The following is a 115,343-nucleotide window of genomic DNA, read 5'->3' on the forward strand; positions in this document are numbered from 1 at the left end:
CTTTGGATCTGTCACAGGGCTATCCTCAGGCTGCTCAGGGGCGTCGAGGGCGCGCTGGTGGCGTTAAGCGTCCCCACCTCCCAGATGGTTGGTTGGATTCGCGTGAGATTGACGAGGCTGCTCGCGAGCTCTTGAAGGGTGCGGAACTAGATACTTCCGGTGGCTAAGCTTTAAAGGATCTTATGGGTTCGCTTTTCGGTGGGGTAGAGTCCGTAAGTGGAAAATATTAGCTAGCACTGCGAGCAGAGTAAACACTTTAGGACTTGGGTCCCAGATGAGTTTTTGGAACTTTGGGGTTAAGCTAGATCTAACTTAAATAAGGTAAACCTAAGTTAGATTGGGAGGAATCAATGCCTTACCCCACCGTCAGTGTCGCCCACGTCAAGACTGAACGACCCGGCCGATACGCAAAACAACTAGCCTCCCACATGAAAAAGAAGATCGACACCGGTTACGATGCCGAAACCTCTAATGGCTTCCTAGAGTTCCCCAATCGCGGCTACTGCCAACTAACCGCCCAAACGGACACCCTAGTCCTACGTCTAGAAGCCCTAGCCGAAGAACAGGCCCACCTTGAACACGTAATCGGGATTCACCTAGCTCGATTCGGAGTTGCCGACCAGATTAAAGTTTCTTGGGAACGTGCCGATGGTACCGCTGGGGACAGCTGTGGTCCACTCACCAAAGAAGAGGTAATCGCCCACCGTCGCGCCAAAGAAGCACGAATGGCTGCCGCTAGCGCCTAGAGGCGAAAAATCTTCCGCAACTCTTCATCGCTATATTTTGCCTGCACCGGTTTAGCCTCCGGGAAGGCATACCAACCGCATTCATCTGGGTTGAGTAGGTGCGAATCGTCGTCTTCCGTGGGGTTAATCTCCCTAGACGTCATCAAAGGTAGATAACTATCTGGCACTTCAATAGGATGGTCCGAAGTGTTCAAGACCGTTAGGGTATTCGCACCCGCCTGCACGAACACCTCCGGTCCCGCCCAATCCAAGCCAGAAACCCAAGCTAAAGAACCAACGCCCAAACTACGAGACTTACGCAAAAGTGAGGCGCGGGTGGTCGCATTGCGCGCAAAACGACGATCCTCCTCGCTCATAATCGCATAGGTACGCAGACCCTCCAGCCAAGGCAACTTAAGCAATCTAGAAGCGCGAATATAAACGGCACCCGGCAACGACAGTGAAAGTAGCGTCAAAGCTCGACGACGAACCGGAGCATTCTGTGCAAACCACGCAGTTGGGTCGGAAGCATAAGTCAACTCTGTAAAGGACGAGGAAGCACGCCAGGCAGCCACATGGCCCAACCGGTCACGTCTGGTCAAGGCTAAACCGATACGATCACGCAGGGCCTGTGCCTCCCAGGGGGACTCCAAAAGCGTGTCGTCTCGCAGGTGATGGTAGAGGCAATACTCTAAGTGTCGATCAAAAGTGGGCTCATTAGAATCGACCGCGAAAGCGGAAATAATCGCGCCCGGACTGTGGTTATAGGCCACCTTGTGCAGCTTACGTACCAAAAGGGCAAAGGGGTCATCGCGACCGCACTGCAACTCGCGCGGGGAAAGCTGCGGCGCGCCCTCGTCAGAAGTACCAGATTCCTCAGAATCAGAGTCTTCAGCAGGCTGCCATGGATGATGCTGATTATGCTCATCTAAAACGTGAGAGGGCGGCAATAAACCCAGATCCAGGCCAGCTGCGCCCATCGAAAAGACCTGCTCGGCACGTTTCAAAGTAGTCGCTTGATCGCGTTCCTCGTCGTAAAAAGTCCCATGCGGGTCAAGATCAATCTCTGAGAGGCCACCGCATAAACGCACAATCACCTTCGTGCCGGCACGACGATAGTGCTTAATCAAATCAGCTAAGACCTGACCCTGCTCATCAAGATTCAACCTAGCTGGGCGAACAATCAGCGCGTCACAACCCGCTTTCGCAAACTCCAGACTCTGCGCACTCAACCAATTCAGCTCATCGACGCCCAATAAACCGGGAACATCGGCAATCACCGCAGACTTCCACCAAGCCGCCGGATAACGTAGCGGTTTATGAACCAAAAGTGAGGTCACAATCGGTTCATCGGACGTCTGATTAGAATCTGAGGTTATAGTGCTCACCCTCACATTGTCCACAAATGAGGCTCTTAGTGCATAATAAGGGGTGGTATCGGTCGCGGTTTCACGCTTAAAGCGTAGGAAGGACGCCATTTTGTCAGTATATGAATACAGTGACTTTGACAAAGCACGACAGCTTTCCGAAGCCCCCAAACTTCCCGCCCAATACGACCGCCGCTCCGAATTCACCCGCGACCGGGCCCGGATCCTACACTCATCCGCCCTCCGTCGCTTAGGTGCCAAAACCCAAGTTCTGGGACCCAGCTCTGACGATTTCATCCGCACCCGACTAACCCACTCCCTAGAAGTTGCCCAAGTTGGCCGCGGACTAGCCTCCCTGTTGGGCGCAGACCAAGAACTCGTTGACGCCGCCTGCCTCTCGCACGACCTAGGCCACCCGCCCTTCGGACACAATGGCGAAAAAGCCCTAGCGCAGGTCGCCAAAGACTGCGGAGGCTTCGAAGGCAACGCCCAAACCCTAAGACTCCTAACCCGCTTAGAACCCAAAGTCACTGGCCCCGGCAACACGCCCCTAGGTCTAAACCTTTCCCGTGCCACCGTCGATGCCTGTATCAAATACCCCTGGCAACTAGGGGAGTGCCCCAAAGGCAGTCACAAGTTCGGCGTCTACCCCGATGACCTAGAAGTCTTCCACTGGGCCCGCGAAGGTGCTCCCGCCATGACCAAGTGCCTTGAAGCGCAAATCATGGACCTAGCTGACGATATCGGCTACTCAGTCCACGACGTCGAAGATGCCATCAACCTAGGCCGACTAAACCCCGATCCCACCGCCCTGACCGACGAGGTGCGCGCCCAGATCTACACCGCCACCCAGTCCTGGTACGGCGACCAGTTCAGCGCCGACGACCTAGACGCCGCCTTCAACCGCATCAGCAGCCAGCCCTGGTGGCCGCGCAGCTTCGATGGACGGTACGAAGCCCTAGCGGCCCTCAAAAACATGTCCTCCCACCTGATCCACCACTTCATCTCAGCGGCCGTAGATCAAACCCGCGGCATGTGGGGCGACGGACCCCTAGGACGCTACGAAGGACACGTGGAGGTCCCCGCCGAAACCCTGGCAGAAATCATCATCCTCAAGGGCCTAGCCGCCTACTTCGTGATGATCCCCCGCGAACACGAACCGGTCTACCTGCACCAGCGCACCCTGCTATTCGACCTAGCTGATGTCCTCTTCGAAAGAGGCCCCGAAGTCATGGAACCCCTCTACGCCCAGCAGTGGCGCGAACACTCTGATGACGCCGGGCGCCTGCGGGCCGTAGTTGACCAGATTGCGGCTCTGACGGATACTTCCGCTTCCCAGTGGCACGCCCGCCTGTGCGGCATGCTCTCTTCCCAGCTCTAGTAGACGATCCTGAGCTTGAAAGGCTAGAGTGGGGCGCATGGCAGGTTTGATCAGACGCGAAGATATTGCGGCCGTCCGCGAGGCAGCACGCATTGAAGACATTGTGTCTGAACACGTCACCCTACGTACCGCCGGGGTGGGCTCCCTGAAGGGTTTATGCCCATTCCACGAAGAGAAAACCCCCTCCTTCCACGTCCGTCCCGGCACCAACTACTGGCACTGCTTTGGTTGTGGCGAGGGCGGCGACGTCATCAGTTTCGTCGAAAAGATCAACCACGTTACTTTCGTTGAGGCCGTTGAGTACCTGGCCGAAAAGACCGGCGTAACCCTACAGTACGAGGATGGTCCGCGCGGGGATCGTCCCGCTCCGGGGCAGCGCCAACGCCTAATCGAAGCGCACCGCGTGGCTGAGGAATACTTTAAAGAGCAGCTTTTTAGCCGCGAGGCCGTCACCGCTCGACGATTCCTGGCTGAACGCGGCTTTACCCCCGAACACGCCAAGCATTTTGGCTTGGGTTACGCCCCGCAGGGCTGGGATAACCTCACTAAGGTTCTGCGCAAACATGGTTTTACGGAAGAAGAACTAGCGATTTCTGGGCTCGCCTCGAAGGGACAGCGGGGCGTCTATGACCGTTTCCGAGGACGCCTGCTCTGGCCGATTCGTGACATTACCGGGGCCACCGTGGGCTTTGGTGCCCGACGGCTTAGCGATGACGATAACGGCCCCAAATATCTAAATACGCCAGAAACCCCGATCTACAAAAAGTCACAGGTGCTCTACGGGCTGGACCTGGCGAAGAAAGAAATTTCTACCACCAAAGAGGTCATCGTCGTAGAGGGCTACACCGATGTGATGGCCATGCACGTGGCCGGCAAAAAGAATGCCGTGGCCACCTGTGGTACCGCCTTCGGATCCGAGCATGCCAAGCTGCTCTCGCGACTGATTGGCACTTCCTCAGATAGTGCTTCCGGGGTGGTACTGGCGGACGGACAAACCCGCGGGGGCCGCGTCATCTTCACCTTTGACGGTGACGCTGCCGGTCAGAAAGCGGCGCTACGGGCTTTTAATGAGGACCAGCGATTCGCGGCCCAAACCTACGTGGCCGTAGAAGCGAGTGGCATGGACCCCTGCGACCTGCGCTTAGCCAGAGGTGATGAAGCGCTGGCAAACCTAGTACAGAACCCGCAGCCCCTCTTTGCCTTCGTTATTCGTAACGCCCTAAACGGCCAAGACCTTGATACCGTCGAGGGGCGAGTACGCGCCCTTCGCCAGGCTGCACCCGTCCTAGCTTCTATCCGGGATAAGGCCTTAGCTTCCGGTTATGAACGGGAAGTGGCCGGTTGGTTAGGCGTTGAGGCCGCCGAGGTCCACCGGGCGGCACGAAACGCTAAACCAATCAAACCGGGGGAAGAAAATACCCCCAACTATCCAGAGGGGAATCAGGCGCAGGCCCCCGGGCCTAACACGCGACCGAACTCGGGCCGCAGCCCCCAAGGAAACCGCCGGATGGACCCGGTGACGGCGACCCAAGCCCAGATTCTGGCGGGGGCCATCCAAGTACCCGGACTGGTCGATGCCGCCGCCTTCGATGCTTTAGATCCGGAAAACTTCTCTGTGCCTTCACTGAGAGCAGTCAAAGAACTAATCACGGTAGCGGGAGGACTAGCTCATTTCAATCAGTTGGCCCGACAGGCTAACGATCCCCAGCTAGCCCTCAAACGGTGGGGACAGGAACTGTTTACGGCCTCTGCCGGCACCTTAGATCAGGTACTGACCAAGCTGTCAGTACACCCATTGCCAGCCTCTGATGAGCGTCAGTTGAAGGTCCTAATGGCCGAGTCGATCGTGGCTATGCGCCGGCTGACTTTGAACTCGCAAATTGCCCGCCTGCGGGGCCAGTTGAGCCGTGGTGAGGTAACTGGCGAACAGGCAGAGGCCGTTTTTAAGGAGATCGTGGACCTGGAAAACCAGCGACGCGCCCTCAGCCCCAGCGACTACTAATCGCTTTGCCGTTTGCCCAAAAGTGGGGCGGCGGTTAATCTATTGGGGCGCCCCGATAGCTCAGTCGGTCAGAGCAGCGGACTCATAATCCGTCGGTCCAGGGTTCAAGCCCCTGTCGGGGCACCACTAGCGGCGTCCCTTGGGGCGCCGTTAAATGTTATGGTGGTGCTATGGTTTCCTTCTTTAAATCCCGGAAAAATGCTGATACCCAGAAGCAGAACGATCCCACCCAGGTGAAGTTGCCTGACTGGTTCAATAAAGACTTCCTGAAACAGGAACTAGCGGATCATTTTGCCGGTGACGAGGTCGCCCTGAAGGTTTCCACCCCGACCGGGGTAGTACTTAACAACCGTTTTGGTATCCACTTATTAGGCGAATCCGGTCTGCTTGAATCGGTTCCGTGGGTGGCAGTTAGTCACCTTCGTTTTGACGGCAAACAGCGACTGCTAACCATCTCTTTTTCGCGAATCGATGCTGACCCCGTCGAACTGCGGGTCGCAGCAACTGATCCCCAAGAGTTTATGGAGGCCGCCAAAGAACACCTAGACCATTCAATCGTGTTGGTCCGCAGTAAAAAGACCGAGAGTGGGGTGACCCTGCGGGGTACGGTTCGCCGTGATCACGAGGGGGAAATGCTGGTGTTGATTAACGCTGTCACGGCCGGGCCAGTCGCACAATCAGAGGTTGACGATTTCGAGGGTGAACTACGCGAAATGGTAGACCTGTAGTTCAATGTGTAACGCGCCTAACGAAAATAAGTCGCTTTCGATTTGTGTTTGACGGGAAAAGTCTGCTAAAGTTTCTTCCCGTAATCCCGCGTAGCTCAACGGTAGAGCATCCGACTGTTAATCGGACGGTTACTGGTTCGAATCCAGTCGCGGGAGCTTTTTATTGAATAAAACATCCCAGTGGCCATTTTAGCCAACTGGGATTTTTTATTCTTCTAAAAGACAACCCGGGGTGCTTTGGCTTAGCTAAGCGCTGCCCACTGGGTAGCTTGCTAGGCAGCCTACTGGGCGTTCAGCACAGCTGGCCATACTCCCAGAAGTTCAGCGACGCTCTTGACGACCTTAGCCTTCTCCAGCGCGACGGGCCGAGCCGCAGCTGAAGCCGAAGCGTACTCGTAGAGGTAACGACCAAGTAGCCCAGAGAGAACCTGGGCTTCCTGCCCACGAACCCCCTCAGTGGTCGCTAGGGGAGCGGGAGCGGGATAAACCACCGGTAGCGTCCCAATCTCCAAGCCGGCCCGGCCCTGAGCCATGTCTTGGGTAAGTAAATCCAAAAGCTGTTGCAACTGGGCCCGCCGCGCGCGGTACTTAGCCACGGCAGCTTCCTTCTCTTTCGGGTTAGCCGGCAGGGCGCCCTCGTCAAGTCGTAGTTGCGGATCCTGCGCAAAGAGGGATTCCAACTGGGTGTAAGCCTTATGCTTCGCTAAGAAATCAGCCTTCGCGTCCGTGTCCATGGCTGGCAGGGCCGGGAACTTATTCTGATCATCTACCCACTTGGGAGTCGACTCGGCAGAAACCGGCATCTTCGTGTCGGTTTCTTCTGCTCGAGGAAGACCTGGCAGTTGCTTCGTGTTTTCTGGCGTAGCCGAGGTTGCCGGGCTGGCAGTTACTTCAGGAGTCAGTCCGCTGGCGGCCTCAGCGGGGGCTTGAGGATTAGCCATCGGGTGGGATTTTTGGCATTCTGCACTACGCGGGTCCGGATTTCCTAGCTGCCCTAGAGGGCCTCCAGCGGCGGCTAGATCAGGGACTGGTAGCTTGAGCGTGCCGCAAACCTGCTGGGCGGCCAGTTCGATTTTCCACTGCGCTAACTGATAGCGAATCACCAACAGGGGAGAGGTGCTCTGTTTGCCAGCTTGGCTAAACAGATCTGCACCACGAACCAAAAGTGGGCAAAGGTCCTTCTCATTTTGGACACGCAGAGTCGCCACTGGGGTGGCTTCTGGCGTGGACTGTGTCTTAACGGCCAGATCCTTCTGGAGCGAACTTTCAAGCGCGGTAAGGGAATTGCGAACCGGTTCAGCGAGCTTTAAATCTTTAGTACTATCGCCCAGTTGCTTAACCAGCTCTCTGGTTTGAGACTGCCAGAAAGCGTTGATGCCCGGTTCAGGAGCGGGCGGGCAGTCATTCTCTAGTCGTAACTGGCAGGCCGATAACGGGATTGTCAGCAGTAGTAAAGAAGCGCCCACGCGACGCCGGCGGGAACTAGTGTGACGAGTAACTAAAGTTAAAGAATCCATCATCGCTATTGTTGCACGAGTACCATAGAGACGTGCAGAAAAAACCAAAGAATTCGAAAGTTGACCTAGAAGAGCTAAAAACTCAGCTACTTCCCCTGGTCGAAGAGCAAGACTTAGTGATCGAAAATCTGAAGGTCACGGGTGGCCATCAGTCCACCCTAGTGATTGACCTTGACCTGCCAGATGGCCCCGGGCAGGTTCCGGCGGAGGCGCTTGAGGCGGCGACCCGCGCGATTTCGAAAAAGCTAGACGAGGTCGATCCCTTCCCCGGCGCCTATTTTCTTGAGGTTGGTACCGCGGGAGTTGGCCGAGAGCTAAACACTCCGCGCCTCTGGCGCCGGACCCTAGGCCTACCGGTAACCATCAAATTGCAGTCCGGAAAAGGCGTTAAGGGGATCCTGACCGAAGTGGATGATGAGTATGTCACCGTCGATTGTGACGGCAAAGTTAAGCGACTGACGCTAGAATCCATTAAGAAAGCACGTTCGCGGGCAGATATTACGAATATTGAGGAGTGACTCATGGAAATTGACATGAAAGCACTGAGGATGGTGGAGTCCGAAAAGGGCGTCTCCATGGACACTCTAGTGGATGCTATCCGAGTAGCCCTTTTGAAGGCTTACCACAATATGCCCGGCGCGATCCGGGATGCCCGTGTCGATATCGACGAGAAGACCGGTCAGGTCAGCGTCCTCGCCACGGAAATCGACGAAGAAGGCAACCCAATCGGCGAATTCGACGATACTCCCGCCGGTTTCGGTCGCATTGCTACGGCCACCGTGCGTTCTGTGATCGTCCAGCGCCTTCGCGAAGCCCAGGATGCTGAAGTGCTAGGCGCCTTTAAAGACAAGGCCGGCACCGTTATTTCCGGTATTGTCCAGCAGGGTCGTGACCCGCGCGTCCTCAAGGTCGATATTGGCGAGTTCGAAGCCGTCCTACCCGAATCAGAACAGGTTCCCGGTGAACACCTCAAGCACGGCCAGTGGATTCGCGCTTACGTCGTCGAGGTCGCCCGCACCGAACGCGGCCCGCGCGTCCTACTTTCCCGTACCCACCCCGGCCTCGTAAAGGGCGTCTTTGCCCGCGAAGTTCCGGAAATCGAAAAGGGTGACGTGGTCATCGAATCTGTCGCTCGCGAAGCTGGACACCGTTCCAAGATCGCCGTTCGCGCCACCGTCAAGGACCTAAACGCCAAGGGTGCTTGCATTGGTCCAATGGGCCAGCGCGTTCGTGCCGTGATGAACGAACTGGGTGGCGAAAAGATCGACATTATCGATTTCTCGGTCGAACCTGAAGAGTACATTGCTAATGCTCTTTCCCCGGCCCGCGTCTCTACCATCGAAATCATTGATTACGATGAGAAGCTAGCGCGCGTGGTGGTGCCAGATTTCCAGCTGTCCTTGGCCATCGGTAAGGAGGGGCAGAATGCCCGTCTAGCGGCCCGTTTGACCGGTTGGAAGATCGATATTCACTCAGATGCGGAAGAAGGTCTGGAATAGTTCCAGTTCTGATTCGCTAGCTGAGCGAAATGCTTGAACTCCTTGGGGAGAGGCCGTTAGTTGCCTTGCTCCCCAAGGAGTTTTTACTTTTTAGACACGCCCGAAGGTGCAAGGACGTGACTTATCTATCCCTAAAGGGCTTTTTTGGCCGTAACCGACTAGTATTAAGTTGATTGTGTATTAAAACTTTTTAAGGAGTTTGCTTTTTGTCAGAGCCAACGCTTCCAACTCGCACCTGTGTGGGATGTCGGAATCGTGAATCCCGTGGTCAGTTGACCCGGTTGGTTGTGATTGATGGTGAGCTTTGTTTGGACCCGCGTGCCTCTCTTCCGGGACGAGGCGTTTGGGTTCACAATCGGGCCTGTTTTGAACGGGCCAGTAAACGGAACACTTTCCAGAATGCCCTGCGGGTAAAGACCCTGCAGGTGCCTTCAGCCTTAGCCGGGCAGATCCCGGCCGAGGAATCCGATTCGTAAGGTGCGAGTCGCTGCGTAGCAGAAGAAAGCGGGTTGGAAGCTGATGGGCACCCGATGAGTACCCAGCCATGAGCTGCCAGCAAGAGTAAACCGCCTGCCCTGTTCGGGGTGGGCCCCAGAACAGGAGAAACGTGGCAAAGTTGCGTGTTCACGAGCTCGCCAAAGAGCTCGGTATTAGCAGTAAAGAACTGCTTGAAGTCTTACGTACGAACGGTGAGTTCGTAAAATCAGCCTCTTCTAGTATTGAAGAGCCCGTCGCCCGACGGATTCGGGAAAAGGTCCAGGCGGAAAAGCCGGCCGCAAAATCTGAAGAGGCCGCAAAGCCCCAGAAGAGTGCAGCTAAGAAGCCCGCTGCCAAGTCTACCGCCGCTAAGAGTGGCGATAAGGAAAAGGCTGCGACCCCGAAACCTGCCGCTAAGAAGCCGGCTGCCCCCAAGGCACCCAAGGCTGCGGCAGAAAAGAAGTCTGAGGCCGCCCCGGCAGCACCTGCTGCTCCGACCGGCAATGCCCCTAAGCCCGCCTCGGCTCCTAAGCCGGCCGCGCCGGCTCGTAAGAGCGCCGCTACCGGCAACGCCCCCAAGCCGCAGACTGGTCCCAAGCCTAAGCCCGCTGCCCGTGGTGGCAACACCGGCGCCAAGCCCGGTGAAGGTATGCCTCGTCCGGGTGGTTCCGGTGGCGCTCGTCCCGGCCCCCGTCCTGGTAATAACCCCTTCTCTCCGCAGCAGGGTATGCCTCGTCCGGGTGGTTCCGGTGGTGCTCGTCCCGGCCCCCGTCCTGGTGGCGGTGGCGGCCGTAACGGCGCTAAGAATGCTGAAGGTGGCGCACCGGCTCCTCGCGGTGGACGCGGCGGACGCGGTGGCTCACGCCCCAACCCGAATATGATGCCCGGCCAGAGTGCCGCGCCTCGTGCTGAAGCAGACGCACCGACCACTAACGGTCGTGGTGGCGGTCGCGGTCGCGGCTCCCGCCCCGGCGGCGGTGGCGGCTTCGGCGGCGGACCCGCTGGTGGCGGCTTTGGTGGTGGCCCCGGCCGTGGCGGCCGTGGCTCTACCCAGGGTGCTTTTGGTCGTTCCGGCGGCCCGCGCAAGGGCAAGAAGTCGAAGCGCGCTAAGCGTCAAGAGTTCGAGCAACAGTCCGCTCCGCTAATCGGTGGCGTTTCTGTTCCTCGCGGTGACGGTTCCACCCCGATCCGGATTCGCTCTGGTGCCTCCTTGGCGGACTTTGCGGAAAAGATCAACGTCAACCCCGCAGCGCTAGTTACCGTCCTCATGTCCCTAGGCGAGATGGCTACGGCCACCCAGTCCCTAGACCAGGACACCTTCGAAGCCCTTGGCGTCGAACTAGGCTACGACGTTCAGGTTGTCTCTCCGGAAGACGAAGACCGCGAACTACTAGAATCCTTCGACATCGACCTAGAAGCTGAAGAAGCGGAACTGGACGATAAGGACCTCATGCCTCGTCCTCCGGTCGTTACCGTTATGGGTCACGTTGACCACGGTAAGACCAAGCTTCTGGACGCAGTTCGTCATACTGACGTGGTAGCCGGCGAATCCGGCGGCATCACCCAGCACATTGGTGCTTACCAGGTGCGCGTGAACCACGAGGGCGAAAACCGCGCCATCACCTTCATCGATACCCCTGGTCACGAAGCCTTCACCGCTATGCGTGCCCGTGGTGCGAAGGTCACTGACATTGCGATCCTAGTGGTCGCAGCTGATGACGGTGTCATGCCGCAGACCGTGGAAGCTATTAACCACGCCCAGTCTGCTGACGTGCCGATCGTGGTTGCGGTTAACAAGGTTGATAAGCCGGAAGCTAACCCGGATAAGATCCGCGCCCAGCTCACCGAATACAACCTGGTGGCAGAAGAATACGGCGGCGACGTCATGTTCGTTGACGTTTCTGCTAAGCAGCGTCAGGGCATTGATAAGCTGCTCGAAGCTGTCCTGCTAACTGCCGATGCCGCCCTAGACCTTCGCGCTAACCCCGATTCGGAAGCCCGTGGTGTGGCCATTGAAGCGAACCTCGATAAGGGTCGCGGCTCCGTGGTTACCGCCTTGGTTGAACGCGGTACCCTACGCGTCGGCGACTCCATGGTTGCCGGTACCGCCTACGGTCGTGTCCGTGCCATGTTCGATGAGCACGGCAACTCTGTAGAGGCCGCTGGCCCGTCACGTCCGGTGCAGGTCCTTGGTTTGACCTCGGTTCCGCGCGCTGGTGACAGCTTCCTCATCGCTTCTGATGACCGTACGGCACGCCAGATCGCTGATAAGCGTTCGGCTGCTGAACGTGCCGCTCAGTTGGCTAAGCGCCGCAAGCGCATTAGCTTGGAAAACTTCGACGATGCTCTCAAGCAGGGCAAGGTTGATACCCTTAACCTCATCATCAAGGGTGACGTTTCTGGTGCTGTGGAAGCGCTAGAAGACTCACTGCTGAAGATCGATGTGGGCGAGGAAGTTCAGCTGCGGATTATTCACCGTGGCGTGGGTGCAATCACCCAGAACGACGTCAACCTGGCTACCGTCGACAACGCTATTATCCTAGGCTTCAACGTCCGACCGGCTGAGCGAGTGGGAGAGCTCGCTGACCGTGAAGGCGTCGAAATCAAGTACTACTCGGTTATCTACAATGCCCTCGAGGACGTAGAAAACGCCATGAAGGGTATGCTTAAGCCGATTTACGAGGAAGTGGAACTTGGTACGGCCGAAATCCGCCAGGTCTTCCGTTCCTCCAAGTTTGGCAACATCGCCGGTTCGATCATCCGCTCCGGTACCATCAAGCGTGGTACCTCGGCGCGATTGGTTCGTGACGGTGTGGTTGTGGCTGATGATCTTAAGATCGAGTCGCTTCGCCGCGAAAAAGACGATGTCACCGAGGTCCGTGAAGGCTTCGAATGTGGTATCGGCCTGGGAATCAAGGACATTGCCGAAGGCGACGTCATTGAGACTTGGGAAATGCGCGAAAAAGCTCGTGACTGAGTGAAAACCTAGCACGCGGAAAATAATGCCGGCGGCCTCCAATGGAGGTTGCCGGCATTACTTTTGCTAGCTAGAATTGAATTGCTTTGAAAGTCACACTTTCAACTACCTTAAGGGTTCATCCAAAGGCGGATGACGGGTAGCTAGTTCATTTTGAGGACTGCATATAGGTGTCAGAAACGGCATTCACATTCCCTAAAAAGACCAAAAGCCAGTGGGTGGGATTAGCGTTAGGAGCAATCCTGCTGATCCTGCCGATGGTAATACCCATCGCTGGCCTAGATCCCATGGGGCAAAGAATGCTGGGAATCTTTTTAGCAGCGATCTGCCTGTGGGTAACCGAAGCCATCCCGTTAACGGCCACCGCCGTGGGAGTCATCTTCCTTGAAGTCACCCTAGTCTCACAACAGGCGATTGTCCCCGTAGGGGAGCACGCAGTACCGGCAGCCACCTATTTCGCTTCGCTAGCAAACCCGGTACTCATCCTGTTCCTAGGGGGCTTTCTGATCGCCGATGGTGCCGCCAAATACGGCCTGGATCGAAACCTAGCGGCACTCTTACTTAAGCCCTTCGGCGGCTCTGGGCGCTTAACGACATTGGGGATCATGCTGATCACCGCGCTGCTATCGATGTTCATGTCGAATACGGCTACGACCGCCACCATGTTTGCCATGGCCCTACCCATCATTAAGAAACTACCCACCCGCCGGGAGCGTTCCGCTTTGGCCCTGTCGATTCCTATCGCCGCCAATATTGGCGGAATTGGCACCCCGGTGGGTAGTCCACCCAATGCGATTGCCATTGGAGCCCTAGCCCAACAGGGCATTATCTTGACTTTTGGGCAGTGGATGATGATGGCCCTACCACTATTGAGTATCTTGCTGGTAGTTGCTTGGCTGATGCTCTGTGTATTCGGTATCTCGGCGAACACCAGAATGTCACTGGATATCGTCCCAGATTTTGATCGTTCGGCCCCAGCCTTAGTCTTTTACGCAATCACCGGTCTAACCATCCTGCTCTGGATGACAGAATCCGTGCACGGCGTTAACTCCAATATCGTTGGTTTCTTCCCCGTAGTGCTGATGCTGGCCACCCAGGTAATGAGCGGTGAGGACCTCAAGCGCCTATCCTGGCCAGTGCTCTGGCTGGTAGCGGGCGGCATCGCCCTAGGTAACGGCGTGGGAGCGACTGGCTTGGATAAATGGCTACTATCTGCAATCAGGTGGGACCACCTAGGGGTGACGGCCCTGCTGATGGTGCTGGCACTCTTGGCCATGCTAATGTCAAACGTTATTTCCAACTCTGCCACCGCGAACCTACTAGTTCCGTTGACACTTGGACTTGGGACTACCATTGCCGTTGATCAAGCCACCGTGGCGGTGGTAATCGCGCTGGCCTGCTCAATGGGTATGGCCCTGCCAATCTCTACACCCCCAAATGCGATTGCCTACGGTACCGGGACGGTCACCACCAAGTCAATGATCGTAACCGGCCTATTCTTGGGATTCTTAGGTGCCTTCCTAATCTCCCTCGTGATGCCCAACTTCTGGCAGTGGGCCAACCTGATTCCCCAATAGGGAGGAGACTGCCGTGAGTGCTTTAGAAGCAGTGATCCCCACTCCGCAAGTAATTGAGAGACTACCTGGTGCTAGTTTCAAACCGCTAGCACCTGCCTATGTGCGGATTCCAAAACCCAAACCAGAACTCCAGCAGGAAGCAATCAGAATAGCCGATTTGTTGAAGCGAAATCATGGCCTAGATTTCCAAGTCGCGGTAGGAGGAACAGAACAACCTGGTGATATACGACTTGAAGTTGCTCCTGTAGCGGGGGTACCGACCGGAAAGGAAGCCGAGTCCTACGCACTCACTGTTCAAAATGGGCAACTTACGATTTCTGCCCCTAGGATGCGCGGCTGGTATTATGCGGCTCAAACCTTAACCCAAATACTGCTAAGAAGCCCGGAAGTTCCGGCTTGCCGAATCCGGGATTGGGCAGCATATCCCATTCGTTCTTTGCATGTGGATGCAGCTCGGAAATACTTTCCAAAGAGTTGGTTCATTCGCCAAATTGATCGACTTGCTACCCTAAAGATTAATCAGCTCCAGTGGCATTTTTCAGAAAACGAAGGCTTCAGGCTCGAATCTAAAAAACACCCAGAAATCCTAAGTAAATCGTATATCAGCAGGCAGGAAGCAAGGGAGATTATTGCCTATGCGCAAGACAATCACGTGGAGATAGTTCCTGCATTTGATATGCCAGGACATCTGGGGTGGTTACTGCGAAATCATCCTGAATTTCGTGCCGGAGAGGGCGAATATCTGACCCGTATGCTGGACTATTCCAATCCGGTAGCGGTGGCTTTCCTTAAGGAATTGATTGATGAGTTCTCTTCCTTGTTCATAGGACAAACCCAAACTTGGATGGTTGGCGGGGATGAGGTCTTCCCAATGGAATGGATCCCTAAAGAACTAGCGAAGCGAACTCCTCAGCTAAGCGAATATGCAAAACGAAACCTTGGACCTAAGGCAGAAGTCTTAGACGGGTATATGTATTTTCTAGGTGAAATAGACGAATATCTGCGCCTGAAAGGATTCTCTGAAACCCGGGCTTGGTCCGATCTGCTCTACATTACCAACTTAATGAATCTGCCTCCAAGAATGCAGATTGCCTACTGGACACAGTGGTCGGAGCTGATGCCATCAACCCAAAAACTGCTTGAACGAGGGCATCAACTTTTGAATGTTTCAGATCGCTACTTCTATTATGTGATTTCAAATCGAGATGACTGTGCCTACAAGAAGCATGTGGAAGCTACCGAGATCTTGCGGAACTATGAACCGCAGGTATTCTCTGAAAAGTATCCTTCTCCGGTGGCTCAGGCCCGTGTTTTGGGCTCATCCTATGCAATCTGGTGTGATACTCCCGAAACAGAAGACTACGAACAGATTACCAGGGGAATCTGGCCAGGGATGGCCGCGATGAGTCAAAAGACTTGGAATCCTTCAGTAAAAGTTCTGGACGAGGAAGGCTTCATGAGTCAGCTGTATCTACTTGCTAAACGCGTGTAAAAACTTGGTGAAGATGAGAAACGCTGGGGACGCTAAATCCAAAGATTTAGCGTCCCCAGCGTCGAAGTTGCGTAGCTGTTCTCTTGCCTGCTCAGGCTGCGGTGAAGGTTAGGCACTGGGCGCCATCGGCACCCACTTCTACCTGTCCGGCGCTGCACTCTAGGTGGTCATTGTGAGCGCAGTCGGTACGCTGGCAGGTGCCCACCTGAGCGGTAGCATCCTGGACACCACCCTTAACATCCAACTGGATGAAGGTGGCGCAGCCATCGGCACCCATGGTGGTGGCCGGAGCGGCGCAGCCATCGTGGTTGAAAGCGCAGGTCTTAGCAGAGCAGTCAGTGATAATAGGTAGTTTGATCATGGTTGGGATCCTTTCGTAATTCAGATGAATCATTGCTTAAATCCATCAAATAAGAAAAGACAACAAATGTCAAAGCCGAGTTTTGTATAGGTGATATTTGTTGATATTTAGCCATTTTAGGGTGGGCTAAGATAGGTAGAGCTAAGTTGGGTAATTCGTCCCTACATGTTTTTTAATATCTTTCCTATTTCGTAATTAGAGCATTGCAATCGTGAAAAATAGCTGATAAAAACGGCAGCTCTGAGTAGGGGGAGAGCTGCGCTCAGCGCATCCCGACGCAATGCAAGATTCTCCGTTTACTTCACCCCGCTGCAGTAGAATCTACCTATGCAAAAAACTCAGGCTCAGACAAGTAGTGCAGTAGAACCAAAAATAAAAAAGCGTCCCATTCTTTTTGTTGACCGGGATGGCACCCTAATTAAAGAACCTGAGGATTACATTATCGATAGCTACCACAAGCTCCGGTTCCTGCCCGGAGTAATCATTGCGCTATCGCAGATCCAAGCCGCTGGTTGGGACATCGTGATCGTAACCAATCAGGACGGGCTGGGGGAGCGCTACTCCTGGGATGACTTCAATGGTCCACACGAACTAATGCTAGAGATCTTCGCCTCCCAGGGAGTGACCTTTAAAGAAGTCTTTATCGACACCACCTACCGGCACCAAGGGGCGCCCACACGCAAGCCAGAAATCGGCCTTGTTGCCCATCTAAAGGACGACCCCACCATTGACTGGGAGCGAAGCGCGATGGTAGGCGATCGTATTACCGACGCCCAGTTCGCAGAAAACCTAGGAATAGGGGCCTTCCTGCTGGCCTCCTCAGACCCAAATCTGCACTGCGGAACCTGGGTGTGGCCACAGATCTCCCAGCATCTGCTGGCTGATCGCCCCGTCCCTAAAGCCCAGCAAGAAATCACGGCCGCCAAGGATCTGGGCGCACAGGTCTAAGCTTCCAGCTTTGACTTAATAGGCTAACGAGGCCCAGGTTGTCCCTGCAGGAAGTATTCGCATAGTTCCGCGGGCAACTCATCAATGGCCACTGGCTGGTTCCCCTGGCGGATCGAATCAGTGGCCCCAAGACCGGCAGCTACTGCCCACCAAGCCCCTAGAGGATTCGTGTCGGTCGGGGTGCCATAGCGAACGAAATCCAAGAACTCATTTACGGTCAGCTGGTCCGCATCATCGTGACCATTTGCGTCTCCCTCGATGGGGAACTCTAGGTCACCCTGGGCTGAGTAGTACCGACGCTGGTTCCAAACGCGGATCACGCCACCTTCACCATCACCAAAGTTTTCAGCTCGACCGGCCTCACCAATCACCGTGTAGTTACGCCAGTAATCAGGTGTGTAATGACATTGCTGGTAAGAGCAAAAGACTCCATTATTTAGCTCCATCAACATCATGGACAGGTCTTCCACATCAATCTGATCTGCCAAGCCGGTTTGGGTCCGAGGCGGCCAATTCTTCAGGGAATGCCACTCTGGCATCAACTTATCGCCCTGACCGCCACGAGCCTCCAAATCCCCATAGAGGGTCAACCCGCCCATGCCCACAACCCGGGTCGCATGGCCATTAGCTAACCAGTGCATGACATCGATATCGTGCGCGGCTTTCTGCAGTAGCAGACCGCCCACGTGCTCACGTTGAGCATGCCAATCCTTGAAATAAAAATCGCCGCCCGAACCCACAAAATGGCGACACCAAATAGCTTTAACCGGGCCGATTAGACCCTCATCAATAATCCGCTTTAGGCCCCGAACCACCTGCATATGGCGCATATTATGACCCAAGTAGAGAGGTGTTTTAGTGCGGTAAGCCGTCTGCAGGATGGCGGTCGCGTCTTCGAGCTTAATAGCCAAAGGCTTTTCTAGATAGACCGCTACGCCACGATTCAAAAGTTCGATCGTCACCTGAGCATGCGTATCATCCGGGCTGGTCACGAAAGCCGCATCCAAGGGGATGTCACGTAGCTCTTCTACGCTAGAAAAAATCGGAACTTCCAGACCGATTCGCTGGGCCAAACGTTCCTTAGCTTTCGGGGAGGGCTCAACCGCTGCCACTAGTTCACAGTTTTGTTCTGGCCCCAAGGCCTTAGTTGCCAAAGCGCTGCGCGCGCCCAGACCAATCACCGCAATTTTTAGCGTTTTCTCACTCATAAGCCAGATAGCTCCTTAGATGTCGCCGACGACCTCATTGGTCACTAATAAACTTTTTTCACTACTGACACTATAGAATAGTTCCATGTCGGTATCTAAACTCCCCACCAGCGGACAGAACTTCCTGAAGATCATCTGGGCACTTTCTGAATGGTCTGGAGTTCCCGTCACCACCAAAGAACTAGCCGCCCGCACCGGACTCAGAGCCTCCTCAGTCTCTGAACAGGTCAAACGCCTCACCCAACAGGGGCTGCTGGAACACGAACGCTATGGCGCCATTGAACTAACCGCAGAAGGACGCGAATACGCACTCCAAATGGTACGCCGACACCGCCTGATTGAAACCTTCCTAGTTGAGGTCCTTGACCTAGGGTGGGAACAGGTCCACGCTGAAGCTGAAGAGCTGGAACACGCAGTCTCTGATTTCCTAGTTGACCGCATCGACGAATACCTAGGAAAGCCCACTAGGGATCCCCACGGTGACCCCATCCCAGCTCGCGACGGTACCGTAGAACAACCCAATGCCATTAACCTGCTTGAAGCACCCTACGATAAAGAACTACAAGTCGAACGCATTTCGGACTCAGACCCAGAGATGCTTAAATATCTTGAAGAAAACGGCGTTGGCGTTGGAAGCGTAGTGGAACTAAAACCAGGCGCACCATTTAGTGACTCTATTCGCCTGCGCGTAGCCGGGACGGAAATCCCGCTGGGACAAGCTGCCGCCTCGGAACTCTTTGTCTCACTTAAACGATAGGCAACTAGACGGGTGTCGGGACCGGTTGACTCTGGTGCACCCAAAAACGATGTAGATAGGTGCCTAGGTAAATCACGCCAAAAGCGCCACCTTGAAGTAGCACAATCATGCCCCCAACCGAGGTGTCGGCAAAATAGCTAATCCAGATCCCCGCCACCGCGCTAAAAGCTCCCAAAAGGGGAGCGATAATCAGCATCCGGTTGAAGTTATCGGTCAATAGGCGGGCGGCTGCGCCTGGAATAATCAGCATGGCTACCACTAGGATGACACCCACCACCTGCAGGGCCACCACCACCGTTAAAGCCAGCATTCCTAGGAGTAGTGCGCCCAGCACCTGCGGGCGTAAACCTAGCGCATAGGCGTGGATAGGGTCAAAGGCGTAGAGGGTAAAGTCCTTGCGTTTTGCCAGTAGGACAGTGAGGACTAGGCCCCCAATAGCGGCTACCTGAATTAGATCCGAGCGGCTGACACCTAACACATTTCCAAAGACGATATGGTTCAAATCAGTTTGCGAGGGCGTTACTGAAATCAGCACTAGCCCAAGGGCGAATAGGGTAGTGAAGGTAATGCCAATGGCGGCATCTTCTTTGACCCGGCTTTCGTGTTTTACCACGCCAATCAGCGCCACGGCAACGAAGGCGAAAATGGTGGCCCCTACTGCGAAGGGCACACCCCAAATATATGAGAGCACCACCCCGGGCAGGATCGCGTGAGAGACCGCATCGCCCATTAGCGACCACCCAATCAGTACCAGCCAGCAAGAGAGGATGCCGCAGACCACCGCGGCTAGGACTGAAACCAGCAGGGCCCGAAGCATGAAGTCGTACTGTAGCGGTTCTAGGAGCCAAGATAGATCAAACATTGGTGAGCTCCTTTTGGGCTACAGAATCCGGGGCAGTTTCGGTGGCAGAATGCGGGACAACTTCGGGGGCAGAATCCGGGGCAGTTTCGGCGGCCCCAAAAGCCAAAGAAAGATTCTCTGGGCGAAGTACCGTCTCAATTCGATCGTGCATGAGGATGCGTTTTTGGATCAGCAGGGCCTCGCTGGCCAGTTCCGGTAGCGACTCAAGATCGTGGGTAGAAACCAGGACCGTCGCTCCCTGCTGAGCCAAGCTCTTCAGTAGTCGGGTGATAGTTCCCTGTGAGTTACGGTCGACCCCAGAGAAGGGCTCGTCTAGGAATAGCACCTGAGCCCCCTGTGCCAGTCCGCGAGCCACGAAGGCTCGTTTCCGCTGCCCACCCGAAAGCGCCCCAATCTGGCGATCCCCAAGGTCGCTGAGGTCCACGCGTTCTAGGGCCTCAGCGACCGCTTGGCGATCCTGGGAACTGGGACGCCGGAAAAACCCCATAGTCCGGTATCGTCCCATCAGGACCACGTCTTTTACCCGCAGGGGAAAGGACCAGTCCACGTCCTCCGACTGGGGAACGTAACTGAGTAGCGCCTGCTTCCGCGCCTGGGCCGGGTCTAGTCCCAAAATCTGAACCTGTCCGGACTGGGCTTTAACAATTCCCAGCATGGATTTAAACAGGGTGGATTTACCGGACCCGTTGGTGCCCACCAGGGCACAGACTCGACCGGGGTAGAGGTCGAAAGTGGCACCGGTCAGTGCCCGGACCGGCCCGTAGTTGACGGACAGGTCGCGGACGCTCACCGAAGGATTGCTATGTGAGAGAGCAGAAGGGGAAGTTAGCGGGGTCATTTCACTTTCTGAGCTTCAGGGTTGGGGTGCCCGCTTAGACCATCGGCAATGGTCTTAGAGTCGTAGCGGATTAGATCAAGGTAGGTGGGAACCGGACCATCTTTGGCAGATAGCGAGTCAACAAAGAGCGTGCCACCGTACTGGGTGCCGGTAGCGCTGATGACCTGGTCCATGGCTTTTCGGTTCACGGTCGATTCGCAGAAGACTGCCTTGACTTGGTCCTGTTTGACGTTGTTGATGACCTTGGTGATCTGCTGGGCGGTGACTTCAGATTCACTATTTACGGGCCACAGGTAGTTTTCTTTGAGGCCGGCATCCTTGGCGAGGTATGAGAAAGCGCCTTCGCAGGTGGATAGGACGCGCTCATTTTCAGGTAGCTTCGCTAGGGAGTCGTCTAGTTCTTTTTTGATCTCACCTAGTTCGGCCTTGTATTTTTCGGCGTTCTTCCGGTAGTCCGCGGCGTGTGCCGGGTCCAGTTCGCTGAAGGCCTTGGCCAGGTTGTCGGCGTACTTTTGGACGTTGGTCGGGCTCATCCAAGTGTGTGGGTTGGCGTGTTCGGAACCTTCAATGGGGATGGGGGTAACGCCCTCGGAGACCACCACGTGGGGGACTTTGGCGTTGTGGATGAACTTCTCAAACCAGGTTTCTAGGCCCATTCCGTGGTCGATGATTAGTTTGGCACCCTGGGCTCGGGCTAGGTCACCGGGGGTGGGTTCGTAGTCGTGGATTTCCGCGCCGGGTTTGGTAATGGATTCGACCTTTAGGTGGTCGCCGGCAATATTTTGGCTGATATCGGCAAGGACGGTGAAGGTCGTAAGGACCACCGGCTTACCTTCTGGGTTAGTTGCGGAAGGGTTTTCCGAGGTTGTGCTTTGGGTGGGTGTTCTTGCGCCCTGGGAATCGTTTTGGGAGTTAGCGCAATTGTTGCCGGCGCTGCAGGCCCCTAGGGCTAGTGCGCAGGTGGCAAAGGCGGTAAAAAGCAGTTTTTGTTTCATGGCTCTAATTATTAAGTTAGGTTAACCGAACTTTCAAATTTTAAAACTGGAAATTTTGGAAATGGGGTAGTGAGCGACCTCGCTAAAACTAAGTAGCAGGCCTCGATGGGGCATAAGTCCTAAGGAAAAAGGCGTTCAGGAACGGCGTAAGTGGCACGCTTGCAGACGAAAAACTCAGCTACGCCAACCTAAAAAACCTAAAGCCATTAAACTAGAGGGCAGTAAGAAACCAGTAGCAAAACTAATTGGTTAAACCAAAGAACTTAAGGAGGACGCATGGCAGATCCCGCACGCGCCCGTAAAATCGCTGACCGAATCCAGCAGACTGTCGCCCAACTACTAGAACGACGCATTAAAGACCCGCGCCTAGGCTTCGTCACCATCACCGACGTTCGCGTCACCGGTGACCTGCAAAACGCCACCGTCTTCTACACCGTCTACGGTGACGAAAAAGCCCGCAAGGACTCTGCGAAGGCACTTAACTCAGCCAAGGGGCTAATCCGCTCTGAAGTAGGTAAGAACCTAGGTATTCGCCTCACCCCGACCCTAGAATTCGTCCTCGACGCCCTCCCGGAAACCGCGGCCAGCCTAGAAGAAAAACTAGCCCAAGCCAAGGCCCAGGATGAAGCCATCGCCAAGCTAGCAGCAGAAGCCAAGCCCGCTGGCGACGCCGATCCCTACCGTACCCGCGAAACCGATGAAGACGTCGAAATCGACGGCTTCGAAGGCTTCGACGAAGACGAACTCTGAGCCTCGCTCAAAAAGCTCAGAGCCTCGCTCAAAAAGCTCAGAGCCTCGCTAAAAGTTCTGAAGCTCAAAAGCTCTGAGGCCCGCCCACTAGCGCGCAATAAGTGAAGGTAGAACCCTGAAAACCACCCGCCCACCTAAGGAACCTAGGCCCGTCAACTATCCAGTCCCACGGGCGCAAACCACCGCGCCCGACGGCCTGTTAGTGATCGACAAACCGACCGGGATTACCTCTCATGATGTGGTCTCAAGGGTGCGCCGCCTAGCCAATACCAAAAAGGTAGGCCACGGTGGCACGCTGGACCCCGACGCCACCGGCATCCTAGTCGTTGGAATCGGTCGGGCCACCAAACTCATGCAGTACATCCTAGGTAGCGAAAAGAGCTATATTTCCACCTTCCGACTGGGACAGGGAAGTAGTACCGATGATGCTGCCGGGGAACTAACTGACAATCCCGGTTCCCCTAGATATACCGAGGCGGAAATCGATCAGGCCATGGCCACCTTCCTAGGCGATATCGAACAGGTACCCACCAGCGTCAGTGCCCTAAAGATTGATGGGCAGCGCGCCTACGACCTAGTGCGCGAAGGCAAAGAGGTAAAACTGGCGGCCCGCCCCATCCATATCGCCCACTATGCACGCACCAGTCCAGTCCTGAACTTGGAGGCCCCCTTCCAGCCTGACTCCCCGGAAAGCCTAGTACCGGTAACCGAGTTCGATATTGAAGTCACCTGCTCTTCGGGCACTTACGTGCGCGCCCTCGCCCGCGACCTGGGCCAAAAACTGGGTACCGCAGGGCACCTACGTACCCTAAGGCGAACCGCAATCGGCGACTTCAACCTAGAAAAGGCCTGGACGCTACCTCGGCTAGCAGAAATTATTGAAGCCCAAAACCAGGACCCGGCCGCTCCCGGACTACCCGTCATCCCCATTGACGATGCTTGTAAAGCCTGCTTCCCAGTGGTCGAAGTAGGCAGGGGAGCTCAGGCTCTGAGGTACGGCCAGTTCATTCCCACCGTCGAACCGGCTGGAATCTGTGCGGCCGCTGATGAGGATGGACATATCGTTGCCCTTATCGAAAACCGCGGCAAACAGGCCCGTCCCGTCCTCGTCTTAGACCCGATCAACTAAGTAGACTGGCGAATGCCCCTCCCTGCAGGTACTTTCCGGGATGGACATGGAAGTAGGAAAATCGGGAGCTAGGCAGGGTGCTCTACGGTAAGAACGGCGCCAATCGACTAGAATCGATTTCGCACGCGAAACCCGTCCCGCTCAAAAAGAGCATCAAAAGCGGTTCTAGCCCAAAGCAGTTCGAAACCCCGAACCACAAAGCTGAAATAAACAGAAAGGCACACAGTATGGAGATCGTCCGGCAGCGCAAAGAGCTACCCGCCGGCCTCAAAAGTGTCGCCACCATTGGAATCTTTGACGGGCTACACCGCGGTCACCGCGAACTAATCAGTGAACTAATCCGCGTCGCCAAAGCCGAAAATGTGCCCGCCTGGGTCATCACCTTCGACCCGCACCCGGCACACCTACACGCGCCCGAAAAGAACTTGCGCCTTATCACCTCCCTGACCGACCGACTAAGCGGCATGGAAGCCCTAGGGGTCGATGGCGTCCTAGTTGAACCCTATAACTGGGACCTAGCCGGCATGACCGCCGAGGAGTTCGTCAAGGACTACTTCGTCGAAGGACTAGGCGTAAAAGCCGTTGTCGTCGGCCAAGATGTGCGCTTTGGTGTCAATAACAGCGGCAACCTAGAAACCTTAAAGGAACTGGGGGAGCGTTACGGCTTTGCCGTGCAGGTCCTAGAAGAACAGTGCTCCAAGGCGGGGCGTCGCTACTCCTCAACCTGGGTGCGTGATGCCCTAGCTGAAGGCAATGTCGAACAGGTCGCCCACGTCCTCGGCAGCTACCACCGGGTTCGTGGCCAGGTAGTTCACGGCCACAAACGAGGACGCGCCCTAGGATTCCCCACCGCTAACCTAGACGCCGAGATGGTCGGGGAAGTCCCCGGCGATGGCGTTTACGCGGGCTGGCTAGAACGTCGCGTGCCCGGCTCCAATGCGGTCGAACGTTTAGCGGCCGCAATCTCAGTCGGGACCAACCCGCACTTTGAGGGGCAGAAACGAACCGTTGAGGCCCACGTCCTAGGTCGTGCCGATCTGAACCTTTACGGTTCAGAAGTGGCGGTAGATTTTGTGAAGAAACTACGTCCCATGCTGGTCTTCAACTCCCTAGATGAACTGCTAGCGCAAATGGATGAAGACCTGCGCCAAGCCGCTCAGATCCTTTCGGTACCAGTGGCTGGGCGGGTTGACCCGGCAGCCGTTACCGCCTGAATTTCCCAGTCGAGCATGCTCGGTTCGGGGGCAGTGGTTGCTGCGGGAACGATAGCGGTTGCTGTGGAATTGATCCGGCGGCTAGGGGAGAGGTGAAAATGTGAGCTTTCGTGCGCTGTTTCACCCCGGAGCCTACTGCCAGCCTTCTGGCGAACGTGATACGATAGCACTTGCCGTCATGTCGGCCACGGTAGTGTCATGCGCAGAAGAAAATGCTCTGCCGCTCCGTGCAACGAGCAGTAAAAAGGAGAATACAGTGCCGCTCTCAAAAGAAGTTAAGAACCAGATCGTTTCTGAATACGCCACTCACCCGGGTGACACTGGTTCCCCCGAAGTCCAGATCGCTCTACTAACCCAGCGCATCAAGGACCTAACCGAACACTTCAAGACCCACCACCATGATCACCACTCACGTCGTGGCCTGATGCTACTGGTCGGTCAGCGTAAGCGTATGCTTGGCTACCTCAAGGACGTTGACATCGAACGTTACCGTTCCTTGGTTGCTAAGCTCGGCATTCGCGGTTGATAAACTTAACGGCTCGAACCCACTAGGGTTCGGGCCGTTCCCGCTTTCACTACGGCGGGATCCCAGCTCCCAAACCACCACGGCACAAAAGCTGCCGAGCGGAAAAGGAGGCTGCTTCCTCGGAAAATCCCTCGGGCACCAGCCCAAAAGGAAAACCGGAAGCGGTGATGAAGGTAGTGAACTGATGAATCTGATACTCATATGAGGTCTCGAACGGCGGGAAGCTGACCGGGACCGCGAGGGTAGTATCAGCTTGATGATGAGAATAGAAAAAAGAAAAGGAGGGTTCCGTGTCGGTTCCCGAAATTGTTGCCGCAGAGGCCGTTATTGACAATGGTCGCTTCGGACAGCGCGTAGTGCGCTTTGAAACGGGCCTACTAGCCCGTCAGGCCGCTGGCTCCGCCGTGGTCTACTTGGATGATGAAACCATGATCCTTTCCGCTACCACCGTTGGTAAGCACCCGAAAGACCAGTTCGATTTCTTCCCGCTAACTGTTGACGTTGAAGAACGTCAGTACGCAGCCGGTAAGATCCCCGCGTCCTTCTTCCGTCGTGAAGGTCGCCCCAGCACGGAAGCAATCCTTGCTTGCCGTCTAATGGACCGCCCGCTACGTCCTTCCTTCGTGAAGGGCCTACGTAACGAGGTCCAGGTTGTCGCTACCATCATGGCTATCCACCCGGATGACGCCTACGATGTCCTAGCCATCAACGCCGCTTCCATGTCCACCCAGATTGCCGGCCTACCCTTCTCTGGCCCCATCGGTGGTACCCGCATCGCCCTCATTGACGGCCAGTGGGTTGCCTTCCCGCGCTACAGCGAAATGGAAAAGGCAGTCTTCACCATGGTCGTTGCCGGCCGCGCCATCAAGCGTGCCGACGGCTCCGATGACATCGCCATCATGATGGTGGAAGCAGAAGCAACCGAAAACGCTTGGGACCTGATTGAAGCAGGCGCCCAGAAGCCCACCGAAGAAACCGTCGCTGAAGGCCTCGAAGCCGCTAAGCCCTTCATCCGCGCCCTAATCGACGCTCAGGTTGAAGTTGCCAAGCTAGCTTCCAAGCCCACCGCCGAGTTCCCCCTCTTCCCCGACTACGAAGAGCGCCACTTTGAGGCCATCGAAAAGGCTTGCGCTGGCAAGCTAGACGAAGCCCTCACCATCGTCGAAAAGCTAGCTCGCGAAACCAAGCTAGACGAAATCCGCGATGAAGCTCTTGAAGCCCTAGCTGAAGAGTTCCCGGAAGAAGAAGACGAAAAGGCTCTCAAGGCTGCCTTCCGCTCCCTAACCAAGCACCTAGTGCGTCAGCGCGTCCTCAAGGACGGCGTCCGCATGGACGGCCGCGGCGTGCGCGACATTCGCTCGCTTTCCGCTGAGGTCGAGGTTGTGCCCCGCGTACACGGCTCCGCCCTGTTCCAGCGTGGCGAAACCCAGATCCTAGGTGTCACCACCCTAAACATGTTGCGTCTAGAACAGCAGTTGGACGGCCTCAGCCCGATCGACTCCAAGCGCTACATGCACCACTACAACTTCCCGCCGTACTCCACCGGTGAAACCGGTCGCGTGGGTTCCCCCAAGCGTCGCGAAATCGGCCACGGTGCGCTTGCAGAACGCGCCCTAGTGCCCGTTATCCCGGCCCGCGAGGACTTCCCCTACGCTATCCGTCAGGTCTCTGAAGCCCTAGGCTCCAACGGCTCCACCTCCATGGGTTCCGTCTGTGCCTCCACCTTGGCTCTACTAAACGCCGGTGTGCCGCTACGCGCCCCCGTCGCTGGTATCGCCATGGGCCTCATGTCTGACGAGGTAGACGGCGAAACCCGTTACGTAGCCCTCACCGACATCCTAGGTGCCGAAGATGGCTTCGGCGACATGGACTTCAAGGTCGCCGGTACCCGTGAGTTCGTCACCGCGATCCAGCTAGACACCAAGCTAGATGGCATCCCCTCTGACGTTCTAAAGGGCGCCCTAGGCCAGGCCCGCGATGCTCGCCTAACCATCCTCGATGTCATGGCTCAGGCCATTGACACCCCGGACGAAATGGCCCCCACCGCACCCCGTATCATCACCGTCAACATCCCCGTTGACAAGATCGGTGAAGTCATTGGCCCGAAGGGCAAGATGATCAACCAGATCCAGGAAGATACCGGCGCCGACCTAACCATCGAAGACGACGGCACCGTCTACATTGGTGCCACCGACGGCCCCAGCGCAGAAGCTGCTCGCAACATGGTTAACGCCATTGCGAACCCGCAGATGCCTGAGGTTGGCGAGCGCTTCGTTGGTACCGTCGTAAAGACCACCACCTTCGGTGCATTCATCTCCCTCACCCCCGGTAAGGACGGCCTGCTACACATTTCGCAGATCCGTCGCCTAGTCGGTGGTAAGCGCGTAGATAACGTCGAAGACGTCGTCCAGGTAGGCCAGCAGATTCAGGTCGAAATCAACGAAATCGACCAGCGTGGCAAGATCTCGCTACACGCTGTGCTAACCGAAGAACAGGCCGCCGCTGAAGCTGCCGCCCAGGCCGAAGGCAAGGGTGGCGACGAAGACGGTGAAGGTCGCGAAGAACGCAAGGAACGTCGTGAACGTCGTCCCCGCCGCGAAGGTGGCGATGGTGAACGTCGTGAACGCCGCGAACGTCGCCCGCGCACTCGCACCCGCAAGTCTGAAGACTGAAAACCAGTAGGGTAGGGGCCTCAATAGAGGCTCTCACCTAAACGGCAAGGTTTTGGGGTGGTACCAACCGGTACCACCCCAAAACCTTGTTCACTAATAAACTAAACCGAAAATCACCAGTGGGTTTCACTCATTCGCAAACTTTAATAGAAGGGACTGCCCAGGTTGGTTTAGCGTTCCTATATGTCGAGGAGATTTTAGCTAAGCCTTCATTGGGTTGATATAGCATATATGCATCTACCGCCCAGTTGCCGAAAATCGTATTGGTATAACGGCAACGGAACTTTTTAATGTAGTACCCGTCTGCCGCTTTTTGATTACAACGGTTAACCTGCGCCGCACACTCCTGTGGTCCGAAGTGTTTTTCTATCTCGACCCACGAATATTTGGTCATTCTAGATGGTGAAGGTTCATGTGCATTTGCAATCGGAGCAAGTAACATGCTGCTTACGGTTAGTAGAAATAAAGAACCTGTCAGCATGATTTTCCGAGTAGTTTTCATCTCTCACTCCTTTGTTGAGATGTGTCACACCTGTATGATATAATTAACTATGAGGTCAATGCAAGTTGCTTTTCGCCACGGTTTTAGATATCTGCTGGTTTTTACTCTAGCTTTCGCCCTAGGCTCCGCTCTGCTGCTAAACCTATTAACCCAAAATGCGCAGGTCGAACTCAAAATTACCAAAGCTCTAAACGCCCAAAGTGAACAAAACCTAGACCTACTGGTCCGACCCAAAACAAACCTCACCGAAGTAGAAAACACCCTGAACCTAGTCCGGCCCGACTATCTCTACGACGCCCGCGGCGGAATCACCCCCCAACAATTGCAGGCAATAAAAGAAATCCCGAACGTGAAAACGGCTGCCCCTGCAGCAGCCCTAGGAATCCTGCCCGTCCCCCTCAAACTGAAGTATCAAATCCCACCCCAAGATCTAGCCGGCGGATCCCAGCCATCACTATTTCGCTACGTCGGGGAAGCCCTAAAACTTAGCGAAGCAGACTTCACCCACAACCCCCAGAACGCACCTGAAAATACTGGCCCCCAGACGGCCACCTCAAACACCGGAAGCCCAAACGCCGATTCCGGCAAAACCGACGCCTCGGAGTCCCACAGGTATACCTACCTGTACTTCACGCGCCAGCCCCTCAAAAATGACCCCGAAACCATGGGCTACCTAGAAAGTCAGCCCCAAGGGGACCTAGAGTTTCCCATCGCACCGGATCAAAAATCACTAATCCTAGCCTACAACTGCCTAACCGATAGTCACTGTCAGTTTCGCTGGCCCAACACCGTACACCTTGAACTACCCCTAGTGGGATTAGACCTAGCAGCAGAAAATGCCCTCACTGCCACCCCCAAAACGCTCCCAACCCAAACCCAGTCAACCCTACAAATGCCACCTGTACAACAGTGGCAATCCCAAATCCCACCGGCAGCAAAAGCTGAAATACCCGCCAGTGAATACCTCCCAGTAATTCTTCCCCAGAGCCTCTCTGTCCCAGAAAACCCACTTCCGGCCTTTCACCTCAACCTAGCCCAACTGCCCAACCCGCAGGCTCAGCAATTCACCCAAGAACTTAGTGAAAACCCCGAAAATATTGACAAATACGCCACCCTCTTGGCCGTAAAAAACCTACCGATAAATACCAGTCTGAGTGCCAGCTGGACAGAACTAATCAACCAGCTAGGCACTACGGAGCCAGATCTTTCTAACCCCAGAACTTTAAACCCCGTAGTTTCAGAAGAACCCCTGCATAGCTACTGGCCTCTATCAGTGATAAAAACCGTCAGCCCCGCTAATTATCAGGCACCCAAGGGAACAGCGATCACGGTCCAAGCCCTGCCTCAGCCGCCGGGAACCGCCCCGTCAGCCGCCCCCGTCTACCGGATCGTTGACCGCACGAAACTACCAAAAGAAAAACTAATCACCATAGCAGCCACCTACAACCCCTACCAAAACCAAAACTACTTCACCAGTACCCGAGGGGCAGCGGGCCGAAAAGTCCTACCTCCATCCTTCCGCGCCACTGGAATCACCCTAGCGCCCACACCCGCAGTCACCTCCCTAGACTACCTAAACACGTGGTACCAAAACCAAACTCAAAGCACGAAGCGCCAGCAAGCCCCCTACAACTCCATCCGCATCAAACTAAAAGACCGCCAGCCCCAAGCACTAAAAGCCACCATCGCCACGATCCTCAGCGACCCAAAACTACACGTTGACATTCTTAAAGACTCAGACTATGTGGCAAAAGAAATCAAAACCCTAGACGCCCACCAAAACCCGGCCGACTCCACTCAAGCCCAAAACCCGGCCGACTCCACCCAACCCCAAGCAGTCTTCGAATACTGGATTGCCCCCGCAATCATCCCCACCTTAATCACGGCCAATCAGCAATACCACCAAACCCTGAGCCTGCTATTTTGGGTACTGCTGGAAATCACCCTAGTGCTGGCAATCCTCAGCCTCCTAAAACTACAAAGTCCCCAAATGCAAGCAAGGGCCCGAATCGGCTGGCGCAGTACCAGAATCCTACGTACCGAACTAGGCGCCACCAGCACCTACGCGCTGATCGCCGCCCTCCTAGGAATCCTTACCTACCTACTGCTTAACCCCATCCTCCTAAGCTACGCGCACCTAGAAAACCCCCAAAGTTCAAACCTCCGCCAATACCTAACCCAAAGTCTGCCACTGCCCGGCACCTACCTGCTAGTCACCCTCCTCGTAGCTACCTTCACCACCATCGGCTACCACCTATGGGCCGGTGACCAAGCCATACCACCCCAAAAAGTACACCCCAAACTTCGCTACCTCACCCAAGGCCTAGCGGTTGCCTGGGCGGCTGCTACCCTCCAAACAGCTTGGTATCAACAACAAGACTTCCAACAAACCCTCAAACAGGCCCTCAGCGGTGAACGCCTCCAGCTGGGCCTCCAAAGCGCACAAATCCTCACCATCATCATCGTGGCACTCATGGCGCTAGTACTGCTATTCCAGACCAGTCGACTAACCTCCGCCGCCCAAGCCCCCGAACTACGCACCCTCAAATTCCTAGGCTGGCGGCCCCGACGCCTATGGTGGACCGAACTCAAGCCACAACTGGCCGCGGACCTCCTCGGCCTTACCCTCGGGCTAGCCACCCTAAACCTAACCCTAGCGGCCCTAAACCCGACTTTCCGTGCCCACCTGCCCAGCGCCCTCGTCATTACCGGAAGCATCCTAAGCGCCCAGCTTGTGTTAATAGCCATTGGCACCCGCAGCCGCACCAGCCCAGAAAAACGCTAAACTATTGCGCATGAGTCATTTTGAGGAAAAAACCATCGACCTGCCCTGCCTACCCGGGACAGACCCGAAATCACATATCACTTTTGAAGAAGATGGCTCCCTCATAGAACGCTCCGTCCTACCCGGCGGCACCCGCATCATCACCCAGCAAGTCCCCGCCACCCGCTCTGTGGCCATAGCCTGCTGGCTTCCCGTCGGCTCACGCGACGAAACCGAAGGCCACTACGGGGCCACCCACTACCTAGAACACCTTCTGTTCAAGGGCACCAAAACCCGCACCGCCCTACAGCTAGCCAACGCCTTCGAAGAAGTGGGCGGCATGTCCAACGCCTCCACCTCAAAGGACTACACTAACTACTACGCGCGCGTCCTCTCTAGCGACCTACCAATGGCGGTAGAAACCCTGCTAGATATGGTCACCAGCTCCGTCATTGACCCCGAACAAATGGCCCTAGAACGCGGCGTGATTCTAGAAGAACTAGCCGCCGCCGAAGACGACCCCATGGACGTCCTCTTCGAAGCCTACTCTTCAGTCGCCTACGCGGGCACCGCACTAGCACGTCCCGTGGGCGGCACACCCGAAACCGTAAAAGCTATCACCCGCGATGGCATCTGGGAACACTACCAGCGCACCTACCGCTCTGAAAACCTAGTCATCACCGCCGCCGGCGACGTCGACCACGCCACCCTGTGCGCCCTAGTTACCGCCGGCCTAGAACGAGGCGGCTGGGCCACCAGCGGGGACCTAACCCCCAAGGCCCGACGCAGCCCCGACGCCATTCCCGCCGCCCAGGCCGCCCGCCTAGTACGCTCCAAAGACATCGAACAGGCCCAGGTAGCCGTCGGTACCCGTTCACTGCCCCTAGGTGATCCCGACCGCTGGGCCATGAACGTGATGGTCTCAATCCTAGGATCGGGCATGACCTCCCGACTCTTCCAAGAAATCCGCGAAAAGCGCGGCCTAGCCTACACCACCTTCGCCTTCAACCACGCCTACACCGAAGCCGGTGCCTTCGGCATGTATGCCGGCTGCAAGCCGCATAATACGGAAGAAATCGAAAAGGTCATGGACCAGGTGTGGGCCGAACTAGCCGAAAACGGCCCCACGGAAGCTGAACTGCAGCGCATCCTCGGCCATACGCGCGGCACCATGGCCCTAGGTATGGAAGACAACTTCGCGCGCATGTACCGCCTAGGCCGCAGCGAAATCAGCACCGGCAACCTGACCCCGCTCAGTGAACAGCTAGAAGCAGTAGCCCACGTGGACGTGGACGACGTAAAGAATATTGCCGCCCGTCTCTATGAAGGGCCGCGCTTTAACGTCACCGTCCAAACCAACCGCACTACCTCACCCGCCACAAACTAGTCACGCCAAACCTATTTGCCAACGGAAAACCCCAAACATTGACGGCCAGCTAAAACGGCCAACTAAAGGAAGCGAAACATGGCTCAAAAAGGTCCCGAAAAACCCAGCCAGCCTGAGTTCCACCTGCCCCAACCGGCAGTGCTAAACCCGCCCTCGCGCAGTGCCCGGATCCTGCACATGGCCGTCAAAATGTTCATGGCCGGACGTAAACGACTACAGGTCCGCTTCGGTACCTACAATCCCACCGCGAAACCCGAACCCTACCAGCTACGCAGTTTCCCGCAACGCGGCTACTTCGCGGTCACCGAGGTCAAACTACCGCAATCACGCGGCTTCTACCTCTATCCCACCGATGCCACCGGACCCCATCGGGTCGTCCTCCAACTACACGGGGGTTCCTATATCAGCCCGTTCAGCCACATGTACGCTAAGGCTGCCTACCAGTATGCGCAGGCCGCGGAAACCAAAAACGGTGCCGCTGCGGTCTTCTCCCTGGACTATCGGACCGCTCCGGAACATCCCTACCCGGCCGCGCTCGAGGATGCCCTAGACGCCTACGACTGGCTACTCACCCAGGGATACGCGCCGGACCAGATCATCCTTGCGGGAGACTCAGCCGGTGGGGGACTAGCCCTAGCGCTGGCCCTAAAACTGCGCGACCAGGGAGTCCCCAACTGTGCCCGAGCCCTAGTGCTGCTCTCACCCTGGACCGACCTGCCCGCAAAGGGCACTAGCTACCAGGCCAATAAATACCGTGACCCGCTGTTCCAGTCCGTACCCGGCGTACCCGACCCAGAACCGATCGCCAAATACTATGTCGGTGACGCTGACCCCTACGATCCATACCTCTCACCGGCCTACGCGCAGCTTCACGACCTGCCGCCCACCCTGGCCCTAGTAGGGCAGACCGAACTGCTCTACTCAGATTCTGTGAAGGTCATTCGGGGACTACAGGACGCCGGGGTTAAAGCCCGACTCCAGGTCTACCCAGAAGTGATTCACGTCTGGCCCGCGGCCTTCACCCGACTACCGGAAAGCCAGCGCGCCTGGCAACAAATCAGCTACTTCCTACACGAAAACTAAGCCAAACCTAGGAGGCCCTCAGTGACCAGCAACGATCAGCCCCAAGCCGATAACTCCGTCCGCGCCGCCCGACCCGAAGACTCCCAAGTCTGCGCGCAACTCGTCGCCGACGAAATCAAAGCCCGGGTCGCCGCCGTGAACCCAGATTTGCTGCCGCAACTGGAGCCCTCACTAGACCTGAACGCCCTCGCCCAATCCTGGGAACAAGCCATCACCCAAGAGGACGGCGAACTAGTCCTAGTAGCCACCGAAGCAGGCAAAGTCGTGGGCTTCGCCGCCCTGCTACCCACGGAAGAAGCCAGCAAAGCCGAAATCTCTGCCTTCAGCGTCCTCGACGGACACCGCCGCCAAGGACACGGCTCACGTCTACTACAAGCCCTAGTCGATCACGCCCAGGGCGTGCACGAAGAAATCCAAATCTGGCTACCCCGAATCGACGAAGCGAAAACCCGTTTCTTCAACTCGGCCGGCTTTGGGCCCACCGGACCACAGCGTGCCCTGCAGCTAGCCGCGAAAAAAGACCCAGAAAACCTCTGGGCAACCCGGCTCTAAGTAAAACCAAATAGGCACAGACAGCGAACAGGCGCGCCCTCGGACCCAAAAATAGGGCACAATAGGCATGTGAAGCCTTTGTATGAAAACCTGCCTGAACCAGCCGCGCTAAAACCCGGAACCCTACGAATTACCCCCCTAGGTGGCCTAGGGGAAGTAGGGCGAAATATGAACGTCTTCGAGATCGACGGAAAACTACTAATCGTCGACTGTGGCGTGCTATTCCCCGAAGAAAACCAGCCCGGCGTGGACCTCATCCTGCCAGACTTCTCGGCCATCGTAAACCGCCTCGATGACGTGGTCGCCCTGGTCCTCACCCACGGCCACGAAGACCACATCGGTGCCGTTCCGTACCTATTGCGTCTACGCCCCGACATCCCCGTCTACGGTTCCGAACTGACCCTAGCTTTTGTTGAGCCTAAACTGCGTGAGCACCACATTGAAAACCCGGAACTGCACGTCGTCGCTGAAGGTGAAGAGATCACCATCGAACCCTTCGACCTAGAGTTCGTTGCAGTAAACCACTCCATCCCCGACGCGCTAGCCGTCATGATCCGCACCGACGCCGGTAACGTCCTAGTCACCGGTGACTTTAAGATGGACCAACTACCCCTTGATGGTCGCATTACCGACCTCCGGGCCTTCGGGCGCCTAGGCGAAGAGGGCGTGGACCTGTTTATGGTGGACTCTACCAACGCCGAAGTCCCCGGCTTCACTGCCCACGAACGCGAGATCGGCCCCGTTCTAGACCAGGTCATTGGCAATGCCAACGGTCAGGTAATCGTGGCTTCCTTCGCCTCCCACGTCCACCGTGTCCAGCAGGTCATTAACGCCGCCGCCCGTCACGGGCGCAAGGTCTGCCTGATTGGCCGCTCCATGGAACGCAATATGCGTATTGCTGCGGAACTGGGCTTCCTTGACATTCCCGAAGACATCCTGGTTGACACCAAGGAAGTCATGGACCTGCCGCTAGACCGCCGCGTCTTCATGGCCACCGGCTCCCAAGGTGAACCCATGGCTGCCCTAGCCCGGATTGCCGCCGGCACGCACCGTTTCGTCGAGGTCGACCCCGGCGATACCGTCATCTTCGCTTCCTCCCTGATTCCAGGAAACGAAAACTCCGTCTTCCGTGTCATCAACGGACTCATGCGTCTGGGTGCGAATGTGGTTCACCAGCAAACCGCGCGCGTGCACGTCTCTGGTCACGCTTCCGCCGGCGAACTGCTGTACTGCTACAACATCGTGCAGCCCGCCAACGTCATGCCCATCCACGGCGAAATCCGCCACCTAGTGGCCAATGGTCGCCTAGCTGTTTCCACCGGCATCAACCCCAGTCACGTAGTCCTAGCTGAGGACGGTGTAGTGGTTGACCTAGTCGATGGACAGGCCACCGTTGCCGGACAGGTACCCTGCGATTACGTTTACGTGGACGGACGCTCCATTGGTGAACTCTCAGACGATGAACTCAAGGACCGCCTAGTCCTAGGTGCCGAAGGTTTCGTCGCGGTCCACGCGGTCGTTGAAAAGTCCACCGGCATGGTGCTGGCCGGACCGACCATCACGGTTCGTGGCGTGGCTGAAGATGAGGCGGTCTTCGAAGAAATCCAAGAAGAACTAGCCCAGACTTTGGCCGAGGCTGCCAAGCCCGGAAACGTCCCGGCTCACCAGCTTCAGCAGGCCATGCGCCGAACCATTGGCCGCTGGGTAGCTAAGCGCCTACGCCGTCGCCCGATGATCGTACCTGTGGTGACCGAAGTATAGGTTCCTCCCCATGGGGTTTCTTGGGCATAAGGGTTCATATAGGCGGGCAGTAGGGGATTACTATCCCTCCAGCAGGGTGCCAGCCTTCGTCGGACATTTCCTCTACGTCAGCGCCATTATTTCCTTGGTGGGATTCGCCTTCCCGCGAATGTTTAGCGAGCAGGTCTACACCGTCCTAAACATCGCCCTCCAGTTTGGCGTACCCATCGGGTACTCGCTCTTTACCGTGTTGATCTTGACGGTATTGGCGGCAGCCTCTTTTAGGCGTAAACGCATAGTGCTCTGGCTACTGTGGATTCACTGGTCCATCACCGGTCTAACCGACCTGGCCATTATGATCACCACGGACCGAGACCCCTTTAGCCTCACTTTCGATGTCCTAGGCTTAGTTAGCTGTCTATTCCTGCTGACGGTCACCATTCGCTCCCGTGAGGCTTTTGCCGCAAAGACCTATCGGCATACCTTCATGACGGCAGTCCTGTGGTTCCTATTCGGCATCGCGGTTACCTTCGGGGTGGGATATGCCGGGGTGCAACTTCTGCACCCAGAAGGAATGAATACGCCCAGGGCCCTGCGTTGGATTCTGGCGCGGATTATCGGTCAGGATTTCCTCTACTACAGCACCATTTCGGACGTCTTCTATGACGGCCCCCAGGGGCTCGGGGTCATTATTTCCCTGTTTTCCACCTTGGTAGCTACCATCGCACTAGTGATCTTCCTGCGCGGTAACCGGGCTCAGGGATCCAGCAGAGAAGAAGACCTTAAGGTCCGCCAACTGCTGGTGAATAACCCGGCAGACTCCCTTGGCTACTACGCGACCCGTAGTGATCGGGCAGTAGTCTTTGCCCCGAACGGGCAAGCTGCCGTCAGCTATGCCACCAGTTCCGGAACCGCGATCGCCGCCTCAGATCCCCTAGGTAACCCCCAATACTGGCCCGATGCCGTAGCCGCCTGGCTCAGGACCTGCGATGAAAACGGCTGGGTCGCCGGCGCACTATCCCTTTCTGAACAGGGCGCCCGAACCTTTAAAGAGTTTGGCTTCCAGATCCACAAGATGGGCGACGAAGCCATCATCGAAACTAAAGACTTCTCCCTCCTTGATCCCCGCTTTAAAGACCTCAAGGCCGCGGTTAGGCGCGCTAAAAATCACGGCGTAGAAATCACGGTTCGCCGCCTGCGGGAAATCCCGGAAGCTGAACGTGAAGAGCTAGTCTGGGCCGCAAACACCTACCGTGAAGGCAGCGAACGCGGCTTCACCATGAGCCTGGATCGCATCCTCGACGCCGAGGACGAAGACACCATGATTGTCCTAGCGCGTGACGATAAGCAGATTCACGGGCTGCTCACCTTCGTGCCCTGGGGACCACGCGGCCTCTCACTAAACCTGATGCGTCGCAACCCGGCATCGGTAAACGGCGTCGTGGAAGCCATGGTGGTGGCCCTGATTATGGAGGGGCGCGATGTGGGAATCGAACGCATCTCCATGAACTTCGCCATGTTCCGCCAGGCTTTCGTTAGCGGCCAAGCGGTCGACGCGGGCTTCTTTAAGCGCCTGGTGCTAGTGATCATGCGTTTGGGCTCCCGCTTTTGGCAGTTGGAATCCCTTTACGAATCTAATGCCCGGTATTACCCGGTCTGGTTCTCCCGTTTCCTAGGGATTCGTCATGGCTCGCAGGCCGTGCCGGTGATGTTGGCTTCTGGTCGCTTGGAAGGCTTCGTCCCGAATATTGGGGTAGGGGAGCCCGCCCCGCGCACCTGGGCTACTGATGAGGACTATCTGCAGGCGATTCGCGCCCAGAAAGCCCAAGAACTACAGGTCCTACCGCCAGTTAAGCTTACCCAGCAGGAACAGGTTCGCCGCCAGAAGGCTGCCGATTTAGAAGCCCGAGGACGCGAAGCCTACCCACCAGGTATTCCCGCCGGCGACCCCTTGGCTTCGGTTCGCGCAGAGGCGGAAAAATCCGCCCCGGGAATGTTCACAACCGAAACCTTGACCACCGCGGGTCGCATTAGCGCCATCCGTAACCATGGTGGAGTGATCTTCCTTGACCTCTATCAGGGACGTACCCGACTGCAGCTTGTGGCAGATCGACGTGTACTTTCGGGCCGTGACTTTATAGATCTGAAAACTTTGGATCGTGGTGATCAACTGCAGGTCACGGGGCAGCCGGGGCGGACCAAGCGAGGCGAGCCTTCACTGCAGCTAACTACCTGGAAACTGCGAGCTAAGGCGCTACGCCCCCTACCGGTCCCCGGTACGGTACTTGATCCGCAAACCCGAGTACGGCAGCGGGCCCTGCACCTACTGGTGGACCCCGGCGCCCTTGACCTGCTGCGGGCACGCGGAACCGTGTTCCGTTCGGTCCGTGAATACTTGACCAAGGATGGTTACCTAGAGGTTGAGACCCCGGTGTTGCAGGCGGTTCAAGGCGGAGCTAACGCTCGTCCTTTCGTAACCCACCTAAACGCCTACGACTCGGACGTGTTCCTGCGCATCGCCCCAGAGCTTTACCTGAAACGGCTTGCCGTGGCCGGCCTAGACCGGATCTTCGAAATGGGGCGTTCTTTCCGTAACGAGGGTGCCGACGCCACCCATAACCCGGAGTTCACCTCCCTTGAAGCCTACCGGGCAGGCGCGGACTACCATGACATGCAGCGTCTCACGGAAGCCCTAATTAAGGCTGCCGCCACTGCCCTTTACGGGCAACCGGCCTGCCTGCGCCCCCAGGTGCCCGCCCACCTTCCCAAGTTGGAGGCCCCCGCAGATCAACATCAGCTACTACTCTTCGCCAGGCAGGAACTTGGCGAGGAAGCCGGTTTCGTGGACCTTTCTGCCCCCTGGCCGGTAATTACGGTTTTGGACGCGATCAGCCAAGCGGTCGGTAGTCAGATCACCCTCGATACTCCTATCGAAGAGCTAAAAGCCCACTGTCAAGCCCACGGTTTAGCCCTACCGGCCACGATAAACACCGGGGAGCTAATCGGGGTCCTGTATGACGAACTGGTGGAAGCCAAAACGGAGTTGCCGACCTTCTACACTGATTTCCCGGTGGAAACCTCGCCGCTGACTCGCCAATCTCGGAAGGATCCACGGCTAGCTGAACGCTGGGACCTAGTTGCTTTCGGAATGGAACTGGGAACTGCGTACACCGAACTGACTGACCCGCGGATCCAAAGAGAACGCCTCACCCGACAGTCGTTGGCAGCAGCAGCGGGAGACCCGGAAGCCATGAGCCTAGACGAAGACTTCCTTCGCACGCTAGAACTGGGGCTGCCTGGCACCGGTGGCCTAGGTATTGGCATGGATCGTCTGGTAATGTTCCTGACCGGTACCAATATTAGACAAACACTCTCTTTCCCCTTCGTGAAGCCACAGGAAAATAACTAAGGAAAGCCATGCAGGAACTTAGCGACCAAAAATCCCTTGAACACCCACGTCTGATTTCAACTGCGGCAGTTTCCCTTACGCTACCCATGCAGGTACCGCACCTGCCCGCCGAAGGCACCTCGGTCACGGCTTCCTCGTCTTTCGCCCTCGTGGGGGATGGCTTCGTGGTGGCTTCTGCGGCCGCCCGTCAGGGGGTTCCGGTGTCCCTCGCATCCCCACTGGGTACCGGCACCAATTCTCACGCGGTCCGGGCAGCACTGATGGAAGAGGGGATTGAGTTAGCCGTTGAAGACATGGTGGGGGATACCGGCATGTCCATCTCCCTGATCCAATCCGATGGCTTGATGACCACGGTTCGTTCCCCCGGGGTGGAATACGACCCCCAGCTTTCTGATCTGCGCCGTGTCGATGTCCATCCCGAAGACTGGGTTTATGTGGCCGGACAAGACCTAGCCGGGGGCCCGGCGGGGGAGGTCCTTTCGACCTGGGCAACTGAGCTTCCCGAAGAGACCAAATTCGTTGCTTCCCTAGGTGGGGCGATTCAAGATATCCCCATGCCGATCCTAGAGAAGATCCTGCCTCGCTGTGACGTCCTCACCATGAACCTACGTCAGGCGACGGTCCTTGCCAGGCGCTTAAACCTAGGTGATCCGCTAGAAGCGGCGCGCTCGCTAGTACCAGAATCCGCCATCTTGGTTTGGCGTCGTGGTCGTCGCGGATCGGTAGTCCAGCAAGATGCCCATTCGCAACCCATTGCCGTGCGTTCCTTTGAGCGTCCCCGTGTGGACACCACTGGCGTGGGCGATACGCACACGGGCGTTTTGATTGCCTCGCTACTTCAGGGGCGGGACCTGCTCGAGGCGGTCTTGCGGGCCAATATTGCCTCTTCCTTCGCGGTTTCGAAATTTGGTACGGCCCTGTGCCCGCGAGCTTTGGAACTAGATGAGTTCATGGCTCAGGAAGGCGTCCACGTGTCGGACCATATTGAAACCTACGAAGGCTAAGTAATAGCTCCCAAAAACAGCTTTTTCGGCGCGGCAGCTAAGGCAATTTAAGGGAACGCGATAACGTGTCCTTACTATGGCTACACGTGCGAATAAAGGCAATCCAAGTCCGCGACCTCGGGGAGCGAAAAAAGCTCCTACCAATGCGCGAAAGACAAAAACGACGGCAGTAAACACTGAACGTCCCAAGATGAACCCAGCCCTACGTCGGGATGGGATCGCCTTGGTCATTGTGGCGCTCTCGGCGGTTATTGCCCTCCGTGAATGGTTCCATATCTCGGGCAGCGCCGGCGCGGTCATTCACCATTTTTCTGCTGGTCTACTGGGTCTCTACTCAGTGCTATTGCCTGCTGTGGGGATCGGCATTGTCATCGCCATGTATCGGCGTTCCAGCCGTCCGCAGGCCCTAGCTCACTGGCTGATTGGTGCCATTGGCATCGCGGTTGCCCTGACTGGCATTACCCATATTTCCTACGGTGCTCCCAGCATCTACGACTTTGCCCAGGTCGAAGCTGCCGGCGGCATTATTGGCTGGTTCTTTGCTCAGCCCATTAACGAACTGCTTTCACCCTGGGGTGCGATCCCGGTACTCATCCTGTTCGCCATTTACTCGATCCTAGTGGCCACTGATACCCCGATTTCTTCCGTCCCCCAGATCTTGCGGAACTTTAAGGACTCCCTGGTCTCACGCTTTGGCGGGAACACTGAGGAATACGAGGCAGAAAACGGCGGCCACGTCGACCTAGACTCACGCGCAGGGGATGAACCCTTCGTGTCCCCAACGGTGACCGAATACGAAAAACAGCACAGCTGGGAAGAAGAATACTGGGAAGCGCAGGAAGAAGACGAAGCTGCCGCCGCACCTGAGCCCAAGCGGGGACGTAAAGCCCGTGGGGCAAAGCCCGCCGCTGCCTTCACGCCTGAACCGATGCCGCCGGTCAGCCAGTCTGAGGTGCCGGCGCCGATTCCCGTGGACGTCAGCGAAACCCAGTACCTGCACACCACTCCGCTGCCGGAGGACGCCACCACGCTGCTGAACCAGCAGGCTCCGGCAGAACCGGCCGCGATCCCCGAAGCCGAACCGGCCGCCCCGGATGAAGCGCGGGAAGACGTCGAATCTGATGGGGACTTCCAACTAACCCCGGCCCCGAGCGATTACCAGCTTCCCAGCTATGACTTCCTCATGCGTGGGGCCCCGCATAAGACCCGCTCTGCGGTAAACGACCAGGTAGTTACCGCCCTGCAGAACGTCCTCAGCGAGTTCAATATTGATGCGACCGTCTCTGGTTTCTCTCGCGGTCCGACGGTCACCCGTTACGAACTGACCCTAGGGCCCGGCGTAAAGGTAGAGCGCATTACCGCGCTTTCAAAGAACATTGCCTACGCGGTAGCCAGTGCCGACGTTCGTATCCTTTCACCGATTCCCGGTAAGTCCGCTATCGGTGTGGAAATCCCCAATGCGGACCGTGAAACCGTTGCGCTAGGTGACGTCCTGCGCAGTGCTAAAGCCCAGGCTAATAAACACCCGTTGACCGTTGGCGTGGGTAAGGACGTTGAGGGCGGCTACGTGGTTGCCAACCTAGCGAAGACCCCTCACATGCTGGTTGCCGGTGCCACCGGTTCTGGTAAGTCCTCTTTCGTGAACTCCATGATCACCTCGATCATGATGCGAGCCACGCCCGAACAGGTGCGCATGATCCTCGTGGACCCCAAGCGCGTGGAACTGACCATCTATGAAGGCATCCCACACCTGATCACCCCGATCATCACCGACGCTAAGAAGGCCGCCGAAGCCCTCGAATGGGTCGTTAAGGAAATGGATCACCGCTACGATGATCTGGCCTTCTTCAACTTCAAACACGTCGATGACTTCAACCAAGCCGTCCGCGAAGGTAAGGTTAAGGTGCCGCCGGATTCGAAGCGCAAGCTAGTCCCGTACCCCTATCTGCTGGTGGTCGTGGACGAACTTGCCGACCTGATGATGGTGGCCCCGCGTGACGTAGAAGCCTCCATCCAGCGCATTACCCAGCTGGCACGTGCCGCCGGCATCCACCTGGTTTTGGCAACCCAGCGTCCCTCGGTGGACGTGGTAACCGGCCTGATCAAGTCGAACGTGCCCACCCGTCTGGCCTTCGCCACCTCGTCCCTAGCGGACTCTCGAGTCATCTTGGACCAGCCCGGTGCCGAAAAGCTAATCGGTCAAGGTGACGCCCTCTTCCTCCCGCAGGGCTCCGGCAAGGCTGAACGTGTCCAAGGTGCCTGGGTAAACGAATCAGAAATCCACCAGATCGCTGAGTTCATTCGCGCCCAAGCTAAGCCGGATTACCGTCCAGAGGTCACTGAGGCCCCCAAGGCGCAGAAGGTTGCCGAGGACATCGGTGACGACCTAGACGATCTACTACTGGCTGCCGAGAATGTCATTTCTTCCCAGCTGGGTTCAACCTCCATGCTGCAGCGTAAACTGCGCGTCGGCTTTGCCCGCGCCGGCCGCCTCATGGACCTACTAGAGTCCCGCGATATCGTGGGTCCCTCCGTCGGATCCAAGCCGCGCGAAGTCCTAGTAGAGCCCTCCGAGCTGCCAGCTGTGCTAGCCATGCTGAAGGGGGAGACCCAAGCAACCAGTGCCACGGAACTTATCGCAGAGGCGCAGGCAGACCTAGGTGCCAGCCACGGTGAAGCTCCGGGTGCTAATGACAGTCATCTAGAGGTGGTCGAAGCCGCCTCGGAAGACGATGCCTGGTCTGAAACCGGTCGGGGAGACGACTTCTAACCCCGGCGGGACTTGGCTTTTCCCTCCATCAAGGCTTCCGCCCCTATCCTGTGCGTCTTCCGCTGGGGTAGGGGTGAAGTTTTAGGCGACGAAAATACGATTTAAGGAGTAATCTGGTTGGTGATGAATACTAAGAATTCGAAGCCGGGCCCCTTCCTTTCAGCATTGCCGAATATGCTGACCATTCTGCGCCTTATCATGGTGCCGATTTTGATCGTGCTAATGATTAAGTTCCCCTCGCAGTCGCAGACTGGGATGTGGTGGTCTTTCCTCGTCTTCTTCCTTGCTTCGATTACCGATAAGCTCGATGGCGATATTGCCCGTGGCTACAACATCATCACTAACTTCGGTAAGATTGCCGACCCGATTGCTGATAAAGCCCTAGTTCTGCCCGCCATGGTGCTGGTGGTTTGGTCTTCTTGGGAGCTGCTCCCGTCCGCTCTGGTTGTGATTTCCTTAATTTGCGTGGTTTTGATTATTATCCGTGAGTTGGGGATTTCTATTTGGCGGATGATTTTGGTTCGCCGAGGGCGCGTGGTTCCCGCTTCTTCCGGGGGCAAGATTAAGACCGTCGCTCAGATGGGTTTCATCGGTTTGAGTTTGATCCCTTGGAATACTTTCGCCGGAAGTTTTGTTAGTACTGTCATGGCATATTTCTGCTGGCTGTTACTTTTGGTGGCAACCTACCTGGCACTACGTTCCGGTTGGGACTATATCACCGCAAAGTAGCAGTCTGGTTGCCTCTGCTGGGGAGCCTCATCAGTGGCGATTTTTCGCAAGGTATGCGAAAATGTTATAAACCCGGGTTTTTGTTATCCGGGACTTAGTGAAGAAAAGGTGATTCATTATGGACAGCGTCAAATATGGAACCCGTAAAGCGGGCATGGCGGTTAAATCTGTTCGTGAATATAACCCGGTATACCGCAAGGTAGCTCCGGTGGTCGCCAAGAAAGTCCCCGAACCCACTGGGGTAGTACCGTTGCTACGTCGTGAAATCGGTGAAGTTCTTCGTTCCCTGCGTCAGAGCCAAGGTCGAACCCTTCGTGAGGTTTCCGCTCGTGCGCGTGTCTCCCTCGGTTACCTATCAGAGGTTGAACGCGGTCAGAAGGAAGCATCCTCAGAACTACTAGCTTCCATCTGTGAAGCCTTGGAAGTTCCGCTCTGGCTGGTTATGCGCGAAGTATCCGAACGGATTGCGCTAGCTGAGGGAGTAGTTATTCCCGATACTGTTCCCGATGAACTAGTTCGTCGGACGGTAGCGACCCGATAAGGGACCATAAAACTTAAAAGTGATCTTCCGCACGCGGGCAAGTCTTCGGACTGCCCGCGTGTCGCATTTCGAACGGGCGTTCGAAAGCTAAGGTTGTGTTGATGAAACTTTCCCCAAGTTTTTCTATCCCCAAAATAGAAAAAATCGGAAGGCTTACTGCCCTTGGTCAAGCAGTATTTCATTATGGGATGCCGGAGAGGCAACACCCAGGAACAGACCAGACTCTATCCACCGGCGGAGAGCCGACCCAACCTGAAGGAGAGCCAAATGGCACCTAAGAAACCACAGCCGCAAGCTGACCGTACCAAAGCCCTATCCGCGGCTATCGCACATATCGACAAAACCTTCGGGAAGGGCGCCATTATGCGCTTGGGCGACGAAGTTCGCCAAGCCGTCCCCGTCATCCCCACCGGATCACTAGCCATCGACGCCGCGCTAGGCATTGGTGGCCTGCCCCGTGGCCGCATCGTAGAAATCTACGGCCCTGAATCCTCCGGTAAAACCACCGTGGCCCTGCACGCCGTCGCCTCCATCCAGAAAATGGGTGGTAATGCCGCCTTCATTGACGCCGAGCACGCCCTAGATCCCGAATACGCAAAGAAGCTGGGTGTCGACACCGACAACCTCCTAGTCTCTCAGCCCGATACCGGTGAACAGGCCCTAGAAATCGCCGACCTACTAATCCGCTCTGGCGGTGTCGACCTAGTTGTTGTTGACTCCGTGGCGGCGCTAGTTCCCAAGGCTGAAATCGACGGCGAAATGGGCGACTCTCACGTTGGCTTGCAGGCCCGCCTCATGTCGCAGGCCCTGCGTAAGATCACCGGTGCGCTCTCTGCTACCGGCACCACCGCCATCTTCATTAACCAGTTACGTGAAAAGATCGGCGTCTTCTTTGGCTCCCCAGAAACCACCACCGGTGGTAAAGCCCTGAAGTTCTACGCTTCGGTTCGTATGGACGTGCGCCGGATCGCCACCCTTAAGGATGGCGAAAACCCGGTCGGTAACAAAACCAAGATCAAGATCGTCAAGAACAAGATGGCTCCGCCCTTCAAGCAGGCCGAATTCGACATCCTATACGGCCAGGGTATCTCCCGTGAAGGCGGCCTAATCGATATGGGTGTAGAGGCCGGCATTATTCGCAAGTCCGGCTCCTGGTTCACCTACGGTGAGGACCAGCTTGGACAAGGCCGTGAAAATGTCCGCCAGTTCCTTAAAGACAACCCCGAACTGGCAGATGAAATCGACCGCAAGATCCGTATTAATATGGGACTGTTACCGCCCGAGGAAGAAGAGGGTGCAGTCGCCGAGGGAACCGGTTCTGACCCGGCTGCCGCTGCCCTAGGTAAGGCCACCAAGAAGGCCAAGGCTGCCGCTGGCGATAGTGAAGATGCCGGCTTCTAAACCTCGGAAATCCAAATCTAAAGCCCAGCGCTTAAAAGAACTAATCGAGCGAAACCAAGAGCTTTCCCCCGAAGAAGCCCTAGACCCCGCTCGCGAGTATGCGCTGCGACTCCTAGACCAACGGGACTACCCCTCGGCCCAGATACGCAATAAACTTCTGGGCCGGGGGTATCACCCAGAGGCAGTAGAAGAAGTTGTTACTCGGCTTACCGACGCCAAACTCTTGGACGATGCCCGCTACGCGCAGATGCTAGCCCGCACCCAACATCAGATGCGTGGCTTGGCCCGGCGTGCCATCGCCCAAGAAATGCGACGTAAGGGATTGTCAGCCGCAGAATCTGCCGAAGCCCTAGAACAGATCACTGATGAGTCAGAGGCGCAGGCGGCAGAAAAACTAGCGCTTAAAAAAGCGGCCACTACGGTTCGCCTTCCCAATGAGGTGCGACGCCGTCGTATCGCCAGCATGCTGGCTAGACGCGGGTATAACGCTTCTGTTGCCTATCGGGCAACCGCTGCTGCACTTGCAGAATATTCATCGCAAACGGATGATAGTAACCATTCGTCAGATGAAACAGATCACTTTTGGAGTGCAGATTAATGCCACAAACCTCGGCCCAGTCCACTAGCCCCCTCTCGGTGGGGCAACGTCAAGAACTGGCCCAGAAGCTGCTCAAGCAACTCGAAGATCGGCATTACACTCTGGGAACAGCTGAATCTCTTACTGGGGGAGCGCTATGCTCGGCATTCGCCGAAATCCCCGGCGCCTCCCATGTGCTAATTGGCTCCATCGTGGCCTACCAGCCCGAAATAAAAAGCCGCCTACTGGGCGTAGACGAATACCTACTAGCGGATCACGGGCCTTACAATCACCAAACCGTGCAGCAGATGGCCCGCGGAATCTGCCGCGTCCTCGGGACCAAGATTGGTCTTGCCACCAGTGGCGTGGCCGGCCCTTCAGATGACCAAGGTACCCCCGCCGGCACGTGTTTTATTGCTCTGGCGGCTCCCGAAGGGTACCTACAGTCCCGGGAGATAAACGCGGAAGGCGATCGCAATAGTGTTCGCCAAGCCTCCGTAGATGCCGCCCTAGAACTGCTAGCCCAGTACTTAGGTGCAAATGGCCACTAATCCGGCCTAACTGAAGTTCTACCAGCTACCCTCATCGCCAAAACCATTATGATAGTTGGCGATGATTACGCCTGAAATTCCCCGTACTTACACAATTCGCACCCTTGGGTGCCAGATGAACGTTCACGACTCCGAACGTATGGCCGGCCTACTTGAAGAAGCCGGACTAGTACACGTCTCGAAGGTCCCCGAATACGCTTCTCGCGCCACCGAAGCCGGCGACGAGGGCGCTGACGTAGTAGTCCTAAACACCTGCTCAGTGCGCGAAAATGCCGCCACCCGTCTCTACGGAAACCTGGGACAACTGGCCAAGGTAAAACGCGAACGTCCCGGCATGCAAATCGCCGTGGGGGGATGTTTCGCCCAGCAGATGGGACACCGCATCCTAGAGAAGGCCCCCTGGGTTGACGCGATCTTCGGCACCCACAATATTGACGTCCTGCCCGTTCTACTAGAGCGTGCCCGCCACAATGAAGAGGCCGCCGTCGAACTAGAAGAGAGCCTCAAGACTTTCCCCTCCACCTTGCCGACCAAGCGTGAAAGCGTTTACGCCGGCTGGGTTTCCATCTCAGTGGGCTGCAATAACACCTGCACCTTCTGCATCGTCCCGCACCTACGCGGTAAAGAACGCGACCGTCGCCCCGGCGACATCCTAGCTGAGGTAGCCGCCGTCGTAGATCAGGGAGCCATTGAAGTTACCCTACTAGGCCAGAACGTCAACTCTTACGGGGTCAGCTTCGGTGACCGCGGCGCCTTTGCCAAGCTACTTCGTGAGGTCGGCCAGGTGCCCGGACTGGAACGGGTCCGCTTTACCAGCCCCCACCCGGCAGCTTTTACCTCTGACGTGATCCATGCGATGGCAGAAACCCCCACCGTCATGCCTTCACTTCACATGCCGCTGCAGTCTGGTTCTGACCAGGTGCTACGTCAGATGCGTCGTTCCTACCGCCGAAAGAAGTTCCTTGGGATTCTGGACGAAGTCCGTGAATACCTGCCCGAGGCCGCCATTACCACCGACATCATTGTTGGTTTCCCCGGTGAAACCGATGAGGATTTCGAACAGACCCTCGAGGTTGTGGAGCGCGCTCGCTTCTCTTCGGCCTTCACCTTCCTCTATTCACCTCGCCCGGGCACTCCGGCTGCTGACCGGGAAGACCAGGTGCCCGAAGCTGTTAAACATGAGCGCTACCAGCGACTGGTAGAACTCCAAGAACGGATTTCCACTGAGGAAAACAAGGCGCAGGAAGGCAAACTTGTCGAGGTTCTGATTGCTTCTGGCGAGGGCCGTAAGGACGGTCAAACCTCCCGTATTTCAGGCCGCGCAAAGGACAATCGCCTAGTCCACGTGGCGCTGCCTGAGTCCTACCAGGGACTAGTACGCCCGGGAGATATGGTCACTGCTCGCGTCACCTACGGGGCACCGCACCACCTAGTTGCCGACTCTGCACTAACTAGCGGGGAGTTCACCCATCGCACCACCCGCGCCGGCGACGCCTGGCAGGCCCGCCAAGAAGCAGATCGGGAAGCACAATCGAACGCCGTTGGGCTGGGATTACCCACCCTTAAAGTCCGAGGTAGCTAAAAACCTGAGTAAGTAGCTTTTGGTACTGAACGCAACCTGGTATCACTGCCGGTCTTAAACTACTATCCCCACGATCCTAGGAACCAAAATGGCTGAAGCCAAGCTAGAAAACGATAAGACCCTGGCACGGAAGGCCTTCATCTTCTACGCCATTGGCCTGTCGATTTATATTATCGCGACCACCGGTCGTACCTCCCTTGGGGTGGTCGGTGCCGAAGCCATGCAACGGTTCGAAATCACCGCCTCCCAGCTGGCGATCTTCTCTACCATCCAGCTTGGTGTTTACGGGCTTTCACAGTTACCCGTCGGGATTGCCATCGACCGTTTTGGCCCGCGATGGGTGCTGGCGGTAGGCGCCATGATCCTAGCGACCGGACAGTTCATGCTGGCCTTCGCCCCGACAGTGGGCTGGGCCTACACAGCTCGCGTTTTTGTTGGGGCCGGCGACGCTACCGCTTTCGTTTCCGTTCTTCGTTTGGTGGCTTCCTGGTTCCCGCCCCGGAAGGTCCCGGTCATGACCCAGATTACCTGCGTGGGTGGTCAGATGGGGCAGATCATCTCTGCGGTACCATTCCTAGCCCTGTTCCGACTTAGCAACTGGCATACGGCTTTTAGCACCCTAGGTGGTATTGGCGTGCTAGGGGCAGTTCTAACCTTCCTGACTCTCTGGGATGAACCAACCCGTAAGCGTCGCCCCTACGTTAAAACCTCCACCCTAGGTGCCGATCTAAAAGAGGTAATGTCCAACCCGTTCTCTTGGATGGGACTATTTACGCACTTCACCATGTTCTTCCCGCTGGCGGTCTTCACCCTCATGTGGGGATCACTGTTCATGAAACAGGGAATGGGCATGGATGATGCCGGCACCTCTTTCGCCCTAGTACTGACCACCATCGCCGGTATCCCGGCCGGTATTTTTATCGGTTCAATCGTGGCTCGTTGGCCCCTGCGCCGAACCTATTTCATCTTCACCTGTATTGCGCTAACCTTCGTGGCTTGGGCAGCGGTACTGCTACAGTCGACGCCGCCCTCACCGGTCTTCATTTACATCCTAGCAATCGTGCTGGGCGCTTCCGCACCGGCCGCGAATGTGGGCTTCGACTTCGTCCGGACTTCCACCCGCCCCGAACTGCTAGGGACTGGATCAGCCTTTGCTAATATGGGCGGTTTTATCGCCGCTGTGATTACCATTCAGCTGGTCGGTTATGCTCTAGATTCCCATGCTGGGGGAGCGGAATACACCTATGCGGATTACCGCTTTGCCCTTTCCATGCAGGCACTCATCTTCGTTCTGGGGGCAAGCCTGATCCTAATCTTCCGCGTCTTTGGTATTCGACGACTCAAGCGACTAGGGGAGCCCTTCCCGTTAGGGCTACGTCGTAGTCGTTCCCTGTGCCGCCGGGATTACTAGAGGTTAGCTGGTACTCAGATAATGGGCGGTAGGCACTGCGCTAAACGAGCCGGCGCATCAACGCAAGCAGTCAAGGCAAAACTTAAAGCCGGACGCAACTGCTCATCGCTCATCCCGCGGCGAATCGAAAAGACCACATCAGCTTTAACTACCACGCCGTCGGCCACCAGCGGGTAGGCGCGGGGTGCTGGCTGCTGACGGTTGAACTGCTCGCACATAAATAAGAGTGCCGCTTGACAGTCATGCGGACTCGCCAAAGCCAAAGCAGGCATCTCTGTGGCATCCCACAGGGTGTAGACAGAAAGCCAATCATCGCTGGTATGGAAGAGTACCTGAACGTGGTTCCAGGTCCCAATCAGGGTCTGCGCGTCCTCGTGCGAAACCCGGTACCCCTGATCCAAAAGCAGGGCCTCAATCCGGGCGGTGGTGACCTCTTGACTCATGCCTGTCCCTCCTTCCAGGGATCGACAAACTGGTCATCAAGGAAGGTGCTTAAATCCTTGAACTGATTAATCGCATCGTGGAGTATTGCGCGAAGCTGGGAAGCCGAAACTGCCGGATGGGTCCAAACCAGTTGCCGTGCAATCACCTGCACTTGGCCATTATCAAGCATGGTCGTCAAGGCTCCCGGGCCCGCATGCGTCCGATTAAACTGGGCGCAAGCCTCACGGGCTTTGACCCCATACTTGCCGGCCAGCGTACGGTACCAGCGGCCCGTGACCGTCAGATTCCCCACCCGATCAATCTGGAACTCTAAAAATGCCGGGAACGAAACCGCCATCAGAGCTGATTCACTTTCCACCAGGTAGGGGATATTATCCGCATGCAAAACCTGTGCGATAGCGGGGATTGAGATTCTGGAAAACTCCACCGAATCACTCTGTGAGGGAAGGGAAGCGTCTGACATGCCTTCCATGTTATACCCGCTTACGGATCCACCCAGGGCCTAGTCTCAGGTTTCGGGGGACGCTAGGCTAAACTAGGGGCGTGATGATTGCGATTGTGGGACCAACGGCCAGCGGGAAAAGTGACCTTTCACTGGCTGTGGCAGAGCACCTGGAAGAAGCTGAAATCATTAATGCCGACGCCATGCAGCTCTACCGAGGCATGGATATTGGCACCGCAAAACTGCGCCCCGAAGAACGGCGCGGGATTCCACACCACCAGCTTGACGTCCTAGAGGTTACTCAGGAAGCCTCCGTGGCCAGCTACCAAAAATACGCCCGCCAAGACGCGAAAGAGATTCAGGCCCGAGGACGCCGCCCCATTTTCGTGGGTGGCTCTGGGCTTTACCTACGGGCTGCCCTAGACCAGATCGACTTCCCCGGCACCGACCCGGCAGTTCGCGCGGCGCTAGAACAAGAGGCAGAAGAACTAGGTGCGGCTGCGCTCTATGAGCGGCTCTCACAGCAGGACCCGAAAGCCGCACAAACCATTGAAGCCAATAACCTTCGGCGGGTTATCCGGGCGCTAGAAGTAATCACCATTACCGGACAGCCCTTTAGCGCCAACCTGCCGGACTACACCTATCACGAACCCTGTTGGCAGATCGGTTTACGCCCCGACCCACAACTGGTGGCGCCCTTTATCGATAAACGAACCCGAGGAATGTTCGCGGACGGGCTGCTGGAAGAAACCGAAGCCCTACTAAAAGTGGGGCTAGCGGAAGCCAAAACTGCCTCTCGCGCTACCGGCTACCCTCAAGCCATGGCGGTAATTGCCGGTCGCTTAAGCGTTGAAGAGGCCATCGAAGAGGTCAACCTAGCCACCCTACAGTTGGCTAAGCGACAGATAAAGTGGTTCAAACGCGACCCGCGGATCACCTGGTTGGACCCGCTTCCGGAAGGTAAACGCCTCAGCCCCGAGGAACTACTGCGGCGGCTTTTGGACACGCAGGATGGCAAAGCCCTTCTTTGATTTAACCTTCTCAGTGGGGTAGCCCTGCTCAATCAGCCATTTCATTAGCGAGCCAGCCCCCAGGTTATTGCCCACGACTAGGTAGGCTGCACCCTGCGGAGCCAGGAACGGCAACCAGGTCAGGAGCAGTTCATGTAGGGCATCTTTGCCAATGCGGATCGGGGGATTGGACCAGATCGTTTGGAACTGCCAGTTATGGTGCTTAAGCAGTGCCAGTGCCTCCGGTGCCAGCAGGGCCTTACCGAGGGGGCGCGCATAGGTTCCATCCGCCGGCTGGCTCCCGTTTTCTTCCGGTAGAGCCTGGGAGAAGCCCGCCTGTTGCAGGTTCCGATTAGTGAGGTCTAGGGCGCGTTCGTTGACGTCCACGCCGAGTACCCAAGGAAGCTCACCTTTCGGGTCGCAACCGGGTTCGCGAACCTGGGGCGCGTCCTCGGCCTGGGAAATATCCGCGCACAGGCCCAGGGTGATGGGACCCCAACCGCAACCCAAATCTAGGGCCGGGCCGGTGGCGGTCGGGACAAAGTCCAGCAGCACACTGGTAGCGAGGTCTAGTTTTTGATGTGAGAAGACCTGGTCGGCTAGGTTTACCGTGTATTGGCGGCCGCGGATTTGGAACTCTTTTTGGGTGAGTTCGGACTCGGTCGCGGCAGGTACGGAAGTGAAGTAATGCTGGCTCATGCGAGCAATTTTAGCGGTTAGTTAATCTTCCGGCTTTCCCGCGGGATACCTAGCGTCACTTGGTACACTGGTAGTAGTAGTTTCAGGAAGGATATTTTGTGACTGAAGAAGAAAAAACTGCCCCCAGTTCTGACCATCAAGGACAGGATGTGGCAGCTCGGATTTTGGCGCGTCTAGGTACGGCGCTAGAGTCCACGGCCACCGCCGACACCCACAGTGACGCTGGTGAACTGGAACGTGAAGAGCGCGCTCGACTCAAGCGTGTGGTCGGCTTATCCACTGAACTTGAAGACATTTCCGAGGTCGAATACCGTCAGATCCGCCTAGAAAAGGTGGTTCTGGTGGGCCTGTGGTCGCAGGGTACGGCCGAGGCTGCCGAGGTTTCCCTACGTGAGTTAGCGGCCCTTGCAGAAACTGCCGGTTCAGAGGTTTTGGACGGTATTATTCAGCGTCGCCAAACCCCCGACCCGGCCACCTACCTTGGTAAGGGCAAGGCGAAGGAACTTGCGGAAATCGTGAAGGCTACAGGGGCCGATACCGTGATTGTGGATTCGGACCTGGCACCCTCGCAGCGACGTGGACTTGAAGACGTCGTCAAGGTTAAGGTTGTGGATCGAACCGCCCTGATTTTGGATATTTTCGCGCAGCACGCGAAGTCTCGTGAAGGTAAAGCCCAGGTTGAACTGGCACAGTTGGAATACTTACTGCCGCGTCTACGTGGTTGGGGTGAATCCATGTCGCGTCAGGCCGGTGGTCGAGTCGCCGGCGGTGCCGGGATTGGTTCCCGTGGCCCTGGTGAAACTAAGATCGAACTGGACCGCCGTCGCATTCGTAACCGCATGGCGAAGCTGCGTAAGGAAATCGAACTGATGGAACCGGCCCGCGCCACCATGCGCGCTAATCGTAAGCGTGGGGCAGTACCTTCGGTGGCGATCGCCGGGTACACCAACGCCGGTAAGTCCTCACTGCTGAACCAGCTAACCGATGCCCAGGTAATGGTCCAAAACGCCCTGTTCGCCACCCTTGACCCGACGGTCCGTAAATGCGTGACCCCGCAGGGCCGCGAATACACCCTTACCGACACGGTTGGGTTCGTTCGCAATCTACCGCACGAACTGGTGGAAGCGTTCCGTTCCTCCCTCGAAGAGGTGGGGCTGGCAGACTTGATCTTGCACGTGGTTGATGCCGCTCACCCGGACCCCGAGGGGCAGATCCAAGCGGTACGAACCGTTTTTGCCGATATTGAGGGGGCCAGTGAGATCCCCGAAATCATTGTGCTCAATAAAGCGGATCTGGCAGAGCCGGAAGCCTTGGCACGCCTACGTTCCCAGTTCAAGAACTCCTGCGTAGTTTCTGCCCACACGGGGCAGGGGATCGACCGCCTGCAGGAGATGATCTCTGAGCAGTTACCTCGGCCCGCCGTGGCCCTAGACGTGGTGATTCCGTATTCGCGCGGTGACTTGCTCTCGCGGGTTCATGAGACTGGTGAACCGGAACTGATTGAACACCTGCCTGAGGGGACCCGAATCAAGGGACTAGTCGATGAGCATCTAGCCCAGCAGCTTCGTCAGGCCGCGGAAGCTAGCGTATGAGCAAGCAGGGACAGCAGGTCCTTAAGCAGGTCGTTTCCGACCTAGGTGGTACCCCGCGCGCCGGCCAAGAGGAAATGGTCCGGCTGGTGGAAGACGCCATTGAGAATCAAAAGCACCTGCTAGTTCAGGCTGGTACCGGTACGGGTAAATCCTTCGGATACCTTGTCCCCCTGATGCTCTCAACCGTGAACACGGGGGAGCGCGCAGTGGTTTCCACCTCTACCTTGGCGCTGCAGCGTCAGATCGTAAAAAAGGATGCCCCGGCGGTTGCGAAAGCGCTAAAGAAAGTCACCGGCCAAAGTCCTCGCGTGGCACTTTTAAAAGGCTGGAATAACTACGTCTGCCGGCACAAGCTTTCTGGCGGCTATGCCAGTGCGGACACGCTTTTCGATAGTGTCGAGGCGATGGAACCCCCGGGTGGGGCGGGAGCCCCCTCGGCCCTGGGAAAAGCGGTCCAGCGTGTGCGTGCTTGGGCGGAAGAAACCGATACGGGCGACCGTGATGACCTAGTCCCGGGCGTAACGGACCGTGCTTGGCGACAGGTATCTCTGTCCAAAAAAGAATGCCTGACGGAAAACTGTCCCTTCTGGGATGAGTGTTTTCCGCGAATGGCCCGAGAAGAAGCTGCCGAGGCGGACCTGGTCGTAACCAACCACGCGCTGTTGGGGATTGAAGCGGCGGGCGGCTCAAAAATCTTGCCTGACTACCAGACGCTGGTTGTTGATGAAGCCCATGACCTGGCAAGTTCCGTTCGTAATGCCGTGAGCGTGAACCTTACCGGGCCGCAGATTGCCGCGACGGCTCGCCTGTTGGGGCGGGCAACCACCACGGGGGTAGAGGAACTGGCGGCTACGGGGCGCGCCCTGGAGAATGCGCTACTTGAGATCCCGGAGGGCTGGATTCGCGGTCAGGGACCAGAGAATCTGGAGGCGGCGATTGATGTGTTGGCCGGGCAGGCCAAGGAGATTGCCCGCGAGCTATCCTCCAAGGGCAGTGGGGAGGTTACACCGCAGATTGTTTTGGCACGAGCTGCAGCTACTGATTTGGCGACGGCTTTGGCGTCCCTGCAGTGCCGTGATGAAAGCATTGTCCGCTGGGTGACCCGTAATCAGGATGGCTTAGTGTCTTTGCATGCGGCACCGTTACATGTGGCCTCTGAGATGGCTCACGGCTTGTTTGCCGAGCACCCGGTGGTGCTTACTTCAGCAACGCTTTGCCCGGGCGGCAGTTTTGATTCGGTCGCACAGTCTACGGGCATGAATTTTTGTGAGGAACCTTGGGAGGGGAAGGATTTAGGCTCGCCTTTTGACTATCAGAAGCAGGGGATCCTTTATGTGGCTAAGGACTTGCCGGCCCCTACCCAGCAGGGTCCTAGTGAGCAGTTGCTGCTTGAGATGAAGCAGCTGGTGGAGGCTTCTCAGGGTGGCATGCTGGCACTGTTTTCTTCGCGCCGCGCCGCCGAGGTCGCAACCGAGTATCTGCGTGAGCATACGGATTTCCGGATTTTTTCACAGGGCGAGGATAGTTTGGGTACCTTGGTGAAGGAGTTTGCCGAGGACGGGCATGCCTGTTTGGTAGGCACCCTTTCCCTTTGGCAGGGTGTGGACGTGCCAGGTTTGGCTTGCCGCTTGGTTTTGATTGACAAGTTACCTTTCCCGCGTCCGAATGACCCTTTGATTCAGGCCCGCAACCAAGCGGTTGAACGGGCGGGTGGTTCTTCTTTCCGGGTGGTCAGTTTGACACATGCTTCCTTGCTGCTGGCGCAGGGGGCGGGACGTTTGCTGCGTTCGGTTAATGACCGAGGGGTGGTAGCAATCTTGGACTCTCGTTTGGCTAAGGCTAGTTATGCCCGCTTTGTGATTGATTCTCTGCCGCCGTTTTGGCGGACTACTGATGGAAAAGTGGTGCGTTCGGCTTTGACTCGTTTGGGGGAGCAAGCCAAAGAGGTCTAGGTCTGGGGCGCCGGCCAGCGTTGCTTTGGAGGCGTGGACTGGAGTCGGGGAGATTCGTCCCTGATATCTGGTCCTCCTTTTGGCTACAATGGATGTAATTACAGTGTTGTGGCTGTATCTGAAACTGGAAGGTGGGCCTGAAATGGCAGAAGTCGCAAAATCTCTTTACCCGTCTAAGAAAACCGAGCGTTCGAAGATTGCCATTATCGGCGCGGGTGCAGTGGGCGCTACCTTGGCGTATGCCTGCGTGATTGCGGGACACGCTTCAGAGGTAGTCCTCTATGACATCAATAAGGCAAAGGTGGAAGCTGAAGCGCTAGATATTGCTCATGGCATTCAGTTCACCCCCATGAGCTCAGTGTCTGGCTCTGACGATATCGAAATCTGTCGTGATGCGGATGTCGTGATCATTACCGCTGGGGCCAAGCAGAAGCCTGGTCAGAGTCGTTTGGATTTGGCGGGCGCTACTGTGGGTCTGATGGAGAAGATCCTGCCTAATGTTTTGAAGGTTGCGCCGGATGCGATCTACATTCTGGTTACGAACCCAGTGGATGTGGTTACTTATGCTTCGTTGAAGATTTCCGGTTTGCCTCCGAACCAGATGTTTGGTTCTGGCACGGTCCTTGATACAGCTCGCTTGCGTTACTTGGTTTCTAGGGAAACTGGGGTGGCGGTCCAGAACGTGCACGCCTATGTGGCGGGTGAACATGGCGACTCTGAGGTGCCGCTTTGGTCTTCGGCTGAGGTGGGTAACGTCCCGTTGAAGCACTGGGGTCCGACCCTTGATGGGGGTCTGTTCGACGCGGCTTTGCGTGAACGAATCCGTACCGATGTGGTTCAGTCTGCCTACCGGATCATCGATGGTAAGGGCGCAACGAATTATGCGGTAGGTTTGGCAGTGACCAATATTATTGGTGCTGTCATGCGTGATGAGCAGCGTGTCTTGACGATTTCGACCCTGCTGAATGACTGGGAGGGTATTTCTGACGTTTGTATGGCAGCCCCGACGATTGTGGGCCGTAATGGTGCTGGTCGGGTTTTGACTCCGCCGATTACCCTGTCTGAGCGTGAGGGGCTGACGGAGTCGGCCAATCGTCTGCGCAAGGTGGCTCGCGATCTAGGGTTCTAATCGCTAGGTCGAGGAAGAACACCTGCAAATAGCTTTGGGGCCCCGTCCAGAAATGGACGGGGCCCCAAGAGTTTTGGCTAGAAGAACTGATCCAATGGGTAAAAGTGGTTAACTTTTATGCCGTTGGGAGCTCCCCTTTGGGGCCAAGTATTTTCAGCCTAGGCGGCCCATCTCGGCGCGGAGCATCCAGGCGGTTTTTTCTAGCTCACGGGCGGTGGAGATAAGTAGGTCGGCGCTTAGATGATCAACTGCATCTACTGCATCAATATGCTTGATCATTTCTTTAGCTACGTCCATAAGGGCAGCTTCAAAAATCTTGTAGGCATCGTCGACCATAATGTAGCCCTCGGGTAGAGGGGAGAGGACCGACTGTTCAGCAATGGTGTTGGCGCGGGCGTCGGGGCTGCCGCCAACGGCGACTAGACGCTCAGCAAATTCATCGTATGAGGTACGCGCGAAATCAACTACTAGATCTAGTTGCTCGTGTAGGGATAGGAAGTTCTTACCCTGTAGGTTCCAGTGGAGTTGTTTACCCTGGAGGGCTAGGGCGTTTAGATCAACAACTGCCTGTTGCATGGCGGTGGCTACTGCGGCATTGGCGGCCATAGTTTCCTTCTTTCTATAAAAAATCTGCAGGTTTAGCTAATGGGCTAGCTAAAAGTTTTTGACACTATCTAACCTAACGTAGTTTTAATAAAGACTGTAGTCAGAAAGTGGTAATTGAGATTAAGCGCTGAATTAATGGCTTAGAGTGAACGTAAAACCGTAACGACTTTGCCTAGGATTTGTGCTTGGTCAGCTGGAATGGGGGCGTAGTTCTCATTGCAGGGGAGTAGCCAATAGTGCCCATCCTTACGTGACCAAACCTTTACGGTTGCTTCTCCGTCGATCATGGCAGCGACGATTTCTCCGAACTCAGCATTGTTTTGCTGTCGGACTACGACCCAGTCGCCATCGCAAATGGCTGCTTCAATCATGGAATCGCCTTCGACCTCCAACATGAAAAGGTTGCCCTTGCCGGTTAAGCGCTGAGGTAATACGAAAGTATCTTCAATTTCTTCGATTGCCGTGATTGGTTTACCGGCGGCGATGTGGCCAACGAGGGGGACAGGGGTTGAGTCGACGAAAAGTTGTTCCGGATCTAAACCGGGGAAGTTGGGGAGTGAGGTTGGTGCCGGACTGGAAGTCGGGGCCGGTGCAGAGGTGCTGGTAGTGCTGCCGGAATCCTCTAAGGTGTTGACCTTAAGTGCGCGCGCCCGTCGCTCATCCCTGGAAATGAAACCTAGCTCTTCTAGCGTATCTAGCTGGTGCTTAACCGAGGAGGGGGAAGAGAGCCCAACTGCCGTAGCTATTTCGCGCACCGTTGGAACATGCTGACCGGAGCGAGCGCAGGCTTCTAGATAACGCAGAATATCCAGCTGGCGTCCGGTTAGGGTGCTGCGGTCCAAGTCGTTAGATCCGGATTTTGAGGCGGGGCTTTTTGGTTTCATAAAGCATATGTTAGCGAAGAATCGAACATAGAACAAGTGTTCGAGGGGAGTTTTGAGAATTTGTATTATTGCCTAGAATTGGGCCTTTTTGGATCGCATTTATTTTTAACTTGCGAACATCTGTTCTAATCGTGTATCGTACAGGTGTTCGACGAACAAGTGTTCGATTTATGAAAGGTTTTGATCATGAGCGTAGCAGTAGTACTTCCTAAGTCGCACCGATCCGCTGCGATGCCCCAGCGTCAACTAGCTGAAGTTATTGCGCTACCCGTACCGCAGTCGCTGAGCCAGGAACTATTCGGCGTGCGCATTGATCGTGACCTACTCCGTCGGGTAATGTTCCGAGTCTTGATCTTGTCGGCCGCCCTCGCAGTATTCGCCCTGATCCTCTGGTCCTTCATGTCCTACAGTGGCCCGGTAACGGAATATACAGTTTCCGCAGGGGACACCCTCTGGGATCTAGCCTCACGTTACCGTGGTAACCGTTCACTCGAAGATACCGTCGCAATCATGCGTGAACTAAATGGACTATCCTCAGATGCTCTAGCCGCTGGACAGAACCTGCTGATCCCGCTTCCCTAATCGCTCACTGATATTCGGAAGCTAAAACCTGATTCGGTAGTCTAAAAACTAGAATTCTTACTCTCGCTCTGGACACTCGCTAGCGGGGAGGGCTAAACTATGAGTCCCCAATCCCGAAAGCGAAAGGCCTTAGGAATGTACTGTCCGTTCTGCCAGTTTAATGATTCAAAAGTAGTTGACTCGCGAACCGCAGATGATGGCACTTCTATTCGCCGACGCCGGGAATGCCCTAACTGTAAACGACGCTTCACCACCCTCGAAACCTTTGCCCTGAGTGTTATTAAACGCTCCGGAGTTGTCGAGGCCTTTTCTCGGGATAAGGTAGTTAGCGGCGTTAGCAAAGCCTGCCAAGGACGTCCTGTCTCGCAACATGATCTTGCCCTACTAGCGGCACAGGTAGAAGAGCACCTACGCGCCTCTGGACTAGCTTCCATCCCCGCAGACGAAGTCGGTAAAGCCGTGCTGCCCTACCTGCGCAAGCTAGATGAGATCGCGTACCTACGCTTCGCTTCCGTCTACTGTGCCTTCGACAGTCTCGACGACTTCCAAGCCGCCATCGACGACCTTCGCACCGCCTGAGCTATTCCCCGGCATTACCTGACCGGTCAACTGCTTGGCTTGTTCAGATAAAGTGCGTAAAGTTTGTCCCGCGCTTTCCGTAAGTGAAGCCAGCTGAGCGCCCGCAGATTGCAAACCAGCCTGAGCAGACTCACTAGCATTCAAAAGTTGCTCACGGACTGAACGACGCAAAACCTTGCCAACCTGTGAACGGGGCAGTTCGGTCATAAAAGTAATCTGTTTCGGTAGCGCGTAGTGGGACAGAGTCTTTTCGGCCCAGGCCCTAACTTGCTCCAGATCGATTGACGCCTCACCAGAAGCTACGATGGCCGCCACGATCCGTTCGCCTGAAGAGGCGTCAGGAACACCAACTACGGCCACTTCTTCGATACCAGGCATAGTCCGAACCGCCTCTTCAACCTGCGAGGGGTAGACATTAAAACCGCCGGTAATAATGAGTTCCTTCTTCCGGTCCGCCATGACAATCATGCCCTGATCAACCCGGCCAATATCGCCCGTTCGAATCCAATCGCCATACATACAAGCTTCGGTCTCTTCCGGGTTATTCCAATAGCCCTTAAAAACCTGAGGGCCGCGGCAAATAATCTCGCCCTTTTCGCCCTCGGGAACCTCAACACTGGGGTCTTCCACATCGACGATCTTTACTTCTGTCGAAGGGAAGGGCACACCCAGGGTGCCCGGACGACGAAGATGAGAAACCGGGTTACCCAAAAGGATCGGTGACGCCTCCGTCATGCCGTAACCCTCAATAATGTAACCAGCAGTCAGATCTTCCCAATCTCGGGCAATCTGATCATTAAGGGGCATCGCACCTGAAAGGGAGAAACGAACCGAGGAAAAATCAACGCGCTTCTCAATCGCGGCCTTATACAGGCGCTTAAACATTGGGGCCACGCCCGGGAAGAAGGTGATCGGACGGCGTTTTTGACCCGCAATGATCAGATCCACGTCAAAAGCTGGGAAGATCATGATGGTCGCAGCCATACGGACCGCCGCTAACAGTGAGAGGGTCATTCCGAAAGCGTGGAAGAACGGCAAAGTTGCCGCAAAAACTTCTGCGCCCTCATGCAGCTGGGGCACCCAAGCAGCAGACATAGCTGTATTGGCCACCAGATTACGGTGAGTCAACTCAACCGCCTTCGGAGTCCCGGTAGTGCCACCGGTATGCAACAGTACCGCGGTATCCTCCGGTACTGCCGGGCAGGCACCCTCATAGGGGTCCGCGACGCGCATTAGCTCCTCAAACTTCGGGACAGAATTAGGAACCGGTTCTAACGGACGAAGCTTTTCCCGCTGACGCTGTACAAACTTGAACGGAAGATTGACCGCAAAATGCGCAATCGGATTCATTGCCGCGGTTAAGTCCACGGTAATCAACTTGATCTTCAAACGGGCCGCAATCGGGGCCAAATCATCAAAGCACTTTTCCCAAATCACGGCCACCTTCGCCCCGTGATTCTTAAACTGAGCCTCGAGCTGGGAGGCTGGCGCTAGGGGGTTGTGTTCCGCCACAATGCCACCCAGCTGAAGTACCCCATAGAAAGCAATCAAGTGCTGGGGACAGTTAGGCATCACAAAGGCGACCCGATCGCCGCGCTTGACGCCAGCACGACGGAAAACCGAAGCTGCCCGCAGGGCTCGGTCTTCTAGCTCATGATAAGAAAAAGCATTACCTAAGAAATCAACCGCCGGACGATCAGGGTAAAACGCGGCCGCATTCTCTAAAACCTTGGGGATCGTTACCTCAGGTACCTCCACCTCAAAAGGCACAGAAGGAGCGTAACTCTGTCGTAGAGTCTCGGTTAAAGAAGTCACTGGGTCCTCCAAGTGTCGGTAATGAAGTGATTATAGGGCACAACTGAAGACGAAGGGGCCCAAAGTCACTGCCTAACTAGTTCTTAAACCAGGAAGCACGCTACCCAGTTCCAAAACCTCCAAGGTTTGCGTAGAACGTGTCAAGGCCACGAACAAGTCTCCCAAACTGCGCTTACCGATCGTTACCGGATCAAGCAAGATCGTAGAGTCAAACTCCAAGCCCTTAGTCTGGGCGGCACGGGTAATCCACACGCGCTCATCCAAATCGGGACCCAATAGATCCTTCAGGGGAGAAATCATTTCTTCCGGAGCAATCACCACCACGCGACCCAAACCGGACTGCGAAAGATCCGCGAATCTAGCCAAAGCCCGAGCAACCGCAGCCGGAACCGCCGCCAAAAGCTCTTCAACCTGAGAAACCGGTTCGCTCACGATCAAAGCATCCGGAATGTCTCTGACGGCCTTAACCGGATACTGGGTAGTACGCCCCAGAGCCTCCATGACGCGCTGAGCTGCATCCATAATCGTGGCTGGAGTTCGGTAGGAAGTTTCCAAAACTACCTGTTCCTGAAGAGCGTGCGCGGCTGGACCCAAAACCTGTTCCCAAGTTGCGGGACCATGATCAATCCGCTGCTGATCTAAATCGCCAACCACCGTAAAAGAACGGGAAGGACAGCGTCGTAGCAGAGCCCGCCACTGCATGGGGGAGAGCTCCTGTGCTTCATCGACCACCACGTGGCCATAGGTCCAAGAACGATCAGCTGCCGCCCGGGCTGCCGTCGAAGAAAGCGCAGCCGGACCTGCCAGAAGATCAGCCAAGGCCTCAGCGCTAACCAAACCAGAAGTATCAAAACCAGTCTCTAGTGCCCTCTGAGCCCCACTTAGCAGCTCATCGCGCTGGGCAGCTTCTTGAGCTTGAAGCATCCTCGTGACTTGCGGGTGCTCACCCAACTGCTCTGCCGCCTCATCAATCAAAGCCACATCTGCGTCCGTCCAAGGAGCATTCATCGGTCGCACCAATAGTTCGCGCTGTGCTGCTGAAAGCTCCGGCGCAAAACGAGCCAAACGCTCCGGATCCGCAAACAATCTAGACAGCAACTGTTGTGGGGTAGCTGGCAACCAATGCCAGTTAATCGCCTTACGCACCTGCGGCAAAGAGCGCAGATCATCACGAGCCCAGTCATACTCAGCAGAATCGGCCTCGGCCTGCTCAGAAAGCTGGGTTGTCAAAATATCAAGTAGATAGGTGGCATAGGTCTGCCAACCCTCATTATGCTTCGAGGACGCCCGACGCCCACGCGTAATCGCAGCCTTAAAATCCTCCGGCATTAGCTTCAAAATTCGCTCATTAACCCGAATCTCAACCGGCTTCTTCGGGGTCCGCTCCAGTCCCCGCACGGCCCGGTTAATGATCCGCTCCCACAGTAAGTCACCCTTGAGCTTAGCTACCGGAACCGGATCGACCGTAGTGGCCTTAAAGCCCGGGACTAGTGCCTGCGGAGTTAGGGAAACCACGCCCGTTTCGCCCAGTGAGGGCAAAACCTTTTCGATATAGCGCAAGAAGGTATTGGACGGACCCACAATCAGAACTCCGGAGCGAGCCAGACGCTTGTGTTCCGCATAGAGCAAGTAAGCCGCCCGGTGCAAAGCCACGGCGGTCTTTCCCGTTCCCGGGCCTCCCTGAACCACCAAAATTCCTTGATCGGCAGAACGAATCACTCGGTCTTGTTCCGCCTGAATGGTCGCGACAATATCGCCCATAAAGCTAGAACGAGCCGAAGAAAGAGCAGCCATCAGGGCGCCCTCGCCCTGTAGTTCAGAAGCCTCAGAATTCTTAGTGTCCAACAGGTCATCTTCAACGCTGATGACCTGGCGCAAACGGGTCATAATATGACGCCTAATGGCCACGCCTAAGGGCTCTACTGCGGTGGCCTGATAAAAGGGGAGTGCGGCCGGGGCGCGCCAGTCCATCAAAACTCGCTGGTCATCCTCGTCAACCAAACCGGTCCGCCCAATATAGCGAATCGAACCGTCCAAACCGGTTAACTTGCCAAAAACCAAACGCTCTTCAAGCTGTTCTAGCCGCGCGGCCTCGTCCCCAAAATGCGAAGAAATCGCGTCACGTTCGGTACGTGCTTGGTGCGAACCGGAACCACCGGAAGCATGCGCGCGAGCCTGACGTTCACGGTAACGACGTCGGGTAACGTCCAAGACCTCATAGGCATGATCAACCGCGCGCTGTTCAACCTGAAGCTGCGCGTCGGAAGGACTGGTTGGCGTGGCCACGGTGATCCCCGATCCGTCGATAAAGTTACGGCCACTTATTTTGCCCCTATTTACCCGGGTCTAAGGTCCGATGACGCTGGACGCGAATTGTAGTACCCTTCGGGGGCTTATCTGACGTGCTTTTTTGATAACTTTCGGTAAACTGTTTCACTTAGCAACCTTGAGCATAAGAAAATCATGTTCAAATAGAACAAGGTAACTAACGGCGTAAGAAAGGAGCTCAAATGGAAAACCAGAGCAACCCTCTCTTCGCCCTTGGCCCCCAGGCGGAAGCTAAAGCCACCAGGTTAGTGCACTTCTTCCACGGCACCATGGATCCCGGGAATGCCGGCCGACTAGCCCTAGAGCAACTTCTAGAAGCCTCCATCGTCGGCCGCTACGCTACCTTCAACGCTGATGAACTGATCGACTACCGCGCCTCACGCCCACTGGCCAGTGTCGAAAACTGGGAACTATCGAACCTCGATACTGCCCAGATCGTCATCGACCTAGCCATTGACCTTGATGGGCAGCCCTTCCTGCTACTCCATGGCCCAGAGCCGGATTTCCGCTGGGAAGCATTCACCGAAGCCCTAGCTACGATCATTGCTCGCGCTGGCGTGGAAGAAATCTACTCCCTGCTTGCGGTACCCGCCGCCCTGCCGCATACCCGGCCCCTGCAACTACATGTCTTGCACGGTGAACCGCGCAAAACCGCCGGTATGCCCTTTAACCCTTCGACGCTGGACCGACCCAGTAACGAAACTCCTGGGATGCGTATCCGTCAGCTCCCGGCCGTGCCCGCCAACCCGCAGACGCACTTCAATCCCGGTCTACCCTCCCTGACCAGTGCCGAGGGAGAAGGCGAACCGCCGCGACTTTCCTCGGCCGCGGAAGAGGAAAACCCGAACGTCCTTAAGCTTTCGGCCTCCCTAGACGTGTTCATCATGTATCGCCTAGCCCGTAGAGGTTTCCGCACTCGTGGACTGGTGGTCTCCGTACCCTACTACCTATTCGAATCAGAGTACTTCCCGGCCGCAGCTGAACTTCTGCGCGCCTTGAGCTCGATGGCCCACCTGTCACTACCACTTGGGGACCTAGACGCGGCGGCCGCTGTCCTAGCCCCGCAGTTGGAGGCGATGGTGCAAGCCAGCCCAGACAATCAGGCCCTGATTGCCAGCCTCGAAGAAAACTACGATTCCCTTGGCTCCCAAAGTGCTTCTGCGAATCCTGATTTTGGCAGCTTCCCCGATCTGATGATTCCTGACGAGGATGAGATTGGCCGCCAACTGGAAAACTTCCTCAAGAGCGAAGAAGACAAGAACCGCCGGGTACGACGTGCCCAAAAACCCCTACCCGATATGGGACAGTGGGGGAAGCTCTCACGTCGTTCACGACGTGACCGCTGGCGTCAAGACTAGCGCCCGCTCACATGAGCCTCAGGCAACGTAGACAACGGAAAATAACCTTCTGTTGCCTAGCGAATTCCTAGCCGCGCCACTGCTCCCATCGCCGTTTAATCTTGGCGCCCACCAAAGAAACCGGCAGCGGCAAACGACGTAGATCCACCTCAATTTGAGAAACCGGCAATGGTTTATCCGAGGCCGCTACCACCACATTTCCGCGGCGGTCACCACGGGCCACAGTTGGGGCAGAAATCGCAATAACCTCCGGGAAGTGCTCACGAATAACCTGCCACTCCTGGGCGACCGACATGGAACCGGGAGCTGCCTCCACATTCGCCAAAAACAGGCCTCCAGGCTTTAAAATCCTCGCGTAATGCGCGGTAGCCTCAGTATTCCAGATATGTTCCGGCGTATGGGCGCCTGCGAACACATCACGCACCACCACGTCAAAGGTCTCATCCCGGAAGGTTGCCGCCACCTCTGCCGCGTCACCGACTCGAATCGAAAGCTCCGGGGAACGAGGTAAATCAAACCAAGTGCGCACAAACTCAGCTAGTTTTTCATCTAGCTCAACCACGCGCCCTCGGCCCCCGGGACGCTTCGCTGCCCAAGCGCGGGCCAAAGAACAAGCGCCTCCACCCAAGTGCAGGGCACTAAGCGGCTGCGGCAAAGGGAAACAGGCCTCGGCCACTACCGACATCTGCTGCAGGTACTCAAAATCTAGATAGGCCGGATCACTCAGGTCATAGCAGGAAGACTCCACGCCATTAACCAGAAGCAACAGGCCCCCATCAATGGCTTTTAATTCCGCCGTGCCCGTAGAAATCGGCTGGGGCCCAACTGGTAACTCGCTTAGATTAATCCCTTGCTTCGCAGACATAAAGCTAAGCTATCAAATAAACTAGAAGAAGCCGAAAGCAACAGGAGGAACTATGTCACGCGCCCCACGCGTCGCCGCCGCCCGTAAGAACTGGGGGAGTGACGATACGGGCTGCGATTTTCTCCATATCGACATGGACTCCTTCTTTGCCGCAGTTGAAATCCGTGAACAACCGCAGCTAGCCGGAAAGCCACTCATCGTCGGCGGTAGCAAAGAACGCGGCGTAGTTAGCGCCTGTAACTACGAGGCCCGAAAATTTGGGGTCCATTCCGCCATGCCCATTGCCCAAGCTCGCCGGCTCTGCCCACAGGCTAACTACCTGCCAGTTCGACACGAACTATATAGTCAGGTCTCTAAAGAGGTTATGAAAATCTGCGCCTCGATTACCCCGCAATTCGAACAGGTCAGCATTGACGAGGCCTTCTTGAATATTGCCGGCGCGCGACTACGCCTGGGTAGTGCCACCCAGATCGGACAAGAACTACGTGCCCGGATCCGAAATGAGGTGGGTCTGCCCGCCTCGGTAGGAATCGCCAGCGTCAAATACCTCTCCAAAATCGCTTCCGCACACGCCAAACCTGACGGGCTACTCATGATCCCCAAGGCAGCTAACCAAGAGTTCCTCAACCTGCTGCCGATTGAAGCGATCTGGGGAGTGGGGCCCGCAACCGCACAAAAACTGGCCAGCAAGGGAATCACCCGGGTCGAACAAGCTGCCGCCCTGAGCACTCACACCTTAGTGAGCATGCTGGGACAGGCCGCTGGAATCCACCTGTACGAGCTTTGCCACGGGATCGATAATCGTGGGATCAACACGCAAAGGGAAAGAAAATCCCTGGGTAAAGAAATTACTTTCAGTCAAAACCAAGACGATATGGAATACCTACATCGGGTCCTGCTGAACCTAGCCGATGAACTCACTGCGCGCCTGCGGTCTCAAGGATGGCTCGCTCGTACGGTGGCCTTGAAGGTGCGCACGGGGAACTTCGAAACTAAAACTAAGTCGCAGAGCGTCAACCCGCCTTTGAATACCAGCCCCGAAGTAATGCAGGTGGTTGCGCAGTTAGCAAAGCAGGTCAATCTGGGCGCCGATCCGATCCGGTTGATTGGAATTCGCCTTGAGGGCTTGATCCCGGCAACTCAGGGAATCCAAACAACTGTGGATGAGGATCCGAAAGCTAAACAGCTGGCTGCTGGCTGGGATGCAGTGCGCGCTCGTTTTGGTCGTCAAGCCCTGGGTTCAGCTTCCTTGCTAGGGTTGGCTAATCCCAAAGAAGACCCTGATCAGAGCCTGGCGTAAACCGGGAAGCGTAGGGTGCCGGCAGCTAGCTAATCTCGGTAAGGAGTGAAAAAAGGGCATTAATATGAGAAAATCATGCAAAGTATTGTCAAGGCCCCGGAGGCACACGTGAATCTATCTGATCGCGAACGCGAAGTGCTGGAACAGCTAGAAGAGAGCCTGAAGTCAGATCCTGATTTTGCCTCTTCGGTTGCCCAGTTCGATACCGCCGTGCCCAGCGCCCATGCTCCTGAGGTTAAACCCCCGAAAGCTAGTTGGAATCTGCATCGGATTGCCCTTGGGGGAGGAATCGTGCTAGTGGGCCTAGTGGCTCTACTAGTAGGCGTTACCTGGGGCTACAACCTGCCTGGCGTGATTATTGCCGTCTTGGGAGTGCTAGCCATGATTGGCGGCATGTATTTGGTGCTGACTCCCGGAGTAAACGGTAAGGAAAAAACTAAATCCCCCAAATCCTCCACTTCCAACCCCAGTAGCTTCAAAGCTCGCCAACAGGAGCGCTTCCAACGTCGTAATGAGCGTCCCTAGGTTTTAGTTTCAGACCTTTTAGTTCCCCACCAGATTGCTGGTGGGGAACTTTTTTGTCCTTTTTGGGTTTACATGCGAAAAAATGTGGAAAAACCCTCCACTTTGCACCACCTTGAAATTTCAACGAAATTTGCAAATTAATGTGAGCAAAACACCCTAATTACGCTTGCAGGTGGTGGAAAATGGAGTAAAGTGGGGGATTAGTGGAGGGGTGCACCCAAAACTAGGTGGCACCAAGCCGGTACTACCGCCCGGAAAACCGCAGAAACTCCCTAAAACCCACAAGGAGGTGAAGATGCTAAAAGGCTTCCACGGCACCTACGAGCCCAAGTTGGACGGCAAAGGTCGCTTGATCCTGCCCGCCAAACTGCGTGAACAGCTGGGAAACCAAATCGTCCTCACCCGTGGTCAGGAACACTGCCTCTACGTTTTTCCGGAACCCGAATTTGCGCGCATGTACGAAGAGCTTTCCAAAGCCTCACTAACTTCCAAGCAAGCGCGTCTATTCACCCGTTTCTTGCTCTCTGGTGCAGATGACCAAGAGCTAGACAAACAAGGACGCGTATCAATCGCCCAGCCGCTCCGAGACTACGCTCACCTAGAGCGTGACCTAGTAGTGATTGGTAGTGGTCGCCGCGTTGAAATCTGGGATGCCGCCACCTGGCAGGCCTACCTGGATGAAGGGGAAGACGAATTCGCCAATATGGCCGAAGAAATCGTCCCCGGGCTGTTCTAGCCCACCACCCCTGGGTGCTATTTAGTCTCTGGCCGAGGCTCTGGGATCACTTCCCCGTTTCCAGAACCGGTCGGACAGAGATTAAGTGGCATCCGGGACCCACCGAAGAACTTAATCATCCACACCCAAGAATCTAGAAAGGAGGCTAGCGCAATGGCCGAAATCAAAGCCGCCGAGGCACACACCCCCGTGATGCTCAAGGAATGCCTAGAACTGCTAGCCCCCGCCCTAGAACGCCCCGGGGCAATCATGGTTGACTGCACCCTAGGAATGGGTGGACACACCGAGGCAGTCCTTAAGGCCTTCCCGGAAGTTACCGTTTACGGCATCGACCGCGACCCCCAAGCTATCGAGCTAGCCTCCGCACGCCTCGCTCCCTTCGGTGAACGTTTCCAAGCCGTTCACGCCACCTACGACCAGGTTTACGAGGTCGCGCAAAAAGCTGGCGGCCACGTCGATGCGGTACTAATGGATCTGGGGGTCTCTTCCCTCCAACTAGATATGGTCGAGCGGGGCTTCTCCTACAGCCGTGATGCTCAACTAGACATGCGCATGGACCCCACTCAGGGACCCTCTGCCGCAGACTTCCTCAACACCGCTTCTGCCAAAGAAATCAGCCAGGTGCTGTGGCGCTACGGAGAAGAAAAGAACGCTAATCGGATCGCTCAAAAGATCGTGGCCGTTAGAGCTGAAAAACCTCTTACCCGGACGGCAGAACTAGTCGAAGTAATCCGTGAGGCACTCCCTCAGGCTGCCATGCGTAAGGGCGGTAACCCGGCCAAGCGCACCTTCCAAGCCATTCGCATCAAGGTCAACGGCGAACTGGACATCCTAGAAGCCGCCCTCCCGGCCGCCCTGAAATCACTCAACGACGGTGGCCGCCTAGTAGTCGAAGCCTACCAATCGCTGGAAGATCGACTGGTAAAACAGACCTTCAAAACCATCACCACCGTTGATGTACCGGCAGATCTACCCTTCATTCCTGAATCTGCCCAACCAGACTTCAAACTCATTACCCGCGGGGCTCAGCGCCCCAGCGACCAAGAACTTGCGGAAAACCCCCGTTCCGCTCCAGTCCGCCTACGCGCTGTAGAACGACTGTCCTCAAACCCCGACCAAAAAACTGAAGGGAACCGGAAATGAACGCTACTGCTACCGCGTGGAAAGCGACCACTCAACCTCGTCGCGCCCAAAGTTCTCGTCCGGAACTCTCGGTTGTCACCCAGAGCGCACCTCGAGTCGGTGGGCGACACACCGTCACTGCAATTGTCGCCTCTGTGACACTGCTCCTAGCCACCATCCTCGGGATCACCTCCTACACCTCCCACTTGGCCATGGCTGCCAAGCCCCTACACACCGAACTGAGCGTGCTACAGGAGCAGAATCAAGCGCTAACCGAGGAACTTAACAAGCGTTCCTCTGCCGCCTGGCTGGGGGAGCGAGCCAAGGAACTAGGTATGGTTCCCTACGCTGATTACGGCTACGTAAACCTAGAAAAGAATGAAATCACCGGCGGAACCGCCGCCCACTGAACTAGAATAAAAGCAGGTCCCAACGACCCGTAATACTCCCCGCAAGTAAAGGAATGTCTCGGTGCGAAAAAAGCAGGTTAATGCCGGTATCAATACCGCCGGAATCAACCGCCGCACCAAACTCATTCGCGCGGGACTAGCTCTGTTAGTGGGGCTACTAGTAATCCCACTCTTCTGGGTCCAAATCGTCCAGGGTCCGGCCTATGCGCAACGTGGCATTCAGGGACGCTCAATTTCTCTTGAACTGCACGAGCCACGCGGCAGTATCTATGACCGCAACGGGCACGTACTAGCAGCCTCCACTACCCGCTACGACGTCATTGCCAACCCGGTTGAAATCGCCAACTACGAGCACTGGGAAACCAAGACGGATGCAGAGGGTAAAAAGACCGTCGAACTAATCGGCGTGGGCCCCTCTGAAGCAGCCAAACAGATGGCCCCCATCCTCAAAATGGACCGGGCAGAACTAGGTGGCTTACTCACCCAAAATCCCCACACCAAACAGGAAGAAGAAGCCGCGCGCGCCAAGGAAGCCCAGATCAGTGGGATCAAACCCTCCGAGCGGGCCTACTACAAGCAGTACCGGGTCGTCGCCAAGGACGTAACCCCGCAGGTAATGCGCGAGATCCGTAACCTAAAGATTCGCGGCATCTCTGAAGTCTTCAAATCTGAGCGAGACTACCCGCGTGGCGCCACCGCGGCGAACCTAGTCGGCTTCATGAGTACCGACCCCAACGACAACACCAAAACCAAGGGGGCGGCCGGACTAGAACTGCTCAAAGAGGACATCCTTAAATCCCAGCAGGGTTCCGAGGTCGTAGAAATCGGCGCCAACGGCGTTCCGATTCCCGGCGGTTACCAAAAGACCGTCCCCGCCAAGCGCGGTACCGATATTCACCTCACCCTAGACGCTGACCTTACTGACTACGCGCAAAAGCTAGCTGATGAAACCCAGAAGTCCTCTTCCTCGGAATGGGTGCTGGTAGCCGTTGAAGAAGTCAAGACCGGACGCATCCTAGCGGTTGGTGACTCGGGCGTGGTGGTCCCCAAGGAAGCCACCAAAGACAAGCCACTACTCTTCGGCTCCCGCCTAGTTAAAGACACCTACGAGCCCGGTTCAACCGGCAAACTGGTTACCTTCGCAACCGCTCTAGAACAGGGCAAAATCACCCCGCAGACCCCGATTACCTCTACCGAGCAGTGGACTGCCCCCAACGGGCAGGTCATTAACGACTCCCACGAGCACGGACCGGAGTACCTCACGGCCGCGGGCGTCCTTGCTCAATCCTCGAACACCGGCACCACCCAGGTGGGTGACCGCGTCACCGATGAACAGCGCTACCAACTAATGCGACGCTTCGGCTGGGGTGAAAAGAGCGGCATCGATATTCCCGCCGAACAGAGTGGCCTGCTCCCGGACTACCAGAAGTGGGGGCCGCGTCAGCGATACACCACCATGTTCGGTCAGGGTGTTTCAACCACGCCCCTACAGGTGCTGGATATGGTTGCCACGATCGGTAATGGCGGGGTCCGCAACAAGGTCCACATTATCGATGGCTACACTGACCCTAACGGTACTTTCCATAAGGTTGAGCTCGGTAAGCCCCAGCAGGTGCTTTCCTCCCAAACCGCTAAGACCCTAGTACGTATGATGGAGGGTGTGGTCACCGAGGAAGGTACCGCTCCGGATGCCAAGATCAACGGTTACAACATCGCGGCTAAGACCGGTACCACTCAGATCCTCAGCGGCAAAAAAGGCTTCGTTGCCTCCTTTGCTGGCCTAGTCCCGGCCGAAAACCCCGCGGTTGCCATTTTGGTGGTGGCTTACCGCCCCCAGACCTCCATTTACGGTGGTGTGGTGGCCGTGCCGCCCTTTAGAAAGATGGCCATGCGCACCATGGCTTCACTGGGTGTCCCGCCTTCCACCAGTGGTCCTGAACTCTTTGAACTCAACGCTAGGTAAGGGGTTCTCCGAGTGTCAGATTTCTTTGCTTGCGGTTATAGATTTAAGGTTATTACATGTCTTTAGGCCTAGCTGATCTTCATCCTCAACAGGTTCCCGGGCTCTCTTTGGCCCAGGTACTCGAGTTGAGCGAGGGAAAAATCTATCCGGAAACCGCTGACGTCACCCAGCGCATTGCCGGCGTTACCGTTGCTTCTAACGAGGTCGCAGCCGACTACCTATTCGTAGCCCTTGCCGGCGCGCGTGCTCACGGCTGGGATTACGCCCCTCAAGCTGTCGAAGCGGGTGCCACCGCGATCCTGACTACCAGCGCTGGACTTGAGGCCCTAAAGGCAAAAGCCCTTCCGGTACCTGTAATTGCTTGCGAAAACCCGCGCGAGGTGGCCGGCTTAGTTGCCGCGCAGGTTTTCGGTGACCCCAGTTCTAAACTAAAGGTTTATGGCGTTACCGGCACGAACGGAAAATCCACCTCCACCCGGATGCTGCGGGCCGCCTTTGAAGACCAGCCGGACGGTCATCGCGCCGGCAATATCGGCACGGTCGGAATCGATCTGGGTGGCGTTCAGCTGCCCTCTGCCCGCACTAGCCTAGAAGCGCCACTACTACAGCAGCTGCTGGCTTTCGCCCTCGAAAATGGCACCCAAGAGGCGGCCATTGAGGTTTCTTCCCACGCACTTGAACTAGGACGAATCAGTGGCCTAAAACTGGAAACCGTAGGCTTTTTGAACCTGCAGCGTGACCACCTAGACTTCCACGGCACGATGGAAGACTACTTCCTAGCCAAAGCTAAACTCTTTGATCCGGCGCGGGCCCAACGCGGTGTAATCTGCGTCGATGACCAGTGGGGAGAGCGCCTAGCAGCAGAAACGAAGCTACCGCATGTCACTGTGGCTACCGAAGGGAAAACCGCAGACTGGAACGTGCGTGTGCTACCGAATCCCGCGGGAATGGCCGGCACCGACTTTGAACTTTACGCACCTGCCGGCAGCCAGTACCCGGAGGTGGTCCGCGCCCACTGTCCGCTACCCGGACACTACAACGTTCAAAACATGGCAGTCGCCCTGGTGATGGCGGCAGTTAGTGGCCATGACGTCCAGGTTGCTGCCGAACGCATTGCTCGCAATACTCAGGTCCCCGGACGCATGGAAATCGTTCAGGGACGCACCGAAGAAAAAGCGCTCACCGTGGTGGATTATGCACACACTACTGACGCCATTGTGCTTTCCTGCCAGGCACTACGTCCGCACACTCCCGGCCGAATCATCCTAGTTTTCGGCGCCACCGGTGAACGAGACCGTGGCAAACGCGCCCAGATGGGCCAGAGCGCCTGCGAGTGTGCAGATTTGGTAATCGTCACCGATGACGACCCCTATACCGAACCCACCGATCAGATCCGCGCCGAAGTCCTACAGGGTTGCCCCAGCTTCGCCACCGTGTCTTCCACTTCGGAAGCCCAGGAAGCCCTATCGCAGGCCCCGAATCAAGACCAGTTGCCGGCCCTAGAGGTCGATGGTCGTGAACTAGCCATTCAAATCTCCTTGGGTTTAGCCCGTCCAGAAGACACCGTGCTACTAGCCGGACGTGGACATGAGACTATCCAAGTAGTGGGAACCACCCCAGTTGAACTAGATGATCGCCTAGTTGCTCGCGAGTTTTGGGCACAGTCGGGAAGGAAATAAGATGCGCTATTCACTAGCTGCACTAGCACAGGTGTTGCCAGCCGAACTACTGGGAAACGACGTGCAGATCGACGGTCCGGTAGTCACCGACTCTCGCGAAGCCAAACCGGGCTCCCTCTACGTGGCCCGTCCCGGTGAACAAGCCGACGGACACGATTACATTCCCGCCGCCGTCAAAGCCGGTGCCGTGGCTCTGGTGGTCGAAAAGCCCGGACCATGGCCCGTTCCCGCCCTGCTGGTCGAAGACTCCACCAAAGCCCTCGCGCAGATCGCCGGCACCTACATTGAATCCCTGCGATCGGCACCGAACTCGCAACTACAGGTAATCGGCATTACCGGTTCCGCCGGTAAAACCACCACCAAGGACTTGCTAGCGCAGATTCTGGCCTCCCAGGCACCCACCGTCTCTAACCTACGTTCCTTTAATAACGAGGTGGGCATGCCGCTAACCGCACTCAAAGCGGAACCCGAAACCCGCTTCCTCGTCCTCGAAATGGGAGCCGACGCCCCCGGAAACCTAAAGTACCTCACCAGCTTCATCGCCCCCGATGCGGCAGTTGAACTACTGGTCGGTACCGCCCACCTAGGTGGCTTTGGATCACGTGAAGTCCTAGCCCAGACAAAAGCAGAACTGGTTGCCGGACTACGTCCGCAAGGCGTGAAAATCCTCAACTATGATGATTCCGCCGTTCGACAAATGGCTGCGGCCCATGAAGGACCCACCTGGTACTTCTCTGCACAGGGAGCTGCGGAAGCTACCGTCCGCGCCAATGGGATCGAACTCGATGAGATTGGCCGCCCCAGTTTTGAACTGTGCTACGAAGAGCAAAACGCGCGCGTACAGCTGTCGCTAGTTGGTAAGCACCATGTTGCTAACGCCCTTGCTGCTGCCACTACCGCACTGGCCCTAGCGGTACCCTACGAACAGGTCGTGGCCGCACTGGGACTCTCACAAGCCATCAGTCCGCACCGTATGCACGTCTTTGCCGCCCCGCTTGAAAAGGGACAGTGGACCGTTATCGATGACGCCTACAATGCGAACCCGGACTCCATGAAAGCAGCGCTAACCGCCCTAGCGCACCTAGGACAAAGTCAGCCCGAAGCCACCCGCGTTGCGGTCCTTGGCCAGATGCTAGAACTGGGCCCACAATCGGCAGAACTACACCGACAGGTGGGGGAGCAGGCCCTAGCAGCACAGGTCCACGTAATCATCACGGTGGGCCCGGAAGCTGAGCCCCTACATGATGTGGTGAAAGACAAAACGCAAGCTTGGCACTGCGAGACCCCAGCAGATGCTCGTAAGCTATTAGATAAGTACGCCCCCGCTGGAGCACTAATCCTTCTCAAGGGATCAAACGGCTCACGGGTCTACGAAATCGCAGACGAACTGCTCCAAGGAGTGAATGAAAAATGATGGCAATCCTTGTGGCCCTAGGGTCATCGCTACTAATCTCACTCTTCGGTACGCCGTTCTTTATCAAGTTCTTGGTAGCTCGCGAATACGGTCAGTTCATCCGGCAAGACGGCCCCACCGAACACCTCACCAAGCGTGGTACCCCCACCATGGGTGGCGTCGTAATTATTGCGGCCACTGTCATCGGTACCTTCCTCGGATTCGGATTCGGCGGACACCTGCCATCAATCTCCTCAGGCCTTGTCATGTTCCTATTCGTGGGGCTAGGCGTGATCGGCTTTATCGACGACTTCACGAAGATCTCCAAACAGCGCTCACTGGGCTTAAACCCGCTGGCAAAAATCATTGGGCAAGTCCTAGTGGGCACTATCTTTGCCCTAGGGGCCGCCCTGATCCCGAATCAGTACGGCCAAACCTCAGCATCTATGGCGATTTCCGTAGTTCGCGATACCCGGCTGAGCCTAGCGTACTGGGGCTTCGGAATCGGTATTGTGCTGTTTCTAATCTGGGTAAACCTACTGGTCTCTGCCTGGTCTAATGCCGTGAACCTCACCGATGGCCTAGACGGTTTGGCTACCGGCGCGTCCATGGCCGTCTTCGGTGCCTACACCTTCATCTCCATCTGGCAGTACTACCAGGATTGTGCCCGCGGCCCCGCCGCGCTGCACGCCTGCTACACCACGGCCAACCCACTAGGACTTGCCATCTTCTGCTCCGCCCTAGTTGGCGCCTGCTTCGGCTTCCTCTGGTGGAACGCCGCCCCCGCCCAAATCTTCATGGGTGATACCGGCTCCCTAGCCCTAGGTGGTGCCGTAGCCGCGATGTCCATCATGACCCACACCGAGTTCCTAGCCATCGTCATCGGTGGCCTCTTCGTCGCCACGGTCATGTCAGACGTCATCCAGATTACGTCCTTCAAACTTACCCGTAAGCGCGTCTTCAAGATGGCCCCGCTACACCACCACTTCGAACTATCCGGCTGGCGTGAAATCACCATCGTAATCCGCTTCTGGCTGGTAGCCGGCCTCTGCGCGATCCTTGGCGTCGTCCTCTTCTACGCAGAATGGGTGAGTGCGGCACGATGAGCGAAAACCCGAAAACCACCGCCCTAATCCTAGGAGCCGGAAAAACCGGCCTCGGCGTAGCACAAGTACTCAAAGAACGTAACTACCAAGTTAGCCTGCTAGAACGCAATGCTGACGCAGCTGCCTCGGCCAAAGCTGAAGGCTGGGACGTGACCCACTGTGAAACCGACGAACAGATGGGGAAACTGGCCTGTGACGCCCACGCGGACCTAGTGGTCGCCTCACCCGGAATCTCAGTCTTTTCCCAGGCCCTAGCGCCGGTAATCGCCCAGCAGGAAGTTATCTCTGAAGTAGAACTAGCCTGGCGGCTTCAGCAGGCCGACGGGGGAGAGCAACCCTGGCTCTGTGTCACCGGCACCAACGGCAAAACCACTACAGTGGAAATGGCCGCCACGATCCTACGAGCCGCCGGTCAGCGCGCCTTCGCTGTCGGTAACAACGGCCAGTCACTGATCTCCCGCGTTCACAGTGGTGACTACGACGCCCTAGTGGTGGAACTATCTAGCTTCCAACTAGCCTTGACTTACACGGTCGAACCCACCGCTTCACTGTGTCTGAATGTGGCCGCTGACCACCTCGATTGGCACCGCAGCTTCGAACACTACCGTGACTCAAAAGCACGCGTCTACGAAAACACCAAGATTGCCTGCGTCTTCCCCCAGGGTGACGAGGTAGTTCGCAAAATGGTCGAGGACGCCGACGTCCAAGAAGGTGCCCGCGCCATTGGCATTACCCTAGGTCACCCCGGCCCCTCTGATTTTGGCTTGGTGGAACAGTACCTAGTGGACCGCGCCTTTGTCGAAAACCGCTACCAGCAGGCAGCCGAGGTTGCCGACCTAGAAGAGCTGGCGACGGCCTGGTCGGCCGCCCCCTCGCCCGCAGTAGTCCTAGACGCACTAGCCGCGGCGGCCCTAACTCGCGCAGTCGGTGTTGAACCCGTGGCCGTTCGTGACGGTCTCATGCGTTTTGCCGCCCCTGGTCACCGTCGCCACGTCCTCGGGCAGGTCGCGGAAGTTACCTGGATCGATGACTCTAAAGCCACCAATGCTCACGCTGCCCGTGCCTCGCTAGCCGGGATCGAACCGGGAACGGCAGTCTGGATTGTGGGCGGGCTGACCAAGGGCCAAGATCTTAGTGAGTTAGTAGCCGAGGTCGCTTCGCGCCTACGTGCCGCCATTATCATTGGCGAAGACCGCACTGCTCTTCGGGAAGCCTTCCAGACCCACGCCCCGCAGTTGCCGGTGGTGGAAGTTGATGGTCATGAAGATTTCCTCATGTCGGTAGTACACGAAGCTGTCGCCCTGTCACGACCCGGCGATACCATCCTGTTGGCCCCTGCCTGTGCTTCATGGGACCAATTCAAGTCATATTCTGAGCGTGGTGATCTGTTCGCGGATGCGGTCCGTAGACTTGCGGAGCAACAGGCATGAAGTGGTGGGAAAAGCTAAAAAATAAGCTTTCCTCCCGCAAGATCGGAGAAGGCTCACCCTCCACGGTGACAACCACCGCTGACGTCAGTCAGATGATCCAAAGGGATCTGCTGCTACGCAATATCATCCTTGGGATCGTCCTGTTCCTTTCTGCCTTTGGCTTCCTACTGGTGTACTCCGCTATGTCAGTCCGCCTGATTAACCGCGGAACCTCATTCTGGGGCGAAATCGCCCGTATTTCAGTCTTTACCGCCATGGGTGTCGTGATGATGCTCATTGCCATGAAAATGCCCGTCGGCTGGCTCAAAAAATTGACCTACCTGGTCTACCCCGTGGCCTGGATGCTCCAGATGGCTACCTTCTTCGTCGGTAAGGAAATCGGTGGTAACCGTAACTGGCTGAACGTCGGTGTGATCATTCAGCCCTCAGAGCTCTTAAAACTGGGCTTCGTAATGGTCCTAGCGCTGATTTTGGCCGAATTCCCCATGGATCTGAGAAAAGGGATTGGAGCCGTGGTCTACCTGACCGGCGCCCTGGTAGTTACTATCTTCCCGGTGTTGATCTGTCGTGACATGGGTAGTGTCGTCATCTTCGTGGCCATCTACCTCTTCGTCATCATTGCCGCCCAAGTTTCCGGCCGCTATATCTCGTGGTTCTTTGTTTTCGCGGCCTTTGGGGCCGTGTTCATGGTGATGATCTCGCCCTCGCGTCGTACCCGCGTGAAGGCCCTATTCGATTCCATTGGCGTAGCCCTAGGTCTCAAAGCCGCCCCCTTGGGCTATCAGCCCGCCACCCAGATTGACCATTCCCGCTGGGCCGTGGGCATGGGTGGTTTATTCGGTCAGGGGCCCGGTGCCTCGAGAGAAAAATGGCTCTACCTGCCCACTGCCGACTCAGACTTTATTTTCGCGGTCCTCTGTGAAGAGTACGGTTTCGTTGGCGCAACCTTAGTAATCTTGCTATTCGTGACCCTAGTGGTCGCAATCTTCACCGTGGCCATGCGCGTCCCCGATCCCTGGGCCAAGTTGGTCTGTGTGGGTGCCGGTGCCTGGATCGGCTTCCAGTCCTTCGTCAACATTGGTGTGGTTTTAGGTGTGCTACCGGTTTTGGGCGTGCCCTTGCCCTTCCTCTCTCGTGGCTATTCTTCGCTGATCTCACTGCTAGCCGTGTGCGGCGTGGTGCTATCCTGCGCTAACTCCCTGCCGGGTGTTAAGCAGTACCATGAGGGACGTCGCGGATATTATGGTCAGGTACGTTCAGTCCTAGCTAGTCGAGTTCCAAATCTCAGAAGGAAGAGGTAGTAATGAGGGTTTATCTTGCTGGCGGTGGCAGTGCTGGCCACGTCAATCCGCTGTTGGCTACCGCCACTGAACTGCAGGCTCGCGGACACGAGGTCCGTGCGCTTGGTACTGCTGAAGGCCTAGAAGCTGACTTGGTTCCGGCGGCCGGTTTGGAATTGGACTTCATCCCTAAGGTGGCCTTCCCACGTCGTCCGGGCTTGGCCATGTTTAAGTTCCCGCGCGCCTTTAAGAATGCGGTAAAGCAGGCGGGAGAATACTTAGATAGTTTTGGTGCCGAGGTCGTAGTAGGCTTTGGCGGCTACGTCTCCACCCCGGCTTACCGGGCTGCCCAGGCTCGCGGTATTCCCGTGGTGATCCAAGAGCAGAACGTGCGGGCCGGTCTCGCTAACCGCTGGGGCGCACGCACCTGTGCGGCCCTCGGACTGTCCTTTCCGGCTACCACCCTGCGCGCCAAGCGCGGTAAAACCGCCGTTGTGGGCCTGCCCCTGCGCGCACCCATTGCGCAACTTGCTGAAGATCGCCTAGCCGGTAATGGTGACCAGCGACGTGAGTCTGCTGTGCAAACCCTAGGCTTGGATCCGAACTTACCCACCCTTGTGATTACCGGTGGCTCGCTGGGAGCCAAGCACCTAAACGATGCTTTCGCCCAGGTACTGCCCGAACTCCCAGAAGGCATTCAGGTTTACCACCTTACCGGTAAGGGAAAGTCCGCAGAGCTAGCCGCGAGCGTGGAAAAGCTAGGCTTGGCTGACCGCTATCACGTCAGCGAATACGCCATGAACATGGAAGAGGTCCTAGCGGCCGCAGACCTAGTCGTGTGCCGTTCAGGGGCCGGAACCGTCTGCGAACTAGCTGCTTTGGGCCTGCCGGCACTCTATGTACCCCTGCCGATTGGCAATGGCGAACAGCGTCTAAACGCCGCTGAAGTAGTTGGCGCCGGGGGCGCAAAACTAGTCCTAGATGCACAGTTTGATGCCGACGTGATCCGCAAAGAGGTCTTCCCCTGGATCTTGGACGAAGCGAAACTACAGGCCGCTGCTACCGCTGCTGCCGGCTGCGGACGCGTTCACGCTTCGGCAAGGTTCGTTGATTTGATCGAGCAGGTGAAAAATGACTGATTACTTCCTCCTAGGCGTCATGGGCGCCGGAATGAGTGTCGTAGCCCAGCTGCTAGCCGGCCAAGGACACCAGGTAGCTGGTGCAGACCGCTCTGCTCAAGGTCCCGCGGCGCAGGCTCTAGCTGAAGCCGGCGTGAAGGTCTACGAAGGTCACGACCCGGAACTAATCAAACCGGGAATGACCATTATTCGCTCTTCGGCAATCCGTGCTGATAATCCGCAGATCATTAAGGCGAATGAACTCCAACTGCCCATTTTGCACCGCTCTGAAGGACTAGCTTTGGCTGCGGCCGGAAAGCAGTTCGTGGCCGTAGCTGGCGCGCATGGGAAGACCACTACCTCGGGGATGCTCTCTTCGGCGCTGACCAGCGCTGGGCTAGACCCATCTTTCGCGGTTGGTTCAATCGTTAAAGGTTTCGGCTCTGGCGCCCGCCTTGGTCAGGGCCCGGTCTTCGTGGCTGAAGCTGATGAATCCGATGGCTCCTTCCTAAACTACGAACCGACCATTGAAATCGTGACCGGGGTGGAACCAGATCACTTGGACTACTACGGCACTTTCGAGGGCGTTAAACAGGCCTTCCAGAACTTTGCCGAACGCCTAGTCCCAGAGGGCACACTTATTGCCTTTGCTGATGATCCGGGCGCTGCCGAGCTCGCCCAGAAGGTCCGGGAAGCCGGCCGGAACCGCGTCCTCACCTACGGCCAGGGCACAGCTGATGTCCAGCTAGCAAAGCGCGTCGATACGGATAACGGCCAAGAGTTTGAGGTCTCTGGGGTTCTAGGATCTGCCCAGATCAAGCTGCGCATGGGAGGCCTGCACAATGCCCTTAACGCTACCGCTGCATGGATTGCCGGTCGCTTATTGGGCGTCGAAGCCGGCCCCATGGCACAGGCCCTGAACCAGTTTGAAGGCACCGCTCGACGTTTTGACCCGGTCGCCAATCTTGCCCTTGACGGGGGAGAGGTACGCATCTTCGATGACTACGCCCACCACCCGACCGAGGTTGCTATGGCCCTTAAACTGGGCCGACAGGTTGCCGGGGAAGGGCGTCTGGTAGTAGCCTTCCAACCCCACCTTTACTCGCGCACCGCTGCCTTTGCTGCCGAGTTCGCTCAGGCACTATCCCTAGCGGATCAGGTTTACGTCCTAGATATCTACGCGGCCCGGGAAGACCCCCGTACGGATATCAATGCCCAGACCATCACTCAGCATCTAGAAAAAGCAGTTCCCTCTGGCAACCTCACGGAAGCTGCCCAGTTACTTGCCCAGCACCTGCAAGCTGGTGACACCTTGGTAACCATGGGCGCCGGTGACGTAACCAAACTGGGCCCCCTAGTAGTAGCCGAGGTCGAATCAACCCGTCGCAATGGTGATAACTGATAGTGAAGCCACCACCGCCTCCTCGTCGTCCGCGACGCCCACAGGGCGTAACGCCTAAGCCTTCAGAACCGGAAGCGCCTAGGCCGGTTGAACCTGCCGAAAAGCCGGTGGTGCGGCGAGTCAGTGCCACCAAACGAGCTAAAGAACTACCCACGGTCAAACCCGAACTGCTAGCTCCCGCCACCCCGGAAGAGGGCCTTAACGTTGCTGCACCGGCGGAACCGGAAGCGCCCCAGAAAACTCCGTCAGAAAACGCTCCTGAATCTGAGGCATTGGCCAGCTTCGAGGCGGATACAGACGCGCTAGCCGAACTTGAAGAAACCCGAAAAACCGGCTCTGAACGCGGCCTTAGCGCCTGGCCTAGTCGGATTAAAGACTCCTGGCATGGCTGGCGTCAAAAACGCGGAGCCAAAAACACGGCCCTTATCGGTACTAGCAATGAGCTGGGTCTGAAGATTAAAGAACGGCAGCGCTCTCAACGCCGTCGAATCATGTGGAGCCTAGGAGGTACGCTAGCTGGCGTCCTACTCCTGGTGCTGGTGGTTTGGCTACTCTACTTTTCGAAGGTCTTCGGCCTGCAGCAGGTTAGTGCCAAGCTGCAGCCTGAAACCAAACCGGAATGGTCCGCTCAAGTGGTCAAGATTATGGAGACCTACCGCAACCAGCCGGTGCTCAGCCTCGATACCGACGCGATGGCCACCGAGATTGACCGCCTACCTTTTGTGGCCAACTCGAAGGTAACCACTCAGTTCCCGCACACCGCCATTGCCGAGGTCGAAGTCCGGCAGCCAGTAGCGCTAGTGCCGCACGAAAAGCAGACGCTGGTAGTGGATAAAGAGGGCGTGATCCTCAAGTATCTTGAACCTAAGGGTTTAAAGCTGCCAGTTATCCAGGTAGAAATGGGTAAAGAATCCACCGGACGGTCAATCCGCGCCGGCCTCAAGGTACTCGATGGGCTCCCGCCAGAGATCCGTTCGGAGGTCCGTTACCTGTCGGTGCCTTCACCAACGAATGTGCAACTGCATCTAGGCAATGGGGCCCTGGTTAAATGGGGCTCTCCAGACGATACGGACTTTAAAGCTAGGGTTCTAAAGACCCTGATTCAGCGTCATGCACGCGTCTACGATCTGACTTCGCCGGTAGCGCCAGTAACCTCCCAGCAGTAACCGGTTTTCCATCTTTACTTTGTTCGGCGTGTTTACTGTTAACGCCCCGGCGATGCCCGTATCTTTATGCCACTAAAAAGCAGATCAAACCTAAGTGTCAACTTAAGGTTTAGGGTTTAGGGAGGACATCCGTGCCAGAGAACAGCATGAGCGTCGCAAATATCAAGGTCGTTGGCGTTGGCGGTGGCGGCGGTAACGCCGTTAATCGCATGTTTCAAGAAGGTGTTAAGGACGTCGAATACGTTCTAATCAACACCGACAAGCAAGCCTTGATGATTATCGAAGCCGACATCAAACTAGAGATCGGCGAAGAAAAGACCAACGGCTTGGGTGCTGGTGCTGATCCTTCCGTCGGTAAAGCTGCCGCCGAAGCTCATGCTGACCAGATCCGTGAAGCCCTAAAGGGTGCGGATATGGTCTTCGTGACCGCCGGTGAAGGTGGCGGTACCGGTACCGGTGCGGCTCCGGTTGTCGCCCAGATCGCCCGCGAACTTGGAGCCCTAACCGTGGGTGTAGTAACCCGCCCCTTCAGCTTCGAAGGTCAGCGTCGCTCCAAGCAGGCTGAAGAAGGCATTAAGAACCTGCAAGCATGCGTTGACACCCTCATCGTTGTCCCCAACGATCGTCTGCTTTCCTCCTCTGACCACAACCTTTCCATCACCGAGGCTTTCAGCCAGGCTGACCAGGTGCTCATGAACGGCGTTGGTGGCATCACCGACCTGATCGTCACCCCGGGTTTGATCAACGTCGACTTCGCGGACGTCAAGTCCGTCATGAAGGATGCCGGCTCTGCCCTCATGGGTATTGGCGTAGCGACCGGCGAAGGCCGCGTCCTAGCTGCTACCGAACAGGCCATGCTATCCCCGCTACTGGAAGCCGAAATCTACGGCGCCAAGGGTGCCTTGGTCTTCTTCCAGGGTGCTAGCGACCTAGCTTTAAACGAGATCAGTGCTGCCGCTGACCTAGTCCGCGAAAACGCCCACCCGGATGCCAACATCATCATCGGTGCCGTTATCGACGACTCCCTAGGCGACGAAGTCCGCGTCACCGTGATTGCCGCCGGTTTCGAAACCCCCGAAGATCACGTCGAATCCGTCGCAAAGGAAAAGCCGCTTCGTCCCGTGGCTCTAGAAGCTGAACGGGAAGTCCCGCGCGCCGCTGTCCCTCAGGCACGCGAGGAAGCCCCGGCCGCTCCCAGCCGTGAAGTTGGTAGCCTTCCCGAGGCTGCTCCCACCCGCCACAGCGCTCCGGTAGCACCGCCCTCGCGACTACGCCCGGCTGCCCCTTCTGCTGTTGAGGCTGCTCCCTCTGCTGCGGGTGCTGCCCCCTCGGCCTTCCCGTCGGTAGCGAATGATGACGATCCGTACTACGAATCACGTCCGCGTACTTCCTCCGGTCTGGAGATCCCCCGAGTCTTTGACGAGGGCGATGGCGATGACCGTGGTGATGGGCTACAGCTACCCGAATTCCTACGCTGAAATCAATGATTGAAATCAATCTTCCTGGTGCTCGCGCCGTCTTCACAAGCTCTGAAGGCGGCGCGAGCCCCTATGGGGCCCTAAATCTGGGTGATCAAGTGGGGCAGGACCCCCAAACTGTCGCCCAAAATCGCGAAGCAGTAGCGCAACTGGTTAAGCGCCCGGTGGTCTGGATGCGTCAAACCCACTCAACGGTCGTTAAGTACGTTGAGGCCCCGCAGACAGACCCGGTTGAGGCTGATGGCATCATTGTCCCGGTGGGCCTAGCCGCCGCGGTGCAGGTGGCCGACTGCTTGCCGGTCGTGTTTAGTGCCCCGAAAGAAAAACTGGTCGCCGCAGTGCATGCTGGCCGAAAGGGCATCGAGGGGCGGATCGCCACTGAAGCAATTCGTCAATTACGGGAACTGGGAGCCACTCAAATCTTTGCAGCTCTGGGACCTAGCATCTGCGCCCAGCACTATGAGGTTGAGGTAGAAGTGGGGGAGAAGCTGGCCCAGCATGCTCCCCAGGCGGTCCTGCCGGGACGTAGTGGTCATGTCTACCTTGACCTTCCCCAGGCACTCGCTTTAGAGCTGGAGTCACAGGACGTGCCCCTGGATCGTTCAAGCTGGTCTTGTACCTACTCTGATTCGAATCTTTATTCCTATCGACGTAACCCTCAGACTGGTCGACAAGCTGCAATCGTTTTTGCTTTATGACACTCCGCGTATCTTCCGCGGAAAACAGCCTGTAAACCCATAAGCTAGTGCCAAGTTAAGGCAAAAACTCTAAGGAGAAATATCATGGCCGGTGGACTACGTGGTCTAATGAGCAATTTCAATCTTTCCGCCCCCGCGGAAGAAGAAGCCTACGATGGCTACTATGACGAGTATGAAGATGCTCCCGAATACGAGGACGCTTCTGGCTCCGTTATCGAAATGCCGACCGCTACCGCACCGGCTGCGGACCTTTCCCGCATCGTTACCGTTCGCCCCATGAAGTACGCGGACGCCGAGATGCTGGCCATGTCTGATTCCCTGCGTGAGAATGTTCCCGTGATTGCGCACATCGGCAACATGTCCGAACAGGATCAGCGTGCCTTCCTGTACTTTATGACTGGCGTTGCCTATGCCCTAGATGCTCACACTGAGCACGTGGCCGCACACGTATTCTTGATTTCCCCCCGGGAAGTCAGTGTTGTTGATGGACACGGGCACGTCATTTCTCGCAACGAACACTGAACCTAGGAACCGATGAGTACTGTACTTTCAGTAATTTATTTCCTCCTATGGTTCTACATGCTGATCCTTCTGGGGCGCTTTGTCTTTGACATTATTAAGATCTTTGTGCCCCGCTGGGCGCCGCCCACCGTGGTGGCCATGATCGGTAATCTTTGCTATGCCTTAACTGATCCGCCCATCAATTTCCTTCGTCGCCTGATCCCGCCCCTACGTCTGGGGATGGTGGCATTGGATATGGGAATTTTGATTTTGTTTTTCGCTATCGGGATCCTTCAGACCATCGTCGTCAAGATGATGTAGAACGAAATCTAAACCAAAACACTACTTTAACCTTTCGCATTTCCATTTAATGCGTGTAAACTGTGGTGTAAGAGCCAACCGTAATCGTCAAACGTGACGTGCCGGGTTGGAGTCTGAAAGTGGATTACCCCTCGGGGTGATCGTAGACAACTGACAACATGAGGTAACAACTTTGGCGCTACTTACGATTGATGACATCCTGGAACACAACTTCACTGTTACTAAGTTCCGTGAAGGCTTCGACCGGGATGAAGTAGATAACTTCCTTGATGAAGTAATCAAGTCAATGGTGGTTCTACAGGAAGAAAACACCGAACTAAAGGCAAAGCTAGAAGAGGCTGAGCGTCGTCTAGCTGAAGTTGGCGAAAGCGTTGACGGAGTTGCTCCGGTCGCTGAAAAGCCCGCTGAAGAAGCTCCGGTTGAAGAAAAGCACGAAGAGGTCGTTGAAGCCCCCGTCGCTGCTGCTGTCGAAGCTCCTGTTGCTGCCGCCGCTCCGGTTGCTGCTGCTACCGCTGAACCCGAATCTGCCACCTCCATGCTGGCTCTAGCCCAGCGTGTTCACGACGAATACGTTCGTGATGGCCGTGAGGAAGGCGATCGCATCATCGCTGAATCCCGCGAGCAGGCTGTCCAGATCGTTAAGGGTGCTGAAGACGAGCGTACTCGCGTCCTAAACGACCTAGAAGAAAAGCGCAACAACCTCAAGAACGAAATCGAAGAGCTCAAGCACTTCGAGCGCGATTACCGTTCTCAGATCCGCTCTCACCTAGAAGGCCTACTAGGCAACCTAGAGCAGGGCAAGGAAGAAAACTGATCCTAATCAGTCACTGATTCCGGTATAACTTTGGTGGCGCCCCAGCTTATGGGGCGCCACTCTTTCATCTAAAGGAGCGCCTTTGCCCGCGAAAACCCGTAGCGCATGGAAATCTCCACTCTTCTGGAACCTAGCTATTCTGTCTCTACTGATCGACCAAGGCACCAAACTCTGGGCTCTGAAATCTCTTGGTAATGGCCGGATTATTCAGGTTCCTGGCGGTTTCTTCAGCCTAAAATTGGTGCATAACCCCGGCGCTGCCTTCTCCATGGGAACCGGACGTACTTGGATTTTTGCGCTGATCGCAGCCATCGTCAGTATCGGAATCCTGTATTTCTCTAGGCAGGTTACAAACCATTACTGGATTTGGGGACTTTCGCTGCTACTGAGCGGGGCAGTAGGAAACCTAATCGACCGTCTCTTCCAACCCCCAGCCTGGGGACGCGGACATGTCGTAGACTTCATCGCCTACGGTGATTATTTTGTCGGTAACGTCGCCGATATCTGGATCTTTATCGCGGCCGTAGGGATCGCCCTATTGGCCTTCCGAGGGGTAGGCATTAATGACTGAGGCCCCAGCTCCCCAAACCGGCACGCAGAGCCGACGCCGTTACGAACACCCCGCCGATGAACTACCCACCCGTCTGGATAGCCTACTTGCGGACCTAACCGGCATTACCCGCTCCGCGGTCGCAAAACACTGGGACAAATTCGCAGTCTCTGTCGACGGAAAAAAGAGTCGTAAATCCGCTACGCTAAACCCGGGCCAAACACTTGAATTTACGCCCTTTGGTGTCCCCACCGAACCAGAGCTTATCGTCCAAGACCACCCCGGTCTGGAAATTCTGCATCAGGATGATGATCTGGTCGTCATCAATAAGCCTGCCGGCGTGGCCGCACACCCCGCCATGGGCTATGAAGGCCCCAGCGTCATCGGGGTACTACTGGCACGTGGAATCGACCCGCAAACCAGTGGGGATAGCTATCGACGGGGGATTGTCCACCGTCTAGATGTGGGTACCTCTGGCGTGATGGTCGTCGCGAAAACTCAGTCCGCCTATGAGAGCCTCCAAGCGGCCTTCAAAGATCGCCAGGTGCACAAGACCTATCGGGCCCTAGCACACGGTCACTTTGAACACCCAGAGGGACTAATCGACGCTCCGATTGGTCGTTCTAAGAGCCGTGACTATCGCATGGCTGTCCGTCCTGATGGTCGACCCGCTAAGACCCGCTACCGCGTCCTCGAAAAGGTGGGCATGGCAGACCTACTAGAACTAGAACTGCTGACCGGTCGCACCCACCAAATTCGCGTGCATTTATCCTCCCTTCACCACCCCTGCGTCGGGGATGAACTATACGGGGCCAACTCCAGAATTTGTGAGAAATTAGGCCTTGGTCGCCAGTGGCTACACGCATATCAGCTCGGTTTTACGCATCCCACCACGGGGGAGGAAATGCATTTCACGGCACCCATTCCCGAAGAACTAAAAACCGCCCAGCAGACCCTAGCAAACCTTAGTTAGAATAGCTCCTATGGAATCGAACTTTGTGCACCTGCACTGCCACACTGACTACTCAATGCTGGACGGTGCCGCCCGAATTAAACCCATGGTGGAGCGCGCCAAAGAACTAGGGCAGCCCGCCGTTGCGATTACCGACCACGGCTTCCTGTTCGGAGCATTTGAGTTCTATTCCGCCTGTAAGGATGCCGGCATCAAACCGATCATCGGCCTAGAAGCCTACATGACACCCGGCACCTCCCGTTTCGATAACTCGCGCGTCCTCTGGGGCACCAAGGAGCAGCAGAGCGCCGGCGACGACGTTTCCGCGCGTGGTTCCTACACGCACATGACCCTGCTCTCGCGCACTACCGAGGGCATGCATAACCTATTCCGCCTAGGCTCCCTAGCCTCCCTTGAAGGACACTTCGGTAAGGCTCCCCGTGCAGACCGTGACCTGCTGGAAACCTACTCGAAGGGTCTAATCGGCACTACCGGTTGCCCTTCCAGTGCCGTCCAGACGCGTCTGCGCCTAGGTCAAATCGAAGAGGCCTACAAGGAAGCGGGCGAACTGCAGGACATCTTCGGTAAAGAGAATTTCTTCGTCGAACTCATGGACCACGGGCTGTCCATTGAACGTCGAGTCCAAAAAGAACTGCTGGCTCTAGCGCGTCACCTAGACGCCCCGATTATCGCCACCAATGACTCCCACTATGTCAGCAAGGATGAGCGCGATATTCACGACTCCATGCTGTGTATCTCTACCGGTTCAAGGCTTTCAGACCCGGACCGCTTCCGCTTCGAAGGTTCTGGCTATTACCTGAAGACCGCCCAGGAAATGCGCGAAATCTTCAAGGAGCTCCCTGAGGCTTGCGATAACACTCTGCTGGTCGCCCAGATGTGCGACGTCGAGTTCACCACCACCAAAGAGGGCGCTAACTTCATGCCCCAGTTCCCCGTCCCGGAGGGCGAGGACGAACACTCCTGGTTTATTCGCGAGGTGGAACGCGGCCTACACTACCGTTTCCCCAACGGCATCCCAGACGAGGTTCGCAAACAGGCCGACTATGAGGTTGGCATTATTACCCAGATGGGTTTCCCTGGCTACTTCCTAGTGGTCGCCGACTACATCCAGTGGGCTAAGGATCAGGGTATTCGCGTGGGGCCGGGACGTGGTTCCGGTGCCGGTTCCATGGTGGCTTACGCCATGCGTATTACCGAACTAAACCCGTTGGAGCACGGTCTACTATTCGAACGGTTCCTAAACCCTGAACGTGTGTCCATGCCTGACTTCGATATCGACTTCGACGAACGTCGTCGCGGTGAGGTCATCGACTACGTGACCCGCAAGTACGGCTCCGACAAGATCGCGCAGGTGGTTACCTACGGCAAGATCAAGTCTAAGCAGGCCCTAAAAGACTCGACCCGCGTCCTCGGCTATGAATACCAGATGGGGGAGCGCCTCACCAAGGCCATGCCACCCTCGGTAATGGGTAAGGATATTCCCGTCAACGGGATCTTCGACCCCACCCACAAGCGCTACGCGGAAGCGGAAGAATTCCGCAAACTGCACGCCTCCGATCCGGATGTCCAAAAGGTCGTGGGCCTAGCTAAGGGCCTTGAGGGCCTGACCCGCCAGTGGGGCGTACACGCCTGTGCGGTGATCATGTCCTCGCATACTCTGACGGACATTATTCCCCTGATGAAGCGCCCCCAGGATGGCGCCATCATTACCCAGTTCGAATACCCCACCTGTGAAGCCCTTGGGCTACTAAAGATGGACTTCTTGGGTCTGCGAAACCTGACGGTGATTTCCGATGCCCTCGAAGCGATTGTGGACAACGGTAAGGAACCCGTTGATCTTGACCACCTCACCCTTGACGACCGGGCTACCTACGAACTGCTCTCCACTGGTGAAACCCTAGGCGTCTTCCAGATGGATGGTGGCGGTATGCGAGAGCTACTGCGCCTGATGAAGCCCGACAACTTCGAGGACATCTCCGCGGTCGGTGCGCTCTACCGTCCCGGCCCCATGGGCGCGGACTCCCACACGAACTACGCCCTACGTAAGAACGGGATTCAGGCGATCGAACCGATCCACCCGGCCCTCGAAGAGCCCCTAAAGGACATTCTGGGTGAGACCTATGGTCTGATCGTGTACCAAGAGCAGGTTATGGCTATTGCGCAGAAGGTCGCCGGCTACTCGCTGGGCCAAGCAGACTTGCTCCGTCGTGCGATGGGTAAGAAGAAGAAGGAAATTCTAGACAAGGAATACATTCCCTTCCACGATGGCATGATCGAGCGCGGCTACCCCGAGGACGCCATTAAGACCCTGTGGGATATCCTAGTTCCCTTCTCAAACTACGCGTTCAACAAGGCCCACTCGGCCGCCTACGGTGTGGTCTCATACTGGACCGCCTACCTAAAGGCCAACTACCCGGTCGAATACATGAGCGCCCTGCTGACCAGTCAGCGGGACAACAAGGATAAGCTTTCTAACTACCTAGCTGAATGCCGTCGGATGCACATTAATGTGCTGCCGCCGGATGTGAACGAATCCGATGCGCTATTTAGCGCGGTCGGGGAGGACATTCGCTTTGGCTTGGCGGCTATCCGCAACGTTGGCCATAACGTCGTTGAGGCCATTATTGAAGCTCGCCAAGAAAAGGGCCCCTTCACCTCTTTCAAGGACTTCTTGTCCAAGGTGCCCATGGTGGTTTGCAATAAGCGCACCATTGATTCATTGATTAAGGCCGGGGCTTTTGACTCCCTAGAGGAATCTCGGGCGGCATTGTCTGCCTGCCATGAAGAGGCCGTTGACGCCGTCACCAGCCAGAAGCGTAATGAGGCTATTGGTCAGTTTGACCTCTTTGCGGCCTTTGATACGCCGGTCGATGACGCCTTTACTTTCGCGATTCCTAACTTGCCCGAGTGGGACCGAAAGATCAAGTTGCAGTTTGAGCGTGACATGCTGGGCCTTTACGTGTCGGATCACCCGCTAAATGGCTTGGAACGTACCCTGGCTCGGAATGCGGACGCACCGATCACCCACGTCATTGGCGAGGGGGGCACGCCCGATCGCGGTACGGTGCGGATTTCCGGTTTGATTACTTCTGTGGTTCGTAAGACCAATAAGCAGGGTGCCCTGTGGGCGATCGTCACCATCGAGGACTTAAGCGGGTCCATGCAGGTGCTCTTCTTCCCGCGTACCTTTGAGACCTATTCGCCCTTCCTGGAACCGGACGCCCTAGTTTCGATTACCGGTAATATGCGACGTGATGACGCGAAGGCGGAAATCTATGCAACGGATATGAAGGTGCTAGAGGTTTCTGAAACTGGTGAACTACCCCTAGTCCTCAACTTGGGGGTTCGTCAGTGTACTCGTGCCAATATGGAAGCCCTCCGTGATGTCCTAGAGACGCACCCGGGTTCGTCACCGGTACGGTTGAAGGTTAAGGAAGGTCCTAAGGTAACTACCTTGGAGCTGGATAAGACCACCGTGGAGCAATCAACGGCACTATTTGCCGATATCCTAGCGATCCTAGGTTCCGGGGTGTTGCCGGCCGAGCACGCTAATAACTAGTTAGTTTTCGCTGCGGACAATAGCGCCCGGTTCAGGAGCATCGGGGTCAAGTAAAGTGACTTCGTCTCCGTCATTGAGCTGCTTGGCACGCTGGGTACAAACTGTGCCGTTGACCATTACTTGGCCACTCTGAATTAGTGCCCCAGCTTCCGCGCCTGAATCCACAAGGCTTGCTAACTTAAGGAATTGTGCCAATTTGATGGGGGTACGGACAGGTAAATCGAAAAGTTCCATGACTGGATTCTACCTGTTGGTAACAAAGGGTGGCTTATCAATAGTGATAAAATCTAAACTAGCAGTGACCAGATTTAAGGAGGCCACCATGCGGGAAGATAAATCTGAACGCGATTTCGAAAAGGAGTTTGCTCAGCTAATCGGTGATGATCAAGCTGAGGAAAGCTCCAAGGTGCCAGAATCTGAAAAAAACTCTGACCTACCAGAGGTCGCCTACGGGGAAATCCCTGAAAACCTTGTTATCGAAGAAGTTCGTCCCATGGAGGATGGACATCGACGAGTGGGCCTGATCGTAACTGAGCTACGCTCGGCGCTACTACTTGAAGAAATCCTCAAAGAAGCGAAGCTCAAAGCACGTGCCCTCGGGACCGAATCCGGTGCCGTAGCTTGGGTTGATATTACTTCTGCGGAAGACGAGTTTTCTGAGCTGATGGGCCCCGAACGCCCCCTAGCCCCAGAATTGGACCAGGTTGGAAAAGCCCTAAGCGAGTTGCTGGGCCGCGAAGTTCTTGGGTTGCAGTCATGGTTGAGCCAAACTGACCCCGATGCTATTGACGAGGGCGAAAGTGCAGTTGTTGGGCAATTGGTGGCATGGCGTTATCTAAACGGAAAAGCTCATAAACCACTAAGCGCGGGAATGGTTGTGGCCTATCTAGATCCACGGATCGAAGACCTACTAGTGGGGCGTACTGACCCGCTAACTCACGATTTCCCGGTGGAAGAACCGCCCTCAATCTGGCGTTCCTTTAAGAACATTAGCAAGAATATTTTCAACCAGAGTCGACGCGATCAGTAGAGCTACCTTGAATCCGCCTAGGATTAAAGTAGCAGCTGGGAAGTTTGAACTAATCGCCTGCTAAGGATACTCAATGACAGAGAATCGACCGTTAAAGCTGACTGAAGCGCAGCGTCAAAAACTGGCCCAGAGGCTGGGGCAAAAGCCCGTAGGTGCTGCTGCCCATGATGCGGGGGACTGCCCTGCAGCGGTGGCCGCAGCCCTATCTGGAACGAAAGTGCGGGCTCGGCTAGAAAAGGTCGCTCACGCACTGGTTGGGCAAAGACTACTAATGCCGGTTTATGCGCATCCCGAAGAACATTCAGAACCAAAAAACTTAGCCGAATCGCTGATCCGTCAAGAAGTAAATGGGCAGTCGGTACTACTGGCTTTTACCGATGTCGTCAGCATGCAGAAATTTGATCCGACGGCCCGGCCAGTACCCGTGCCGGTAAAACAGTTTGCCACCTGGGCACTATCGGATCAGCAGGCTCTAATGCTAAATCAAGACCCAGAGCTAATCCTGGGGATGCCGGCACTTTCTGCCCTAGTAGTAGGGGACAACTGGTTGCCGGCGTGGGCTAACGAGCCGCTTAACGTCGCGGTCCAGGACCTCATGTCCAACTATCCTGCGTTGGTAGGTTTTACCTTCCAACCGCAGGGGTATGGTACTCGCTTGGAGTTATCAGTTTTAATGACTGCCGGCCCGGACCAAGCCGGTCGGGAAGCGCGTGCACAGGTCTCTAGCTTTGTTTCCCAAGTGGCACAGATACCCGAACTACCAGGATCATGTGGGCCACTGTCCGTCGCACCACAGCCGGTTAACCTAGCCTAGTGGGAAGATTGCTTCAGTTGCCGGGCCCTGGGGAGCCTAAATATGGTGAGTGTGTCGAAGTCTACGTATACTAATCCCCGAAATCCTTAAACCCGTAGTGAACATGTGTTAAGCTAAGGGAAGTCAAAAGCGGGTCCAACCGGACCCACAACGTAAGTGGAGGCCACTCCCACCTGGATTGCCGCCTGTGAAAGCAGAGCTAGGTATCGGGTAAAGAGCGTGATTGTGGATTGGCAGTGAAAGCTGTGTGTCCATTGTTATGTTTAGGCCTTCGCGCAGTGCGCCGAAGGCCTTTTTGGTGCCCTGACGTTGATTACTTTGAGCAGAGAATGGAGCAGGGTCATTACTGAACCGCGTATTAACGAACGCATTCGAGTCCCGGAAGTCCGACTAGTCGGTCCCGCTGGTGAACAGGTTGGTGTAGTTCGTGTAGAAGACGCTTTACGCCTAGCACAAGAAGCCGACCTCGACCTAGTTGAGGTGGCACCTGAGGCTCGTCCTCCGGTAGCTAAGCTCATGGATTACGGCAAGTACAAGTATGAGATGGCTCAGAAAGAACGTGCTGCTCGTCGTAACCAGGCCAATACGCAGATGAAGGAAGTCCAGTTCCGTCTAAAGATCGATGATCATGACTTCGAAACCAAGCGTGGCCACGTCGTTCGTTTCTTGAACGGTGGCGACAAGGTTAAGGTCGTAATCATGTTCCGTGGTCGTGAACAATCACGTCCGGAACTTGGCGTGAAACTGCTTGAGCGTTTGGCTGAATCAGTAACTGAATATGGCACTGTGGAAGCACGTCCTCGGATTGACGGACGCCGCATGAACATGGTTCTGGCTCCGCTGCGTAAGAAGTCTGAGGCAATCAACGAGGTGCGTAAGCGCCGCGAGGAAGCCCGAGACGAACGACGTGCACGCCGCCAAGAACGCTCTGAGCGTTCCGGCCAGGCTCAGGCTGAAAAGGCCAAATAAGTAAATAAGGTTTTGCCGGTAACAACCGGAAGATAATGCTGGTGCCCTAAAGGGGCATGGATATAGATACGAGGATAGGAAAATGCCGAAGAACAAGACGCACTCGGGTATGAAGAAGCGAGTTCGCACCACCGGTACTGGTAAGCTCATGCGTGAGCGTGCTGGTAAGCGCCACTTGCTAGAGCACAAGTCGTCGCGTCGTACGCGTCGCCTGTCCCGGGACCAGGTTGTGGCTCCCGCCGACGTGAAGAAGATTAAATCGCTGCTCGGCAAGTGAGCCGGACCGGGAATTATAAGGAGTTTTAGAATATGGCACGCGTAAAAAGGGCTGTAAACGCCGCTAAGAAGCGCCGCGTTGTTTTGGACCGCGCCTCAGGTTACCGCGGTCAGCGTTCCCGCCTATACCGTAAGGCTAAGGAACAGGTCACCCACTCAATGGTGTACTCGTACCGCGACCGCAAGGCTCGCAAGAACGAGTTCCGTCGCCTCTGGATTGCACGTATCAACGCTGCTGTCCGCGCTGAAGGCATGACCTACAACCGCTTCATCCAGGGTCTAAACCTGGCTGGCATCGAGGTTGACCGTCGCGTTCTTTCCGAACTAGCTATCTCTGATCCGGCTGCATTCAGCACCCTGGTCAAGGCTGCTAAGGAAGCACTACCGGAAGACGTTAACGCTCCCAAGGAAGCCTGAGTTCCCCACGGGCGACGGTGGCTATAAGCTGCTGTCTTAACCCAGCGGATTAAGCTTACAAAAGCGGGCCGAGGATTTTTCCTCGGCCCGCTTCGTATATCCCGCCTTCCACTAGTGACTTTCAGTTGGGGAGCACGGAATCTAGCATGCTTACTATATCCATCATTATGCTGGAGTAATCGTGGGAGAGTAAGATCATGACCGGAAGGCACCCTGGAACGGGAGTTTGGAAATGCTAAGTACTACTAGATTAGGCAAGCCAATCGCACTTGCTACCTTGACATTTACGCTGTTGTTATCTGCTTGCGCTAGCCCCGGTGCCGGAACTTCATCCGTTCCAAGCCCTTCACCCGCCCCGGTAGTCAAGACTCCTGAGCCGACTGTAAGTAAAGTGGGCACCCCTGAAGCTAAAGATCAGAAGGGAGCCCAGGAGGAAGCGGCCGCGAAGGCCAAGGAAGCCGAAGTGAAGCAAAAGGCCGAGGCCGAAGCAAAGGCGAAGGCCGCTGTCGAAGCTAAGAAAGCTGCCCAGGCTAAGGCCGAAATGGAAGCCAAACGTCAAGCAGAAGCCAAGAACTCCGCGACCATTCCTTCTTCCCCCAAAGATGCTTCCGCCCCTCGTAAAGCAAAGTCTAAGCCTCAACCCGCCCCGCAAAAGGTAAGAACGGCACCTAAACATAAGACGGCACCTGTGCAGACTCCTCACAAACAAAAGCGCAAGTCTGCTCCCGCTCCCAAGAAGTCTGTTGCTCCCGCCAAGCCCGCACCAAAGAAGGTGGCTCCGGCGCCGGCAATACCAGATTGGAAGAAAAAACTGGAAGAGGGACGTGAACGTCGTCGGAGAGCTCAGCGGGAAGCCGAGAAGAGTTGTCCGAAGGGAACTGTTTACTACCTAAATGGAGTCAAAATCACCTGCTAATACCTTCGACACTCTCAGCGACCAAAACAGAATCCCCGACGCTTAAATGGATAAGACGTCGGGGATTAGTACGTTCAAAGGGATAATGGTCGCGGTCGCACTCGCAACCATAGGGCCAGAGCTAAAGCGGCCACCGCAATCGCCGCAATATAGGGCTGCGCCGGTGCCCACAAGCCTAAAGCACCAGAGGTGCCCAAAAGCAGTAGCACGATCTTATTACAGACTGGGCAGGCCACCGCAAAGAGCGTCGCCCCAATAATCGTCGCAAAACGGCCAGCCTGCGGATCCTTCGGAGCGGCCGGCAGTGCGAACCAGAGGAAAGTCAGAATCAAGGTGGCACCTACTGCTAGGTATTCCCACCAGCGCACCGGTACCTCCCTAGAGAAGATCGGGTTCGGCAAAATATCTGTCGGTAGGACCAAAAACAAACCTACGCCCAAAGTCAGCAGCAGGGCTCGTAAGTAACCCTGTAGGGGAGTGCGCTGGGTTTCTTCCCGCACGCCCTCGGCGGAAATAAACCTAGCCTGCGGCCACCAAGCCTGCGGCTGAGCGGTACGTAAAGAAGCGGGTACCGAAGTCGCGGACGAAGCCGTGACCTGTTCAGATCCCTTGGCGGCACGTTTGGCAGCATCATTGCGGTCAGAGCGGTCGGAAGGGGATGTCATAGGAACCTTTCAGCCTCGAAAAAGAAAACAGTCTCATCATAACAACCAAGTGGAACCGCTTTCTATTCCCGCGCCTTAGTGGCAAATGCGTCAAGCTTTCAATAGACTAAAACTGAGCCAAGAAAAACCAATAAAGACTGGCAACTAAAACTCTTATGCATAACCCCATCAAACCTTCGAAATCCCAAGCGGCACCGGAACTACCCGAAGCGGTAGCGCCCAAAGCCAAAGTCCCCAGTAAAACCTCACTCCTAATCAGCAACCCCACCCTACGCGCACTGCTAGTAATCGTATTCTTCACCTACAGTGCCCAAAACATGCTGAACGTATCCATCGCCCCGCTAGCGCGAAAACTGAACCTCTACAGTTGGGCAGTGGGCCTAGCGGTCTCACTCGCAGCTGTCTTCGTGGCGATGCTTTCCCAGTTCTGGTCTCGGCGCTCCCTAATTTGGGGACGGCGTCGCGTGCTGATCATCGCGCTCACCCTAGCTTTTATTGCCTCCCTGCTTTTCTCTGGCTCAGTCATGCTACGCGATGCCGGGATGCTCAGCGCCGGCGTGGCCACCGCCATTATCGTCATCGCCCGCGGCGCCTTCTTCGGGGCGGCAGTATCTGCAATCCCGCCCACCGGTCAGGCACTAATCGCCGCCCTAACTCCTGATGAACCCTCCCGCGTGGCGGGCATGAGTGCCTTCTCCGGGTCGATCAGCGCCTCGATCATGATTGGCTCCCTAGCCTCATCCGCCCTGGGTGCCTGGCACATCTACGGTCCCGTCCACGCCACCGGAATCCTCATCGCCATCGCGCTGCTAGTCACCATCTTTGCCGTTCCCGTAACCCCACCACCCCCGAAGAAATCCCAGCCGCTAAAGGTCTCATTCCTTGATCCGCGCATCTTGCCGTGGATCCTAGCGGCCCTGGGCATGTTCTTCACCAATGGGGTCGCGCAGATTATTACCGGCTTCCTAGCCCAAGACCGACTTCACCTAGCCCCCGAACAGGCCATGGCACCAACCGGGTTCCTACTACTAGCCAGTGCCGCCGGAGCCATGATCATGCAGATCGTGATTGTCCCACGCCTAGGGTGGACGCCGGATCGACTACTGCGCATTGGCCTAAACGTCTCAGTACTATCCCTCTTCGGCCTGGCCCTAGCCAGTAACTTCTGGCTGCTAATGCTCAGCTATTTAGGTTTCGGTATCTCCATGGGTCTGGTTTCCCCTGGATTCAACGCCGGGGCCTCACTTGCCGTAAACAAGAATGAACTAGCGGGTGTAGCCGGCGTACTCAGTGCGACCGGTGCGATCTCTTGGATCTTCGGCCCGGTAAGTGCTACCGCACTATATGCCTGGCACCCGCTTTCACCCTTCATTCTGTCCGGGGTCCTACTAGGGGCCTCCACGATCTTAGCCTGGGTCCACCCCGTGCTAAGAGGCTCAGTAAAACTTCGACCCAAAACGGAGTAACAAAATGAAAAAGATCCTGTGCGTGGGCATGCTAACCATGGACAACCTACTGCTAGTAGAAAGCTACCCCAAGGAAGACACCGCCCAACCAGTCAAGGACAGCTACCAAGCCCTAGGTGGTTCTGCCGCCAAGTCTGCCGTCGTGGCAGATGCCCTAGGACAGTCCGCGATCCTGATCGCCGCCCTCGGAAGCGGCGATACCGCCCAGAATCTACTAGACGATCTATCCCAAACCCAGATCGACCTCAGACTAGAACGCAATGAGGCCCCAGCCTCGCAATCAACCATAATCCTGAACGAGCTCAACTCCAGCCGAACCATCCTTTGGACCGGGGGTGAAAAAGTCCAATCACCCCAGCCGCTCTTCGATGAAATCAACCCCGAAGAGATCGGCATTATTATGCTCGATGCCACCGACCCGAAGCTCTTCACGGCCACCATCGAATACGCGAATGAACATCAAATCCCGCTAGTGTTAGATACCGGCTCAGGTCGCCCCTGGGTGGCTGACGCGCTACCCCAAGCGGACTACGTGATTGCCCCCGCCAAGTACCTACAGAAGTTCCTGTACACCAAGAACGACAATATGAAGGAACTACTGCAACAGGTTCCCGCCGACTGGGGACGACAGATTCTGGCTGTCAGCAATGGCTCCCACGGTGGCGCCTATCGTGTCACCGGGGAAGAACAAATCCGCCGCTGGTCCGCCCACCCTGCCAAAGCCGTCGACACCAACGGTGCCGGCGACGTTTTCCACGGTGCTTTCGCCTGCGCGCTACTCAATGACTTCACAGTTCCAGAAGCCCTAGACTACGCCTCTGAGGTGGCCGCGTTAAGTATCAGTACCTACGGTAACGAATGGTTGGCCGACCAGCGTGCCCTAGCGGAACTCAGTGACCGCCTGCTGGCTAAATAACACGTATTTCACGCCGGTCTAGAACGGTCCCAGCACCTACTGCTGCTAAGCTGGGAGACATGAGTGAATCTTCCCAGCATCTGTTTTCTGACCGCGTCGACTTGATGGACAACCCGAAGGCCAATCGGGTTGGCTTCGTGAGCCGCCTAGCCCGCCGTCAAACCCGTCAGAAGTACGGTTTAGCGCTAGTCGAGGGGCCGCAGGCCGTGCGGGAACTGATTCGTTTCCAACCCTCAGCCATCCGCGACCTCTATGTGGACCTAGAAATGGCTTCGGGCACCTACCGGGAACTAGTGCTGGCCGCCCGCGAGGTCACCGATTTCGTGCACCCCTGCACCCGCCAGGTGGTGGACCACATGTCCTCTGACGCGCAGGGGATCGTGGCCGTAGCCGAACTGGAGAAGCTACCCTTCCACCCCGTAGAACAGCTGCAACTAGATGCTGGAATGGCCGTGCTCTTAGCGCGCGTCCAAGACCCGGGTAATGCCGGCACCATGGTTCGCCTGGCTGACGCCTTCGGAGCCCAGGCCGTCTTAGCCTCGGCCGGTACCGCCGACCTTAGCAGCCCGAAGGTACTGCGTTCGGCAGTAGGGTCTTCCTTCCACTTGCCCACCTACACCGGTCAGTTCTCTGATCTGGTGGTTCCCTTGAAAAAGGCCGGGTTTAAGATCTTGGGTACCAGTGGCGAGGGAGCGATTTCCTTTGACGACCTAATCGATGCCGCAACCTTGGGTACCGACCCGGAACTGGCTCCCGTGCTGGAAGGCCCACTGGTTTGGGTATTTGGCAATGAGGCAAAGGGCTTGGCTCCCGACGAGGCCGAACTCTGCGACTACCTGGTCTCCATTCCCATGTACGGGCAGGCGGAATCGCTGAACGTGGCCAGCGCGGCGGCCGTGGTCCTGTCCGGTACGGCCCGGATTCGGCACCGTCAGTAGCTTAGCTGCTTAGGTTCATCGAAGTAGGTGGGGTAGATATGGCGCACTTGGACCCGCAGACCCGAATTGCCGACCTCGACGAGGTCGCGCTTTTAGAGCATCTTTTCCCGCACCTTCCCGTTAACGACCTGATTATTACCCCTCCCGGGGATGATGCGGCAGTCATGGCCGCCCCCGATGGCGCCTACGTGATTACCAGTGACATGATGATCGGAGAGGCGGATTGGCTTTCGCAATGGTCTTCTGCCTATGAGGTGGGGCAACGTCTTGCCGCCCAAAATCTGGCTGATATTGCCGCCATGGGGGCTTATCCGAGCGGGGTAGTGTTGAGTTTTGCTTTCCCGCCGCAGACCACCCTAGCTTGGGTTGATGAGCTGTATCGTGGAATTTCAGAGCGATGTGCGCAGGCTGGGGCGGCGATTATTGGTGGGGATCTTTCCGGTGGGAAACAGATTATCCTCAATGCCACCGTCACTGGAGACCTGCGGGGAGAAACTGCTGTGACCCGGTCAGGAGCTCGCCCGGGAGATCTAATCTGTTTAGCCGGTACGCTGGGCCGTTCAGGGGCAGGCTTGGACCTTTGCCATGCTGGTTACGCTCACCAAGAGGCACGAAATCAATTACCGGAAGGCACTCGTGCCGTAGTCGAAGTGTGTGTCTCAATCTTTAAAGCAGCCCGTCCACCTCTGGAGGCCGGTCCCGCGGCAGCTCGTGCCGGGGCCCATGCGATGCTTGATGTCTCTGATGGTCTAGGTAAAGACCTGCGCCGGATCCTACGCGCGTCCAGCCAAAGCCGCGGCCAGACCCTAGCGGCCCGCCTAGAAACCAAAGCCCTCACGCCTTTTGTAAACTTCCTAGCTCCAGCCGGGGAACTGATCGGGGTTGACCCGTGGCAATGGGTGATGGCTGGGGGAGAGGACCACCCCTTGCTAGCCGTATTCTCGGACTCTGCCAAGGTGCCCGAAGATTTCCGTCCCATTGGCCGGATTATCGAAGCCGAAGCCCAGCTTGCGGACTCGAAGCCAGCTATTTACCTTGATGATCAGCTCTATGAAGGTGTCGGCGGATGGGACCACTACGGGGAATCTGAAAAAGTTCATTCCATGACGCGGTCTTGTGAATGAGAATAACTGTATAGCTAGCTCAGATTGGTTACTGGTAGAGGGGATAACATTGAGGCCAGAGGCATGATTCTTATAGCGATCACTGGTAGTCAGCTCTTTGCCCATGCCGTGCTTCTAATTTTAGTTGGCATGCTTTTGAGCGCGGTTGTGTTCATTCCCCTATCAGCCTTCCGGTACTTCCTGATGGGAAGCAAAGACAACCAATCTTTGAAGTTTGGTTTTCACTCGATTGTTATGATCTATGTGACGGCGCTTATTGGATATACTTTTTTCCCAATTCCCAAGATAACGCCTTACTGGTGTTCGCGTAGACCAGCCCATAGGGTAGTGCTGGATCCTACTCTTCCGTTCAGAAGCATCCGCCAACAAGTGATGCAAGGTGAAAATTGGCTTCAAATCCTCTTTTCTCATTCAGCTACTGGATTATGGCTAAATGTACTCTTATTCGTGCCGATGGGTTTTATATTGGTATGGCATTACCGGCTCTCGATTAGGGCTGCTTTAGCACTAGGATTTATTAGTTCCTTGTTTATCGAAGTAGCCCAATTTAGTGCTAATTTTGGTTTAGTTGAATGCCAGTACCGCATTAGTGATATTAATGATTTATTGATGAATACCCTTGGTGCATTTTTGGGAGCGTTTCTTGCGCAGTCGATCCGGGCTCTTGTCAAAGGAGGGGATGGCCGTTGAATAGCAACAAGATTCTCAAGGCGTTCACCGCATTGGCTTTCGCGGGCGTATTAGTCTCGTTCTACACCTACTACACGACTCAAAGCCTAGTTGCCTTCCCCTATATTGTGGGTGTGTTAGCGCCTTTTGGAACGGTACTGCTAGCGGTGGTGCTGCTCTTAAGCTTGGTGGCCAGAAAACCTAAATGGGCGCTGATCAACCTCGTAATGATGGCCCTAATGCTAGGTAACTATCTGGTGTTGCCGTATTACCAAGCACGGACCGCGAACTCCCGGGCTGGCGCGAGCAGTGCTCAACATGGTGAATTAGCCGTGGTTTCGATAAATGTCGAGTTCGGGGCGGGACACCCGGAGCAGATCGCGAAGCAGGTAAAAGATCACCGGGCGGACGTACTGGTAGTTACCGAAGCGACTCAGGCCCACGCCCAACAGCTACTGCCACTGATCGAAGCTGAACTGCCTTTCCATACCGAGCTTCCGCGCAGCGACAGTGGATATGAAACCACCATCTATGCTCGTTACCCACTATTAGACACGGGTCTGCTCAACCAGTATTGGGGGCCCTATTCTGGATCCTTCCAGATCCCTTTCGCAACGCTTGAACATCCGCAAGGAAAAGTCCGCGTGATGGGAGTACACGTGCTACCACCGATGCGGGCTCGCACGGTCTCCCTGTGGCAAAGAGATCTAATGCAGATTGGTCAGTGGGCTGAAAAATCTCCTGAAGTTCCCGCCCTAGCAGCCGGTGATTACAATGCTGCCTATGTGCATCGTCCCTATCGTCAGATGCTGGGGTCCGGACATGACGCCCTAGACCAAGAGGGCATCTGGCCGCGCTATACTTGGCCGCACAAGTTCCCCTTCACCCGGATCGACCACATTAATCTGTGGGGAGCCCAAGCCAGTGAAGCTGGGACCTTCGAGGTAGAGGGAACCGATCATTTAGGAGTCTGGGCTAAGATTCGTTTCTAGATATCTAGGTACGTCCCTTGGGCCGGGTCTAGCTGCCTAGACTTCCCAGATCATCCAGGCACCCGGATCCAGTTCAAACCGGTCTGCTTCCCAACCGGCATCTTGGCCAGCTAAATACTGGGCCCGTGATGACGAGGGCGCTGGCTCACCATTTACCGAGCCTTCCGGGTCACTGGCAGTCAGACCGCTAATACCTTCACCGAGGGGAAGAGTGCTGTGCTTCTGGCCCGCATTAAGTGCCACCACCATTACGGGTTTACCAGCTTGGTCCCGAACCGCATAGGCTAGGGCTGCTCCAGCTACCGCTAAAATCTGGACTTGCCCAGAGGTGATCTGCGGGAAGCGACGACGTAAACCTAGCAACCGAGCGTAGTGAGAATATTCCAGCGGACGTTCAGTGGGGCCGGGAACCTGCTTTGGGAGCGCCTGTCGGATCGCATCATCGCCGCCAAATCGCTCTTCCTTCAGTCCTTCCCAAGCTAGCTCATCCCCGTAATAAACGGTAGGCATACCGGGTAGAGTAGCCAAAAGTAGGGGAGCAAGGTGACGGGAGGCTAGTGGTAGCTGGGACGAGATCCTAGTGACGTCGTGGTTCCCAATGAAAGTCCAGGGCAGGAACGCCCTCGTGAAGTAATTATGTCGGCCACAGGCCCAGGCTAGTTCATAGAGATTTTCATCCTTCAGGGCAGACCAGATCGCCTTCCACAATTCGTACTGAGTGCAGGTGTGGAAACCACCCTGAGCCACTAGGTGGGGATAGTCCCCGTGAATAATCTCTGCCGCCAAGAGTACCTGCGGGTACTGTGAGCGGAAACTGCTTAGAACCTCAGAGATGGCCGGACCATCAAGGGCGTAGGCAGCATCGAAACGCCAAGCATCAACCCCTAAATCGGTCCAATAGCTGAGGACCTTGCCAATGAGTGCTTTGGTGGCAGGCTTTTGTAAATCAAGTTCTTGCAACTGCCCGTGGCCTTCGAAGACTCGCACATTTCCAGCATCATCGATAGCTAGATGCGCTGGTGCCTGCTCTGGCTCCCAAGGGTAGTTCTTAGATACGTGGTTAAATACGCCATCCAACATGACTTTAAGACCACGCTCGTGGGCTGCCGCTAAAAGGGCCTGGAAATCATCTAGGGTGCCGATTCTGGGATCGATCTGGAAATAATCGATCGTGTCATAACCGTGAAGTTCGGACTTGAAAATTGGACCTAAGGAAAGACCATTTAGGCCCAGATCGCGCGCATGATCCAGCCAGGGAATTAGATCAGAAAGCTTTCCATAAGAGTTTGGGTCCTGACCGGTTGTATCAGCCCCTAAAGCACCAAGGGGATAAATCTGCCACCACTGAACGTAGTTAGCCCAGTCGGGTAGCTCTGGAATCGGTAGCGCACTATCGGTACTCATAACCATAAGTTTACGCTCCCTACTGCATAGAGGTAGAGAAAGTAGGCGGGGTAGGTCAAACGTGCAGCCAGAAAATTAGGATGCGAAAATGCCCCAGCCTTAAATGGCTGGGGCACTAGAACTTTAAGTTAACCGAATCAGATGTTACGGGTAACCTTGTCGCTCTTTAGGCACTTGGTGCACACATTCAGTCGCTTGGGGGCACCCTTAACTAGGGCGCGCACGCGCTGAATGTTCGGGTTCCACCGGCGGTTGGTCCGCACGTGGGAGTGCGAGACGCTCTTGCCGAAGCCCGGTCCCTTACCGCAAACGTCGCAAACAGCAGCCACGGTGAATCTCCTGATCTCTAAGCCTCGAATATTATAAATCACTACCGAACGGGAACTATTATTAATAGCCCCGGACAGGCAACCCAACCAGAATAGACTATTTCAGCCAAAATCCCAACATCTGCAGCTGTGCGAGTCATCACCTGTTGCATTATTCAGGATTGGGTCAGGGCCATTATCATAGACCTATGAGTGATTTTTCGTCCACCCCAAAGCCCGGCGGTCCCCAAATGAGCTACCAAAAAGCTCGCGAACTGAGTGCCGCCAGTCGCTTTACCGTGACGGAACTAAAGGGTGCCCTAGTAGCGCTTAAAGAACTCACGGAAGACCCACAGATCGCTCAAACGCTACAGCCTTTCGCTGAAGTCTCCAGATATAGCCTTCCCACCGGCTTCGATCACAGTCTGAACGAACTAGTTAAGCTCACCGAACCGGCAGCCGCCACCGCCTACACGCCACTAGAACAGGTGGACCTAGCTACGCTAGCGGAACTCCTGGCAGTGCGTGCCGAAACCTCAGCCCGGGGACTTGCAGGTATGCGCCTAGCCCATGTGCTTCGTGCCCTAGCGGATACCTGCTCAGGTCGGGATTACCTGACTGCGGTCGAACTAGCGAAGAATCTGGAACGCTCCCATGGGGAACTAGCCGTTCAACTCCCCGCACCTAGTGAAGAAATGCCACTGGCTCAAGCCACTGTCGATTACGCGCATGGAAACCTAACCGTTCCCTCAGTGTTATTGCAGCACTTCTACAGTCTGCTGGCCTACGTGTCTCTACCGCAGGCGGCCTATCAAGAAGGGGATTGGCAAAGTCATAAGGCCAAACTGGACAGTCGATCGGCTAATACCAGTGGGGAAGTCCTAGAAGCTAGTGCCTTACCGCTGCTACTTTGGGCTGCCGCCCTGTGCCGTGGAGCTAGCCCGCTGGACCCCGACATGCTCGAGGCCGTCCCGGAAACCTTGCGTTTCCAATTGGCTGACCTGCCGCAGGTCAAAAGCCCAACCCCAATTACCCGGCGCGCCCAGCGACTCTCTACCTGCCTACTCGAAATTGACGGCCCGCCGGGAAGTTTTAGCGCCTACCAGAAGGCCTGTCACTCCCATGACCCCCTGTGGAAAGTAGGGGCCCTAGATCCCTTCGGTTGGGAGCATTACCGGGTTCTACACCGATGCTTGGAACCAACCAGAGAAATCCCCGGCCTAGAGAACCGGCGTGATGTCCTGATTATTACCCCACCGGCCCCGGGGCAAAATGACCGCACCCAAGAGCCCCTAGATACCCCGCAGGCTAATAACGTGATTTTGCTAGGGCGTACCCGACCGGCGATCCGGCCCTTCGTTTTGGCACTCTCTAGCTCCCCGGAAATCACTAGAGAATTGTGCCTGATGGGGGTCAATGTCCTCTATCGCCCCCAGCGCCCAGAACTACTGCGTGACCTCCTGGCCAGCCCCGAACCCCTAGCTGGTACCTTGATTAGCGCCACGGAAGTGGATCATGAACTTGTCCGAGAAGTCCTCCAGGGCGCCCCCGTACCCCTGGTGCACTCAGCCTGCCGTAATGAGCTTGAACTTCTAAACGCAGCGGCCGCAGTAGTCCAAGAACTCCACGCCCGTAACGCGGAAGAAATCCTAGCGGCACAAAAATCAGCCCTGCAGAACTCCCGTTCTCACTACCGGCAGCTTCAGTGCGAAAACCCCGGGGAGATCGCCCTCCACCAGGGAACCCTAGAGGTTTGGACCGAAGAACAACCCGCGGGTACGCTACGCGTCTTACTCCCCCCGGAACTACCCAGTGGTTTCTTCCAAGAAACTGAATACACGCTACAGCGGATTTTGCCCCCAGAAGTGGCGCCCGAATACTTCAGCGGACCACAAGAGGGCCTAGTTCTTGGATACAGCTGGTGAAATGACACCTAAGAAAACTGACACTACCAAACCCCCGAAAACTAGTACTAACGGGGCTCAAAAAGGTGCCAAAAGTGGTCAGCTGGCGGCCCCGCCCCCCGCCGAACTGGACACGCCACTGGATCGTCGTGTCGGCCCCAAAACCGCCAAAAAACTGGCCAAACTAGGGCTAAATACCGTCCGCGACTTGCTCTATCTGCAACCTCGTCGCCTACAAACCTGGGCGGAACTGAGCGCCCTCGAAAACCTAAACGAGGGCGAAGAAGTCACCTTCATCGCGCAGGTCACCGACGCGCAAATGCGCTCCCTACGTAATCGCCCCGGTGCCATGTTCACCGCCCACCTATATGACGGGGCTATCGAGCTAACCGCCACTTTCTTTGCCCGCCACCAGGCGATCCTCAACTTTCACGCTCGCAACCTAGTGCCTGGAAACCACTACATGTTCAGTGGCAAACTGAGCCAATACCGGGGGAAATGGCAGCTCACCCACCCCGAATATGACACTGCCGAAGGCCTAAGTGAAAGCGAACTGGCCGCTCGGGCTGCCCGTCCCGCACTGATCTACCCGCAGAGTGCTGGCCTGCCCTCCTGGGTGACCGCCAAGGCGATCCGCACCATCCTAGACACCCTCAAGCCCGAGGACGTCCCCGAGGTCCTCCCGGAAGACTTCCGTAAAACACAGGGCTGGGATACTACCTTCACCGCCCTGCATAAACTGCACCAACCCGAAACCATCGAAGAATACCGCTGGGCCCAAAAACGCCTAGCTTTCGACGAAGCGCTAATCACCCAGACGGCCCTTGCGCAAGCCCGGCAGGGATACCAAGCCCAAACCGCGCACCCCCTGACGGAAGACCCCAAGGGCCTACTGACACAGATCGAAAGCGCTCTGCCCTTCGAACTTACCGACTCTCAAAAACAGGTAAACCAACAGATTGCTCAAGACCTGGCCAAATCCCACCCCATGCAGCGACTCCTGCAGGGAGATGTGGGCTCCGGCAAGACCATCGTCGCGGTCCTGGCCCTCGCCCGCGCCCTAGCCCACGGATATCAGGGAGCCCTATTAGCGCCCACCGAAGTCCTAGCGACTCAGCACTATCTGGGACTGCTGAAACAATTCCCCGGCCTGATAGCACCAGCCTCCCTTACCTCGCGTACCGCCCCCATTGAGCTACTACTACTTACCGGGAGTCTAAGCGCCAAAGACAAGCGACAAGCCCTTGCGATCCTAGCCAGTGGCAAGCCCGTCCTCGTGATCGGAACCCACGCGCTCCTCTCTGAACACGTCCAAATCCCCAACCTGGCGCTACTAGTCGTTGACGAACAGCACCGCTTCGGCGTTAAACAGCGCGAAATCCTGCGCGAAAAAACCGAACATGTCCCGCACCTCCTAGTCATGACCGCCACCCCCATCCCCAGAACGGTGGCGATGACCCTATTCGGTGACCTCGAAGTTTCCATCCTAGGTGCGCGCCCTCGGCCCGGAGAAGAAATTACCACCTACCTGGTACCCGCCGAAAAACCCGCCTGGATGGCTCGCCTCTGGACCCGTACCGCCGAGGAAGTCCACAACGGTGCCCACGTCTACATCGTCTGTCCCCGCATCAGCGAAGACGAAAAGGACCCCGAAACCCGAAGCGTCAGTACCGCAGACGCACCCCACAACCAGGCAAAAGCGGTAAAAGCTGCGACCCGGAAAGCAACCCCCAGCGCGCCTGCGGAAGAGAAACGAAAAATCGTTCTCACCTCAGCTGAAGGTCTCTACCAGAAACTCCAGCAAGAACCAGCCCTGCAGGGGATTAAACTGGCGCTGCTGCACGGGCGGCAAAGTCCCGCAGAAAAAGCCCAAATTATGGACGACTTCAAGAGCGGCAAGACCCCGGTACTAATTTCTACTACCGTGATCGAAGTGGGTGTTGACGACCCCGAAGCTACCTTGATGATCATCATGGATGCCCAACAGTATGGGCTTTCGGCCCTGCACCAGCTGCGTGGACGCGTAGGGCGTGGCAGTCGGCCCGGTACCTGCCTAGCGGTTTATCAAGAGACCCAAGGCGATGACGCTCTTACTCGACTCCAAGCCCTAGCGGAAAGTAATGACGGCTTCTACCTAGCGGAAAAAGACCTAGAGATTCGCCGGGAAGGCGACGTCCTAGGGGAGGGCCAGGCAGGCCGCGGAAGCAGCCTCAAGTTCATTTCCGTGCTCAAAGACCTGGACACCATTAAACGTGCCCGCAGCCTAGCAGACCACCTAGTTAGTGAAGATCCAGAACTTGCAGAGCATCCCGATCTGAAAGCTGCGATCGATTCTGCCCTTGCTGCCGAGCAACAAGAAAACCTTCTGCGCAGCTAGGCGCCCGAAAATCATTTACCCTAGCTACATGACCAGAATCATTGCCGGAAAATACCGAGGACGCGAACTTAAAGTCCCCGCCAAGGGAACCCGACCCACTTCTTCCCGGGTGCGCGAAGCCCTATTTTCCCGCCTAGAACACTGGAACCTGATCCAAAACTGCGACATCCTAGACCTGTGCGCAGGAAGTGGGGCCCTGGGGATCGAAGCCCTCTCACGTGGGGCCAATTCCCTTGACCTAATCGAAAAAGCCCCGGCGGCCGCCCGCATTATCCAAGATAATCTGCGTACTTTGAAGATCGATAATGCACGCGTCTACCCCCAAAATATTCACGCTTTCCTGACCGGTGCGCCCCGTAAATACGATCTGGTCTTCTTCGACCCGCCCTACGATATGCCAAATCAGGAAATCGCCCAGGTTGCCCAGAGCCTAGCCGGCGGCTACCTAGCTGAACACAGCGTGATCGTGATCGAACGTGCTAAACGCTCGGGGCAACCTGAATGGGGCAGCCAGCTGAGCGTCCTCGACGAAAAAAGCTACGGCGATACCATCATCTGGTTCCTTGAGCTAGCGAATGAAACCCAAGCACAAAAGCCAGAACCGTCGGAAAAGCCCACCCAAGCAGGGGAGTAACCATGCGCCTTATCTATCCCGGAAGTTTTGACCCCTTCACCCGCGGGCACCTTGATATCGTGCAGCGTGCCCTGAGTTTTGGGCTGCCGCTGACCGTAGTGGTGGGGCACAATCCCGAAAAACGCTCCTGGTTTACCCCTGAAGAACGGGTTGAACTGATCCGGCAAAGCGTTGCCGGGGCGGGGCTTGACGGGGCCGACCGGTTGACGGTTGAGGTCCATGAAGGACTGCTGGTAGCTAAGTATGCGCAGCCCGGCAACGTCCTGATCAAGGGCCTCCGTGGTGCCCAGGATTTAGAAGACGAGGCAGTACAGGCACGTTTTAATCGTGAGATCGGGAATTTGGAGACCCTATTTTTGCCTTCTCAGGCGAGTTTTTCCCATATTTCGTCCAGCATTGTGAAACAATTAGCGCAACTAGAGGTCCCCTTGGCTCCCTATGTCACCAAGGAGGTCGAAGCTGCCCTCACGCAAAAACTTGCGGAGCGAAAGGAACACCATGACTGATTACGAAGACGAAACCACCAACTTGAGCGTGGATGAAGCAACCGCCATGTCCCTGCTGGAGACCCTGCAGGAGCTAATCGAAACCGCTTCCGCATCTTTCCCCATGACCAGCTTCGCCAAGATCAACCGGGCCCAGGCGCTGGATCTTCTAGAGCAGGTCCGTGAAGCCCTGCCGCGCGACGTCGTGAACGCTGACTCGATTGTCAACGAAGCGAATGTCGTCTTGGCCCGCGCGGATGAGGAAGCTCGCGTCCGCCTCGAAGATGCCACCCACCAGGCTGACACGACCTTGGAAAGTGCCCGCCAGGAAGCCGAAAACCTGCACGAACAGGCACAGCAGCAGGCCCAGGACATTAACGCTCGTGCTCAGCAGGAAGCTGAACGGCTAGTCTCTGAAGCTCAAGCCGAAGCCGACCGCCTAATCGCTGACGCCCAGGCCAACGCTGAACGCCTAATCAGCGCCGAAAGCGTCCTCCAGGAAGCTAACGCTCGCGCCAACCAGGTCATCCGCAATGCCGAACGCGAAGCTAACCGCCTGACCATTGACGCTAACCAGTACGCTCGCGCCCAGATGGACGCCCTAGTAGCCCAGGCTTCTGAAGTAGCCCAGGTAGCTGCCGGTGGACGCGACGCCATTGATAACCGACTAGCAGGCCTCGAAGGATACGAAGCATGAGTTCAGAGCCTCAGATGCTCATCCCCATCGCGCAGATTCTGCGCGAACCCCAAGTCCCACACGATCTAGAACTAGACCTAGACGTGACTGAGGACTGGCGGACCGAATACGCCCACTTCGTACCGGGAATCTACCCGCTAGACCTAACCGTGACGGCCTCAGACGGGGGAGTGCTGGTGCACGCCCAAACCGAGCTGGACTACCAGGCAGAATGCTCTCGTTGTGTCACCGAATTTGAGGTCCCCGTAGAGATTGAACTTTCAGAGTACTACACCACCGAAGCCCGTGTTGCTGCGGCCTTAAAAGAAGGGGACGAGGACGCGGAAAACTGGCCCACTCACAATGGGGAAAGCTTCGATCTGCTACCTCGGCTACGTGAGGAAGCAATCTTGGCCCTACCGCTTTTGCCGCTTTGCGAACCTGACTGTGAAGGCTTGTGCGCGGACTGCGGTGAACCCTACCGTGACCTACCAGAAGATCATGAGCATGAAGTGCTAGATCCGCGTATGGCCGCGCTTAAGGACTTCTTTAAGGACTCCGAATCCTAAAGGACACCGAAGCTCTAAAGGCCGCGATAGTGCCAGAGGTAATATCTTTTGGCTAAATTCTAAGAGATAATAGGAAGATGGTTAAGAAAAAGACTCAACAGGATCGAGCTCAACGCGCCGTGGCTCCCGCCAGCCAAGAACTACTTAAAACTTGGGGTGCGCAGATCGATCCAGAGCTTTTAGTCTTAGCTTTAACCCACCGTTCCTTCGCCAATGAAGCCGGCGGACTACCGCACAACGAACGCCTTGAGTTCCTAGGGGACTCCGTGCTTTCCATCGTGGTGACCGACTATCTCTACCGAACCTATCCTGATCGCCCAGAAGCGCACCTGTCCAAGATGCGCGCCGGGGCTGTCTCTCAAAACGCCCTGGCCCTAGTAGCGCGAAACCTAAAGCTAGGCAGCTACCTGCTACTAGGCCGCGGCGAGCAAAAGACCGGTGGACGCGATAAAGATTCGATTCTTTCTGATGCGGTCGAAGCCATGATCGGCGCTACCTACCTTTCCATTGGCCTACCTGAGACTCGCCTAGTGGTGCTGGGGCATCTAAAACCCCTCCTCGATGATGCGATTTCTAGGGGAGCAGACACCGATGCTAAGACTCCTCTAGGAGAGTTAGTCGCTGAACTTGAAATGGGTGAAGTGACTTACGAGGTAGAAGGCACCGGACCCGCTCACGAACGCGAATACTGCGCTACCGTCATGATTCAAGGAAAGGCATACGGGCAGGGGACCGGCACCTCAAAACGAAAGGCCGAAGGCCAAGCCGCCCGGGTAGCGCTAGAGAAACTGCGCACCGAAAATCAGATCAGTACCGCGCCGATTCTTACCGGATCGGGTCTACACGGTGAGACCTACCCGCATGCCTGAACTACCCGAAGCCGAAATCGTCCGCCGGGGCCTAGCCGAAATCCTTGCCGGCACCAAAATTGAGGGCCTTGAGGTTTTTCATCCCCGGACCGCCCGCTACCAAAACGGCGGCAGTGCACAACTCACCCAACAACTCAGCGGCGCGCACCTAGATGCAGTGGTCCGACGCGGAAAATTCATGTGGACACTGACCTCGAACGGGCAAGCACTCATGATGCACCTGGGGATGTCCGGCCAGTTCCGCCCCCTAGCTAAGCAGGCGGGCGAGGCCCCCGTGAGGCATGAACGTGCCCGCCTCTACTTAAGTGGGGGACCAGCTCAGAGCCTTTCGTTTATTGATCAGCGAACCTTCGGGGCGCTCTATCTAAGCCCCACGGCCAATACCGAAGATGGCGCACCTGCCGGTTGTGGTTCCGACTCACTCCTGCTGCCCGCTGGCGCTTCGCATATTGCCCGAGATCTACTTGATCCTCACCTCGATTTAGTCAAGGTAAACCAGCGAATTCGAAAATCCAAAAGCCCCATCAAAAACGTGCTTTTAAACCAGTCAATAATCTCTGGATTCGGCAATATTTACGCTGATGAAGCGCTCTTCGTGGCCGGGGTTCACGGGGCTCGAAGCGCCTCGACTCTGACACGCCAGCAGGTCGCACAGATCCTCCAGGCGGGAATCGAAATCATGGAACGTTCGCTCAGTCGGGGCGGTACCTCTTTTGATCAACTCTATGTTGACGTTAACGGCAGCGCCGGCACCTTCGCTGACGAACTTCTGGTCTATGGGCGAGCCGGACAGGCCTGTCGCGAATGCGGCCACGAGTTAAGTAGTATTAGCCTTAACAAGCGCTCGCACGTGTATTGCGCAAACTGCCAGCGACCACCTCGGAACTTAAAGTAGAATAATCACACGTTATGATTGGAGCTGTGAATATGAACAACCAAAACCGTGAGGCCGAACCGGTCTCAGTAATGATCGTCGATGATCATGAAATCGTCCGTCGTGGCATCGCAGAAATTATTGAGCGAGCCGAAGACCTGAAGGTGGTAGCTGAAGCCGGCACCGTAGCCGACGCACTAGTTCGTGTCCGCCTGGTTCAACCCGACGTGATCCTAGTTGACCTGCAGCTACCGGATGGTACCGGTATTGATATTCTTAAGGTCTTAAAGGCGGAAGACCTACCGTCCCTACCCATTATCCTGACCTCTTTCGATGACGACTCCGCGGTCGCGGAAGGCCTAGCTGCTGGCGCGAAGGCTTTCGTCCTTAAGAACGTCCGTGGCAATGAAATCGCCGAGGTTGTGCGACAAGTAGCCGCCGGACAGGTACTGCTGGACGACCGCACCCTCACCGCCCGCAAGTCCGATGGGGACGACCCCACTGCTAACCTCACCCCCTCAGAGCGTAAGGTTCTGATGCTGATTGGTGACGGACTCTCGAACCGAGAAATCGGCGAAAAGCTGGGTGTAGCGGAAAAGACTGTGAAGAATCATATTACGTCTTTGCTGGCCAAAATGGGTCTGCAGCGTCGTACTCAGGTAGCCGCCTGGGTCGCGGGGCAACGTGCCGCAGCTTGGCGGACGCCCACTGAGAACTGATTTTATTCTCCAATCAAGTAGCGCGTGATTACCCCCAAGGGGAGCAAAGCCACTAAAGTGCCTGCACTTTTGCCCTGTGGAAACTCCCCGAGGGGGTAAAAATCTGCGTAAAATAAGAAATGTTTATCAATAAAAAATAAAAACCCATAGAGGAGTTCTTGTGGCAGAGCGTAACTATTCTGACAACTCACGGTCAGAGCGCAATCAACGATCCGGTGGCTTTGGTGGTCGCCGTGATGACCGCCGTGAAGGTGGTCGTCGTTGGAATGATGATCGTCGTGATGGTGGACGTCGTGAAGGTGGCTTTGGTGGTCGCCGTGATGACCGTCGTGAGGGCGGTTTTGGTGGCCGTCGGGATGACCGCCGCGATGGTGGTCGTCGTTGGAATGATGATCGTCGTGATGGTGGTCGTCGTGAAGGCGGTTTTGGTGGTCGCCGTGACGATCGCCGTGAAGGTGGCTTTGGTGGTCGCCGTGATGACCGTCGTGAAGGTGGCTTCGGTGGTCGCCGTGACGATCGCCGTGAGGGCGGCTTTGGTGGCCGTCGTGATGATCGCCGCGATGGTGGCCGTCGTGAAGGTGGCTTTGGTGGTCGCCGTGATGACCGTCGTGAGGGCGGTTTCGGTGGTCGCCGCGATGATCGCCGTGATGGCGGCCGTCGTGAAGGTGGCTTTGGTGGCCGTCGGGATGACCGCCGCGATGGTGGTCGTCGTTGGAATGATGATCGTCGTGATGGTGGACGTCGTGAAGGTGGCTTTGGTGGTCGCCGTGATGACCGCAACGGACGCACCTTCGACGAACGTCGCGAAAGCCACGCCGCTCGAGCTGCACGCCTAAACAACGAACCGGAAATCCCCGGCGATATCAAGGCAGAAGACCTAGACCGTCAGGTCAGCGCTCAGCTACGAACCCTATCCGGTGCCAATGCTGAAACCGTCGCTCGTCACCTAGCCGCAGCCGGACACCTAATTGACGAAGAACCAGAACTCGCATACGAGCACGCCATGGCCGCCGTGGCCCGCGCCGGTCGCGTTGACGTTGTTCGTGAAGCAGCTGCCCTCACCGCCTATCAGGTTGGTAAGTACGAGGAAGCCCTCCGTGAGGTTCGCGCTGTCCGCCGACTATCCGGAACCGACTCCCTACGCGCCGTGGAAGCGGACTGCGAACGCGCTGCCGGCCGTCCCCTAAAGGCCATCGAAATCATCGAACAGACCGATTTCTCAACCCTAGACCTAGCCGAACAGGTAGAGGTCATCATCGTCGGCTCTGCTGCCCGCGCGGACCTTGGCGAAAACGCTGCTGCCCTCGTCATGGTTGATGACGCACTAGCTCAGCTGCCCAAGGGCACTGACGAATACCTAACCGGTCGACTCCTGTCCGTTAAAGCTGACCGCTTGCGCGAACTAGGCCGTGAAGAAGAAGCCGCTGAAATCGAAGCCAACCTACCGGAAGAAATCGAAGAAAGCGTCATCTTCGACCTCGAAGAAATCGTCGAATCCGACTTCGACAACCTCCGTTC

At 56.3% G+C, this 115,343-nt stretch carries 104 protein-coding genes and 2 tRNA genes (2 of these 106 running past the window's edge); 86 read left to right on the plus strand and 20 right to left on the minus strand.

Translation table 11 applies throughout. From position 1 onward, the window contains the following. Both dusB and BSR28_RS03005 read left to right on the plus strand, forming a co-directional pair. Nucleotides 1-167, plus strand: the end of a protein-coding gene (gene dusB / locus BSR28_RS03000; RefSeq protein WP_198928925.1) for a tRNA dihydrouridine synthase DusB. Its footprint begins 1,060 nt before the window's first position; only the last 167 of its 1,227 coding nucleotides appear in the window; the start codon falls outside the window, past its left edge; it ends in the stop codon at nucleotides 165-167. 183 nt (nucleotides 168-350) lie between these two features. Next, entirely contained in the window at nucleotides 351-746 is a 396-nt protein-coding gene (locus BSR28_RS03005; RefSeq protein WP_073713315.1) for a DUF2218 domain-containing protein, read from the plus strand. Here the strand turns inward: BSR28_RS03005 and BSR28_RS03010 are convergent. Further along, entirely contained in the window at nucleotides 743-2,113 is a 1,371-nt protein-coding gene (locus BSR28_RS03010) for a hypothetical protein (protein ID WP_143237562.1), read from the minus strand. The genes BSR28_RS03005 and BSR28_RS03010 overlap by 4 nt on opposite strands. 88 nt (nucleotides 2,114-2,201) lie before the next feature. Between BSR28_RS03010 and BSR28_RS03015 the strand changes: the two genes are divergently transcribed. From BSR28_RS03015 to BSR28_RS03035, 5 genes are all read left to right on the plus strand, one after another. Next, complete coding sequence (locus tag BSR28_RS03015; RefSeq protein WP_073709160.1) at nucleotides 2,202-3,473, plus strand: deoxyguanosinetriphosphate triphosphohydrolase; 1,272 nt, start codon at nucleotides 2,202-2,204, stop codon at nucleotides 3,471-3,473. Between the two features lie 37 nt (nucleotides 3,474-3,510). Then, complete coding sequence (gene dnaG / locus BSR28_RS03020) at nucleotides 3,511-5,475, plus strand: DNA primase (RefSeq protein WP_073708897.1); 1,965 nt, start codon at nucleotides 3,511-3,513, stop codon at nucleotides 5,473-5,475. Between the two features lie 49 nt (nucleotides 5,476-5,524). Next, a tRNA-Ile gene (locus BSR28_RS03025) sits at nucleotides 5,525-5,601 on the plus strand. A gap of 44 nt (nucleotides 5,602-5,645) precedes the next feature. Next, nucleotides 5,646-6,203 (plus strand): hypothetical protein, encoded by a 558-nt coding sequence (locus BSR28_RS03030; RefSeq protein WP_073713317.1) that lies wholly within the window; start codon nucleotides 5,646-5,648, stop codon nucleotides 6,201-6,203. A gap of 84 nt (nucleotides 6,204-6,287) precedes the next feature. Further along, nucleotides 6,288-6,359, plus strand: a tRNA-Asn gene (locus tag BSR28_RS03035). A 125-nt stretch (nucleotides 6,360-6,484) separates the two neighbouring features. Here BSR28_RS03035 and BSR28_RS03040 read toward each other — a convergent pair. Next, a complete protein-coding gene (locus tag BSR28_RS03040) occupies nucleotides 6,485-7,720 on the minus strand; it encodes a hypothetical protein (RefSeq protein ID WP_143237564.1) in 1,236 nt (411 codons plus the stop codon). 32 nt (nucleotides 7,721-7,752) lie between these two features. Between BSR28_RS03040 and BSR28_RS03045 the strand changes: the two genes are divergently transcribed. The 6 genes from BSR28_RS03045 (at nucleotide 7,753) to BSR28_RS03070 (ending at nucleotide 15,742) form a co-directional block, all read left to right on the plus strand. Further along, on the plus strand, nucleotides 7,753-8,238 hold the full coding sequence (locus BSR28_RS03045; protein WP_073713319.1) for a ribosome maturation factor RimP: 486 nt from the start codon (nucleotides 7,753-7,755) through the stop codon (nucleotides 8,236-8,238). Between the two features lie 3 nt (nucleotides 8,239-8,241). Continuing rightward, complete coding sequence (nusA, locus tag BSR28_RS03050; RefSeq protein ID WP_073708901.1) at nucleotides 8,242-9,219, plus strand: transcription termination factor NusA; 978 nt, start codon at nucleotides 8,242-8,244, stop codon at nucleotides 9,217-9,219. Between the two features lie 206 nt (nucleotides 9,220-9,425). After that, nucleotides 9,426-9,695 (plus strand): YlxR family protein, encoded by a 270-nt coding sequence (locus BSR28_RS03055; RefSeq protein ID WP_073713320.1) that lies wholly within the window; start codon nucleotides 9,426-9,428, stop codon nucleotides 9,693-9,695. Nucleotides 9,696-9,826: 131 nt separating this feature from the next. Next, on the plus strand, nucleotides 9,827-12,673 hold the full coding sequence (gene infB, locus BSR28_RS03060) for a translation initiation factor IF-2 (protein WP_073713321.1): 2,847 nt from the start codon (nucleotides 9,827-9,829) through the stop codon (nucleotides 12,671-12,673). Nucleotides 12,674-12,891: 218 nt separating this feature from the next. After that, on the plus strand, nucleotides 12,892-14,250 hold the full coding sequence (locus tag BSR28_RS03065; RefSeq protein ID WP_233120599.1) for an SLC13 family permease: 1,359 nt from the start codon (nucleotides 12,892-12,894) through the stop codon (nucleotides 14,248-14,250). Between the two features lie 13 nt (nucleotides 14,251-14,263). Next, the gene (locus BSR28_RS03070; RefSeq protein WP_073713323.1) at nucleotides 14,264-15,742 is read left to right on the plus strand and encodes a beta-N-acetylhexosaminidase; all 1,479 of its coding nucleotides are present in this window, start codon (nucleotides 14,264-14,266) and stop codon (nucleotides 15,740-15,742) included. A gap of 91 nt (nucleotides 15,743-15,833) precedes the next feature. Here BSR28_RS03070 and BSR28_RS03075 read toward each other — a convergent pair whose 3' ends face one another. Continuing rightward, complete coding sequence (locus BSR28_RS03075; RefSeq protein ID WP_073708906.1) at nucleotides 15,834-16,103, minus strand: DUF1540 domain-containing protein; 270 nt, start codon at nucleotides 16,101-16,103, stop codon at nucleotides 15,834-15,836. Nucleotides 16,104-16,430: 327 nt separating this feature from the next. Between BSR28_RS03075 and hisB the strand changes: the two genes are divergently transcribed. Then, nucleotides 16,431-17,051: a histidinol-phosphatase gene (gene hisB, locus BSR28_RS03080; protein WP_073713324.1), complete on the plus strand. Its 621-nt coding sequence runs from the start codon at nucleotides 16,431-16,433 to the stop codon at nucleotides 17,049-17,051. A gap of 23 nt (nucleotides 17,052-17,074) precedes the next feature. On the opposite strand, the gene BSR28_RS03085 is transcribed toward hisB, so the two are convergent. After that, a complete protein-coding gene (locus tag BSR28_RS03085) occupies nucleotides 17,075-18,259 on the minus strand; it encodes a Gfo/Idh/MocA family protein (protein ID WP_073713325.1) in 1,185 nt (394 codons plus the stop codon). Nucleotides 18,260-18,344: 85 nt separating this feature from the next. On the opposite strand from BSR28_RS03085, the gene BSR28_RS03090 reads away from it, so the two are divergent. Next, nucleotides 18,345-19,016 carry a metal-dependent transcriptional regulator gene (locus BSR28_RS03090; RefSeq protein ID WP_073713326.1) on the plus strand — a complete coding sequence of 224 codons (672 nt, stop codon included), beginning with the start codon at nucleotides 18,345-18,347 and terminating at the stop codon, nucleotides 19,014-19,016. A 4-nt stretch (nucleotides 19,017-19,020) separates the two neighbouring features. Here BSR28_RS03090 and BSR28_RS03095 read toward each other — a convergent pair whose 3' ends face one another. The 3 genes from BSR28_RS03095 to BSR28_RS03105 are packed head-to-tail and all read right to left on the minus strand — an operon-like array spanning nucleotide 19,021 to nucleotide 21,711. After that, nucleotides 19,021-19,878 (minus strand): metal ABC transporter permease, encoded by an 858-nt coding sequence (locus BSR28_RS03095; RefSeq protein ID WP_073708910.1) that lies wholly within the window; start codon nucleotides 19,876-19,878, stop codon nucleotides 19,021-19,023. Continuing rightward, nucleotides 19,871-20,716 carry a metal ABC transporter ATP-binding protein gene (locus BSR28_RS03100; RefSeq protein WP_073713327.1) on the minus strand — a complete coding sequence of 282 codons (846 nt, stop codon included), beginning with the start codon at nucleotides 20,714-20,716 and terminating at the stop codon, nucleotides 19,871-19,873. The genes BSR28_RS03095 and BSR28_RS03100 overlap by 8 nt, the downstream gene beginning before the upstream one ends. Next, nucleotides 20,713-21,711, minus strand: a complete 999-nt coding sequence (locus tag BSR28_RS03105) for a metal ABC transporter substrate-binding protein (RefSeq protein WP_073713328.1) — start codon at nucleotides 21,709-21,711, stop codon at nucleotides 20,713-20,715. Before BSR28_RS03105 ends, BSR28_RS03100 begins: the two co-directional genes overlap by 4 nt. 276 nt (nucleotides 21,712-21,987) lie before the next feature. On the opposite strand from BSR28_RS03105, the gene rbfA reads away from it, so the two are divergent. From rbfA to BSR28_RS03130, 5 genes are all read left to right on the plus strand, one after another. Then, a complete protein-coding gene (gene rbfA / locus BSR28_RS03110) occupies nucleotides 21,988-22,461 on the plus strand; it encodes a 30S ribosome-binding factor RbfA (protein ID WP_073713329.1) in 474 nt (157 codons plus the stop codon). 202 nt (nucleotides 22,462-22,663) lie between these two features. Next, nucleotides 22,664-23,590, plus strand: a complete 927-nt coding sequence (truB, locus tag BSR28_RS03115; protein WP_198928926.1) for a tRNA pseudouridine(55) synthase TruB — start codon at nucleotides 22,664-22,666, stop codon at nucleotides 23,588-23,590. Between the two features lie 227 nt (nucleotides 23,591-23,817). Beyond that, nucleotides 23,818-24,804 (plus strand): bifunctional riboflavin kinase/FAD synthetase, encoded by a 987-nt coding sequence (locus tag BSR28_RS03120; protein ID WP_073708915.1) that lies wholly within the window; start codon nucleotides 23,818-23,820, stop codon nucleotides 24,802-24,804. A 256-nt stretch (nucleotides 24,805-25,060) separates the two neighbouring features. Continuing rightward, nucleotides 25,061-25,330, plus strand: a complete 270-nt coding sequence (gene rpsO / locus BSR28_RS03125) for a 30S ribosomal protein S15 (RefSeq protein ID WP_073708916.1) — start codon at nucleotides 25,061-25,063, stop codon at nucleotides 25,328-25,330. A 290-nt stretch (nucleotides 25,331-25,620) separates the two neighbouring features. Beyond that, nucleotides 25,621-28,002, plus strand: a complete 2,382-nt coding sequence (locus tag BSR28_RS03130) for a polyribonucleotide nucleotidyltransferase (RefSeq protein ID WP_073708917.1) — start codon at nucleotides 25,621-25,623, stop codon at nucleotides 28,000-28,002. 130 nt (nucleotides 28,003-28,132) lie between these two features. On the opposite strand, the gene BSR28_RS03135 is transcribed toward BSR28_RS03130, so the two are convergent. Beyond that, entirely contained in the window at nucleotides 28,133-28,504 is a 372-nt protein-coding gene (locus tag BSR28_RS03135) for a hypothetical protein (protein ID WP_073708918.1), read from the minus strand. Between the two features lie 58 nt (nucleotides 28,505-28,562). On the opposite strand from BSR28_RS03135, the gene BSR28_RS03140 reads away from it, so the two are divergent. The 15 genes from BSR28_RS03140 (at nucleotide 28,563) to BSR28_RS03210 (ending at nucleotide 50,005) form a co-directional block, all read left to right on the plus strand. After that, the gene (locus tag BSR28_RS03140; protein WP_073708919.1) at nucleotides 28,563-31,289 is read left to right on the plus strand and encodes a hypothetical protein; all 2,727 of its coding nucleotides are present in this window, start codon (nucleotides 28,563-28,565) and stop codon (nucleotides 31,287-31,289) included. Between the two features lie 10 nt (nucleotides 31,290-31,299). Next, complete coding sequence (locus tag BSR28_RS03145; protein WP_083563051.1) at nucleotides 31,300-32,655, plus strand: M16 family metallopeptidase; 1,356 nt, start codon at nucleotides 31,300-31,302, stop codon at nucleotides 32,653-32,655. Nucleotides 32,656-32,733: 78 nt separating this feature from the next. Then, nucleotides 32,734-33,738 (plus strand): alpha/beta hydrolase fold domain-containing protein, encoded by a 1,005-nt coding sequence (locus tag BSR28_RS03150; RefSeq protein ID WP_073713331.1) that lies wholly within the window; start codon nucleotides 32,734-32,736, stop codon nucleotides 33,736-33,738. A gap of 21 nt (nucleotides 33,739-33,759) precedes the next feature. Next, a complete protein-coding gene (locus tag BSR28_RS03155) occupies nucleotides 33,760-34,290 on the plus strand; it encodes a GNAT family N-acetyltransferase (RefSeq protein WP_073708921.1) in 531 nt (176 codons plus the stop codon). A 69-nt stretch (nucleotides 34,291-34,359) separates the two neighbouring features. Then, the gene (locus BSR28_RS03160; RefSeq protein ID WP_073708922.1) at nucleotides 34,360-36,051 is read left to right on the plus strand and encodes a ribonuclease J; all 1,692 of its coding nucleotides are present in this window, start codon (nucleotides 34,360-34,362) and stop codon (nucleotides 36,049-36,051) included. Nucleotides 36,052-36,127: 76 nt separating this feature from the next. Further along, nucleotides 36,128-39,439 carry a bifunctional lysylphosphatidylglycerol synthetase/lysine--tRNA ligase LysX gene (gene lysX / locus BSR28_RS03165; protein WP_073713332.1) on the plus strand — a complete coding sequence of 1,104 codons (3,312 nt, stop codon included), beginning with the start codon at nucleotides 36,128-36,130 and terminating at the stop codon, nucleotides 39,437-39,439. A gap of 8 nt (nucleotides 39,440-39,447) precedes the next feature. Then, complete coding sequence (locus BSR28_RS03170; protein WP_073708924.1) at nucleotides 39,448-40,443, plus strand: PfkB family carbohydrate kinase; 996 nt, start codon at nucleotides 39,448-39,450, stop codon at nucleotides 40,441-40,443. A 190-nt stretch (nucleotides 40,444-40,633) separates the two neighbouring features. Next, the gene (locus BSR28_RS03175; protein ID WP_073713333.1) at nucleotides 40,634-43,213 is read left to right on the plus strand and encodes an FtsK/SpoIIIE family DNA translocase; all 2,580 of its coding nucleotides are present in this window, start codon (nucleotides 40,634-40,636) and stop codon (nucleotides 43,211-43,213) included. A gap of 123 nt (nucleotides 43,214-43,336) precedes the next feature. Next, nucleotides 43,337-43,942 (plus strand): CDP-diacylglycerol--glycerol-3-phosphate 3-phosphatidyltransferase, encoded by a 606-nt coding sequence (pgsA, locus tag BSR28_RS03180; RefSeq protein ID WP_073708926.1) that lies wholly within the window; start codon nucleotides 43,337-43,339, stop codon nucleotides 43,940-43,942. Between the two features lie 208 nt (nucleotides 43,943-44,150). Continuing rightward, a complete protein-coding gene (locus tag BSR28_RS03185; RefSeq protein ID WP_073709162.1) occupies nucleotides 44,151-44,483 on the plus strand; it encodes a helix-turn-helix domain-containing protein in 333 nt (110 codons plus the stop codon). Between the two features lie 267 nt (nucleotides 44,484-44,750). Further along, the gene (gene recA / locus BSR28_RS03190) at nucleotides 44,751-45,884 is read left to right on the plus strand and encodes a recombinase RecA (RefSeq protein ID WP_073708927.1); all 1,134 of its coding nucleotides are present in this window, start codon (nucleotides 44,751-44,753) and stop codon (nucleotides 45,882-45,884) included. Beyond that, nucleotides 45,871-46,482 (plus strand): regulatory protein RecX, encoded by a 612-nt coding sequence (locus tag BSR28_RS03195; protein ID WP_083562993.1) that lies wholly within the window; start codon nucleotides 45,871-45,873, stop codon nucleotides 46,480-46,482. Before recA ends, BSR28_RS03195 begins: the two co-directional genes overlap by 14 nt. Next, complete coding sequence (locus tag BSR28_RS03200; protein WP_073708929.1) at nucleotides 46,482-47,012, plus strand: CinA family protein; 531 nt, start codon at nucleotides 46,482-46,484, stop codon at nucleotides 47,010-47,012. The genes BSR28_RS03195 and BSR28_RS03200 overlap by 1 nt, the downstream gene beginning before the upstream one ends. Before the next feature lie 61 nt (nucleotides 47,013-47,073). After that, a complete protein-coding gene (gene miaB, locus BSR28_RS03205; RefSeq protein WP_073713334.1) occupies nucleotides 47,074-48,594 on the plus strand; it encodes a tRNA (N6-isopentenyl adenosine(37)-C2)-methylthiotransferase MiaB in 1,521 nt (506 codons plus the stop codon). A gap of 88 nt (nucleotides 48,595-48,682) precedes the next feature. Then, nucleotides 48,683-50,005 carry an MFS transporter gene (locus BSR28_RS03210; protein WP_073708931.1) on the plus strand — a complete coding sequence of 441 codons (1,323 nt, stop codon included), beginning with the start codon at nucleotides 48,683-48,685 and terminating at the stop codon, nucleotides 50,003-50,005. Nucleotides 50,006-50,019: 14 nt separating this feature from the next. On the opposite strand, the gene BSR28_RS03215 is transcribed toward BSR28_RS03210, so the two are convergent. Both BSR28_RS03215 and BSR28_RS03220 read right to left on the minus strand, forming a co-directional pair. Further along, nucleotides 50,020-50,448 (minus strand): YbjN domain-containing protein, encoded by a 429-nt coding sequence (locus tag BSR28_RS03215; protein WP_073708932.1) that lies wholly within the window; start codon nucleotides 50,446-50,448, stop codon nucleotides 50,020-50,022. Then, nucleotides 50,445-50,912: a hypothetical protein gene (locus BSR28_RS03220; protein ID WP_073713335.1), complete on the minus strand. Its 468-nt coding sequence runs from the start codon at nucleotides 50,910-50,912 to the stop codon at nucleotides 50,445-50,447. Before BSR28_RS03220 ends, BSR28_RS03215 begins: the two co-directional genes overlap by 4 nt. An 83-nt stretch (nucleotides 50,913-50,995) precedes the next feature. Here BSR28_RS03220 and miaA point away from each other — a divergent pair, with 83 nt between their 5' ends. Further along, nucleotides 50,996-51,922 (plus strand): tRNA (adenosine(37)-N6)-dimethylallyltransferase MiaA, encoded by a 927-nt coding sequence (gene miaA / locus BSR28_RS03225; RefSeq protein WP_073713336.1) that lies wholly within the window; start codon nucleotides 50,996-50,998, stop codon nucleotides 51,920-51,922. On the opposite strand, the gene BSR28_RS03230 is transcribed toward miaA, so the two are convergent. Continuing rightward, nucleotides 51,875-52,600 carry a class I SAM-dependent methyltransferase gene (locus BSR28_RS03230; protein ID WP_073713337.1) on the minus strand — a complete coding sequence of 242 codons (726 nt, stop codon included), beginning with the start codon at nucleotides 52,598-52,600 and terminating at the stop codon, nucleotides 51,875-51,877. The two genes, miaA and BSR28_RS03230, sit on opposite strands and share 48 nt — an antisense overlap. 98 nt (nucleotides 52,601-52,698) lie before the next feature. Here BSR28_RS03230 and hflX point away from each other — a divergent pair, with 98 nt between their 5' ends. From hflX to BSR28_RS03245, 3 genes are all read left to right on the plus strand, one after another. Continuing rightward, nucleotides 52,699-54,192, plus strand: a complete 1,494-nt coding sequence (gene hflX / locus BSR28_RS03235; protein ID WP_073708936.1) for a GTPase HflX — start codon at nucleotides 52,699-52,701, stop codon at nucleotides 54,190-54,192. Beyond that, nucleotides 54,189-56,144, plus strand: a complete 1,956-nt coding sequence (locus BSR28_RS03240; protein ID WP_073713338.1) for an ATP-dependent DNA helicase — start codon at nucleotides 54,189-54,191, stop codon at nucleotides 56,142-56,144. Before hflX ends, BSR28_RS03240 begins: the two co-directional genes overlap by 4 nt. A gap of 142 nt (nucleotides 56,145-56,286) precedes the next feature. Next, on the plus strand, nucleotides 56,287-57,273 hold the full coding sequence (locus BSR28_RS03245; protein ID WP_073708938.1) for an L-lactate dehydrogenase: 987 nt from the start codon (nucleotides 56,287-56,289) through the stop codon (nucleotides 57,271-57,273). Nucleotides 57,274-57,426: 153 nt separating this feature from the next. Here the strand turns inward: BSR28_RS03245 and BSR28_RS03250 are convergent, their stop codons facing one another. Both BSR28_RS03250 and lexA read right to left on the minus strand, forming a co-directional pair. Next, on the minus strand, nucleotides 57,427-57,879 hold the full coding sequence (locus BSR28_RS03250) for a Dps family protein (RefSeq protein ID WP_073708939.1): 453 nt from the start codon (nucleotides 57,877-57,879) through the stop codon (nucleotides 57,427-57,429). A 140-nt stretch (nucleotides 57,880-58,019) separates the two neighbouring features. Beyond that, entirely contained in the window at nucleotides 58,020-58,763 is a 744-nt protein-coding gene (gene lexA / locus BSR28_RS03255; protein ID WP_073713339.1) for a transcriptional repressor LexA, read from the minus strand. A 186-nt stretch (nucleotides 58,764-58,949) separates the two neighbouring features. Here lexA and BSR28_RS03260 point away from each other — a divergent pair, with 186 nt between their 5' ends. Together BSR28_RS03260 and nrdR are read left to right on the plus strand one after the other, a co-directional pair. Beyond that, the gene (locus BSR28_RS03260; RefSeq protein ID WP_073713340.1) at nucleotides 58,950-59,345 is read left to right on the plus strand and encodes a LysM peptidoglycan-binding domain-containing protein; all 396 of its coding nucleotides are present in this window, start codon (nucleotides 58,950-58,952) and stop codon (nucleotides 59,343-59,345) included. Nucleotides 59,346-59,444: 99 nt separating this feature from the next. Beyond that, complete coding sequence (gene nrdR, locus BSR28_RS03265; protein ID WP_233120600.1) at nucleotides 59,445-59,924, plus strand: transcriptional regulator NrdR; 480 nt, start codon at nucleotides 59,445-59,447, stop codon at nucleotides 59,922-59,924. Here nrdR and BSR28_RS03270 read toward each other — a convergent pair. Then, nucleotides 59,844-61,739 carry an AMP-binding protein gene (locus BSR28_RS03270; RefSeq protein ID WP_073708943.1) on the minus strand — a complete coding sequence of 632 codons (1,896 nt, stop codon included), beginning with the start codon at nucleotides 61,737-61,739 and terminating at the stop codon, nucleotides 59,844-59,846. The genes nrdR and BSR28_RS03270 overlap by 81 nt on opposite strands. Nucleotides 61,740-61,811: 72 nt before the next feature. Continuing rightward, nucleotides 61,812-64,025 carry a HelD family protein gene (locus BSR28_RS03275; protein WP_073713341.1) on the minus strand — a complete coding sequence of 738 codons (2,214 nt, stop codon included), beginning with the start codon at nucleotides 64,023-64,025 and terminating at the stop codon, nucleotides 61,812-61,814. 224 nt (nucleotides 64,026-64,249) lie between these two features. Between BSR28_RS03275 and BSR28_RS03280 the strand changes: the two genes are divergently transcribed. Further along, a complete protein-coding gene (locus tag BSR28_RS03280) occupies nucleotides 64,250-65,425 on the plus strand; it encodes a PAC2 family protein (protein ID WP_073713342.1) in 1,176 nt (391 codons plus the stop codon). 67 nt (nucleotides 65,426-65,492) lie between these two features. Here the strand turns inward: BSR28_RS03280 and BSR28_RS03285 are convergent, their stop codons facing one another. Continuing rightward, complete coding sequence (locus BSR28_RS03285) at nucleotides 65,493-66,290, minus strand: spermidine synthase (RefSeq protein ID WP_073713343.1); 798 nt, start codon at nucleotides 66,288-66,290, stop codon at nucleotides 65,493-65,495. 52 nt (nucleotides 66,291-66,342) lie between these two features. Between BSR28_RS03285 and dinB the strand changes: the two genes are divergently transcribed. From dinB to dnaE, 22 genes are all read left to right on the plus strand, one after another. Beyond that, nucleotides 66,343-67,590 carry a DNA polymerase IV gene (dinB, locus tag BSR28_RS03290; protein WP_073713344.1) on the plus strand — a complete coding sequence of 416 codons (1,248 nt, stop codon included), beginning with the start codon at nucleotides 66,343-66,345 and terminating at the stop codon, nucleotides 67,588-67,590. A gap of 75 nt (nucleotides 67,591-67,665) precedes the next feature. Next, a complete protein-coding gene (locus BSR28_RS03295) occupies nucleotides 67,666-68,115 on the plus strand; it encodes a DUF3040 domain-containing protein (protein WP_073708948.1) in 450 nt (149 codons plus the stop codon). Nucleotides 68,116-68,410: 295 nt separating this feature from the next. Continuing rightward, complete coding sequence (gene mraZ / locus BSR28_RS03300) at nucleotides 68,411-68,851, plus strand: division/cell wall cluster transcriptional repressor MraZ (RefSeq protein WP_073709163.1); 441 nt, start codon at nucleotides 68,411-68,413, stop codon at nucleotides 68,849-68,851. 153 nt (nucleotides 68,852-69,004) lie between these two features. After that, nucleotides 69,005-69,994 (plus strand): 16S rRNA (cytosine(1402)-N(4))-methyltransferase RsmH, encoded by a 990-nt coding sequence (rsmH, locus tag BSR28_RS03305; protein ID WP_073713345.1) that lies wholly within the window; start codon nucleotides 69,005-69,007, stop codon nucleotides 69,992-69,994. Beyond that, nucleotides 69,991-70,383 carry a hypothetical protein gene (locus BSR28_RS03310; RefSeq protein ID WP_073708950.1) on the plus strand — a complete coding sequence of 131 codons (393 nt, stop codon included), beginning with the start codon at nucleotides 69,991-69,993 and terminating at the stop codon, nucleotides 70,381-70,383. The genes rsmH and BSR28_RS03310 overlap by 4 nt, the downstream gene beginning before the upstream one ends. Nucleotides 70,384-70,444: 61 nt before the next feature. Continuing rightward, entirely contained in the window at nucleotides 70,445-72,346 is a 1,902-nt protein-coding gene (locus BSR28_RS03315; RefSeq protein WP_083562995.1) for a peptidoglycan D,D-transpeptidase FtsI family protein, read from the plus strand. Nucleotides 72,347-72,402: 56 nt separating this feature from the next. Beyond that, entirely contained in the window at nucleotides 72,403-74,025 is a 1,623-nt protein-coding gene (locus tag BSR28_RS03320) for a Mur ligase family protein (RefSeq protein WP_073708951.1), read from the plus strand. Nucleotide 74,026: 1 nt separating this feature from the next. Next, a complete protein-coding gene (locus BSR28_RS03325) occupies nucleotides 74,027-75,439 on the plus strand; it encodes a UDP-N-acetylmuramoyl-tripeptide--D-alanyl-D-alanine ligase (RefSeq protein WP_073713346.1) in 1,413 nt (470 codons plus the stop codon). After that, a complete protein-coding gene (mraY, locus tag BSR28_RS03330; protein ID WP_073708953.1) occupies nucleotides 75,436-76,524 on the plus strand; it encodes a phospho-N-acetylmuramoyl-pentapeptide-transferase in 1,089 nt (362 codons plus the stop codon). Before BSR28_RS03325 ends, mraY begins: the two co-directional genes overlap by 4 nt. Beyond that, on the plus strand, nucleotides 76,521-77,954 hold the full coding sequence (murD, locus tag BSR28_RS03335) for a UDP-N-acetylmuramoyl-L-alanine--D-glutamate ligase (protein ID WP_073713347.1): 1,434 nt from the start codon (nucleotides 76,521-76,523) through the stop codon (nucleotides 77,952-77,954). Before mraY ends, murD begins: the two co-directional genes overlap by 4 nt. Beyond that, nucleotides 77,951-79,255, plus strand: coding sequence for an FtsW/RodA/SpoVE family cell cycle protein (locus BSR28_RS03340; protein ID WP_073713348.1), 1,305 nt, complete (start codon nucleotides 77,951-77,953; stop codon nucleotides 79,253-79,255). Before murD ends, BSR28_RS03340 begins: the two co-directional genes overlap by 4 nt. Before the next feature lie 2 nt (nucleotides 79,256-79,257). After that, nucleotides 79,258-80,373 carry an undecaprenyldiphospho-muramoylpentapeptide beta-N-acetylglucosaminyltransferase gene (gene murG / locus BSR28_RS03345; RefSeq protein WP_073713349.1) on the plus strand — a complete coding sequence of 372 codons (1,116 nt, stop codon included), beginning with the start codon at nucleotides 79,258-79,260 and terminating at the stop codon, nucleotides 80,371-80,373. After that, a complete protein-coding gene (gene murC / locus BSR28_RS03350; protein ID WP_073713350.1) occupies nucleotides 80,366-81,754 on the plus strand; it encodes a UDP-N-acetylmuramate--L-alanine ligase in 1,389 nt (462 codons plus the stop codon). Before murG ends, murC begins: the two co-directional genes overlap by 8 nt. Nucleotides 81,755-81,756: 2 nt before the next feature. After that, nucleotides 81,757-82,920, plus strand: a complete 1,164-nt coding sequence (locus BSR28_RS03355) for a cell division protein FtsQ/DivIB (RefSeq protein ID WP_073713351.1) — start codon at nucleotides 81,757-81,759, stop codon at nucleotides 82,918-82,920. A 131-nt stretch (nucleotides 82,921-83,051) separates the two neighbouring features. After that, nucleotides 83,052-84,398: a cell division protein FtsZ gene (gene ftsZ / locus BSR28_RS03360; protein ID WP_407922460.1), complete on the plus strand. Its 1,347-nt coding sequence runs from the start codon at nucleotides 83,052-83,054 to the stop codon at nucleotides 84,396-84,398. A 5-nt stretch (nucleotides 84,399-84,403) separates the two neighbouring features. Beyond that, nucleotides 84,404-85,096 carry a peptidoglycan editing factor PgeF gene (pgeF, locus tag BSR28_RS03365; protein WP_073713353.1) on the plus strand — a complete coding sequence of 231 codons (693 nt, stop codon included), beginning with the start codon at nucleotides 84,404-84,406 and terminating at the stop codon, nucleotides 85,094-85,096. Nucleotides 85,097-85,180: 84 nt separating this feature from the next. Continuing rightward, a complete protein-coding gene (locus tag BSR28_RS03370) occupies nucleotides 85,181-85,618 on the plus strand; it encodes a cell division protein SepF (protein ID WP_073708961.1) in 438 nt (145 codons plus the stop codon). A gap of 12 nt (nucleotides 85,619-85,630) precedes the next feature. Continuing rightward, nucleotides 85,631-85,918, plus strand: coding sequence for a YggT family protein (locus tag BSR28_RS03375; protein WP_073708962.1), 288 nt, complete (start codon nucleotides 85,631-85,633; stop codon nucleotides 85,916-85,918). A 172-nt stretch (nucleotides 85,919-86,090) separates the two neighbouring features. Next, the gene (locus tag BSR28_RS03380) at nucleotides 86,091-86,732 is read left to right on the plus strand and encodes a DivIVA domain-containing protein (protein WP_073713354.1); all 642 of its coding nucleotides are present in this window, start codon (nucleotides 86,091-86,093) and stop codon (nucleotides 86,730-86,732) included. Between the two features lie 82 nt (nucleotides 86,733-86,814). After that, a complete protein-coding gene (lspA, locus tag BSR28_RS03385) occupies nucleotides 86,815-87,303 on the plus strand; it encodes a signal peptidase II (protein ID WP_073708964.1) in 489 nt (162 codons plus the stop codon). Next, on the plus strand, nucleotides 87,296-88,255 hold the full coding sequence (locus tag BSR28_RS03390; RefSeq protein ID WP_083562998.1) for an RluA family pseudouridine synthase: 960 nt from the start codon (nucleotides 87,296-87,298) through the stop codon (nucleotides 88,253-88,255). Before lspA ends, BSR28_RS03390 begins: the two co-directional genes overlap by 8 nt. A 10-nt stretch (nucleotides 88,256-88,265) precedes the next feature. Continuing rightward, nucleotides 88,266-91,814, plus strand: coding sequence for a DNA polymerase III subunit alpha (gene dnaE, locus BSR28_RS03395; RefSeq protein WP_073708965.1), 3,549 nt, complete (start codon nucleotides 88,266-88,268; stop codon nucleotides 91,812-91,814). Here dnaE and BSR28_RS03400 read toward each other — a convergent pair whose 3' ends face one another. Next, a complete protein-coding gene (locus BSR28_RS03400; protein WP_073708966.1) occupies nucleotides 91,815-92,048 on the minus strand; it encodes an RNA-binding S4 domain-containing protein in 234 nt (77 codons plus the stop codon). Nucleotides 92,049-92,112: 64 nt separating this feature from the next. Here BSR28_RS03400 and BSR28_RS03405 point away from each other — a divergent pair, with 64 nt between their 5' ends. From BSR28_RS03405 to BSR28_RS03430, 6 genes are all read left to right on the plus strand, one after another. Beyond that, the gene (locus BSR28_RS03405; protein ID WP_158020316.1) at nucleotides 92,113-92,844 is read left to right on the plus strand and encodes a hypothetical protein; all 732 of its coding nucleotides are present in this window, start codon (nucleotides 92,113-92,115) and stop codon (nucleotides 92,842-92,844) included. Nucleotides 92,845-92,917: 73 nt separating this feature from the next. Next, nucleotides 92,918-93,658 (plus strand): SseB family protein, encoded by a 741-nt coding sequence (locus BSR28_RS03410; protein ID WP_073713356.1) that lies wholly within the window; start codon nucleotides 92,918-92,920, stop codon nucleotides 93,656-93,658. A 318-nt stretch (nucleotides 93,659-93,976) separates the two neighbouring features. Continuing rightward, nucleotides 93,977-94,627: a translation initiation factor IF-3 gene (infC, locus tag BSR28_RS03415; protein WP_233120601.1), complete on the plus strand. Its 651-nt coding sequence runs from the start codon at nucleotides 93,977-93,979 to the stop codon at nucleotides 94,625-94,627. 82 nt (nucleotides 94,628-94,709) lie between these two features. Further along, nucleotides 94,710-94,904 (plus strand): 50S ribosomal protein L35, encoded by a 195-nt coding sequence (gene rpmI, locus BSR28_RS03420; protein WP_073708969.1) that lies wholly within the window; start codon nucleotides 94,710-94,712, stop codon nucleotides 94,902-94,904. Between the two features lie 32 nt (nucleotides 94,905-94,936). Then, the gene (gene rplT, locus BSR28_RS03425; RefSeq protein WP_073708970.1) at nucleotides 94,937-95,320 is read left to right on the plus strand and encodes a 50S ribosomal protein L20; all 384 of its coding nucleotides are present in this window, start codon (nucleotides 94,937-94,939) and stop codon (nucleotides 95,318-95,320) included. A 391-nt stretch (nucleotides 95,321-95,711) separates the two neighbouring features. Then, nucleotides 95,712-96,236, plus strand: a complete 525-nt coding sequence (locus BSR28_RS03430; RefSeq protein ID WP_073708971.1) for a hypothetical protein — start codon at nucleotides 95,712-95,714, stop codon at nucleotides 96,234-96,236. Nucleotides 96,237-96,310: 74 nt separating this feature from the next. On the opposite strand, the gene BSR28_RS09100 is transcribed toward BSR28_RS03430, so the two are convergent. Further along, entirely contained in the window at nucleotides 96,311-96,901 is a 591-nt protein-coding gene (locus BSR28_RS09100; RefSeq protein WP_198928928.1) for a hypothetical protein, read from the minus strand. Nucleotides 96,902-97,056: 155 nt separating this feature from the next. On the opposite strand from BSR28_RS09100, the gene BSR28_RS03440 reads away from it, so the two are divergent. The 6 genes from BSR28_RS03440 to BSR28_RS03465 all read left to right on the plus strand — a co-directional run bounded on the left by BSR28_RS03440 (nucleotide 97,057) and on the right by BSR28_RS03465 (nucleotide 103,006). Further along, nucleotides 97,057-98,367 (plus strand): MFS transporter, encoded by a 1,311-nt coding sequence (locus BSR28_RS03440; protein ID WP_083563000.1) that lies wholly within the window; start codon nucleotides 97,057-97,059, stop codon nucleotides 98,365-98,367. Nucleotides 98,368-98,371: 4 nt separating this feature from the next. Continuing rightward, entirely contained in the window at nucleotides 98,372-99,283 is a 912-nt protein-coding gene (locus BSR28_RS03445; protein WP_073713357.1) for a PfkB family carbohydrate kinase, read from the plus strand. Nucleotides 99,284-99,342: 59 nt separating this feature from the next. Further along, nucleotides 99,343-100,221 (plus strand): TrmH family RNA methyltransferase, encoded by an 879-nt coding sequence (locus BSR28_RS03450; protein ID WP_073708973.1) that lies wholly within the window; start codon nucleotides 99,343-99,345, stop codon nucleotides 100,219-100,221. 38 nt (nucleotides 100,222-100,259) lie between these two features. After that, nucleotides 100,260-101,345 carry a thiamine-phosphate kinase gene (gene thiL, locus BSR28_RS03455; RefSeq protein ID WP_073713358.1) on the plus strand — a complete coding sequence of 362 codons (1,086 nt, stop codon included), beginning with the start codon at nucleotides 100,260-100,262 and terminating at the stop codon, nucleotides 101,343-101,345. A 63-nt stretch (nucleotides 101,346-101,408) separates the two neighbouring features. Then, the gene (locus BSR28_RS03460) at nucleotides 101,409-102,035 is read left to right on the plus strand and encodes a VanZ family protein (protein ID WP_073708975.1); all 627 of its coding nucleotides are present in this window, start codon (nucleotides 101,409-101,411) and stop codon (nucleotides 102,033-102,035) included. Beyond that, nucleotides 102,032-103,006, plus strand: coding sequence for an endonuclease/exonuclease/phosphatase family protein (locus BSR28_RS03465; protein WP_073713359.1), 975 nt, complete (start codon nucleotides 102,032-102,034; stop codon nucleotides 103,004-103,006). The genes BSR28_RS03460 and BSR28_RS03465 overlap by 4 nt, the downstream gene beginning before the upstream one ends. Before the next feature lie 36 nt (nucleotides 103,007-103,042). On the opposite strand, the gene BSR28_RS03470 is transcribed toward BSR28_RS03465, so the two are convergent. Together BSR28_RS03470 and rpmB are read right to left on the minus strand one after the other, a co-directional pair. Continuing rightward, nucleotides 103,043-104,410, minus strand: a complete 1,368-nt coding sequence (locus BSR28_RS03470) for an alpha-amylase family glycosyl hydrolase (protein WP_083563054.1) — start codon at nucleotides 104,408-104,410, stop codon at nucleotides 103,043-103,045. 137 nt (nucleotides 104,411-104,547) lie between these two features. Further along, nucleotides 104,548-104,739: a 50S ribosomal protein L28 gene (gene rpmB, locus BSR28_RS03475; RefSeq protein ID WP_073708978.1), complete on the minus strand. Its 192-nt coding sequence runs from the start codon at nucleotides 104,737-104,739 to the stop codon at nucleotides 104,548-104,550. A gap of 188 nt (nucleotides 104,740-104,927) precedes the next feature. On the opposite strand from rpmB, the gene BSR28_RS03480 reads away from it, so the two are divergent. From BSR28_RS03480 to BSR28_RS03525, 10 genes are all read left to right on the plus strand, one after another. Continuing rightward, nucleotides 104,928-106,643, plus strand: a complete 1,716-nt coding sequence (locus tag BSR28_RS03480) for a hypothetical protein (RefSeq protein ID WP_073713361.1) — start codon at nucleotides 104,928-104,930, stop codon at nucleotides 106,641-106,643. A 1-nt stretch (nucleotide 106,644) separates the two neighbouring features. Next, nucleotides 106,645-108,999, plus strand: coding sequence for an ATP-dependent DNA helicase RecG (locus BSR28_RS03485; protein WP_083563002.1), 2,355 nt, complete (start codon nucleotides 106,645-106,647; stop codon nucleotides 108,997-108,999). A 28-nt stretch (nucleotides 109,000-109,027) separates the two neighbouring features. Then, a complete protein-coding gene (gene rsmD / locus BSR28_RS03490) occupies nucleotides 109,028-109,633 on the plus strand; it encodes a 16S rRNA (guanine(966)-N(2))-methyltransferase RsmD (RefSeq protein WP_073713362.1) in 606 nt (201 codons plus the stop codon). 2 nt (nucleotides 109,634-109,635) lie between these two features. Next, nucleotides 109,636-110,139 carry a pantetheine-phosphate adenylyltransferase gene (coaD, locus tag BSR28_RS03495; protein WP_073713363.1) on the plus strand — a complete coding sequence of 168 codons (504 nt, stop codon included), beginning with the start codon at nucleotides 109,636-109,638 and terminating at the stop codon, nucleotides 110,137-110,139. Beyond that, entirely contained in the window at nucleotides 110,132-110,815 is a 684-nt protein-coding gene (locus BSR28_RS03500) for an SPFH domain-containing protein (protein ID WP_073708982.1), read from the plus strand. The genes coaD and BSR28_RS03500 overlap by 8 nt, the downstream gene beginning before the upstream one ends. Beyond that, nucleotides 110,812-111,363 carry a YceD family protein gene (locus BSR28_RS03505; protein WP_083563004.1) on the plus strand — a complete coding sequence of 184 codons (552 nt, stop codon included), beginning with the start codon at nucleotides 110,812-110,814 and terminating at the stop codon, nucleotides 111,361-111,363. The genes BSR28_RS03500 and BSR28_RS03505 overlap by 4 nt, the downstream gene beginning before the upstream one ends. Before the next feature lie 77 nt (nucleotides 111,364-111,440). Further along, complete coding sequence (gene rnc, locus BSR28_RS03510) at nucleotides 111,441-112,232, plus strand: ribonuclease III (RefSeq protein ID WP_073713364.1); 792 nt, start codon at nucleotides 111,441-111,443, stop codon at nucleotides 112,230-112,232. Then, nucleotides 112,225-113,127: a bifunctional DNA-formamidopyrimidine glycosylase/DNA-(apurinic or apyrimidinic site) lyase gene (mutM, locus tag BSR28_RS03515; RefSeq protein ID WP_073713365.1), complete on the plus strand. Its 903-nt coding sequence runs from the start codon at nucleotides 112,225-112,227 to the stop codon at nucleotides 113,125-113,127. Before rnc ends, mutM begins: the two co-directional genes overlap by 8 nt. A 71-nt stretch (nucleotides 113,128-113,198) precedes the next feature. Next, nucleotides 113,199-113,825, plus strand: coding sequence for a response regulator (locus BSR28_RS03520; RefSeq protein ID WP_073709171.1), 627 nt, complete (start codon nucleotides 113,199-113,201; stop codon nucleotides 113,823-113,825). 160 nt (nucleotides 113,826-113,985) lie between these two features. Continuing rightward, nucleotides 113,986-115,343: the 5' portion of an HAD-IIA family hydrolase gene (locus BSR28_RS03525; protein ID WP_233120602.1), read on the plus strand. 1,219 nt of this gene lie beyond the right edge of the window; only the first 1,358 of its 2,577 coding nucleotides appear in the window; its start codon is at nucleotides 113,986-113,988; its stop codon lies off the right edge, out of view.

The sequence above is a fragment of the Boudabousia liubingyangii genome, from assembly GCF_001907245.1.
GTDB lineage: Bacteria > Actinomycetota > Actinomycetes > Actinomycetales > Actinomycetaceae > Boudabousia > Boudabousia liubingyangii.

What these genes read in the sequence shown, in the direction of transcription:
- BSR28_RS03005 (WP_073713315.1), top strand. Translation starts at nt 351, where the DNA reads ATGCCTTACCCCACCGTCAGTGTCGCCCACGTCAAGACTGAACGACCC.
- dnaG (WP_073708897.1), top strand. Translation starts at nt 3,511, where the DNA reads ATGGCAGGTTTGATCAGACGCGAAGATATTGCGGCCGTCCGCGAGGCA.
- BSR28_RS03030 (WP_073713317.1), top strand. Translation starts at nt 5,646, where the DNA reads ATGGTTTCCTTCTTTAAATCCCGGAAAAATGCTGATACCCAGAAGCAG.
- BSR28_RS03040 (WP_143237564.1), bottom strand. Translation starts at nt 7,720, where the DNA reads ATGGATTCTTTAACTTTAGTTACTCGTCACACTAGTTCCCGCCGGCGT.
- nusA (WP_073708901.1), top strand. Translation starts at nt 8,242, where the DNA reads ATGGAAATTGACATGAAAGCACTGAGGATGGTGGAGTCCGAAAAGGGC.
- BSR28_RS03075 (WP_073708906.1), bottom strand. Translation starts at nt 16,103, where the DNA reads ATGATCAAACTACCTATTATCACTGACTGCTCTGCTAAGACCTGCGCT.
- hisB (WP_073713324.1), top strand. Translation starts at nt 16,431, where the DNA reads ATGCAAAAAACTCAGGCTCAGACAAGTAGTGCAGTAGAACCAAAAATA.
- BSR28_RS03085 (WP_073713325.1), bottom strand. Translation starts at nt 18,259, where the DNA reads ATGAGTGAGAAAACGCTAAAAATTGCGGTGATTGGTCTGGGCGCGCGC.
- BSR28_RS03090 (WP_073713326.1), top strand. Translation starts at nt 18,345, where the DNA reads ATGTCGGTATCTAAACTCCCCACCAGCGGACAGAACTTCCTGAAGATC.
- BSR28_RS03095 (WP_073708910.1), bottom strand. Translation starts at nt 19,878, where the DNA reads ATGTTTGATCTATCTTGGCTCCTAGAACCGCTACAGTACGACTTCATG.
- BSR28_RS03100 (WP_073713327.1), bottom strand. Translation starts at nt 20,716, where the DNA reads ATGACCCCGCTAACTTCCCCTTCTGCTCTCTCACATAGCAATCCTTCG.
- BSR28_RS03105 (WP_073713328.1), bottom strand. Translation starts at nt 21,711, where the DNA reads ATGAAACAAAAACTGCTTTTTACCGCCTTTGCCACCTGCGCACTAGCC.
- rbfA (WP_073713329.1), top strand. Translation starts at nt 21,988, where the DNA reads ATGGCAGATCCCGCACGCGCCCGTAAAATCGCTGACCGAATCCAGCAG.
- BSR28_RS03120 (WP_073708915.1), top strand. Translation starts at nt 23,818, where the DNA reads ATGGAGATCGTCCGGCAGCGCAAAGAGCTACCCGCCGGCCTCAAAAGT.
- BSR28_RS03135 (WP_073708918.1), bottom strand. Translation starts at nt 28,504, where the DNA reads ATGAAAACTACTCGGAAAATCATGCTGACAGGTTCTTTATTTCTACTA.
- BSR28_RS03140 (WP_073708919.1), top strand. Translation starts at nt 28,563, where the DNA reads ATGCAAGTTGCTTTTCGCCACGGTTTTAGATATCTGCTGGTTTTTACT.
- BSR28_RS03145 (WP_083563051.1), top strand. Translation starts at nt 31,300, where the DNA reads ATGAGTCATTTTGAGGAAAAAACCATCGACCTGCCCTGCCTACCCGGG.
- BSR28_RS03150 (WP_073713331.1), top strand. Translation starts at nt 32,734, where the DNA reads ATGGCTCAAAAAGGTCCCGAAAAACCCAGCCAGCCTGAGTTCCACCTG.
- BSR28_RS03170 (WP_073708924.1), top strand. Translation starts at nt 39,448, where the DNA reads ATGCAGGAACTTAGCGACCAAAAATCCCTTGAACACCCACGTCTGATT.
- BSR28_RS03175 (WP_073713333.1), top strand. Translation starts at nt 40,634, where the DNA reads ATGAACCCAGCCCTACGTCGGGATGGGATCGCCTTGGTCATTGTGGCG.
- pgsA (WP_073708926.1), top strand. Translation starts at nt 43,337, where the DNA reads ATGAATACTAAGAATTCGAAGCCGGGCCCCTTCCTTTCAGCATTGCCG.
- recA (WP_073708927.1), top strand. Translation starts at nt 44,751, where the DNA reads ATGGCACCTAAGAAACCACAGCCGCAAGCTGACCGTACCAAAGCCCTA.
- BSR28_RS03195 (WP_083562993.1), top strand. Translation starts at nt 45,871, where the DNA reads ATGCCGGCTTCTAAACCTCGGAAATCCAAATCTAAAGCCCAGCGCTTA.
- BSR28_RS03200 (WP_073708929.1), top strand. Translation starts at nt 46,482, where the DNA reads ATGCCACAAACCTCGGCCCAGTCCACTAGCCCCCTCTCGGTGGGGCAA.
- miaB (WP_073713334.1), top strand. Translation starts at nt 47,074, where the DNA reads ATGATTACGCCTGAAATTCCCCGTACTTACACAATTCGCACCCTTGGG.
- BSR28_RS03210 (WP_073708931.1), top strand. Translation starts at nt 48,683, where the DNA reads ATGGCTGAAGCCAAGCTAGAAAACGATAAGACCCTGGCACGGAAGGCC.
- BSR28_RS03215 (WP_073708932.1), bottom strand. Translation starts at nt 50,448, where the DNA reads ATGAGTCAAGAGGTCACCACCGCCCGGATTGAGGCCCTGCTTTTGGAT.
- BSR28_RS03220 (WP_073713335.1), bottom strand. Translation starts at nt 50,912, where the DNA reads ATGTCAGACGCTTCCCTTCCCTCACAGAGTGATTCGGTGGAGTTTTCC.
- miaA (WP_073713336.1), top strand. Translation starts at nt 50,996, where the DNA reads ATGATTGCGATTGTGGGACCAACGGCCAGCGGGAAAAGTGACCTTTCA.
- BSR28_RS03230 (WP_073713337.1), bottom strand. Translation starts at nt 52,600, where the DNA reads ATGAGCCAGCATTACTTCACTTCCGTACCTGCCGCGACCGAGTCCGAA.
- BSR28_RS03240 (WP_073713338.1), top strand. Translation starts at nt 54,189, where the DNA reads ATGAGCAAGCAGGGACAGCAGGTCCTTAAGCAGGTCGTTTCCGACCTA.
- BSR28_RS03245 (WP_073708938.1), top strand. Translation starts at nt 56,287, where the DNA reads ATGGCAGAAGTCGCAAAATCTCTTTACCCGTCTAAGAAAACCGAGCGT.
- BSR28_RS03250 (WP_073708939.1), bottom strand. Translation starts at nt 57,879, where the DNA reads ATGGCCGCCAATGCCGCAGTAGCCACCGCCATGCAACAGGCAGTTGTT.
- lexA (WP_073713339.1), bottom strand. Translation starts at nt 58,763, where the DNA reads ATGAAACCAAAAAGCCCCGCCTCAAAATCCGGATCTAACGACTTGGAC.
- BSR28_RS03260 (WP_073713340.1), top strand. Translation starts at nt 58,950, where the DNA reads ATGAGCGTAGCAGTAGTACTTCCTAAGTCGCACCGATCCGCTGCGATG.
- nrdR (WP_233120600.1), top strand. Translation starts at nt 59,445, where the DNA reads ATGAGTCCCCAATCCCGAAAGCGAAAGGCCTTAGGAATGTACTGTCCG.
- BSR28_RS03280 (WP_073713342.1), top strand. Translation starts at nt 64,250, where the DNA reads ATGGAAAACCAGAGCAACCCTCTCTTCGCCCTTGGCCCCCAGGCGGAA.
- BSR28_RS03285 (WP_073713343.1), bottom strand. Translation starts at nt 66,290, where the DNA reads ATGTCTGCGAAGCAAGGGATTAATCTAAGCGAGTTACCAGTTGGGCCC.
- dinB (WP_073713344.1), top strand. Translation starts at nt 66,343, where the DNA reads ATGTCACGCGCCCCACGCGTCGCCGCCGCCCGTAAGAACTGGGGGAGT.
- BSR28_RS03295 (WP_073708948.1), top strand. Translation starts at nt 67,666, where the DNA reads ATGCAAAGTATTGTCAAGGCCCCGGAGGCACACGTGAATCTATCTGAT.
- mraZ (WP_073709163.1), top strand. Translation starts at nt 68,411, where the DNA reads ATGCTAAAAGGCTTCCACGGCACCTACGAGCCCAAGTTGGACGGCAAA.
- rsmH (WP_073713345.1), top strand. Translation starts at nt 69,005, where the DNA reads ATGGCCGAAATCAAAGCCGCCGAGGCACACACCCCCGTGATGCTCAAG.
- BSR28_RS03310 (WP_073708950.1), top strand. Translation starts at nt 69,991, where the DNA reads ATGAACGCTACTGCTACCGCGTGGAAAGCGACCACTCAACCTCGTCGC.
- BSR28_RS03320 (WP_073708951.1), top strand. Translation starts at nt 72,403, where the DNA reads ATGTCTTTAGGCCTAGCTGATCTTCATCCTCAACAGGTTCCCGGGCTC.
- BSR28_RS03325 (WP_073713346.1), top strand. Translation starts at nt 74,027, where the DNA reads ATGCGCTATTCACTAGCTGCACTAGCACAGGTGTTGCCAGCCGAACTA.
- mraY (WP_073708953.1), top strand. Translation starts at nt 75,436, where the DNA reads ATGATGGCAATCCTTGTGGCCCTAGGGTCATCGCTACTAATCTCACTC.
- murD (WP_073713347.1), top strand. Translation starts at nt 76,521, where the DNA reads ATGAGCGAAAACCCGAAAACCACCGCCCTAATCCTAGGAGCCGGAAAA.
- BSR28_RS03340 (WP_073713348.1), top strand. Translation starts at nt 77,951, where the DNA reads ATGAAGTGGTGGGAAAAGCTAAAAAATAAGCTTTCCTCCCGCAAGATC.
- murG (WP_073713349.1), top strand. Translation starts at nt 79,258, where the DNA reads ATGAGGGTTTATCTTGCTGGCGGTGGCAGTGCTGGCCACGTCAATCCG.
- murC (WP_073713350.1), top strand. Translation starts at nt 80,366, where the DNA reads ATGACTGATTACTTCCTCCTAGGCGTCATGGGCGCCGGAATGAGTGTC.
- pgeF (WP_073713353.1), top strand. Translation starts at nt 84,404, where the DNA reads ATGATTGAAATCAATCTTCCTGGTGCTCGCGCCGTCTTCACAAGCTCT.
- BSR28_RS03370 (WP_073708961.1), top strand. Translation starts at nt 85,181, where the DNA reads ATGGCCGGTGGACTACGTGGTCTAATGAGCAATTTCAATCTTTCCGCC.
- BSR28_RS03375 (WP_073708962.1), top strand. Translation starts at nt 85,631, where the DNA reads ATGAGTACTGTACTTTCAGTAATTTATTTCCTCCTATGGTTCTACATG.
- BSR28_RS03390 (WP_083562998.1), top strand. Translation starts at nt 87,296, where the DNA reads ATGACTGAGGCCCCAGCTCCCCAAACCGGCACGCAGAGCCGACGCCGT.
- dnaE (WP_073708965.1), top strand. Translation starts at nt 88,266, where the DNA reads ATGGAATCGAACTTTGTGCACCTGCACTGCCACACTGACTACTCAATG.
- BSR28_RS03400 (WP_073708966.1), bottom strand. Translation starts at nt 92,048, where the DNA reads ATGGAACTTTTCGATTTACCTGTCCGTACCCCCATCAAATTGGCACAA.
- BSR28_RS03410 (WP_073713356.1), top strand. Translation starts at nt 92,918, where the DNA reads ATGACAGAGAATCGACCGTTAAAGCTGACTGAAGCGCAGCGTCAAAAA.
- rpmI (WP_073708969.1), top strand. Translation starts at nt 94,710, where the DNA reads ATGCCGAAGAACAAGACGCACTCGGGTATGAAGAAGCGAGTTCGCACC.
- rplT (WP_073708970.1), top strand. Translation starts at nt 94,937, where the DNA reads ATGGCACGCGTAAAAAGGGCTGTAAACGCCGCTAAGAAGCGCCGCGTT.
- BSR28_RS09100 (WP_198928928.1), bottom strand. Translation starts at nt 96,901, where the DNA reads ATGACATCCCCTTCCGACCGCTCTGACCGCAATGATGCTGCCAAACGT.
- BSR28_RS03440 (WP_083563000.1), top strand. Translation starts at nt 97,057, where the DNA reads ATGCATAACCCCATCAAACCTTCGAAATCCCAAGCGGCACCGGAACTA.
- BSR28_RS03445 (WP_073713357.1), top strand. Translation starts at nt 98,372, where the DNA reads ATGAAAAAGATCCTGTGCGTGGGCATGCTAACCATGGACAACCTACTG.
- BSR28_RS03450 (WP_073708973.1), top strand. Translation starts at nt 99,343, where the DNA reads ATGAGTGAATCTTCCCAGCATCTGTTTTCTGACCGCGTCGACTTGATG.
- thiL (WP_073713358.1), top strand. Translation starts at nt 100,260, where the DNA reads ATGGCGCACTTGGACCCGCAGACCCGAATTGCCGACCTCGACGAGGTC.
- BSR28_RS03460 (WP_073708975.1), top strand. Translation starts at nt 101,409, where the DNA reads ATGATTCTTATAGCGATCACTGGTAGTCAGCTCTTTGCCCATGCCGTG.
- BSR28_RS03470 (WP_083563054.1), bottom strand. Translation starts at nt 104,410, where the DNA reads ATGAGTACCGATAGTGCGCTACCGATTCCAGAGCTACCCGACTGGGCT.
- BSR28_RS03480 (WP_073713361.1), top strand. Translation starts at nt 104,928, where the DNA reads ATGAGTGATTTTTCGTCCACCCCAAAGCCCGGCGGTCCCCAAATGAGC.
- BSR28_RS03485 (WP_083563002.1), top strand. Translation starts at nt 106,645, where the DNA reads ATGACACCTAAGAAAACTGACACTACCAAACCCCCGAAAACTAGTACT.
- rsmD (WP_073713362.1), top strand. Translation starts at nt 109,028, where the DNA reads ATGACCAGAATCATTGCCGGAAAATACCGAGGACGCGAACTTAAAGTC.
- coaD (WP_073713363.1), top strand. Translation starts at nt 109,636, where the DNA reads ATGCGCCTTATCTATCCCGGAAGTTTTGACCCCTTCACCCGCGGGCAC.
- BSR28_RS03500 (WP_073708982.1), top strand. Translation starts at nt 110,132, where the DNA reads ATGACTGATTACGAAGACGAAACCACCAACTTGAGCGTGGATGAAGCA.
- BSR28_RS03505 (WP_083563004.1), top strand. Translation starts at nt 110,812, where the DNA reads ATGAGTTCAGAGCCTCAGATGCTCATCCCCATCGCGCAGATTCTGCGC.
- rnc (WP_073713364.1), top strand. Translation starts at nt 111,441, where the DNA reads ATGGTTAAGAAAAAGACTCAACAGGATCGAGCTCAACGCGCCGTGGCT.
- mutM (WP_073713365.1), top strand. Translation starts at nt 112,225, where the DNA reads ATGCCTGAACTACCCGAAGCCGAAATCGTCCGCCGGGGCCTAGCCGAA.
- BSR28_RS03520 (WP_073709171.1), top strand. Translation starts at nt 113,199, where the DNA reads ATGATCGTCGATGATCATGAAATCGTCCGTCGTGGCATCGCAGAAATT.